The sequence below is a fragment of the Micromonospora sp. NPDC050695 genome, from assembly GCF_040654415.1.
Classification (GTDB): Bacteria; Actinomycetota; Actinomycetes; order Mycobacteriales; family Micromonosporaceae; genus Micromonospora.
Genome location: NZ_JBFAHZ010000024.1, coordinates 1 through 90,996, shown reverse-complemented (window position 1 = coordinate 90,996; position 90,996 = coordinate 1). Strand labels below are relative to the sequence as shown.

At 71.1% G+C, this 90,996-nt stretch carries 65 protein-coding genes and 1 tRNA gene; 39 read left to right on the top strand and 27 right to left on the bottom strand.

Annotated elements, in window-relative coordinates; translation table 11 throughout:
* Positions 1 to 79 precede the first annotated feature (79 nt).
* Both AB0H52_RS19540 and AB0H52_RS19535 read right to left on the bottom strand, forming a co-directional pair.
* The gene (locus AB0H52_RS19540; RefSeq protein ID WP_151492335.1) at positions 80 to 772 is read right to left on the bottom strand and encodes a type 1 glutamine amidotransferase domain-containing protein; all 693 of its coding nucleotides are present in this window, start codon (positions 770 to 772) and stop codon (positions 80 to 82) included.
* 85 nt (positions 773 to 857) lie between these two features.
* The gene (locus AB0H52_RS19535) at positions 858 to 1,292 is read right to left on the bottom strand and encodes a VOC family protein (protein ID WP_357949055.1); all 435 of its coding nucleotides are present in this window, start codon (positions 1,290 to 1,292) and stop codon (positions 858 to 860) included.
* Positions 1,293 to 1,512: 220 nt separating this feature from the next.
* On the opposite strand from AB0H52_RS19535, the gene AB0H52_RS19530 reads away from it, so the two are divergent.
* A complete protein-coding gene (locus AB0H52_RS19530; RefSeq protein ID WP_151492337.1) occupies positions 1,513 to 2,814 on the top strand; it encodes a squalene monooxygenase in 1,302 nt (433 codons plus the stop codon).
* Between the two features lie 479 nt (positions 2,815 to 3,293).
* On the opposite strand, the gene AB0H52_RS19525 is transcribed toward AB0H52_RS19530, so the two are convergent.
* Positions 3,294 to 3,896 (bottom strand): class I SAM-dependent methyltransferase, encoded by a 603-nt coding sequence (locus AB0H52_RS19525; RefSeq protein ID WP_151492338.1) that lies wholly within the window; start codon positions 3,894 to 3,896, stop codon positions 3,294 to 3,296.
* Positions 3,897 to 4,006: 110 nt separating this feature from the next.
* Positions 4,007 to 4,252 (bottom strand): RICIN domain-containing protein, encoded by a 246-nt coding sequence (locus tag AB0H52_RS19520; protein ID WP_357949051.1) that lies wholly within the window; start codon positions 4,250 to 4,252, stop codon positions 4,007 to 4,009.
* A 1,818-nt stretch (positions 4,253 to 6,070) separates the two neighbouring features.
* On the opposite strand from AB0H52_RS19520, the gene AB0H52_RS19515 reads away from it, so the two are divergent.
* The 10 genes from AB0H52_RS19515 (at position 6,071) to AB0H52_RS19470 (ending at position 16,628) form a co-directional block, all read left to right on the top strand.
* Positions 6,071 to 7,369 carry a cytochrome P450 gene (locus AB0H52_RS19515; RefSeq protein ID WP_151492389.1) on the top strand — a complete coding sequence of 433 codons (1,299 nt, stop codon included), beginning with the start codon at positions 6,071 to 6,073 and terminating at the stop codon, positions 7,367 to 7,369.
* A 212-nt stretch (positions 7,370 to 7,581) separates the two neighbouring features.
* Entirely contained in the window at positions 7,582 to 8,061 is a 480-nt protein-coding gene (locus AB0H52_RS19510) for a helix-turn-helix transcriptional regulator (RefSeq protein WP_151492390.1), read from the top strand.
* Between the two features lie 253 nt (positions 8,062 to 8,314).
* On the top strand, positions 8,315 to 10,702 hold the full coding sequence (locus tag AB0H52_RS19505) for a nitrate- and nitrite sensing domain-containing protein (RefSeq protein ID WP_357949048.1): 2,388 nt from the start codon (positions 8,315 to 8,317) through the stop codon (positions 10,700 to 10,702).
* Positions 10,703 to 10,721: 19 nt separating this feature from the next.
* Positions 10,722 to 11,126 carry a roadblock/LC7 domain-containing protein gene (locus AB0H52_RS19500; protein WP_151492392.1) on the top strand — a complete coding sequence of 135 codons (405 nt, stop codon included), beginning with the start codon at positions 10,722 to 10,724 and terminating at the stop codon, positions 11,124 to 11,126.
* A gap of 52 nt (positions 11,127 to 11,178) precedes the next feature.
* Positions 11,179 to 12,372 (top strand): ABC transporter substrate-binding protein, encoded by a 1,194-nt coding sequence (locus tag AB0H52_RS19495; protein ID WP_192580451.1) that lies wholly within the window; start codon positions 11,179 to 11,181, stop codon positions 12,370 to 12,372.
* A complete protein-coding gene (locus AB0H52_RS19490; protein ID WP_357949044.1) occupies positions 12,369 to 13,265 on the top strand; it encodes a branched-chain amino acid ABC transporter permease in 897 nt (298 codons plus the stop codon). The genes AB0H52_RS19495 and AB0H52_RS19490 overlap by 4 nt, the downstream gene beginning before the upstream one ends.
* Positions 13,262 to 14,281, top strand: coding sequence for a branched-chain amino acid ABC transporter permease (locus AB0H52_RS19485; RefSeq protein WP_192580452.1), 1,020 nt, complete (start codon positions 13,262 to 13,264; stop codon positions 14,279 to 14,281). Before AB0H52_RS19490 ends, AB0H52_RS19485 begins: the two co-directional genes overlap by 4 nt.
* The gene (locus AB0H52_RS19480) at positions 14,278 to 15,021 is read left to right on the top strand and encodes an ABC transporter ATP-binding protein (protein WP_357949041.1); all 744 of its coding nucleotides are present in this window, start codon (positions 14,278 to 14,280) and stop codon (positions 15,019 to 15,021) included. The genes AB0H52_RS19485 and AB0H52_RS19480 overlap by 4 nt, the downstream gene beginning before the upstream one ends.
* Entirely contained in the window at positions 15,021 to 15,791 is a 771-nt protein-coding gene (locus AB0H52_RS19475; RefSeq protein ID WP_357949039.1) for an ABC transporter ATP-binding protein, read from the top strand. Before AB0H52_RS19480 ends, AB0H52_RS19475 begins: the two co-directional genes overlap by 1 nt.
* A gap of 33 nt (positions 15,792 to 15,824) precedes the next feature.
* Complete coding sequence (locus tag AB0H52_RS19470; RefSeq protein ID WP_151493321.1) at positions 15,825 to 16,628, top strand: methyltransferase domain-containing protein; 804 nt, start codon at positions 15,825 to 15,827, stop codon at positions 16,626 to 16,628.
* 228 nt (positions 16,629 to 16,856) lie between these two features.
* Here the strand turns inward: AB0H52_RS19470 and AB0H52_RS19465 are convergent, their stop codons facing one another.
* Positions 16,857 to 17,363 (bottom strand): aminoglycoside phosphotransferase family protein, encoded by a 507-nt coding sequence (locus tag AB0H52_RS19465; RefSeq protein ID WP_357949058.1) that lies wholly within the window; start codon positions 17,361 to 17,363, stop codon positions 16,857 to 16,859.
* Positions 17,360 to 17,857, bottom strand: a complete 498-nt coding sequence (locus tag AB0H52_RS19460; protein ID WP_151493320.1) for a YcxB family protein — start codon at positions 17,855 to 17,857, stop codon at positions 17,360 to 17,362. The genes AB0H52_RS19465 and AB0H52_RS19460 overlap by 4 nt, the downstream gene beginning before the upstream one ends.
* Positions 17,858 to 17,967: 110 nt before the next feature.
* Between AB0H52_RS19460 and AB0H52_RS19455 the strand changes: the two genes are divergently transcribed.
* The 6 genes from AB0H52_RS19455 (at position 17,968) to AB0H52_RS19430 (ending at position 23,922) form a co-directional block, all read left to right on the top strand.
* Entirely contained in the window at positions 17,968 to 18,408 is a 441-nt protein-coding gene (locus AB0H52_RS19455; RefSeq protein WP_151493319.1) for a hypothetical protein, read from the top strand.
* Between the two features lie 40 nt (positions 18,409 to 18,448).
* Complete coding sequence (locus AB0H52_RS19450) at positions 18,449 to 19,093, top strand: alpha/beta fold hydrolase (RefSeq protein WP_151493389.1); 645 nt, start codon at positions 18,449 to 18,451, stop codon at positions 19,091 to 19,093.
* A gap of 930 nt (positions 19,094 to 20,023) precedes the next feature.
* Positions 20,024 to 20,299 carry a hypothetical protein gene (locus AB0H52_RS19445; RefSeq protein WP_151492641.1) on the top strand — a complete coding sequence of 92 codons (276 nt, stop codon included), beginning with the start codon at positions 20,024 to 20,026 and terminating at the stop codon, positions 20,297 to 20,299.
* 150 nt (positions 20,300 to 20,449) lie between these two features.
* Positions 20,450 to 21,184: a hypothetical protein gene (locus AB0H52_RS19440; protein WP_357949034.1), complete on the top strand. Its 735-nt coding sequence runs from the start codon at positions 20,450 to 20,452 to the stop codon at positions 21,182 to 21,184.
* A gap of 281 nt (positions 21,185 to 21,465) precedes the next feature.
* The gene (locus AB0H52_RS19435) at positions 21,466 to 22,536 is read left to right on the top strand and encodes an NAD(P)-dependent alcohol dehydrogenase (protein WP_357949031.1); all 1,071 of its coding nucleotides are present in this window, start codon (positions 21,466 to 21,468) and stop codon (positions 22,534 to 22,536) included.
* A 9-nt stretch (positions 22,537 to 22,545) separates the two neighbouring features.
* Positions 22,546 to 23,922: an NADP-dependent succinic semialdehyde dehydrogenase gene (locus tag AB0H52_RS19430; RefSeq protein WP_151492638.1), complete on the top strand. Its 1,377-nt coding sequence runs from the start codon at positions 22,546 to 22,548 to the stop codon at positions 23,920 to 23,922.
* Between the two features lie 566 nt (positions 23,923 to 24,488).
* Here the strand turns inward: AB0H52_RS19430 and murQ are convergent.
* A complete protein-coding gene (gene murQ / locus AB0H52_RS19425; protein WP_151492637.1) occupies positions 24,489 to 25,382 on the bottom strand; it encodes an N-acetylmuramic acid 6-phosphate etherase in 894 nt (297 codons plus the stop codon).
* A gap of 188 nt (positions 25,383 to 25,570) precedes the next feature.
* Here murQ and AB0H52_RS19420 point away from each other — a divergent pair, with 188 nt between their 5' ends.
* The 3 genes from AB0H52_RS19420 to AB0H52_RS19410 are packed head-to-tail and all read left to right on the top strand — an operon-like array spanning position 25,571 to position 31,213.
* The gene (locus AB0H52_RS19420; protein ID WP_151492636.1) at positions 25,571 to 27,133 is read left to right on the top strand and encodes a sodium:solute symporter; all 1,563 of its coding nucleotides are present in this window, start codon (positions 25,571 to 25,573) and stop codon (positions 27,131 to 27,133) included.
* 11 nt (positions 27,134 to 27,144) lie between these two features.
* Entirely contained in the window at positions 27,145 to 28,314 is a 1,170-nt protein-coding gene (locus AB0H52_RS19415; protein ID WP_151492635.1) for an anhydro-N-acetylmuramic acid kinase, read from the top strand.
* 25 nt (positions 28,315 to 28,339) lie between these two features.
* Positions 28,340 to 31,213, top strand: a complete 2,874-nt coding sequence (locus AB0H52_RS19410) for an FAD-binding and (Fe-S)-binding domain-containing protein (protein ID WP_357949027.1) — start codon at positions 28,340 to 28,342, stop codon at positions 31,211 to 31,213.
* Positions 31,214 to 31,243: 30 nt separating this feature from the next.
* Here the strand turns inward: AB0H52_RS19410 and AB0H52_RS19405 are convergent, their stop codons facing one another.
* The 3 genes from AB0H52_RS19405 to AB0H52_RS19395 are packed head-to-tail and all read right to left on the bottom strand — an operon-like array spanning position 31,244 to position 32,569.
* The gene (locus AB0H52_RS19405) at positions 31,244 to 31,372 is read right to left on the bottom strand and encodes a hypothetical protein (RefSeq protein ID WP_255473757.1); all 129 of its coding nucleotides are present in this window, start codon (positions 31,370 to 31,372) and stop codon (positions 31,244 to 31,246) included.
* On the bottom strand, positions 31,369 to 31,701 hold the full coding sequence (locus AB0H52_RS19400; RefSeq protein ID WP_151493045.1) for a hypothetical protein: 333 nt from the start codon (positions 31,699 to 31,701) through the stop codon (positions 31,369 to 31,371). Before AB0H52_RS19400 ends, AB0H52_RS19405 begins: the two co-directional genes overlap by 4 nt.
* A 55-nt stretch (positions 31,702 to 31,756) precedes the next feature.
* On the bottom strand, positions 31,757 to 32,569 hold the full coding sequence (locus tag AB0H52_RS19395) for a class I SAM-dependent methyltransferase (protein WP_151493046.1): 813 nt from the start codon (positions 32,567 to 32,569) through the stop codon (positions 31,757 to 31,759).
* Positions 32,570 to 32,704: 135 nt separating this feature from the next.
* Here AB0H52_RS19395 and AB0H52_RS19390 point away from each other — a divergent pair, with 135 nt between their 5' ends.
* The 3 genes from AB0H52_RS19390 (at position 32,705) to AB0H52_RS19380 (ending at position 36,195) form a co-directional block, all read left to right on the top strand.
* Entirely contained in the window at positions 32,705 to 33,079 is a 375-nt protein-coding gene (locus AB0H52_RS19390) for a cupin domain-containing protein (RefSeq protein WP_151493047.1), read from the top strand.
* 104 nt (positions 33,080 to 33,183) lie between these two features.
* Positions 33,184 to 34,443, top strand: a complete 1,260-nt coding sequence (locus tag AB0H52_RS19385) for an MFS transporter (RefSeq protein WP_151493048.1) — start codon at positions 33,184 to 33,186, stop codon at positions 34,441 to 34,443.
* 258 nt (positions 34,444 to 34,701) lie between these two features.
* Positions 34,702 to 36,195, top strand: a complete 1,494-nt coding sequence (locus tag AB0H52_RS19380) for a hypothetical protein (protein WP_357949022.1) — start codon at positions 34,702 to 34,704, stop codon at positions 36,193 to 36,195.
* A 139-nt stretch (positions 36,196 to 36,334) separates the two neighbouring features.
* Here the strand turns inward: AB0H52_RS19380 and AB0H52_RS19375 are convergent, their stop codons facing one another.
* Positions 36,335 to 36,805, bottom strand: a complete 471-nt coding sequence (locus AB0H52_RS19375) for a VTT domain-containing protein (RefSeq protein WP_357949019.1) — start codon at positions 36,803 to 36,805, stop codon at positions 36,335 to 36,337.
* Positions 36,802 to 37,395 (bottom strand): CDP-alcohol phosphatidyltransferase family protein, encoded by a 594-nt coding sequence (locus tag AB0H52_RS19370; protein ID WP_357949016.1) that lies wholly within the window; start codon positions 37,393 to 37,395, stop codon positions 36,802 to 36,804. Before AB0H52_RS19370 ends, AB0H52_RS19375 begins: the two co-directional genes overlap by 4 nt.
* A 139-nt stretch (positions 37,396 to 37,534) precedes the next feature.
* On the opposite strand from AB0H52_RS19370, the gene AB0H52_RS19365 reads away from it, so the two are divergent.
* From AB0H52_RS19365 to AB0H52_RS19330, 8 genes are all read left to right on the top strand, one after another.
* Positions 37,535 to 38,641 carry a sensor histidine kinase gene (locus tag AB0H52_RS19365; protein WP_151492801.1) on the top strand — a complete coding sequence of 369 codons (1,107 nt, stop codon included), beginning with the start codon at positions 37,535 to 37,537 and terminating at the stop codon, positions 38,639 to 38,641.
* Positions 38,638 to 39,282, top strand: a complete 645-nt coding sequence (locus AB0H52_RS19360) for a response regulator transcription factor (protein ID WP_151492802.1) — start codon at positions 38,638 to 38,640, stop codon at positions 39,280 to 39,282. Before AB0H52_RS19365 ends, AB0H52_RS19360 begins: the two co-directional genes overlap by 4 nt.
* Positions 39,283 to 39,807: 525 nt before the next feature.
* The gene (locus AB0H52_RS19355) at positions 39,808 to 51,693 is read left to right on the top strand and encodes an amino acid adenylation domain-containing protein (RefSeq protein ID WP_357949012.1); all 11,886 of its coding nucleotides are present in this window, start codon (positions 39,808 to 39,810) and stop codon (positions 51,691 to 51,693) included.
* Positions 51,690 to 54,956: a non-ribosomal peptide synthetase gene (locus tag AB0H52_RS19350; RefSeq protein ID WP_151491523.1), complete on the top strand. Its 3,267-nt coding sequence runs from the start codon at positions 51,690 to 51,692 to the stop codon at positions 54,954 to 54,956. Before AB0H52_RS19355 ends, AB0H52_RS19350 begins: the two co-directional genes overlap by 4 nt.
* A complete protein-coding gene (locus AB0H52_RS19345; RefSeq protein ID WP_357949009.1) occupies positions 54,949 to 56,016 on the top strand; it encodes a TauD/TfdA family dioxygenase in 1,068 nt (355 codons plus the stop codon). Before AB0H52_RS19350 ends, AB0H52_RS19345 begins: the two co-directional genes overlap by 8 nt.
* A complete protein-coding gene (locus tag AB0H52_RS19340) occupies positions 56,013 to 57,029 on the top strand; it encodes a TauD/TfdA family dioxygenase (protein ID WP_151491525.1) in 1,017 nt (338 codons plus the stop codon). Before AB0H52_RS19345 ends, AB0H52_RS19340 begins: the two co-directional genes overlap by 4 nt.
* On the top strand, positions 57,026 to 62,305 hold the full coding sequence (locus tag AB0H52_RS19335) for an amino acid adenylation domain-containing protein (protein ID WP_357949006.1): 5,280 nt from the start codon (positions 57,026 to 57,028) through the stop codon (positions 62,303 to 62,305). The genes AB0H52_RS19340 and AB0H52_RS19335 overlap by 4 nt, the downstream gene beginning before the upstream one ends.
* Positions 62,302 to 63,477, top strand: coding sequence for an aminotransferase class I/II-fold pyridoxal phosphate-dependent enzyme (locus AB0H52_RS19330; RefSeq protein WP_151491527.1), 1,176 nt, complete (start codon positions 62,302 to 62,304; stop codon positions 63,475 to 63,477). The genes AB0H52_RS19335 and AB0H52_RS19330 overlap by 4 nt, the downstream gene beginning before the upstream one ends.
* Before the next feature lie 131 nt (positions 63,478 to 63,608).
* On the opposite strand, the gene AB0H52_RS19325 is transcribed toward AB0H52_RS19330, so the two are convergent.
* Positions 63,609 to 64,895, bottom strand: coding sequence for a hypothetical protein (locus tag AB0H52_RS19325; RefSeq protein WP_357949003.1), 1,287 nt, complete (start codon positions 64,893 to 64,895; stop codon positions 63,609 to 63,611).
* A 196-nt stretch (positions 64,896 to 65,091) separates the two neighbouring features.
* Between AB0H52_RS19325 and AB0H52_RS19320 the strand changes: the two genes are divergently transcribed.
* Complete coding sequence (locus AB0H52_RS19320; RefSeq protein ID WP_151490779.1) at positions 65,092 to 65,826, top strand: VOC family protein; 735 nt, start codon at positions 65,092 to 65,094, stop codon at positions 65,824 to 65,826.
* A gap of 289 nt (positions 65,827 to 66,115) precedes the next feature.
* The gene (locus AB0H52_RS19315; protein ID WP_357949000.1) at positions 66,116 to 67,327 is read left to right on the top strand and encodes an MFS transporter; all 1,212 of its coding nucleotides are present in this window, start codon (positions 66,116 to 66,118) and stop codon (positions 67,325 to 67,327) included.
* A gap of 16 nt (positions 67,328 to 67,343) precedes the next feature.
* Here the strand turns inward: AB0H52_RS19315 and AB0H52_RS19310 are convergent, their stop codons facing one another.
* The 4 genes from AB0H52_RS19310 to AB0H52_RS19295 form a co-directional block, all read right to left on the bottom strand.
* Positions 67,344 to 67,547, bottom strand: coding sequence for a hypothetical protein (locus AB0H52_RS19310; RefSeq protein ID WP_225854594.1), 204 nt, complete (start codon positions 67,545 to 67,547; stop codon positions 67,344 to 67,346).
* Between the two features lie 111 nt (positions 67,548 to 67,658).
* Positions 67,659 to 68,768, bottom strand: a complete 1,110-nt coding sequence (locus AB0H52_RS19305; RefSeq protein WP_151490777.1) for a Gfo/Idh/MocA family oxidoreductase — start codon at positions 68,766 to 68,768, stop codon at positions 67,659 to 67,661.
* Positions 68,738 to 69,448 (bottom strand): ThuA domain-containing protein, encoded by a 711-nt coding sequence (locus AB0H52_RS19300; protein WP_151490776.1) that lies wholly within the window; start codon positions 69,446 to 69,448, stop codon positions 68,738 to 68,740. Before AB0H52_RS19300 ends, AB0H52_RS19305 begins: the two co-directional genes overlap by 31 nt.
* Before the next feature lie 125 nt (positions 69,449 to 69,573).
* Complete coding sequence (locus tag AB0H52_RS19295) at positions 69,574 to 70,098, bottom strand: sigma-70 family RNA polymerase sigma factor (protein ID WP_225854593.1); 525 nt, start codon at positions 70,096 to 70,098, stop codon at positions 69,574 to 69,576.
* 795 nt (positions 70,099 to 70,893) lie between these two features.
* Here AB0H52_RS19295 and AB0H52_RS19290 point away from each other — a divergent pair.
* Both AB0H52_RS19290 and AB0H52_RS19285 read left to right on the top strand, forming a co-directional pair.
* Positions 70,894 to 71,535 (top strand): sigma-70 family RNA polymerase sigma factor, encoded by a 642-nt coding sequence (locus AB0H52_RS19290; protein WP_225854592.1) that lies wholly within the window; start codon positions 70,894 to 70,896, stop codon positions 71,533 to 71,535.
* 41 nt (positions 71,536 to 71,576) lie between these two features.
* Positions 71,577 to 73,223 (top strand): S8 family serine peptidase, encoded by a 1,647-nt coding sequence (locus AB0H52_RS19285; RefSeq protein WP_192580330.1) that lies wholly within the window; start codon positions 71,577 to 71,579, stop codon positions 73,221 to 73,223.
* A 1,820-nt stretch (positions 73,224 to 75,043) separates the two neighbouring features.
* Here the strand turns inward: AB0H52_RS19285 and AB0H52_RS19280 are convergent.
* From AB0H52_RS19280 to AB0H52_RS19240, 9 genes are all read right to left on the bottom strand, one after another.
* A complete protein-coding gene (locus AB0H52_RS19280) occupies positions 75,044 to 76,759 on the bottom strand; it encodes an RICIN domain-containing protein (protein WP_151490774.1) in 1,716 nt (571 codons plus the stop codon).
* Between the two features lie 150 nt (positions 76,760 to 76,909).
* Positions 76,910 to 78,676, bottom strand: coding sequence for a type IV secretory system conjugative DNA transfer family protein (locus AB0H52_RS19275; protein WP_225854591.1), 1,767 nt, complete (start codon positions 78,674 to 78,676; stop codon positions 76,910 to 76,912).
* On the bottom strand, positions 78,673 to 80,352 hold the full coding sequence (locus tag AB0H52_RS19270) for an ATP/GTP-binding protein (protein ID WP_225854590.1): 1,680 nt from the start codon (positions 80,350 to 80,352) through the stop codon (positions 78,673 to 78,675). Before AB0H52_RS19270 ends, AB0H52_RS19275 begins: the two co-directional genes overlap by 4 nt.
* Complete coding sequence (locus tag AB0H52_RS19265) at positions 80,349 to 81,842, bottom strand: SCO6880 family protein (protein WP_151490772.1); 1,494 nt, start codon at positions 81,840 to 81,842, stop codon at positions 80,349 to 80,351. The genes AB0H52_RS19270 and AB0H52_RS19265 overlap by 4 nt, the downstream gene beginning before the upstream one ends.
* A 26-nt stretch (positions 81,843 to 81,868) precedes the next feature.
* A complete protein-coding gene (locus AB0H52_RS19260) occupies positions 81,869 to 83,026 on the bottom strand; it encodes a hypothetical protein (protein WP_151490771.1) in 1,158 nt (385 codons plus the stop codon).
* A gap of 1 nt (position 83,027) precedes the next feature.
* Positions 83,028 to 83,759 carry a hypothetical protein gene (locus AB0H52_RS19255; protein ID WP_357948992.1) on the bottom strand — a complete coding sequence of 244 codons (732 nt, stop codon included), beginning with the start codon at positions 83,757 to 83,759 and terminating at the stop codon, positions 83,028 to 83,030.
* 7 nt (positions 83,760 to 83,766) lie between these two features.
* Positions 83,767 to 84,084 carry a hypothetical protein gene (locus tag AB0H52_RS19250; RefSeq protein ID WP_151490769.1) on the bottom strand — a complete coding sequence of 106 codons (318 nt, stop codon included), beginning with the start codon at positions 84,082 to 84,084 and terminating at the stop codon, positions 83,767 to 83,769.
* A gap of 58 nt (positions 84,085 to 84,142) precedes the next feature.
* The gene (locus AB0H52_RS19245) at positions 84,143 to 84,931 is read right to left on the bottom strand and encodes a hypothetical protein (protein ID WP_357948989.1); all 789 of its coding nucleotides are present in this window, start codon (positions 84,929 to 84,931) and stop codon (positions 84,143 to 84,145) included.
* The gene (locus AB0H52_RS19240) at positions 84,928 to 85,431 is read right to left on the bottom strand and encodes a DUF6668 family protein (protein WP_357948986.1); all 504 of its coding nucleotides are present in this window, start codon (positions 85,429 to 85,431) and stop codon (positions 84,928 to 84,930) included. Before AB0H52_RS19240 ends, AB0H52_RS19245 begins: the two co-directional genes overlap by 4 nt.
* Positions 85,432 to 85,648: 217 nt before the next feature.
* Here AB0H52_RS19240 and AB0H52_RS19235 point away from each other — a divergent pair, with 217 nt between their 5' ends.
* The 4 genes from AB0H52_RS19235 to AB0H52_RS19220 all read left to right on the top strand — a co-directional run bounded on the left by AB0H52_RS19235 (position 85,649) and on the right by AB0H52_RS19220 (position 90,452).
* Positions 85,649 to 87,094 carry a glycoside hydrolase family 19 protein gene (locus AB0H52_RS19235; RefSeq protein ID WP_357948983.1) on the top strand — a complete coding sequence of 482 codons (1,446 nt, stop codon included), beginning with the start codon at positions 85,649 to 85,651 and terminating at the stop codon, positions 87,092 to 87,094.
* An 87-nt stretch (positions 87,095 to 87,181) separates the two neighbouring features.
* The gene (locus AB0H52_RS19230; protein ID WP_357948980.1) at positions 87,182 to 87,619 is read left to right on the top strand and encodes a DUF4913 domain-containing protein; all 438 of its coding nucleotides are present in this window, start codon (positions 87,182 to 87,184) and stop codon (positions 87,617 to 87,619) included.
* A 5-nt stretch (positions 87,620 to 87,624) separates the two neighbouring features.
* The gene (locus tag AB0H52_RS19225) at positions 87,625 to 88,395 is read left to right on the top strand and encodes a zf-HC2 domain-containing protein (protein WP_192580329.1); all 771 of its coding nucleotides are present in this window, start codon (positions 87,625 to 87,627) and stop codon (positions 88,393 to 88,395) included.
* A 578-nt stretch (positions 88,396 to 88,973) separates the two neighbouring features.
* Positions 88,974 to 90,452: an endo-1,4-beta-xylanase gene (locus AB0H52_RS19220; RefSeq protein ID WP_151490957.1), complete on the top strand. Its 1,479-nt coding sequence runs from the start codon at positions 88,974 to 88,976 to the stop codon at positions 90,450 to 90,452.
* A gap of 291 nt (positions 90,453 to 90,743) precedes the next feature.
* Here AB0H52_RS19220 and AB0H52_RS19215 read toward each other — a convergent pair.
* A tRNA-Asn gene (locus AB0H52_RS19215) sits at positions 90,744 to 90,816 on the bottom strand.
* Between the last annotated feature and the right edge of the window lie 180 nt (positions 90,817 to 90,996).

The window sequence follows — 90,996 nt, the reverse complement described above, 5'->3', positions numbered from 1 at the left end:
CTGTTGTGCGGGTCCGGGGGGGGGGGGGCCGCGGGGGGGGGGCCCCCGGGCGGGCCCCCCCCGACGGAGGCGACCGGGGTCAGCCGGCGGTGCGGCCGACCAGGGAGATCAGCTCGTCTGCGGCCGGCCCGGAGGAGGCCGGGTTCTGACCGGTGACGAGCAGCCCGTCGGTCACCACGTGCGGCTCGAAGTTGCCCGCCTTGGAGAACTGCGCCCCCTTGGCGATCAGCTCGTCCTCGACGAGGAAGGGCACGACCTTGGTCAGGCCCATGTACTCCTCCTCGCTGTCGGTGAACCCGGTGACCCGCTTCCCGGCGACCAGCGGCTGACCGTCGGGGGTCACGCAGTGCCGCAGCGCGCCCGGCGCGTGGCACACCAGCGCGGTCGGCTTGCCCGCCGCGACGAACTGCTCGATCAGTTTGATCGAATTCTCGTCCTCGGCGAGGTCCCACAGGGGGCCGTGGCCGCCCGGGTAGAAGACGGTGTCGAAGTCGCCGACCGACACCGAGTCCAGCCGTAGCGTGTTGTCGAGCTGCCGTTCCGCCTCGGCGTCCGCACCGAAGCGGCGGGTCTGATCCGTCTGGAAGTCCGGTTCGTTGCTCTTCGGGTCCAGGGGTGGCCGCCCACCCTCGGGCGACGCGAGCGTCACGTCCCATCCGGCGTCCCGGAACCGGTAATAGGGCGCGGCCAGCTCCTCGAGCCAGAAACCGGTCTTCCGGCCGGTGTCACCCAGCTGGTCGTGCGAGGTCAACACCATCAGAACCTTGGTCATGTCCACTCCTCAGATCAGCAGTCCCAGTCGTACGTGCCCTGGTTCACGACGAACATTCCATGTCGCCGCTCGTCGGTCGGCCGGGTCAGACGCCGAACGCGACGACCTCCAGCTGAATGTTGTCGATGTCCCGGAAGATGACCGTCGAGTAGGGGAACGGATCCTTCACGGTCTGGATACCGGAGTGCGCGACGCCCAGGCTGTCCAGCCAGGCCGCCCAGGCCTCGAGCCCCTCACGCGTCTCGACATTGAGGGAGAAATGGTCGAGGCCGGTGCGGGCCTCGTTGAACTCCTCGCCCTGATTGCCCTCGTTGTGGTGCAGACCGATGGCGAACCCACTACGCGGTTCGATGACCAACTCGGCGTACCCGGTCCACTCGCGACCGTAGTGCGGAAGCTTTCCGTCCGCGAGCGTCGCGTTGAAGACCTCCTGGTACCAGGCGATGCTCGCCTCAAGGTTGCGAACGGTGAAAGCGACGTGGTGCACGCCGCTGAACGAGGGCGGGCCGGTGTCGGTCATGAGAGCTCCCTGCGCCTACGTCATGAACGCTTGCACTGAGGATTTATATGCAGTTTTGGTTTACGGATAGTGGATGCCGACTGGATCAGCCACAAGAAGCACCCGCCAAATCGGACCAATGACGATTTGACGGGTAGGCAGGTCCGTGTTTCGGTTTTCGGCCACGCTAGCGTCGAGCCGACGACAATCGAGGACGGGAACCAGAATTCGCATGGGAACAATGGGCAACGGGCGGGCCGTGGTAATCGGCGCCTCGCTGGCAGGCTTGCTGGCCGCACGGGCGCTGCACGAGTCCTTCGAAGAGGTGGTCGTGCTCGATCGCGACACGTTGCCGCAGCAGCCCGAGCCACGACGCGGCGTGCCGCAGAGCAGCCACGTGCACGGGCTGCTCACGCGTGGCAGCCAGGAGATGGAGCGGCTGTTCGACGGGTTCGGCGCGGAACTGGCCGGGCTCGGAGCCCCCACCTTCGACGTGCAGGACGACATGCGGTGGTGGTTGGGCGGCCGGCCGCTGGCCAAGGGCGTGTCCGGCATGACCGCGCTGGCCGCGAGCCGTCCGCTACTCGAGTTCGTGATCCGGCGCCGGGTGCAGGGGCTGGCCAATGTGGTGGTCCGGCCCGAGCACACGGTCGACGACCTGCTCTGCACGGCGCAGGGTGATCGCGTCGTCGGCGTGACAGCGACCGCCGCCGGTCAGCGGGTCTCCGTCGACGACGCCGATCTGGTGGTGGACGCCAGCGGGCGTGGCTCACGCAGCCGCCACATGCTGACGGCACTCGGCTTTCCGCAGGTCGAGGAGGAGCGCATCGAGGTGCCGACGGTGTACGTGACGCGCCGCTATCGCCGCGAGCCGCACCATCTCGACGGCCGGGCCGGCGCCTCGGTCAACGCCTACCCGGGCAACGTGCACGGCGGATTCGTCCTCGCCCAGGAGAACGACACCTGGATCGTCAGCATCAGCGACCGATTCGGCGGTGTGCCGCCGACCGACGACGACGGCATGCTGGCGTTCGCCGAGACGCTCGACAGCCCGGACGTCGCCACCATCATGCGCACCGCCGAGCCGATCGGCGATCCGGTGAAGATGCGATACCCGGCCAGCACCCGGCTGCGCTACGACCGGATCGACCAATTCCCGGCCGGGTACCTCGTCACCGGCGACGCGATGTGCTCATTCAACCCGATCTACGGCCAGGGGATGACCGTGGCCGCCCTGGAGGCGGGCATCCTCCGACGGCTGCTCAAGGATGGGACCACCGATCTGGCCAGCCGGTTCTTCGCTGCGGCGGCCGCGGTCATCGACGTGCCGTGGGCGGCGGTCGCCGCCAACGACCTGCGCCTCCCGAAGGCGGTGGGAGACCGGTCCATGCTCGACCAGCGGCGCGGCGCCTACCTGGAACGCCTCCGCCGGGCTGCGACCGAGGACCCGGTGCTGGCCACCGCGTTCCTCCGTGTCACCCATCTCATGGACCCTCCGTCGGCACTCTTCGCACCGGAGATCGCCGATCGCGTCCCGGCCTGAGAGCCGCCCGGGGTCGTCGCCACGGCGGTCACCCCGGGCACGCCCCTCAACGCGTGCCGTCTGAAGCCGAGGCTGCCTCTCTCGCTCGGCCGACGCCTCCCGAGCGCTTGAGCAGGATGGCTCCACCGGCGATGAAGACGATGCCAAGGACCACACCGACGAGGTTGCCCTGCGGCAGACTGGCGAGAATCCCAGAATGCCCACGACGATCGCTACCACGCCGAGGATTCGCATCACGTAGCCACCGACGGATCTCGCTCGTTCATTCGTCATGGTGATTCCTGTTGCCCGACGAGCAGGTCGGACAAACGGCGGATCGTCGGCGGGCATCGCACGTGTTCGGTCGGCAGACCTTCTGCCCCGGCCGTCTGGGGTCCGGCCCGCCAGGCCACCGGCTCGCTGATGTAGGGCCCATTGCCAGACGATCGACAGGCTCTCGGTGCCTGGCTCAGAACGGCACGCAGGCTCGCCGGGTCACCTCACTGTTCGGTTGCGGTCGCCGCGATGACGGCGTGCGGCCGATGGGTGCCATCGAAGGGTCGTTGCATCCGGTCCACCTCCGCGAAGCCGGCGCGCACCAGTCGCGCCGAGAACTCGTCGACGGGCCAGCGGTAGGCGGTCGTGACCTTGTGGTCGAACGCGGCGAACTCGTCACCGTCGAAGAAGCCGATCACCAGAGTCCCGCCTGGGGCCATCGCCCGGCGGAACTCGGTGAGTACGTCGTCGAGATGCCGCGGCGGAAGATGGATCAACGAGTACCAGGCCAGGATGCCGGCGATGGAGTGATCGGCAACGTCGAGCCGCTCGATCGACCCGAGGTGGTACCTGCCGCCCGGATGGGTCGCCCGCGCGTGGGCGATGAACTCGGGGACCATGTCGATTCCCGATGCGTCCACGCCCAGGGAACGAAGGTGCTCGGTGATGTGACCAGGCCCGCAACCCAGGTCGAGCACCGCTCCAGGGCCACCCGCCAGGTGCCGCTCGATGAAGGCGAGGTCGTCGACGTGTACCTGCTGACTGGTGCCGAACAGCTCGATGTAGAGCTGCGCGACGGAGGAGTACGCCTGTCGGACCCGTTCCATCGCACGACTATATGAGAGGTTGGCGGAGGCCTCGGTGCGGCGCGGAGTGCCGCGCACGGCGCCGACGGTGGCGCGGACGACCCCGTCCGCGCCACCGCGGTGCTGGGCAGCTACCCGATGCGGATCAGCTGCCACTGCTGGTTGTTGCCACCCCAGTCGGTGTACTGGACGATGTTTCCCCCGTCGGCGGTGGACGCGCCCTGCACCTCGACGGCCTTGCCGCTGTTGCGGTTGATCACCCGCAGGTAGCCACCGGCGGATTCGGCGAGCCGGAACTGCTGGTTCGTGCCGTTGCCGTCGCTCCACTGCACGATCGCGGCGGCGTCAGAGGTGGAGAAGTTGTAGACGTCGAGCACCTTGCCGGAGTTCCGCGACTTCGGGCGGTGGTCCACCGTTCGCCGACAGTCGCCTCAAGGAAGGCGGGCTCGCCGGCGCGGTAGGCGTTCGGATACTCCTTGAGGGCGGGGTCGAACGCCGCCCGTTGGCGGACGGTCGGGCTGCCGGGCAGCGGCTGGTACGTCGGCGGGTAGTCCGGGGCGCCGGCCGGTGCGGACCTCATCTTGTTCTCGCGCTCCCGGGCCCAACTGCTCGCACCCGACGTGCGAGAGTCCAGCCAGCCCTCATCGTGGTGCAGGTGGCTGTCGAAGACGACGTACTCCTGCTCGACCGCGATGGGCTCGTAGCCTGCCGCCCGAAGGGTGTCGACGAGCTCGTTCAGCCGCTTGGTCGCCGTGGCGCGACCGACACCGCGGCAGCGCTGGTTGACGAATCGCTCCTGCGCGCCGTCCGCGAACTCCCGGCGGGCGTTGCGGGACAGCCGCGCGCCGTGCGGTGCGACCAGATCGGTGAGAGCCACCAGATCCGCCACCGGTGCGTTCGACACCAGGAGCTTGACGTGATGCTCGAAGTACCGGCCACCAGGCTCGGCCGCCGCCTGCTCATCCGACTGCGGTACGCCGACGCACCACGGCGCCGCCTCGATCTTCGAACGGCACGGGTGTACGCCTGCCTCGCGCAGGTCGCGTTGCCACCGTCGCACCGCCGTGTGCTGATCGGCCAGGGTGCCGCGCCCGGTCAGGGTGAGCATCGGTTGCGAGACGTTCGCGCCTCGATCGAGCAGGATGTGGACGAACTTCACGCCATGCTCGGTGGCGAACGCCGACAGCTTCTCGGCCTGGGAAGCGTAGGCCGTGATGTGGATCTCGAAGTCCCCCGATACCTCAGACACCGGCGGAGTGTATGGCACCACCATCAGGCCGGGAAGCGCGATTCCGTCCACCTCCGGTCGCGCTGGCCTGGTCAGGCCCGGTCGGTGAGGTCGAGACCGGTCAGGTCGGCCGAGAGCGCCCAGAGCCGGGCTGCGGAAACGCTGTCGGTGGGGCTGCCGTCGGCGACGCGGCAGTCCACGCAGTAGCCGCCGCCGTCCGCCTCGACGTCGGGTGAGGTGGCGGCCCAGACCTGGGTAGCGGCGCCCTGCTCGACGGTCTTGAACAGGCCCGGCCTGGCTCAGCAACGGCGCCGGCGGTGACGCGTACAACACGCCGGCGTTGTGGGCCGCCGACAGCACCTGGGCCATCGCCTCCCCGTGGGCACCCTGACCGGTCCGGGCGCACGGGCGCCGCAATAGGACGACGTGGGGGTTCCGGCCGGCGCGCGGAGCCCCCACGACACCTGTCTGCCGCCGTTTCGCGAGGCGATCCTGCGGCCAGGTGGCGAACCGGCACGGCGTCACCCACTGACCGAGGGGTCGTTTTCCCGGTCGTGAGGAAATCTGGGTCTCCGCCGGCCGTCGTGATCGATCGCCCGCCCCGGCCACCCCGGCACGTCTCGTTATCGCGGTGCCCGACGCAGGCGCGACGCCGGGATCCACGATGTCGCTGATACCGACCTGATCAGGCGCCGCAGGCCCGGAGTACCGCGCGGACGGCCTGTTCAGCGTGGCTGACTGACCGGCAATACCCGGCCCGCAACTTGCAGTTGGCCGAAGTCACCCGTCCGTTGCAACACGCAATGAACCCGTCTTTAAATAGACGACAACCTATCTTGACTTGGGCGGCTGGCCAGCGCACCGTAAAGGCATCAGAGGCAGATGCGCGCCATTATCGGCCCGGCTGACGCGGTTCGCCAAACGGGGGCGCTGCCGGTTTCGCGCCGGATGCATCAGGAGGCGTTCCATGCGATTGAATCCGTTCACTGGGGTCTATCTCACCGATCCAGCAGATATGTGGCGACGCATTCTCGACGATCCCGACAGGGCGCACTACGCCGACGATCTGGGACTGTGGTTGATCAGCAGGCACGCGGACGTCCGACGCGCCCTGGCCGACACCGCGACGTTCGCCAACGCCCTCACCCTCGCCCCGGTCTACGAGGTCTGCCCGGAGGCGATGAACGTCGTCATGCAGATCGACGCGCCACCCACGACGGCCGCCGCGGACCCGCCGGCGCACCCTCGCACCCGGCGGGCGCTACGGGCCACCTTCGCCAACACCGCCGACCGGGTCGAGGCCGAGTACGGCGCGATCGTCCGCCGCCGGGTCGACCAGCTGGTGTCCCGGCTGGTCGCCCGCCAGGGCGATCAGGTCGACCTCGTCGCGGCCTTCGCCACCGAACTTCCCCTGCTGGTGGTCCTGGACATCCTCGGGGTGCCCGACGCCGACATCGCGCGGATCAGACGATGGGCGGACGGTCAGATCGCTCTCATCTGGGGGCAACCGGACCCGGCCGAGCAGGTACGCCTGGCGCAGGGCCTGCTGGAGTTCTGGCAGTACTGCCAGGAACTCGTGCGCCAGCGGGTGGACAGCGGCGACCGGCGCGCCGACTTCATCAGCCGGGCCCTGGCCTACCGCGACGACGACGACGCGGTGCTGACGGTGCCCGAGGTGGCCAGCCTGGCCTTCAATCTCCTGGTCGCCGGCCACGAAACGACCGCCGGCCTGCTCGCCCACGCTCTCGACCAGGCGCTGTCCACTCCACAGCGGTGGGCGGCGCTGACCGAGGATCCGAGGACCGTCCCCGCGTTCGTGGCCGAGACGCTGCGGTTCGCGCCCGCCATCGACGGCTGGCTCCGGGTGACCCGCCGCGACGTCACGCTGGGAGAGGTCACCATCCCGGCGGGGGCGCGTTGCCTGTTGTTGATCGGAGCGGCCAACCGGGACCCCTCGGTCTTCGCCCATCCGGACCGGTTCGACCCACACCGGCCGGACGTCGGGGATCACCTGTCGTTCGGTCACGGTCCACATTTCTGCATCGGCGCGGGATTGGCCCGACTGGAGGCCGGCATCGCCCTCACCCGACTCGCCGCGGCAATTCCCGGCCTACGGCTCGCACCCGAACAACATCGTTCATACAAACCCAATGTCGCGTTTCGCGCGCACCACACACTGAACGCGATAATCGATATCACGGCACCCGTCGCCGTCCCGGCGGCACGAGAGGCCGCGACCGTCGAGTCGTCCACCGCCGGAGGGTGAGCGCGCGCCGAGCGGGGCCACCTGCGTACGGACCCGGTGTGGCGGCGGGCGGCACGGCCCACCCTCCACCGGTCACATCGGCGATCCATGTAGGTCAACGTCTTCACACCCATCACGTCCTGGGTTAAGAATTGCCCTCTACGAATGCCGCGCGCATCGGACAATCTCGATCTGCGTCCGCTGCCGATTCCCCGTTGCACGAAGGTGAGCGCATGGAGCACACATCCCCGTCGAGCTCCACTCACTACGCTGCCAGTCAGCGGTTCCGGCGGGAACTGCGCAACTGTCGCGTCCGGCGGGGCCTGACCCAGCGAGCGCTGGCGGATCTGGTGCGGTTCAGTCGGGAGACGGTCGCGGCGGTGGAGTCGGGTCGTCGGTTCGGCAGCCACGAGTTCGCGGTGCGCTGTGACGATGTGCTCGGCACCAACGGCCTGCTGGCCACACTGTGGCCGCAGGTAGCCGCCGAGCAACTGGCGGCCGACGGTCGCCGCGGCCCCCGATCCTCGGACCCGGTGCCGATGGAGCGGGCGGCGCCGCGCCAGCACGCTCGGCGTGACGCGCGCGATCCGGGTGCGGTGGTGGACGCCATCGACGAGCTCCGCGAGCTGATCGGCCAGGTCCTCAGCGGCCAACCCGAGCCGCACGACCGATTACGGGACCCGGCGAGCGGCCCCCACGACGACCAGCGCTAACCTCACGGACCCGCTGACCCTGCGCGGCGTCACCGGCCGCTGACGTTGGGTACAGATGCTGGTACGGGCAGTTTGTACCACGGTCAGGTCTGGCCTACGAGCGCGGCTTCCGGCCGAATGGGACTTGCATTTCGCAACGTGCGGATAGACCGTCGTCGACGAGTCGTGGGAGTCCATCTTGGCGTCGAGCACGAGGTCTCACACGGCCCGACCCTACCCGACCCGCCGGCGCGGCTGGAAGATCGCCGGCCGGATGCGCCTCATCGTGGCGGCACCGCTCGTCGCCGTGATCGGCTTCGCCGGTCTCGCGCTGACCGAGAGCGCACGCCAGACAGACCGAGCCAGCGACCTGCGGATCCTGGCCCAGGTCGGCGCCGAGGCCGGGCACCTGGCCTACCGCCTGCAACGCGAGCGCATCGCCGCCGCCGACCTGCTCACCTACGCCGCACCGGAGCAGCAGGACGCCTTCGGCGCGGAGATCGCCGCCACCGACGACGCCGCCGAGCGCTACCGCCGGCAACGAGGCCTGCTGCCCGCCGACGCCACCGCCAACCAGCCCCTCCTGGGGCGCATCGACGCCGCCCTCAACGGCCTCGCCCCGCTGCGCACCCAGGTCCGCACCGCGGCGCACGCCTCGGTGTCGGCGATGACCTTCAGCTACCGCATCGCGATCGCCGACCTGATCAACCTGCGGGAGAACGTCTCGCACGGCGTGGTCAACGCCCAGCTCGCCGATGGGATCCGGGCCTCGGCGGCGCTGTCGAAGACGGCCGAGGCGATCGGGCAGCAGCAGGTGGCCGTGCTCCGCGCGGTCGCGGCCGGCGAACTCACCCCCGCCATGCAGCAGGACATCACCGCGGCCCGGACGAGCTACACCGAATCGAGCCTGGCCTTCCTGGCCCTGGCCCCGCCCGACTGGAGCGTCTGGTGGGAGCAGGCCGGCACCGGCAAGGAGGCACTCGCCCTGCAACGGATGCAGGACGACGTGTCGCGGGCACAGCCCGGGACGCCCCTGCAACTGGAGACCGCCGCCTGGGTGTCCACCACGCAGGCGCGTGCCGCCCGCCTGTCCGACCTACGGGCGCGCGTCGACGCCGCGGTGCTCGACGACGTCCGGGCCGCGCACGCCGACCAGCGCCGTCGGGCCGTGGCCGAGGCGGCCGGCGTCCTCCTGGCGCTGGTGCTGACCGCACTGGTCACCTGGGCCGTCGCCCGCCAGATCACCCGGCGACTACGCCGCCTGCGAGACGCGGCCAACGCCGTCGCGTTCGAACAACTGCCCGCCGTGGTGGCCCAACTCCAACAGCCGGGCAGCGCCGCCGTCGATCCGCACAAGCTCGCCCGCCAGCAGTCCGTCGCCGCCCTCGAATCGTCCAGCGACGACGAGATCGGCGAGCTGGGCCAGGCGTTCAGCGCCGTGCACCAGGCCGCCGTCCGGACCGCCGCCGGGCAGGCCGTCATGCGCGCGAACACCGCCGACATCTTCATCCACCTGAGCCGCCGCGAACAGCGGCTCGTCGACGCCGTCCTGGCCCAGGTCGACCTGGTCGAACGGGACGAGACCGACCCCGACCGCCTCCACCAGCTGTACACCCTGGACAACCTGGCGACCCGGATGGGACGGATCAACGCCAGCCTGCTGGTGCTCGGCGGCGTCGGTGTTGGCCGGGTACGCCAGCACGACGTCCCCCTGCAACAGGTGCTCCAGGCGGCGCTGTCCCAGATCGAGCACTACGCCCGGATCCGGCTCGGCATGATCGACGGGGACGTCGCCGTCGCGGCCAAGACCGTCGACGAGGTCGTGCACCTGCTCGCCGAACTCATGGACAACGCGACGACGTACTCGCCGCCGGGCAGCGAGACCTGGGTGAGCGGCCGAAGTCTGGGCGACCGTGTCATCGTCCAGATCAGCGACGAGGGCGTGGGGCTGTCCCCGCAGCGGATGGAACAACTCAACGAGCTGCTGGCCCATCCGCCAGCCATCGACGTCGCCGCCGTACGGGCCATGGGCCTCGTCGTCGTGGGTCAGCTCGCCGCCCGGCTGGGCGCCACCGTGCAACTGCGACGCGGCCCCCGCCGGGGCACCCTCGCCGAGGCGACGCTGCCCGCCTCGATGATCCGGTCCCTGCCTCCGGAGGAGTACCTGCTGGCCCCCGGTCGCCTGTCGCGGCGCGCGGCCCGGACGGCCAGCCCTCCGCCGCCGTACCAGCCGCGCCCCGAACCCACCGCCGGACGCCCGCCGGTCGCCCGGACCCTGCCCGCGGCGCCGGTGTTCCGACCGACTCCCCCACCCCCGGACCGGGGGGACGCGCCCACCGAGGAGCTGCTCATCTTCGAACAGGTCAACCACTGGTTCCACACCGACGTCGTCGACGGACAGGACGGCCGGGAGTGGTCCAGCCCGGCCGATGACGCCTGGCGCACCGCCGCGCAGGCGCATGCTCCCGAGGTCGCCACGACCACCACGTCCGGCCTGCCCAAACGCCAGCCGCAACGGCATCTCGTGCCCGGCGGAGTCACCGTGCCCCAACAGCAGCAACGGTCCGAGTACCGCGACCCGGCCCAGGTGGCGACGGCGATGGCCGCCTACGCCCGCGGCGTGGCGACCCGCCGGCGCACCCCGATCAACCTCGGTAACTGATGAGGCGACAGGAGAGCACATGAGCGACCAACAGGATCTCGGCTGGCTGCTGGACAACTTCGCGGCCCGCGCGACCGAGGTGAGCCATGCGATTGCGATCTCCAGCGACGGCCTGATGGTGGCCGCCACCCGCGACCTGCCCCCGGACCGGGCCGACCAGCTCGCGGCGACGGGCAGCGGACTGGTCAGCCTGCTGCGGGGCGCGGCCGCCTTCTTCGACGCTGGCGCGGTGATCTCGAACGTCACGCAGCTGGAGGGCGGGTTCATGTTCTCGATGGCCTTCAACGACGGGGCCTCGTTGCTGGTGCTCGCCGCGCCGGAGTGCGACGTGGGCAAGGTCTCGTACGAGATGACCGAACTGGCCAATCGCATCGGGGACACGCTGACCCCCGCAGCCCGCGCGGCCCTCGCCCGCAGCCGCTGACGACCCCCGGCGCCCCCACGCCGGTGACACCTCACTTCCCCTGGAGAAACGCATGTCTCTCACCACCCCTGGGCGCAGCCGTGCCCTCACCGCGACAGTGCTCGCGCTCGTGCTGGGCGTCAGCACGGCCTGCGGCGACGACGGGCCCGGCACGAGCGCCGGCGGATCGATAAAGATCGGCCTGCTCGCATCGCTGTCCGGGACGTACCAGGCCGTCGGCACGGAGATCCGCGACGGCTTCCAGCTCTACCTGGACACCCACGACGGCAAGCTCGGCGGTCGGCAGGTCGACCTCGTCGTCGCGGACGAGGGCAACGGCGCCCAGACCGCCGTGCCGGCGGCGACCAAGCTGCTCAAGCAGGACCGGGTGTCCGCGCTCACCGGCATCGTCGGTGGCGGCTCGGTCGCCGGGGTCACCCCTCTGCTCAACGAGACCAAGGTGCCACTCGTCGGCTCCAACGGCCGACCGGAACTCAAGGACGTCTCCCGGGTCTGGCACACCTCGTACCTGTCCGACGAGCCCGGGGCGGCGATCGCCCAGCACGTCCGGGACAACGTCAAGGGCTCGGTGTACGCGATCGGCCCGGACTACCAGGGCGGCTGGGACGAGTTGCGCGGCTTCACCGACGCGTTCGGGAAGATCGGCGGGAAGCTCGCCAACGCCGACGGGAAGACCACCTTCACCCCGTTCCCGGCCACCACCAACTTCACGCCGTACTTCGCCCGGATCAAGGCCTCGGGCGCGGCCGCCGTCTACACCTTCTACGCCGGCAGCGCCGCCGTCGACTTCGTGAAGCAGTACGCGCAGTCCGAGATCAAGGACATCCCGCTGTACGCGGCCGGTTTCCTCACCGAGGGCGGTGTGCTCAACGCCCAGGGCGAGGCCGCCCGGGACATCTACTCGGTGCTCAACTACTCGCCCGACCTCGACAACGCGGAGAACCGCGCCTTCGTGGCGGCGTGGAAGGCCAAGCACGACGGGTCGCCGACCACGTACGCGCTCGCCTCGTACGACGCGGCGGCGGTGCTGGACCGGGCGATCGGCGCCGCCGGAAGCGACCCGACTCCGGAGGCCATCAACGCGGCCATCGGTCAGCTCGGTCAGATCGCCAGCCCGCGCGGCACCTGGCAGTTCTCCACCGCCACGCACTCCCCCGTGCAGAAGTGGTACCTGCGGCAGGTCCGCCAGGACGGCCGGGCGCTGTCCAACACCGTCGTGGGTGACCTCGCGACCGTCGGCCGGTGATCGCGGTGGCGGCCGGCACGAACCGGATCGACCCGTACCTGATCCCGGCGCTGGACGGAGTCGCCTACGGGCTGCTCGTCTTCGTCGCCGCCTCGGGCCTGGTCTTCTGTTTCGGCGTCGCCAACATCCTCAACCTGGCGCACGGCACCCTTTACGCGATCGGCGGGTACACCGCGGCGGCGCTGCTCGACGGCGGCTGGGCGAGCCTGGCGTTGGCGCTGACCGTCGGTGTGCTGGCCGCCGCCGCGGCGGGGGTGCTGCTGGCCGGCCTGCTCACACCGATCGCCACCGGCAACCACCTGACCCAGGCTCTGCTGACCTTCGGGGTGGCGCTGGCCGGCGGCAGCCTGCTCGTCGCCGGCTTCGGGCCCGACGATCCGCAGGTCCGGGTGCCGGCCGCCCTGGACGGATCGGTGGCGGTCGCCGGTCACCGGTACGCCGCGTACCGGCTCGTCTTCATCGTCGTCGCCGCGCTGATCGCCGCCGCGCTCTACCTCGTGGTGCGGCGCACCAGGGCCGGGATGCTCGTCCGGGCGGCGGTCGACGATCCGGAGATGGTCGCCTGCCTGGGGGTGAGCCCCGCCCGGATCCGCGCCGGTGTGCTCGCCGCCGCCGGTGCGCTGGCCGGCGCGGCGGGGGTCCTGGGGGCGCCGATCATCGGCCCCGGCACGGACACGGCCGACACGGTGCTGTTGCTGTCCCTGGTGGTGGTGGTCCTCGGTGGTCTCGGGTCGATGGCGGGCACGTTGCTGGCCGCGCTCGCGATCGGTGAGATCCAGACGCTGGGCGTGGCGTTGCTGCCGTCCGCCGCGCCGTTCCTGCTGTTCGCCGCCATGGCGGCCGTGCTGGCCGTGCGGGCTCGTGGCCTGGCCGCCAGGTGGAGGACGACGTGAGGGACGAGGTGATCCGGTGGGCCCGCGCCGCCGTCGCGGTGCTCGTCCTGGCGGGCCTGGTCGTGGCGCCCTGGGTGGTCGACGACTACACCACGGCCATCCTCGCCCGGACGCTGGCGCTGGCCCTGGTCGGCGTGAGCGTGGCACTGCTCACCGGCGTCGCGGGCATGCCCACCCTCGGCCAGACCGCACCGTACGCGGCGGGCGCCTACGCCAGCGCGGTGCTCGGCAGCCGGATCTCAGACGTCGGCGTCGTGCAGGTCGCCGTCGCGGCGGGCGCCGGGGCGGTGCTGGCAGCGCTGACCGTGCCGCTCGTCGTCCACGCCCGGGGGGTGATCATCCTGATGATCACTCTGGCGATCGGTGAACTCGTCGTGACCGTCCTCGGTCGCTGGCGGTCGGTGACCGGTGGCACCGACGGGTTGGCCGGCATACCCGCGGTCCGCCCGTTCTGGGGGCTGCCGGCGCTGGCCACCGATCAGGCGCGTTACCTGTACACGCTGGTCGTCGTGGCGACGCTGGTCGGCGCCGTGCTGTTGCTGCTGCGTACCCGGGCCGGGCTGCTGCTGCGCGCCGGCCGCGACGACGAGACACGGCTGCGGGCCAGCGGGCACCGGGTGCCCCTGCAGGTGTCCGGTGCACACGTCGCCGCCGGGGCGATAGCCGGTGCGGCCGGCTCGCTGCTGGTCGTCGCTCAGCAGTACATCTCCCCGGCCGACTTCGGCTTCGACACGTCCGCGCTGCTGCTGCTCGGTGTCGTCATCGGCGGTACCGCCTCGGTCGGCGGCGCCCTGGTGGGCGCGGCGCTCGTCATCGCCGCCCGGGACTGGCTGTTCGGGGTGCTGCCCGGCCAGGCGCCGCTGGTGCTGGGCGCGCTGTTCGTGGCGACGGTCTACCTGCTGCCCTCCGGCGTCACCCGGGCACGGGGCCGGCTGCGCCCGGTGACCGTCCCGCCGACCCACCAGGACGCGCCGGCGGCCCGCGAACACGCCACGGTGCCGGAGCTACGCCCATGACCCCGCTGCTCAGCGCCCAGGATGTCCGCGTGCGCTACGGCGCGCTGACCGCGCTCGACGGCGTCGACCTCGCCATCCACGACGGCCAGCGGCACGCGCTCATCGGTCCCAACGGAGCTGGTAAGACGACCCTGCTCAACGTGATCGCCGGCGCCACGACGCCGCAGCGCGGCGCGGTGCGGCTCGACGGGCGGGACATCGGCCGGCTCGGCCCGGCGGCACGGGCCCGGCGAGGCATCAACCGGATACACCAACGACCAGCGGTCTTCTCGACGCTCACCGCGACGGAGAACATCGTGGTGGCCGCGCTCCCGCGGGTCATCGCGCGCCGCAGGTGGTGGCCCGGCGAACGCCGGCGCGCCGCACAACACCGGGCAGGCCCACTGCTGGACCAGATGGGCCTCGCCGACGTCGCGGCGGTGCCCGCCGGGCACCTCGCACACGGGCAACGACGCCAGTTGGAGATCGCGATGGCCCTTGCCGGTCGCCCCCGCCTGCTGCTGCTCGACGAACCGGCAGCCGGATTGTCCGCCACCGAGGTCGGCCGCCTGGCCGACCTGCTCCGGGCGCTGCCCAGGGCGGTCGCCGTACTGCTCGTCGAACACCGACTGGACCTGGTGTACGCCCTCTCCGACACGGTCACCGTGCTCCGTGACGGCCAGACGTTGGCAGCCGGGACGCCGGACGAGATCCGTACCTCGCCGCTGGTCCGGCAGGCGTACGCCGACGGGGTGGCCTGATGCTGTGCGTCGAGCGCCTCTGCGCCGGCTACGCCGGCGGGATCGTGCTGCACGAGGTCAGCCTGCGGGTGCACCCCGGCAGCATCCAGGCCGTGGTGGGTCGCAACGGGGCGGGCAAGACCACGCTCGTGCACACGATCGCCGGGCTGGTGCGCGCGTCCAGTGGCCGCATCGAGATCGGCGGCGTGCACGTGGCAGGCCGGCAACCGCACCGCGTCGCCCAGTCCGGGGTCGGTCTCGTGCCACAGGGCCGGCGGGTCTTCTCCCGGTTGACCGTGGCCGAGCATCTGGTCCTGGCGGCCGCGCCGTGGCGGGCCGCCACCCCCGGCGGTGAGGGCTGGACGGTGGCCCGGATCCTCGAACTGCTGCCCCGGCTGGCGGCACGACTGCGACACCGTGGCTGCGAGCTGTCCGGCGGCGAACAGCAGATGCTGGCGATAGCGCGCGCACTCCTCGGCCAACCGCAGGTGCTGCTGCTCGACGAGCCGTGTGAGGGTCTCTCCCCCGACCTGGCGGCGCGCGTACGCGAACTCATCAGTGGCCTCGCCGCCGACGGCCTCACCGTGCTGCTCGTGGAGCAGCAGCTCCAGCACGCGATCGAGATCGCGGACCGGGTGGCGGTCCTCGAGTACGGCCAGGTGATCTACGACCGGCCGACGGCCGAGGCCCGCGTCGACCCGGCGCCACTGGCGGCGATGTTGAGCGTCGCCGCCGCCAACCCGCCCCCGGCCAACCGTCCCGCCCCTCGGCTCTGGGCGGACACCCCGTAGTCACCCGACCCTTCCCCGGAAAGGTAGACACCGATGACAACCGCTCCGAGCGACGGCACGTACACGTTCGACAACGGCGCACCGGACGCCGTCCCCCAGATGCACGCGCTGGAATCCTTCCTGGATCCGATCACGACGCGGCGCCTGGCCCGTCCGGTGCTGCGACCGGGAGCGACCTGCTGGGAGGTCGGGGCGGGCGGCGGCTCGATGGCCCGCCGGATCGCCCGCGCGGTCGGCGACGACGGTCACGTGCTGGCGACGGACATCGACCCCACCCACCTCGTGGCCGACGGCAACCTGCACGTACGCCGGCACGACGTCCGGACCGAACCGCCACCCGGGGACGCCTTCGACCTGATCCACGCCCGGCTGGTGCTGCTGCACCTACCCGATCGACGGCGGGTTCTCCGCACACTCGCGGGCGCGCTGGCTCCCGGCGGATGGCTCGTGGTGGAGGAGTTCGACTGCACCGCGCCGTTGCGGGTGTTGACCGCGCCGACGGACGACGCCGCGAAGCTCTTCGCGCAGGTCATGGACGCCATGATGGGTGTCCTGGAGGACCACGGCGCCGACCTGGGGTGGGCGCAGGACGTGCACACCGAGATGGCCTTAGCCGGTCTGACCGACCTGGAGACCATCACCCACTCGCAGAGCTGGGCGGGCGGTTCGACCGGGACGTCGCTGTACGAGACGAACTCCCGCCAGTTGGAGCCGGATCTGCTCGCCGCCGGGCTGTCGCCCCACCAGCTGAACGCCTTCCGGCGGCTCGTCCGTGATCCCGGGTTCGCCGTCATGTCGTACCACTTCGTCTCCACGCGGGGCCGTCTGCCGAGCTGAGCGCAGGTGGATCACCGCGCGGAGAGCGGTCGCGGCCGACGTACCTCTCCCGCCGCAGCGCTTCCCCCCTCACCCCGCTGAGCCGGACAGCTCTACGGAGGCGGCGACCGCGCCGGCCGGGCTCCCGTCGGGAGCCCGGCCGGTCCGTGCCCGTGGGTCAGGTGCCGATCCTCGCCGACGCCCGGCACCGGCAGCGGCCCAGACGTGGTCGCGTGCGGCCGTGCGGCCTCACAGCCGGGATCTCAGCACGTCGACCTCGCAGCCCGGCGAGAACGGGTCGAAGTCGTGCTCGACAAGCCAGCGGATCGCCAGCAGGCTACGCACCGACCACCACGCGCGGATCACGTCGAGGTCGACCTCGGTGCCGTAGCCGGCGACGACGTCGCCGAGGTGCCGCTCGTGTCCGAGCGTCAAGCTGGCGAGGTCGTACAGGGCATCGCCCCGGCTCGCCTCGGACCAGTCGACCACCCCGGTGATCTCGTCACCGTCCACGAAGACGTGGGCGATCTGCAGGTCGCCGTGCGTGAACACCGACGTCCACGGCCGGAGCGCGGCCTCGGCGACCTGGCGGTTGCGGGTGATCAGGTCGATGGGCAGGACGCCGTTCGTGACGAGCCACTCGCATTCGTCGTCGAGACGGGATGCGATCTCGTCGAGGCTCCGACCGGGCCATGGCGGCAGCGGGGCGTCGTGCAGCCTCCGTACCGCGGCGCCCGCCGCGGCAGGAACGGTCAGCGACGTCGGAGCAGCCCACGTCCGGCCATGAAGGCCCGCAACGTCTCGGCATCCTCGGCGGACATCAACCGACGTGGGATCACGGTCGCCGGCATCCGGCCGACGTACACGATCCAGAACTCGGACGTGTCCCGCACCTGGGCGACTCCGTCCCAGGCGATGCCGCCGGACTCCGAGCCACTGCGCATCATGATGTTGTCATCGGTGATGTCGTAGGCGCCCTCGACGGCGTAGCGACTGGAGCGGCGCCGGGCGCGCAGCACCACCCACGGCCGGTACAGCATCGACAGCACGCCACCCACGACCATCGCCAACCACAACGGCGAGATCTGCTCGGCCCACGCGAACCCCCGCGAGACGGCCAGACCGATCGCCCCGACCGCCGCCAGTGCCGCGCCGATGTAGCCGAACCTGCGCAGCCGGACACTGCCGAGCGCGGCAGCCACACGGCCCGGGTAGGCGGGATCGGCGGGGACGTCGAAACGGATGTGCACGCCAGAACGATAGTGCCCGAACGGTCGCCGGCGGCCTGTCTCCGGCCCGGCGGCGCCCGGCGGCGCCCGGAGCCGTGGTGCACCAAGGGCTGACAGGCTAGTTTGCGGGGATGAGTCTTCTCGATGACGTCGCCCGACGGGACAGTTGGCGATGCTGGGTGTGCGACGAGTCGGTCGACGCCGACATGTCGGTGAACGACCCGCGTGGTCCCAGCGTCGACAGCCGTACCGCCGACAAGAAGGCGAGGATCACCGAGCGACTCGCGCATCGTGCCTGCAACACCCGCAAGGGCGCGGTCAAGGTGGTCATCGCCTGGCCGGACCGTCTGCACGTGGTGGACCCCGCACCGCTGATCGCCGTCGCCGAGCGACTCGACCGCAAGGGTGGCCGTGAGCTGGTCGCCCGCTGCCCGAGCAGGAAGGACGCCCAGGAGGCCGCGGACTGGCTGGTTGACCGGTTCTCCCGCCTGGTGCCCGGACTGCCGGTGACCGCGAGCGTCGACGCGGGCGGTGGACAGTACCTCGTCGCCCTGACCACCGGCCGCCGCTGACCGGTGCCGGCTGTCGTACCCGCCTGGGAGGCTGCGGGGCATGGCGACTTTCGTTCTGATCCACGGCGGCGGTGGCAGCGCCTGGGACTGGCGTCTTCTGGTCCCTGAGCTCACCCGCCGCGGCCACGACGTGGTGGTGCCGGAGCTGCCGATCGAGGACAGTTCGGCGGGGTTCGCCGAGTTCGCCGAGACGGTGGTGAGCGCGATCGGCGACCGGAGCGACCTCGTGGTCGTCGGGCATTCGTACGGCGGGTTCACCGCGCCACTGATTGCCGCCAGGCTGCCGGTACGACTGATCGTCCTGCTCACGCCGATGGTCCCCACGCCCGGCGAGAGGCCCGGGGACTGGTGGTGCAACACCGGTTACCGCAGCCCGGAAGGGCTCAGCGAGGAGCAGCAGTTCTACAACGGTGTGTCCGCCGAGATCGTGGCGGAGGCGGCGGCCCACAGCCGCGACCAGGTCAGCGCGGAAGGAGACGAGCCGTGGCCCCTGGACGCCTGGCCGGACGTGCCGACGAAGGTGCTCATCGGCCGCGAGGACCGGTTCTTCCCGGTGGACTTCCAGCGCCGGGTGGCCGCCGACCGACTCGGCGTCACGCCGGATGAGATCGACGGCGGCCACTCGGTGGCGCTCAGTCACCCGACGCATCTCGCCGATCGGCTCACCGCGTACCTGCTGGACTGAAGGGCGCCAGCTCGCCCCATCCACGGTGCACCGTCGAAGATATCGACGAGAGGTGTAGTCCGAGTTTGCCGGGGGCAAGACTCCGCACATGGAGGGAACGGCAGGGGGCGAGGCGTACCCGCTCGGCCAGCGGTGCCGACCCGGCGAGTCGGACCGGGCACGACTGTTGGCAGTCCTCGGGTGATACGGCTCAGGCACAGCCTGCCCGCGGTGGCGGTCGGGGCGGTGGCACTTGGCGCAGCACTGGGCGCCAACCCCGCCCACGCCGAGCCGCCGCTGCCACTCCCGTTGCCGTTGCCGTTGCCGACCAGTCTCGAGCCGGTCGACCCCACCACCGCACCGACGATCATCAAGACTCTGCTGCCCGACGTGATCGAGACGCCGCTGACCGGTCCCCTGCCGACTGCGCCGGCCATCCCCTCGTCGCTGCCGTCAGCCAGGCCCCCCATCGCCGTACCAACTCGACCGCCCCTGATGCGGCCGTCGTCCCCGCCGCCCACCGCGCCGGTCCCGTCCGCCCCGGTCTCGCCGGCCGAGCGCCCCACCTCGCCGTCAGCGTCCGCCCGGATGACAGCGACGGCGTCCCACCGTGGCACACGAGACGTCGCGGACCACAGGGCACCGGATCGGGTGTCGCCGGCGGTGGCCGCCGTCACCGCGCCGCCGGCCAGCCCGCCCGCCCCTCCCGTGTCGGGCCTACCGGCGTTCGTGCTGGCGCTCGCGTCCGCACACGGCGGCACCGGCACCGGCGGCGTCGATCCACCGACGTCGACAGCGCAAGGACCACCACGTGTCTCGCCGCCCTGCCGGGGGTTCGCGGTCGGCACCGTCGAGATGAGCGCAGTCAGCCGGCCCGTGGAGCGGGGTCCTCCACCGCCACGGCAGCTCCTGATCACCGACCCGCGTCCACGACGTTGATCAGGAGAGATCATGGAGATAGCCGTTATCTGGATCCCCGCCGACATCGAGCCGTCGGAACCCGCCGTCGCGGTCTGCCTCACGCACCTTCGACGGCACGCCTACCGATTCAAAGGGATCATCCGGGCGCCGTGGGAGACCGTCGAGCAGAGAATGATCGACGGGGAGGTGGACGTGGTCGTGATCGCCGACTTCGCCCACCTGCCCCCGGATCGGTCACCTCGCATCGAGGTGGCCACCACCCCGGCGTCGACGGCCGACGAGGACCGGCCGACTCCGGGCAGATGATTCGACCGGCACGACGAGGCGCCCCGTCCGCCGCGGACGGGGCGCCTCGTCGACCAGGTGCCCGTGCGGGTGCCGCGACCTGACCGCCCGGAAGCCGGGACGTCACGCGAACCGTTGCCCCGCACCAACATCCACGGCATCATGATCATGATGACCGAGCGCCCGGACTGGATGAACCGCTACGTCGCAGGCGACCACCGGCAGGTCTGGCATGAGATGCGGCAGCTTGGCGGCCGCGTGCGTGAGCCCGCCTTCGCCGCGCAGGCACAGGCGGTGTGCGACGAGATGGCCCGCCGAGCCCGAAGCAACATCGAGACACTTGTCGCGCGACTGCGCGAGCAGAGCTACCGATTCCACGAGAACGACGACGACCAGACTCCGACCGAGCCGTACGCCCCGCCCGGTCCGGAGGCGGAGGAGCACCTGCACTGGTTGGAACAGCGGGTCGACCCTCTCCCGATGGTCCTGTCGTCGTGGATCCGCATCGTGGGCGACGTGTGGCTGGTCGGAACGCACCCGCAGTGGCCCAGCTCGGCGGCGGCCGACCCGCTCGTGTTGGAGCTGGCAGGTACCCGATACCCGGACAGCGACATCCGTGAGTACTTCGCGGGCGAGATCAAGGCGTGGCAGGACGACCAGGACGAGCCGTTCCTTCTGCCCGTCGCGCCCGACCAGTTCCACAAGGACAACGTCAGCGGCGGTGGCCCCTACGGCATCGTCCTTCCCGACTCATGCGCCGACGCGCACTTCGTGGGCGAGGCCGGTATGCCCCTCGTGGCCTACCTGAACTGGGTCTTCCGGCACGGCGGTTTCCCCCGACCCACCGGCGACCAGGCGCAGTGGGATGTCACCTACCGGCTGACCAGAGACCTCCACCGCCTCTAGCCCTGAGCGGCGGGCGGTGGGTAGCGACCGTCCGCACCGGAGCGGGGTGGAGCCGACCGCCTCGGTGGCGTCGGACCGTAGGTCGGTGTCTGCGGCCACCGCCCGGATCGACCGCATGAGCAAGGGGCAGAGCGGCTCGCTGCCGTTCCGAGCGCCGGCCTCCGGACAACGTCCCATCCGAGCGGAAAGCCCTTCGCTGGCGCTGAACCGATCCACTGTTCGTCCACTATGGAGTCATACGATCGGCCGACTGGACCGATCCCAGAGGCTAGGAGAACGAGATGAAGATGCGAGCGGCTCGAATGTACGGCTACAACGAACCGTGGCGGCTGGAAGAGGTCCCGGTACCGGACATCAGTGCCGACGAGGTTCTGGTGAAGGTTGCCGCGACGGGCATGTGCCGCAGCGATTACCAGCTCATCCATGGCTACTTCAAGATGGCCGCGCCAATGGAGTTCCCGGCCATCCCGGGACACGAGATCGCCGGACACGTGGCCGGGGTGGGTTCCGCCGTGCCGAGATCGGCCGGGCTCTCCGACGGCGATCTGGTCGTGGTCAACCCGGGTTGGGGTGACGGCACCTGTCGACAGTGCCACGAGGGCAACGAGCAGCTCTGCAGTGGGACCGGCTCGTGGCCCGGGTTCGGCCCGCCCGGCGGCTTCGCCGAGTACGTCGCAGTGCCGTACCGCCACCTGATCACGGTGGACCCCGGTGACCAGAAGCCGGAGAACTTCGCGCCGCTGACCGACGCCGGCCTGACCCCGTACCGTGGGATCAAGAAGCTGGCGGCGGCCGGGAAGCTGGGTCCGGGCCGGACAGTGGTGGTGGCCGGCATCGGCGGGCTCGGCAGTTACGCCGTCCAGTACGCCAAACTGCTCGGTGCTGGCGCGACGGTGGTCGCCTTCTCCCGCACCGACGACAAGCTCACGGTGGCCCGGGAAAACGGGGCCGACCACACCGTCAACACCCGCGACAAGACGGCCGAGCAGGTGCAGGACGAGATCGAGGCGGCGACCGGTCGCCGGACGGTTGACGCCATCCTGGACTGCGCCGGTGCCGTGGAATCGATCGCCCTCGACTTCTCGATCCTCGAACCGGAGGGCGCGGTCGCCTCGGTCGGCCTGATGGGCACCAAGGTCGAGGTGCCGTTGAATGTGATCGTCGGGACCGAGCTGTCCTACTTCGGATCATTCTGGGGTAATTACAATGACCTTACCGAGGTCCTCGCGCTCGGTGCGGCCGGCCGGATCAAGCACACCATCACCACGGTGAAGCTCGACGACATCAACGAGAACCTGGAGGCGCTGGGCCGCGGAGACGTGGTCGGCCGCCAGGTCGTCGTTTTCGACTAGGGGGCCCCGATGCCGATCGCAACCATCAACCCGGCTACCGGCGAGACCCTGCGGACCTTCGAGGCGCACCCGCGGGAGGAGGTGCTGCGGCGGATCGCCCAGGCCGCCGACGCGGCGGCAACGCTGCGCTCCACCAGCTTCGCGCAGCGGGCAACCTGGATGAACGCCGCGGCCGACGTTCTCACGTCCGAGATCTCGGACGTGGCCCGCATGCTCACCCTGGAGATGGGCAAGCCACTGTCGCAGGCCGTCGCCGAGGCCAACAAGTGCGTGCACGGCATGCGGTTCTACGCACGTAACGCGGAGAAGTTCCTCGCCGCCGAGCCGCTGGACGACCCGGGAGCCGTGCACGCCCGCCAGGCCTGGACGGTGTGGCAGCCGCTCGGCGTGGTACTTGCCGTGATGCCGTGGAACTTCCCCCTGTGGCAGGTGATGCGCTTTGCCGCGCCCGCGCTCATGGCGGGCAACGCGGGGCTGCTCAAGCACGCCTCCAACGTCCCCCAGGCCGCGCTCTACCTCGACACGCTCTTCGAGAAGGGTGGCTTCCCGTCCGGTTCCTTCCGGACGCTGCTGATCTCGTCGAAGGACATCGAGCCGGTCATCACGGACGACCGGGTCCGGGCGGTCACCCTGACCGGGTCGGAGCCGGCCGGCCGGTCGGTCGCCGCGATCGCGGGACAGCATCTCAAGCGGACGGTGCTGGAGCTGGGTGGCTCTGACCCGTTCATCGTGATGCCGAGCGCCGACCTGGACGCGGCCTCGACGACTGCCGTGCGGGCCCGTGTGCAGAACAACGGTCAGTCGTGCGTCGCGGCCAAGCGTTTCATCGTGCACGACGACATCTACGACGAGTTCGTCCGCCAGTTCGTGGCCAAGATGGGCAAGCTGGTCGTCGGCGATCCGATGGACGACGGTACGGACGTCGGCCCGCTGGCCACCGAGGCGGGGCGCCACGACCTCGCCGAGCTGGTCGACGACGCGGTCGCCAAGGGCGCGGAGGTGCTCGTCGGTGGCTCCGTGCCGCCCGGGCCCGGCTGGTACTACCGGCCCACCGTGCTGGCCGGTCTCACCGACGACATGCGGATCGTCTCCGAGGAGGCGTTCGGCCCGGTCGCGTCGGTGTACCGGGTGGCCGATCGGGCGGAGGCCGCCGCGGTCGCCAACCAGACCACGTTCGGCCTCAGTTCGGCGGTGTGGTCCGGCGATGCCGAGGAGCAGGGGTGGTTCGTCCACAACCTGGACGCCGGCATGGTCTTCCTCAACGGCATGACCGAATCCTTCCCCGAGTTGCCGTTCGGCGGTGTCAAGAATTCGGGGTACGGGCGGGAACTCACCTACGCAGGGATCAGGGAGTTCTGCAATCTGAAGACGGTCTGGAAGGGCTGAGGGACGACGACGCGGCGGGGACGGGCATGACGGGCGACATCGAGCCGCACGTGGTGATCGACGAAATGCTGGTCACCAGCCAGAACCCGGCCTCCTCGGCGCCGGCCGCAGACCAGTCGATCGCGCTGGTCGGCCGCGCGTAGTCCCGGTGACCTCCCGTCCGGCGGGCCCGCCACGGGCCTGCCGGACGGGAGACGGCCTATCGCCGGCCTGCTCCACCTCGCCGAGGACCGGCCCAAGACCACTCTGGACCGGCCGACTGGCACTGACCACGCCGTGTCACGCTCGCCGACCGCCGCCGCCACCTCGGTGACGCAGGCTTCCGCCGCCGGCTGCCACCGTTGTCGGGTGTCGCGGTCGGCGGGCGCCTCCAGCCACTCGCCGGAGCGCCGGGCGCCGTCCGGCACCGCCGTGCCCGCGTCCCAGAAGACGGACGGTCCGTGGTTCAGCGACAACCGCCTCATCCGGCACGTGTCCATCCGCCCACCGTACGGGTGCGGTGCACGCACAACCGTCGATGCGCCAGGGCGACCGGTGGCCGCGTGGGGCGGTCCCGCCACCGTGGGTCAGGCCGCGACGGCCGCCCGGACGTCGTCGGCGGCGTCGCGCAGCCGTGCCGCGGCCTCCTCGGCGGTGCAGTTCGCGAGCAGCAGCACGATGGCCGTCTTGGCGTGCCCGTGCGCCGCCGAGAGCGCCCGCGCGGCGGTGTCGAGATCGGTGTCGGCGGCCTCGGCGACGATCCGGCGCGCCCGGTCGACGAGCTTCTCGTTGGTGGCGTTCATGTCCACCATCAGATTGCCGTAGACCTTGCCGAGTCGGGCCATGGTGGCGGTCGAGAGCATGTTGCAGACGAGCTTCTCGGCGGTCCCGGCCTTGAGCCGGGTGGAGCCGGTGAGGACCTCGGGGCCGGTGGGCACCTCGATGGCGACGTCGGCGTACCGGCTGATCACCGCGTCGGAGTTGCAGGCGACGGAGACGGTCGTCGCCCCGCGCGAGCGGGCGTGCGCCAGCCCGCCGACCACGTACGGGGTACGGCCGCTGGCGGCGAGCCCGACCACCGTGTCGCGGGCGGTCAGGCCGATCGCGTCGAGGTCGGCGACGGCGCCGGCCGGGTCGTCCTCGGCGCCCTCAACGGCGACACCGAAGGCGCCCGCCCCGCCGGCGAGCAGGCCGATGACCCGGTCGGGCCGCGTACCGAAGGTGGGTGGGATCTCGACGGCGTCGAGCATGCCGATCCGGCCGCTGGTGCCCGCGCCGACGTAGATCAGCCGGCCGCCCTGGCGCAGCGACGCCACGACGACGTCGACGGCGGCCGCGATGTCCGACACGGCCCGGCGGACGGCGTCCGCGACCGAACGGTCCTCGTCGTTCATCGCGAGGAGCAGCTCGGTGGGGGACATCCGGTCGAGGTCGGTGGTCTTGTCGTTGCGGGTCTCGGTGCCGAGGGTGCTGAGGTCCATCCGGTGCTCGTTCCTCTCGCTGCTGTTCAGCTGTCGCGTGCCGCCCGGGCGCGTCCTGCTGGGCCAGCGCGTCCCCTATCAGCAAGCTGAAACCACAGCGTAACCAACCCAGGAGGGCGCTGGCAAAAAGTTTCGCGTTAGTGTGGGCCAACGTCACTTATTGACAACCCACTGGTGGGGAGTGAGCCGTGCGTCAACTCGACCTTGTCGTGATCGTGCTGTACCTCGTGGTGATCGCCTTCGTCGGACTGCGCCTGTCCGGCAGGCAGAAATCCTCCAAGGACTACTTCGTGGGCGAGGGCCGGTTGCCGTGGTGGACCGTCTCGTTCTCCGTGGTCGCCACCGAGACCAGCGTCCTGACCGTGATCAGCGTGCCCGGCGGCGCCTACAGCGGTCAGGGGTTCGGCAACGTCGAGCTGGCCCTGGGCTACGTCATCGGACGCGTCATCGTGGCGGCGGTGCTCATCCCGCTCTACAAGCGGGGCGGCTTCGTCAGCGCCTACCAGTACCTCGGTGAGCGGTTCGGCCTGAAACTTCAGGGTCTGGCGTCGGTGACGTTCGTCTTCACCCGCCTGCTCGCCGAGGGCGTACGGCTGTTCGCCTCGGCCATCCCCATCAAGCTGCTGCTCGACGAGTTCGGGCTGAATGTCGGATACCAGGCCATCATCATCGTCCTGACCCTGATCACGGTGGTCTACACCTACCTCGGTGGCATCAAGGCGGTCATCTGGACCGACGCCATCCAGATGGGGCTCTACCTCGGCGGGGCGATCCTCGCCATCGCGGTGCTCAGCCACGCCGTCGGCTTCGACGGCTACTCGCAGGCGCTGGACGCCGGCAAGTTCCAGCTCTTCGACACCAACGTCGACCTCGCGCACGTGCTCACCAGCCCGTTCGCCCTGCCGACCGCGATCATCGGCGGTGCGATCTTCGCGATGGCCAGCCACGGCTCGGACCAGCTGATCGTCCAGCGCATCCTGTCCACCCGCACGCTGCGCGAGGGCCAGCAGGCGATGATCTCCTCGGGCATCTTCGTGGTGATCCAGTTCGCGGCGTTCTCCCTGGTCGGCGCCCTGCTGTGGTCGTACAACAAGGGTCAGACCTTCAAGGAGCTCGGCCTGAACAGCAGCGACAACCTCTACCCGAGCTTCATCCTGCACGCCCTGCCGGTGGGCATCTCCGGTCTGCTGGTGGCCGGCATCCTCGGCGCCGCGATGGGTTCGCTGTCGTCGGCGCTGAACTCGATGTCGAACTCCACCGTCGCCGACTTCATCCACAGCTTCTTCCGGACGGTGCCGTCGGATGACGTGATGCTGCGCCTCGCCCGGGTGATGACCCTGGTCTGGGCGGTGCTGATGGCGATCTTCGCCTGCGCGTTCAGCTCGAGCACCGGCAACGTCTACCTGACCGGCCTGACCATCGCGGGCTACACCTACGGGGCGCTGCTCGGTGCCTTCCTGCTCGGCCGCCTCGTGAAGCGCGCCAACCAGGTCGACGCGGTGATCGCCTTCCTCGTCACCGTGGTGGTGATGACCTACATCGTCCGCTATGTCAAGATCGACGTCACGACGGCCGGGACCACCGTCCCCACCGCCATCGCCGCGCAGTGGCTGGTGCCGATCGGAGTCCTGATCACCCTGATCGTCGGCGCGGTGGCGAGCCGGTTCCACCCGGCCCCCGAGACGCCGTACGACCACCGGCGCACCGACGAGGCCGATGATCCGGCGGCAACGTCCGCCGGCCGGGCGTGAAGGAGGACGTGATGCGCGTGATCGGCCTGATGTCCGGGACCTCCTACGACGGCATCGAAGCCGCCGCGGCCGAGTTCGACCTGAGCGGCGACGCCCTGCGGATGCGACCGCTGGGCCGGCTCAGCCACCCGTACCCCGATCGGCTGCGCGCGCAGATCGCCGCCGCCCTGCCGCCCGCGCCCACCAGCACCGAGGCGATCTGCGTGCTGGACACCGGCATCGGCCAGTCCTTCGCCGAGGCCGGCGGGCGGGCCCTCGCCGAGCTGTGCGACGGCAACGCCGACCTGGTGGTCTCGCACGGCCAGACCGTGCACCACTGGGTCGAGGGTGGTGCCGTCCGGGGCACTCTCCAGCTCGGTCAGCCGGCCTGGATCGCGGAGGCCACCGGCCTTCCGGTGGTGGCCGACCTGCGCAGCCGCGACGTCGCCGCCGGCGGCCAGGGTGCCCCGCTGGTCGCCCTGTTCGACGCGCTGCTGCTGCGGGGGCTGCCCGGTGTGCCGGCCGCTCTGAACCTGGGCGGCATCGCCAACATCACCGTCGTCGCGCCGGACGCGGACGCTCTCGCGTTCGACACCGGGCCGGCCAACGCGCTGCTCGACGCCGCCGTACGCCACTTCAGCGGGGGCACCGAGGAGTACGACCGGGACGGGCGCGGGGCGGCCGCCGGGCAGGTGAACCCGGCACTGCTGCGGCGGCTGCTCGACGAGCCGTACTACCGGCTGCCCGGCCCGAAGAGCACCGGGAAGGAGTTGTTCCACCTTCCCTACCTGCTCGCCGCCCTCGCCGACGCGCCCACGCCGGACCCGCAGGACGTGCTGGCCACGCTGACCCGGCTGACGGCGGTCACGGTGGCCGGCGCCTGCCACGACCACGGCGTCACCCGGCTCGTCGTCTCCGGCGGCGGCGCCCACAACCCGACGCTGATGCGCATGATCGCCGACGAGCTGCCGGGCGTCGACCTGTCGTCCAGCGACGAGGTGGGTGTCGCGTCCGACGCCAAGGAGGCACTGGCCTTCGCGCTGCTGGGCTACCTGACCGTGCACGGGCTGCCGGGCACCCTGCCGTCGGGCACCGGCGCGCGGCACCCCTCCGTGCTGGGCAGCATCACCCCCGGCCGCCAGCCGCTGCGGCTGCCGCCGCCGGTCGACACCACCCCCGACCGGTTGATCGTCGCCTACTGACCGCCCCGTTCGGGAGGACCCGCCCATGAGACCCGTCGTAGGAGTACCCACGCCGACCGCGGCCGGCGTCCGCGCCCGCGAGGTCGCCGAGCTGCTGCGCGCACGCCTCGACGATCCGACCCGGGCCAGCACCGAGCTGCCCCGCAGGCTGGCGGCGGCACACGACGCCTCGCCGTACCTGTTCGAGCCGCAGGCCCTGGTCCGCGCCACCTCGGCCGCCGAGGTGGGGGCGCTGATGGCCGGCGCCCGGGAGGCCGGCGTACCGCTGACCCTGCGCGGCGGCGGCACCAGCCTCGCCGGGCAGGCCGGCGGCGCGGGCGTGCTCGTCGACGTCCGCACCGACTGGCGGCACGCCGAGGTGCTCGACGACGGCCGCCGCATCCGGCTCCAGCCCGGCCTGACCATCCGGCAGGCCAACGCCCGGCTGGCCCGCTACCGACGCCGGCTCGGCCCGGATCCGGCCAGCGAGGCCGCCTGCACGGTGGGTGGCATGGTGGCCAACAACTCCAGCGGGATGACCTGCGGCACCACCGACAACGCGTACCGCACGATGGAGTCGCTGCGCTTCGTCCTCCCGTCCGGCACCGTCGTCGACTCCGGCGCGCGCGACGCCGACGACCGGCTGCGGGCCGACGAGCCCGAGCTGCACGCCGGGCTGCTGCGGCTGCGCGACCGGGTGCGCTCCACACCGCTGTCGCGCGCCACCATCGAGCGGCTGTTCGCCATGAAGAACACCATGGGGTACGGGCTGAACTCGCTGCTCGACCACGACAGCCCGGTCGAGATGCTGGCCCACCTGATGATCGGCAGCGAGGGCACGCTCGGCTTCGTGGCCGAGGCCGTCTTCCGTACCGTCGAGATCCACCAGCACGCCGCCACCGGCCTGCTGATCCTGCCCGGCCTCAGCGCCGCCACCGACGCGTTGCCCGCCCTGCTCGCCGCCGGCGCCCGTACCGCCGAGTTGCTCGACGCGGCCGCGCTGCGGGTCAGCCAGCGCGACCCGGACGCGAGCCCGGCCCTGCGCGGGCTGACGGTCACCGGGCACGCCGCGCTGCTGGTGGAGTTCGCCGAGGACAGCGCGGAGCGGCTGGCCGAGACGCTGGCCGACGCCCGGCACGTGCTCGACCGGCTGCCCGCCGTCACCGGCACCGAGCTGACCCACGACCCGCGCGAACGGGCCGCACTGTGGCACCTGCGCAAGGGCCTGTACACCGCGGTCGCCGGCGCCCGCCCGCCCGGCACCACGGCGCTGCTGGAGGACATCGCGGTGCCGATGCCGCGCCTGACCGGCACCTGCGACGGGCTGATCCGCCTGTTCGACCGGCACGGCTACCCGGACGCGGTGATCTTCGGACACGCCCGCGACGGCAACCTGCACTTCATGCTGACCCAGTCCTTCGACACACCGGCCGAGATCGACCGCTACGCCCGGTTCACCGACGACATGGTCGACCTCGTGCTGGCCGAGGGCGGAACACTCAAGGCGGAGCACGGCACCGGCCGGGCGATGGCCCCCTTCGTCCGCCGCCAGTACGGCGACGAACTGTACGACGTGATGCGCGAACTCAAGCGGTTGTGCGATCCGAGCGGCCTGCTCAACCCCGGCGTACTGCTCAACGACGACCCGACCGTGCACCTGCGGCAGCTCAAGGCCGTCCCGACGGTCGACCCCGAGCTGGACTCCTGCGTCGAGTGTGGCTACTGCGAGCCGGTCTGCCCCACCGCCGACGTCACCACCACCCCCCGGCAGCGCATCGTCCTGCAACGGCAGATCGCCCTCGCCACCGCGGCCGGCGACGAGGAGCGCCGCCGGGAGCTGACCACCGACTACGAGTACGCCGCGGTGGACAGCTGTGCCGCCGACAGCCTGTGCGTCACCGCCTGCCCGGTCGGCATCGACACCGGCGCGGCGATGAAGCGGCTGCGCGCCGAGCGGCACAGCCCCTTCGCCCAGCGCACCGCCCGCAGCACCGCGCGGCACTGGAAGGCCGCCGTCGCAGGCGTCCGAGTGGGGCTGAACGCCGCACATGTCGTGCCGACACCGGTGACCCGCGCCGCCACTGGCGTGCTCCGTGGGTTCGGCGCCACCGAACTCGTACCACAGTGGAGCGACGACATGCCGCGCGCCGGCGCTCCCCGCCCCGGACCCCGCACCCCGGCGGACGCCCAGGCGGTGTTCTTCGCGGCCTGCATCGGCAGCATCTTCGCACCGGAGGACGGCGCGTCCGGCGGCTCGGCGGCGGCGCTCCTGCGCCTGTGCGACCTGGCCGGGGTGCCGATCGTCGTACCGGCCGGCACGGCCGGCCTGTGCTGCGGCACGCCGTGGCAGTCCAAGGGCTTCCCCGCCGGTCACCGGGAGATGGCCGAGCGCACGCTGTCCGCCCTCTGGACCGCCAGCGACGAGGGTCGGCTGCCCATCGTGTGTGACGCGTCGTCCTGCACCCACGGGCTGAGCCAGCTGACCGACGCGCTGGCCGAGGAGGACCGGGCGCGGTACGGCGCTCTGCGCTTCGTCGACAGCGTGACCTTCACCGCCGAGCACCTGCTGCCGGCGCTGCCCGAGCCCCGACGGTTGGGCTCGTTGGCCCTGCACCCCACCTGCTCCACCGTGCACCTCGGCGGCATCGACGACCTGCGCGCGGTGGCCCGGGCGGTCGCCGACACCGTGACCGTGCCGGACAGCTGGGGATGCTGCGCCTTCGCCGGCGACCGGGGACTGCTGCATCCCGAGGTCACCGCCGGTGCCACCGCGGCCCAGGCCGCCGAGGTCAACCAGCGCGACCACGACGCGTACGCCTCCTGCAACCGTACCTGCGAGATGGGCATGAGCCGGGCCACCGGGCAGCCGTACCGGCACGTGCTGGAGGTACTCGTCGAGGCGGTCGAGCCGCCGGCGTAGCTGGACGACCGCGGCGGCTGGTCGGATTCCTCAGCTCGAACTCCACAGCGTCGCCTGGGCGGCGTACCCGTCGTCGCCGTCGCGGCGCAGCACCGTGATGAACACGATCCGGCCCCGGTTGGTCTCCAGGCACACCCGACTGCGGCTATCGATGCTCACCTGCTGCACGCCGTGGGTCTGCAACGGGCGGCGCAGCCGTCCCGGGTGGGCTCCGCCGGCCCTGGCCACAACACCACCGCCCGCCCCCAGAACTTGTTGTACACCGAGCCGTTGAGATACCCGTCGGAGTTGAGGTCGGTGCTGGTGTTTCCCCGCGCCGGCGGTTCCTGGTCGAAGTCGCGCGGCGTGGAGTCAAGGCGGATCTCGCCCTTCCACAACACCGGAGCGGCGGCCGGCCCGGCCGACGAGGGGGTGCCGCTGGAACTCGTCGACGGGGAGGTCGGCTTGCCGGCGGAGATGCCGCCGTCCCCGTAATCGACGAATCGCATCGCGGCGTGGATGACGCCCCAGGACGAGGCGGCGCAGAACACCGCGGCGGCCCGGCTACGCCGGCGACCTGGACGTGCTCGCCCGGGTGCCGCGGACCGCCCACGCGCGGGCCGTCAGCCGGATCGACCCGTCGGGGCCGTGCGGCAGCCGGGCGGCGAGCAGATCCCGCAGGGCTACCCGGTCGGGCTCGGCCAACGAGGCCAAGTAGGCCGGGGCCGAGCCCTGCCCGCCGAGGAACGGGGTCCAGTAGTCGGCAAAGTCGGTGAAGACCGTCGGCACGTCGATCGCCTCCACCGACACATCGGTCAGCCCGCCGTCGCGCCACAGGGTGCGCAGCGTCTCCGGCCGGCAGAGCGAGAAGCGGCGCCCGTCGTCGCGCGCCACCGCGGCGGGATCGAGCGCGCCGGCCGCGTCCCAGAAGTGCCGCATCATCTCCATCCCCTCGGCGTAGTCCCAGACGTACGCGGCCACCACCGCGCCGGGGGCTGCCACCCGGGCGAAATCCGCCACCGCCCGCGCCGGTTCGGGTACGAAGTTCAGCACCAGCCCACTCACGATCACGTCGACGGCGCCGTCCGGCAGCGGCAGTGCTCGGGCGTCGCCGACCGCGAAGACGGCCCGCGGGTCGCTGACCCGGGTACGCGCCTGCGCCACGAAACCCTCGGAGGGGTCCACGCCGGTGACCTGCCGCGCTCGCGCGGTCGTCAGCACCGCCGAGGTCAGCACGCCGGTGCCGCTGCCCACGTCGAGCCAGCGCAGCCCGGCCGGCAGGTCGATCCAGCGCACGAACTCCGCCGCGACGAGCCGGCTCCACCGACCGACGTATGCCTCGTACGCCGCGCCGTCGACCCAGACCGCAGATGCCATGGCGGCACCATACGACGCCCAACGCGGCGGCGCTGGACGTCCGTGTTTGGGCAACCGTGCCCTTGACGGTTCGGGGGCCACCTATGGTCGAGACGATGTGGTGACCGTCCGTACGACGGCGTACAGGAGACCGCGATGAGTGGGAAAGATCGACCCAGGGGCATCAGTCCGACGGCGGTGGAGAGCGCACCGGGATTGTGGCGCATCGATCTGCAGAAACACGATCTCAGCATCCCCGGACGCGAGGTCATCCAGACGCGGGTGGAGTTCACGCCCGACTCACCCCCGTTCACGCACTTCCATCCGGGCGAAGAGATCATCTGCGTTCTTCAGGGGTCGCTGGAATACACCCTTGCGGGCCAGCCGCCGGTGGTGTGCAACGCCGGCGATGCTCTCACCGTGCCGTACGGGGTGCATCACCAGGCGCGGAACGTCGGCGACGGCATCGCGGTCGAGCTGGCCACCTACCTCGTCGAGAAGGGCAAACCGCTCCTCACCAAGGTGGAGTGAGCCGCTTCCGGTTCAGCAGGTGGCAACGGATCGGCGGCCCGGTCATCGGCATCGGTCCGGCGGGGTCGACCGATCCCACATCCGCCGGTACATTGAGTTCCATTATGGAACTCAATGTCTTCTGGCGCTGGTGGATCGCCGGCACGACCAGCCACCTCGGCTCGGCGATCGGCGCGGTGGCCCTGCCGCTGACCGCGCTCACCGTGCTGGACGCGTCGGTCTTCGAGATGGGCCTGATCACGGCGGCCGGCTATCTCGCGTACCTTCTGATCAGCCTGCCGGCGGGAGTGGTCGTGCAGCGCGTGCCGCTGCGCGGCATGCAGGTCACCCTGGATCTGATCCGGGCCCTCGCCATCGCGTCCGTCCCCCTGGCCTGGTGGTTCGACACCCTCACGGTGGCCCAGCTGGTCGCGGTCGCCCTGGTCGTGAGCTTCGCCAACGTGCTGTTCGACGTGGCGAACCAGACCTTCCTGCCGGAGATCGTGCCGGCCGCGCAGTTGCAGGCGCGCAACAGCCTCAACTCCGGCACGCATGCCGCCACCCAGCTGGGCGGGCCGTCCCTGGGCGGGCTCACGGTGCAGCTGCTGGGCGCGGTACCGACGCTGTTCGTGGACACCGTCAGCTATCTGATCTCCGCCGTGCTGCTGCGCACCCTTCCCGAGCGCACGGTCCAGCGGCCGGTCGAGCGGCCACCGATGGTCAGGATGATCCGCGAGGGCTGGCATTTCGTGGTCCGACACCCGATCATCGGCCCGGCCATGTGGGACGCCACCGCGACCAACTTCGTCTGCGGCGCGATGCTGGCCCTCTTCCCCTACTACCTGGTGCGCGACCTGCACGCACCGCCGGTCATGGTCGGGCTGCTGCTCGCCGCCGACGGCCTCGGCACGCTCATCGGCGCGACACTGACGACCCGGTTCACCGATCGGGTCGGCACCGCACGCGGCCTGATCATCGCGGCCTTCGTCGGCGTGATCGGCGCGCTCGTCATTCCGCTGGGCACCGGCACCGCCGCCTACCTCGCCTTCGCCGTCGGCAACCTCATCTTCGCCGGCTCCTCGGTGGTACTCAGCGTGACCACCCGCACGTACCGGATGCTCGCCAGCCCGCCGCACCTCCTGTCCCGGGTGATCGCCACGGTCAAGTTCGTCTCCTGGGGCGCCATCCCGCTCGGCGGCCTGCTCGCCGGCGTCCTGGCCGGGCCGCTCGGGGCCCGAACCACCCTATTGATCTTCGGGGCGCTCACCGTGCTGTCCCCGATCATCTACCTGTCGACTCCGATCCGCGGACTGCGCGACCTGCCGATCGACGCCGCCCCGGCACCCGCCGGCGACCGCCTCCCCGCCGAGCCCTCGACGCGCTAGCGATCCACCTGTCGAGGCAGCCGGTCGGCGACGGTCTGCACCGAATGTAGGGTTTTTTCGCATACGCCCGGTTGATGCGAGGAACGCTCAGCTACGTTCCCCTTGGTGGCGGCAACCGATTTGTCGCTTTTCTGCACCGAAGTGCCGTGCAGAGACATGGTGTACGGAGAAGGGCTGGGTAGCTCGATGTCCAACTATCTACACCCGAACATCAGCGAAGCAGCGGCAGATCAGCCACGTCCGCCCACGAGGCGGCGGATGCGCTGGGTCGTCGCCGGGGTGGCCGGACTGACCGGGGTGGCCGGCATGGCCGTCGTCGGGCCGGCGGGAGTGAGCGGAGTATTCGGATCCGTTGGCCCCGGCCTGTCGAACGCCGGAACGCAGCTCGTGGCCGACGACAGCCGGTCCGGCGGGGAGGACAAGGGAGGACGGGATCCGGGCGGCCGCGACGACAAGGACCACCAGAAGGACAAGGACAACAGGGAGGGCAGGGGCGACGATGTCCGGACCGTGTCCTGCGGCGCCGACGAGCTGATCGCGGCGATCGTCCACGCGAACGCCAGCAACGGGGCGAAGCTGCGACTCGCCGAAAAGTGCACCTACACGCTCACGAGGTCCGCGCCCCCTCCCCCCGTGCCCTTCGGTGCCGTCGGCCTGCCGATCATCACCCAGCCGGTCACCATCGACGGCAACGGGTCCACCATCGTCCGCGCGGCCAACGCCACGCCGTTCCGGATCCTCGAGGTCGGCACCGGTGGAGACCTGACGCTGCGCGACGTCACCATCAAGGGCGGCCAGGCCAACGGTGGGGTCGGTGCCGGCGGCGGTGGCATCCGGATCGACGTCGGCGGCAAGGCCACCATCGAGAACACCGACGTGGTCTACAACCACACCAACGGCCCGGGTGGCGGTATCGCCAACTTTGGCGTCACGAAGATCCTCGGCCGGAGCGACCACGGCAAGGACCGGGACGGCAAGGACAAGGACAAGGACAAGCACGGGGACGGCGAGAGCACCATCAGCAACAACAGTGCCGTGTTCGACGGCGGGGGCGTCTTCAACAACGGCAACCTCACCGTGCAGAACACCAGACTGAGCTACAACAACACGATCGGGGTCGTCAACATCCTGCCGATCGGTGGCGCCGGTGGCGGGCTGTCGAACAGCCGCAACGCCGTCCTCGACAACGTGCGCGTGGACAACAACACCGCGGGTTTCCGCGGCGGCGGCATCCGCGGCGGGATCAACTCCACCACCGAGATCAAGAACATCGAGGTGAACGACAACCGGGCCGGCAGCGAGGGCGGCGGAATCTTCACCGATGGCGTCTTCCACCTCAAGCACGGCAACGTCCACCACAACGAGGCCGGGCAGCGCGGCGGCGGCGTCTTCAACCAGATCGGCGAGTTCGTGGCCGAGGAGAGTCGGATCAGCGAGAACACCGCCAGCACGAACAGCACCATCGAACACGGCGGTGGCATCTACAACGGCAGCGGCACCGTCGTCCTGCGGCGCAGCACCGTCGAGCGGAACAGGGCCGTGGGCTCGAGCTCGCAGGGCGGCGGGATCTACAACAACAACACGCTCAACCTGACCGAAACCAAGGTCACCGAGAACATCTCCACCCTGGCACCCGGTGGGATCTTCAACGACGGCGGCCAGGTCACCGTGGACCAGAAGTCCGCCATCACCGGCAACCGGCCCACCAACTGCACACCGAGCTCACCCCCGGTGCCCACCTGCTTCGGCTGATCGTCAGATCATCCCGGCAGTCGGGGCGCAGGAGGTAACGGGAGCAGATCGGGGCATCCGGTCCCGCCCGGGCTCGATCACCAGGATCGGGCCCGCGGCGGGGCCGGATGCCGGCTGCGGGACGCGGTTGCGGTCGGGGTCACGCAAGGGCCGACGGCAGGGCGAGGATGGCGAACCGGACGACGCGTCCGAGCAGGCATGCGGCGGCGAACTCCCAGTGCCGCAGGCCGGCGGTTCCGGCCGCGGTGCTGACCAGGGCGAGTGGTGGGACGCCGACGGCGGCGGAGAGGAGCACCGTCGGCAGGCCGGTGCGGCGGTGCGAGAGCCAACGCCGTACGGGCTCGGCCCACCGGGCGACCCGGGCGGCCACGCTCCGCGACTGGTTGCGTCGTGCCAGCCGCCGGGCCAACCGGCCGCCTCCCCGCCGAGCGGCTTCGAACAGCAGGAGCTTCCCGGCGGTCTGCCCGACCGCCAGGGCGAGCACGGCGATCACGGCGTACCCGCCCGCCCGCCCGGCGACCACGGCGTAGGCCTCCGCGTTGACCACCGGGACAAGGGCCGACGCGAAACCGTATCCGAGTGCGGCCGCGGCCTGCACGACACCGCTCACGCCCGGCCGTCCCGGCTGAGCAGCCTGGCCACCGCCACCGCGGACCACGCCTTCACCGCGAGGACCGCCAGTGCCACGATCACCGCCACCGAGTACCGGCCGATCGCCACGGCACCGATGACCCCGGCGGTGTTGACCGCCTTCGCCAGCGGCGACCAGTTCAACGCCCACACCCGCCGGTCGACGACATGGAAGTCGTTGGGGCTGTTCACCGGCCAGCACAGGAACACCAGCGACAGCATCGTGTCCAGGACCATGAACGACGGCAGGAACACCATGGCGACCAACGAGACATCCGGCACCAGGGCGACCAGGCCCACACAGAGCACGGCGGTGCACGCCCGGTCGCTCACGATGTCGAGGACGGCACCGGCCCGGGTCTCCTGGCCGAGCCACCGCGCGGCCAGGCCGTCGAGCATGTCACCGACCCAGTAGGCGCCGTACGCCACCGCGATCAGGGCGACCGAACCGGAGATGAGGGCGACGATGCCGAGTGTGACGGCGGCGAGCGTCCGGATGATGGTGATGTAGTTGGCGACGGTGCGGAGCGGGCCGACCCGCAGGGCGGCCGGAGAGTCAACGAGAGTCACCCCGGCAGCGTGCGATTCGCAGGCCGCTCGGCGGAACGTACCGGGGTGCCGACCTCGGTACGGCCGCGGTACCGGGGTACTGGGTGAGCTGGTACCCGGGTACCTGGCCGACCCGGGGCGGATCATCGAGACTGTGCAGGTGGTCACCGCAATCGGGCAATGGGTGCGCAGCCCAGAGGCAGTGCGCCGGCTCGCCTACGCCGCGACGGCGCTGACAGTCACCGCCGTGGTCGGGACGATCGACGAGAACGTGCTCGTACCGGCGGGCTGGGTGTGGCTGGTGCTGCCCGCCGCCCTGACGGCCATGGCCCTGCCTCCCGGCCAACGGACCGTGGTCTTCGCGGCCTGCGCCGGGTTCGTGGCGCTGGTGAGCACCGGCGAGTCGGTCCACCTGGGCCTGGCGGCGGCCGGCCTCGTGTTCGTCTCGACCTGCGAAGATCCGGCCAGGCGACCGTGGCGGGGATGGGCGGCCGGTGTGGCCGGCGCCGCCGTCGCCTTCACCATCGCCCTGCTCAACCGTCGCGGGGTCTACGCACAGCCCTTCGCCTTCGTGGCGGCCGGCTACCTCCTCGCCGTCCTCCTGCGCTCGTGGTCACGCGGCAACGCCCTCACCCGGGAGACGACCGCGCTACGTGACCAGGCTGCCTGGCTCGAACAGCGCACCAACCTGGCCCGCGAACTGCACGACGTGGTGGGTCACCACGTCACCGCGATGGTGGTCCAGGCCGAGGCCGGACAGTTCGCCAGCGATCCGGCCGTCGCGCTGCGGGCGATCGCGACCAGCGGCCGCACCGCCCTGCGCGAACTCGACACGCTCGTCGTGCATCTCCGCGACCCGGACGCGCCGATCCTGGTGAGCGCCCCGCCGCGCCTGTCCGACATCGACGAACTGCTCGCCGAGCCGCTGCGCCAGCAGGGCCTGGCGGTACACGTCCGTGTCGACGCCGACGCGGGGCTCGACGAGGTGGGTGCGCTGGCGGCGTACCGCATCGCCCAGGAGGCCATCACCAACATCGCCCGCCACGCGAACGCCACCACCGCCTGGGTCGAGCTGACCCGCGCCGGCGGTCAGGCCCGGCTGCGGGTGAGCGACAACGGGATCGGGCCGCCCCAGGCCGTGGCACGCGGCTCGGGACTGCTGGGCATCGAGGAACGCGCGCGGGCGCTCGGCGGCAGCTCTCACGTGAGCGGGCGCCCCGGCGGCGGTACGGTGCTGGAGGCCATCCTGCCGGTGGCGAAGCCATGATCCGTGTCGCGATCGCCGACGACCAGCATCTGGTCCGTGACGGCTTCAGCCAGATTCTGCGGTCCCAACCGGACATTCACGTCGCGGCCGAGGCCGCGGACGGGCGCCAGCTCCTCGATGCCGTCCGGCGCGATCCCCGCATCGACGTCGCCCTGGTCGACATCCGCATGCCGGTACTGGACGGCCTGCACGCCACCCGGGAGATGGCCGCGATCCCCCACGCCCCGGCCGTCATCATCGTCACCACCTTCGACGATGACGCGTACGTCCTGGACGCCATCGCCTCCGGAGCGCGTGGGTTCCTCCTGAAACGCAGTAGCGCCCAGGACCTCCTGTCCGCCGTGCGCACGGTCGCGGCCGGCGGCGCGATCCTCTCGGCCGAGATCACCGGCGCGGTGCTCGAACGCGTACGGTCGACCGGCCCGGCCACCCGGGTGAACCTCGCCGCCTACCAGCTGACCGCGCGCGAGACCGACGTGCTCACGTTGATCGGCGCCGGGCTCAACAACGACGAGATCGCGAAGAGTCTCCATCTGTCGATGAGCACGGTCAAGACCCACGTCGCGAACGTGCTGGCGAAGACCGGCAGCCGCGACCGCGTACGGGCCGCCATTCTGGCCATTCAGGCTGGCCTTTCGTAAAAGGGATCAGCTTCGGTCACTGGCAAAAATGCGTGGATGCGGCAATTTAGTGCCCGATCATCGGCACGATCCGATTCGACACACATTGATGCCGGCAGCCGTCTCGTACCGGAGTTCCGTCGTCCAGTCGAGCACCGTGCACGGTTTCGACCCGTGCGACCGACGGCAGTGGACGAACGCGCAACGAGCCGCACCGAACGCATCGACGCCCGACACGATCTGTGGATCCCATCAAAGATCACCAGTGCAATCATGTGACAGGCAATCGCATCGGAAGAGCGACAGCTGTCGCATGAACGACTGGTCGCCGTCACCGGCATAGGTAGCTTTCGAGCCGCGGGGCGACCGGTCGGTCGGACAGCACCATCCCCGCACCATCGCCGCGGCCGCTCCACCGGTGCCGCCGACCACGTCGACCAACCGTCACAGCAGGTTCGGATGCGAGGTCCCGAGCCACTGCTGGGACCGGACCGCCGCGTCGGTGGCCGCCCAGCCGCTGCTGGCACCAGGAAGGAGGCGGACGCGATGACCGACGTCATGAGGTCCCGGCAGGTGACTCCGGTCGTGCCGCGCTGGCGCGACCCGGCCGGCGATCCGGTCGCGGCCACCCACGAGCAACGCCAGATGTGGTCGCTGAGCCGCCTCGACCCCGATCCGGCCAGCTATCTCGTGCCGCTGGCGTACCGGCTCCGCGGGCCGCTGGACGTGGCGGCGTTGGCCGCGGCGCTCGACGCGCTGGTGGCCCGGCACGCCGCGCTGCGTACCACCCTGGCGCCCGACGACACGCCGGCGGGGCCGACGGAGGTCCACGACGCGACGCCGCCCCTGGTCCAGGTCGTCCAGGAGCCGCAGCCGGGGCTGTTGCGGGTGTACGACCTGAGTGGGCTGCCCGCGTGGCAACGCGACCAGGAGATACCGGCCCGGATGCACGCGGAGACGCGCATCCCGCTCGATCTGCGACGCGGACCGGTGCTGCGCGCGAGCCTGCTGCGCTGCGCGGCGGACGAGCACGTCCTCCTGCTGACGTTTCACCACGTCGCCATCGACGAGTGGTCACTCGGCATCCTGCACGACGAGTGGGAACGGCTCTACGCCGCGCATCGCGCCGGACGAGCGGCGGCCCTCGACCCGGTCACCGTCGACCTACGCGATCACGCCGCGTGGCAGCACGACTGGCTGAACGGGGCTCAGGCAGCCGCGCAACGCGACCATTGGCACACGCAGCTCGCCGACGCGCCCGCCACCCTGGAGCTGCCCACCCGGGACCCCCGGCCCGAGGTGCCGTCCGGCGCGGGGGCCACCCTGTCGTTCCCGCTGGACGTGCCCGCCGACGGGCTGCTGGCACTGTGCCGCCGCGTCGGTGCCTCCCCGTACATGGTCATGCTGGCGGCGCTGCACGTCCTGCTGGCCCGCTGGACGGGGCAGGACGACGTCGTGATCGGCACACCGGTGGCGAATCGGCGACGGGCCGAGGCGCAGAAGCTCGTCGGGCTGCTGCTCAACACCGTCGCCGTCCGGGCCCGACTGGACGACGACCCGTCGTTCGAGACGCTGCTGCGACGGGTCCGCAGCGCAGCCCTGGAGGCTCTGGACAACCGCGAGCTTCCCTTCGCGACGCTGCTGGAGTCGCTGCGCCCGGCCCGCCGACCCGGCTTCACCCCGCTGTTCCAGGTGATGTTCGTGTACGGCCGCGAGGCCGCACCGCCCACCCTCGACGGCCTCGAGGTCACTCCCATCGAGGTGCCCGCCAGCACCGCCAAGTTCGACCTCACCGTCTCGGTCCGGGAGAACGCCGACGGCGTACGGACCGTGGTGGAGTACCGCACCGATCTGTTCGACGCCGACACGATGACGCGTCTCGCCGGCCATTTCCAGACGCTGCTGCGCTCGCTGCTGGCCGATCCGGACGCACCGGTCGGCTCGGCAGCGATGCTCACCCCCGACGAGTACCACCAGCTCGTCGTGGAGGCGAACGACACGGCCACGCCCACCGGACCCGATGATCTGGTCCACGTGCTGATCGAACGGCAGGCACGCCGCGACCCCGACGCGGTGGCGGTGACCGACGGGGACCGCGCGCTGAGCTACGACGAGCTGCACACGGCGGCCGAGGCGTTGGCGGAGACACTGCGCGGGCGGGGCGTCGGCGTCGGCAGCCTGGTGGGCGTGCTGCTGCCCCGCGCTGTCCCGTTCGTGGTGGCGGTGCTCGCCGCGCTGCGAGCCGGCGCGGCCTACGTACCCATGGATCCGGCGAACCCACCCGCCCGGCTGCGGTATCTGATCGACGACACGGCCACGCCGGTCGTGCTCACCTGCGCGGAGCTGGCGCACCTGGTGCCCGACGGCGTGGCGCTGCTGGTTCCCGACCTGGACACGCCGGTTGCGCGCAGCGGAGCGGGTCGGGAGGCCGCCGGCCCGCGGCGGCGACCGCGGCGGCGACCGATGCCCACGGCGGACGACCTCGCGTACGTGATCCACACCTCCGGGTCCACCGGCCGTCCCAAGGGTGTCATGGTCACCCATCGGGGCGTCGGCAACTACGTTCGTTGGGCCGCCCAGGCCTACCGGCTGCGCCCCGGGGACACCGTCCCGCTGCACTCGTCGGTCGGGTTCGACCTGACCGTCACGAGCCTGCTGGTGCCGCTCGCCAGCGGGGCCACCGTGCTGATGATCGGGGATCACCTCGGCCCGGAGGCGCTCGGCGAGGCACTGCGCCGCCAGCGGCCGGCGTTCGGCCTGGTCAAGATCACGCCGGCCCAGCTCGACCTCGTCACCCACCAGCTCGGCCCCGCCGAGATGGCCGACCGCACCCGGTGCTTCGTGATCGGCGGCGAGAACCTGCGCGCCGACCAGGTGGCGGCCTGGCGGGCGTACGCCCCGGACACCGCGCTGGTCAACGAGTACGGGCCGACGGAGACCGTGGTTGGCTGCGCCGCGTACGAGGTCGACGCGGACACGCCGTCCGACGGGTCCGTCCCGATCGGACGGCCGATCGCCAACACCGAGCTGTACGTGCTGGACGCCTGGCGCAACCCCGTCCCGGTGGGCGTGATCGGCGAGCTGTACGTCGGCGGGGCCGGCGTGGCGCGCGGCTACCTGCACCAGCCCACCGTCACGGCGGCGCGGTTCGTCCCGCACCCCTTCTCGTCCGTCGCCGGCGCGCGGTTGTACCGCACCGGCGACCTGGTACGCCTGCGCCCGGACGGCAACCTCGAATACCTGGGGCGCACCGACAACCAGGTCAAGCTGCGCGGTTACCGGATCGAGTGCGGCGAGATCGAGGCCGCCGTCCGACGGTGCCGCCCGGGCAGCGACGTCACGGTGCAGCTGCGCCGCGACGACCCCGACGACCCGCGACTGGTCGCATACGTGGCCGGCGGGACCGACGCGGCGGGCCTGCGCGCGGCGCTCACCGCCGAGCTGCCGCCCTACCTGGTGCCGGCCGCGTTCGTCTTCCTCGACGCGCTGCCGCTGACCCGCAACGGCAAGGTGGACGTCGCCGCGCTGCCCGCCCCCGGTCCGGACGCGCCACGGCAGCGCGTGGCCGCTGAACCGGAGCGACCGGCGACCAAACGACCGCCGACCGCACCCGCCGGACCCGGAGCGGCGCAGTGGGACGCCGCCCGGATCGGCCTGGAACGGCTGGTCGTGGACGTCTGGCGCGACGTGCTCGGCGTCGGGCACGTCGGGACGCGGGACAACTTCTTCGACCTCGGCGGGCACTCGATGCGCCTGCTGGCCGTCCTGAAACGGCTCCAGGAACGGCTCGGGGACGTCGTCACGGTCACCGACCTGTTCCGCAACCCCACCGTCGAGTCCCTGGCGACGTTCCTCACCGCCACCACCACCGGCACGGCCGCTCCGGCCGCCCCCGCCACGCTGGCCCACCCCGCTCGGGCACGAACCGGCACGACCGACCAGCCAAGCGGCCTGATCGCCGTCGTCGGCATGGCCTGTCGCTTCCCCGGCGCGCGGAGCATCGACGAGTACTGGCACAACATCCGCGCCGGGGTGGAGTCGGTACGGGAGTTCACCGTCGAGGAGATGCTGGCCGACGGGGCGGACCCGACCCGGCTCGACGACCCCGCATACGTGCGCTCCGGCACCTGGCTGCCCGGGATCGACGAGTTCGACGCGGCCTTCTTCGGCATCACACCCCGGGAGGCGCAGACCCTCGACCCGCAGCACCGGATGCTGCTGGAGTGCGCGTGGCACGCGCTGGAACACGCGGGCTACGACCCGTCCGGCCACGCCGGCCGGATCGGCCTGTTCGCCGGATCGGGTCGCAGCACGTACCTGCTCGACCACCTGAGCGGCCACCCGGAGCTGATGCACACCATCGGCGAGCACCAGTTGTCCATCAGCAACGACAAGGACTTCCTGCTCAGCCGGGTCGCCTACAAACTCGACCTGACCGGCCCCGCCGTCACCGTGGCCACGGCCTGTTCGACCTCGCTGGTGGCCGTGCACCTCGGCCGGCAGAGCCTGCTGACCGGCGAGTCGGACCTGGTCCTGGCCGGCGGGGTCAGCGTCTTCCCGGCGCAGCGGCGCGGTTACCTGTATCACGACGGCGGCGTGTACTCCCCGGACGGACACTGCCGCCCGTTCAGCGCCGACGCGCGCGGCAGCATCGCCTCCAGCGGGGTCGGCATCGTCGCGCTCAAGCGGCTGGAGGACGCGGTCGCGGACAACGACACCGTCTACGCCGTGATCCGTGGTTCCGCGATCAACAACGACGGCGCCCGCCGCACCGGCTACACCGCGCCGGGTGTCGACGGCCAGGTCGCGGTGATCAGCAGTGCCCTCGCGTCGGCGGGTGTGGACCCCCGCTCGGTGAGCTATGTCGAGGCGCACGGCACGGGCACCAGCCTCGGCGACCCCATCGAGGTGACCGCCCTGACCGAGGCGTTTCGGCGGGGCACGGACGAGCAGGGCTTCTGCGCCCTCGGCTCGGCAAAGGCCAACATCGGGCACACCGACGCCGCGGCCGGTGTGGCCGGCCTACTCAAGACGGTCATGGCGCTGTACAGCCGTACGCTGCCGCCGACCATCAACGTGAGCCGACCCAACCCGGCGATCGACTTCGCGAGCAGCCCGTTCTACCTCAACGACACCGCCCGGCCGTGGCCCGGTGACGGCCCGCGCCGGGCGGGGGTCAGCTCATTCGGCATGGGCGGCACGAACGCCCACGTCGTGCTGGAGGAGCCGCCGGCGACGGCCGCCGTGGCACCGGCCACGCCGGCCACCGGGCCGCACCTGTTGACCGTGTCGGCACGTACCGTCGAATCGCTGGAGCGGCAGACGCGCCAGCTCCGCGACTGGCTCGCCGCGCACCCGGAGGCGGACCTCGCCGACGTGGCGGCCAACCTGGCCCGGCGCCAGCCGATGACCCACCGGCGTTTCCTCGTCCCGGCGGACCGCGCCGACGCGCTGGTCGCCCTCGACGCGCCGCAGCGGCAGTTCACCGGCGCCCATCCCGGCGGCCGGCGTGCGCTGGTGTTCGCCTTCCCGGGGCACGGCGCCCAACACGTGGCGATGGGCGCCGGCCTGTACCGCACCGAGCCGACCTACCGGTCGGTGGTCGACGAGTGCGCCGACCTGCTCCGCGACGACCTGGGCCTCGACCTGCGGACGCTGCTGTGCCCGGCGCCCGACGGTCACCCGGAGGCGGAGCGGCTGCTCGCACGGCCGCGGCTGATCCAGCCCGCGCTGTTCGTCACCGAGTACGCCCTCGCCCGGTCGCTGCTCGCCCGCGGGATCACCCCGGACCTGATGGTGGGCCACAGCCTCGGCGAGTACGTCGCGGCGTGCCTCGCCGGCGTCTTCTCCCTGCCCGACGCGCTACGGCTGGTGAGCGCCCGCGGTGCGGCGGTCGAGCGGACCCCCGCCGGGGCGATGCTCGCGGTGAGCCTGCCCGAGGCCGCGGTGGCCGGGCTGCTGACGGAGGGCCTGGCGCTGGCCGCCGTCAACGGACCCGAGCTGTGTGTGCTGTCCGGCGCGCCGGAGGCGATCGAGGAGCTACGCCGGAGGTTGAGCGCCGACGGGGTCGACTGCCGGCCGCTGCGGGTCACCCGCGGCTACCACTCCCCCCTGCTCGATCCGGTGCTCGACGAGTTCGCCGACCACGCGCGCCGGGTGACCTACCACGAGCCGGACCGCCCGTACCTGACCAACCTGACCGGCGGCCCGGTCACCCCCGGGCAGGTCACCGACCCCGCCTACTGGGTGCGGCACATGCGGGAGCCGGTCCGGTTCGCCGAGTCGGCGGCGCTGCTCGCCGAGCAGGACGTCGTCCTCGCGGAGCTGGGCCCCGGGCACACCCTCGGTGGCCTGGCCCGGTTGGCCGGACTGCGACCCGGGCAGGTGGTGGCGACGATGCGGCATCCGCGCAGCGACGCCGACGACCTCACCACGATGCTCGACGCGGTCGGCCGACTGTGGCTGTCCGGTGCGCAGGTCGACTGGCGAGCGTTCCACGGTGGCCCACGCACCCGCCTGGCGCTGCCCGGCTACCCCTTCGAGCGGCACCGCTACTGGGTGGATCCGGTCGCGCGGACCGGCCCGGCCCAGCCCGTGCCCGCCCCGCCGTCCCCGGACGACCCGCCGGCGCCCCCGCCCGTCGACGCCGGCAACCGGCCGGCGCTCAGCACGGCGTACGTCGCCCCGAGCACGCCCGGGCAGGAGTGCGTGGCCGAGCTGTGGACCGAGCTGCTCGGCATCCGGCCGATCGGGGCGCTCGACAACTTCTTCGAGCTGGGCGGGCACTCGCTGCTGGCCACCCAGTTCGTCGTACGGCTGCGGGCCCGGCTCGGCGTCGCGCTGCCGCTGGAGACGGTGTTCGCGACACCGACCGTCGCCGGGATCGCGGCCGCGCTGCCGGAGACCGGCGCCGGACCCGCCATCGCCGCCCCGCAGCCCGCCGCCCCGCAGCCCACGCCGAGCATCCCCCGCGCCGACCCCGATGCCGGACCGGCGCCGCTCTCCTCCGGGCAGCACCGGCTGTGGTTCCTCGACCAGGCGTACGAGCAGAACGCCTACACCGTCGGCACGGCCCTGCTGCTCGACGGCACCCTCCACGTCGACGCGCTGCGCACGGCCCTCGCGGAGCTGACCCGGCGACACGAGTCGCTGCGGACCGTCTTCCCGATCGGAGGCGACGGCGACCCCGTGCAGCAGGTGCTGCCACCCGGCCCGGTCGATCTGCCGATCGTGTCCGCGCCGACGGATGCGCACGCCATCTCGGCGGCCCCTCGCAGCATCGTGGAGTCGACGGTCGCCGACGCGGTGCCGCCGTGGGCGCACGCCGCCCTGGCCGCCGACGTCGGACGCCCGTTCGACCTGGCCCACGGGCCACTGTTCCGGGCCCTGTTGCTGCGCATCGCCGACGACCGGCACGTGCTGTCGCTGACCATGCACCACACCGTCTCCGACGGCTGGTCGCTCGGCATCATCGCCGGCGAGGTGGCCACCCTCTACGGCGCCGCCCTGGACGGGCGTCCCGCCCCGCTGCCCGAACTGGCCGTCCAGTACGGCGACTACGCGCGCTGGCAGCAGAGCCGGCTGGCGGACGCCGACAGCGACGACCTGCGGTACTGGCACGCGCAACTCGACGGGGTGGCGAGCGTCCTGGAGGTGCCCACCGACCGACCGCGACCTCCCGTGCAGACCTTCCACGGCGCGGTGCACGCCCGGGTGCTGCCCCCGGCGACCGCCGACGACCTGCGCCACTTCAGCCAGGCCCGGGGCGCCACCCTGGCCATGACGGTGCTGGCCGCGTGGAAGGCGCTGTTGTGGCGCTACACCGGCCAGCGGGACATCTGCGTCGGCACGCCGGTCGCCGGGCGGGTCCGCGCCGAACTCGAACCGATGGTCGGCTTCTTCGTCAACATGCTGCCGCTGCGCACCTCGATCGACGGTGAGTGGACCTTCGAGGATCTGCTCCGGCAGGTACGACGCACCGCGCTGGGCGCGTACGACCACCAGGAGGTGCCGTTCGAGCGGCTGGTGGACCTCGTCGACGCGCCCCGCGACCTCAGCCGGAACCCGCTGTTCCAGGTGATGTTCAACCTGCTGAACCTGCCCGAGCAGCGGGACCTGGGGACGGCCGGGCTGCGGATGGTCCCGTTCGCCGTCGAGCCGGGCATCGCGCAGCAGGACCTCGCCCTGTACGCGTACGAGGTGGCCGAGGGGCTGCGGTTCCGGTTGGAGTACAACACCGACCTGTTCGACGCGGCGACCGCCGAGCGGATGATGGGGCACCTGGAGACGCTGCTCGCCGCCGCCGTCGCCGACCCCGGCGTCACACTGGCGGACCTGGGCATCCTCACCCCCACCGAACGGGCCCGCGTCAGCGGGTGGAACGACACCGCCACCCCGCTCGGCTGGGCCACGACCGGCCCCAACGGGCGGACACCGACGCTTGTCGAGCTGATCGCACACCAGGTCGCCACGAATCCCGACCGGCCCGCCGTGACATTCGGGGCGACCACCCTGACCTACGCCCAGCTCAACACCCTGGCGAACCGGCTCGCGCACCGGCTCCGCCGGGCCGGCGTCGGCCCCGACGGCACGGTCGCCGTCTGCCTGCACCGCTGCGAGGACCTGCCGGTCACGCTGCTCGGTGTGCTCAAGGCCGGCGGCGCGTACGTGCCGGTGGACCCGGACTATCCGATCGAGCGGCAGCGGTACGTGCTGACCCACAGTGGGGCGTCGGTCCTGGTCACCGAGCCGGGCCTCGTCGACCGCTTCGCCGGGTACGCCGGCGAGGTGCTGCTCACCGGCGCGCCGCCGGACGCCGGGCCGGAGACCGACCCCGAGCCGCTGGCCGGGCCGGACCACCTCGCGTACGTGATCTACACGTCCGGGTCGACGGGCCACCCCAAGGGGGTCCGGGTGACGCACGGCGCGGTCGTCAACACCCTGGCCGCCATGCGCGACCGGCCGGGTCTGACCAGCGACGGCACGATGCTCGCGATGGCCAGCTTCGCCTTCGACATGTCCGTACCGGAACTGTTCCTGCCCCTTGTGGTCGGCGCCCGGATGCTGCTGGTGGGACGCGACGTCGGCTACGACGCGCCGCGGCTGGCGGCACTGCTCGCCGAGGAGGGGGTCACCCTGGCCCAGGGCACCCCGGCGACCTGGCGGCTGCTGATCGAATCCGGCTGGACCGGACTGCCCGGCCTGACCGCCGTGTGCGGCGGCGACGCGGTGTCCGCGCCGCTGGCCCGGCAGCTGGCCGGACGGGTCGGGGCGCTGTGGAACCTCTACGGCCCCACCGAGGCCGCCGTCTGGACCACGATGGACCGTCTCGAGCCCGGGTTCACCCACCTGTCGATCGGCCGCCCGATCGGCAACATGCGCGCCTACGTGCTCGACCCGCAGATGGCCCCCGCCCCGGTGGGCGTTCTGGGTGAGCTGTACCTCGGCGGCCCGGGACTGGCGCGCGACTACCTCGGCGATCCGGATCTCACCGCGCAGCGGTTCGTGTCGGACCCGTTCGGCGACGGCAGGTTGTACCGCACCGGCGACCTCGGTCGATGGCTGGCCGACGGCCGCATCGAGTTCGTCGGCCGCAGCGACTCGCAGGTGAAGGTCCGCGGCTTCCGCATCGAACTCGGCGAGATCGAGGCGGTGCTGCGCCGCCACCCGACCGTCCGGGACGCCGCGGTCGTCGTACGCGAGGACGACGGCGAGAAGAGCATCGCCGCCTACCTGACGCTGACCACCGGGGCGAGCGCCGACGGGCCGGCGGCAGGGGACCCCGTACCCGACTTCGACGTCGACCCCGCGCCCTGGCGGGCGTTCGCCCGCACCTACCTGCCCGACTACATGATCCCGTCCGCGTTCGTGGTGCTCGACCGGATGCCGCTCAGCGCCAACCGCAAGGTCGACCGGGCCGCCCTGCCGGCGCCGGTCCGCGGCGGGACCAGAGTCGGCGCGACGCCGCCGGACACCCCGCTGCGCACGGCCCTCGCTCAGCGGTGGGCGCGGGTGCTCGGGTACGACAGCGTCGGCATCGACGACGACTTCTTCGACCTCGGCGGCGACTCCTTCACGGCGATCAAGGCGTTGGCCGGCAACGATCCGGCGATCAGCGTCCTCGACCTGTTCCGCCACCCGACGATCCGGGCGTTGACCGACCACCTGGACGCGACCGGAGGGTCGGCGGGTCGGCTGCTGCACGAGCTGACTCCGGAGCGACCGGCGACGCCGACGCGGCTGACGCTGGTGTGCGTACCGTTTGGCGGTGGAAGCGCGATCACCTTCCAGCCCCTCGCCGACGCCCTCCCGGCGGGCGTGCGGCTGTACGCCCTGGAGCGGCCCGGTCATGACCTGAACCGCCCGGACGAGCCCCTGCTCGGCATGGACGAACTGGTGGACCGCTGCGTGACCGAGGTCGTCGACCAGATCGTCGGCCCGGTCGCGGTGTACGGGCACTGCGTGGGCGGCGCGGAGGCGGTCGAGCTGGGCCGCCGGCTGGAGGCGGCCGGTGTCGAGCTGACCGGCGTGGTCATCGGCGCCCACTTCCCCGCCCCGCGGCTGCCCGGGCGGCTGTTCGGCTGGCTGCGCCGATGGTTCCCGATGGAGCGCTGGTGGTCCAAGCGGCGGACCCTGGAGGCGCTGCGCGCGATGGGCTTCTTCACCGAGGTCTTCGACGAGCACGAGAAGGACTTCGTGATGCGGGTGGTGCTGGCCGACGCCGCGAAGGCCGAGGACTACTACACCGCCGTCTACGCGGAGGGTCCGCCGCGGAAGTTGTCCGCACCGATCGTCAGCGTCGTCGGCAGCGGTGACCGCGCCACCGAGTTGTACGAGGAGCGGTACCTGGAGTGGGAGTTCTTCTCCGACCGGGTGTCGCTGGAGGTCATCGACGGCGCCGGGCACTACTTCGCCAAACACCAGCCCGCCGACGTGGCACGCATCCTCCTGGCGACCTGCGATCCGTCGGTCGACGACGCACCACCGCAGGCCACCACCGCGGCGGCGGTCGCCGCGCCGACGACGGATCGCACCCCACCCATCGCGCGTCGTGCGATGCCCAGCCTGACGGTCTTCTACCTGATCGCGATGGGTCAGCTCGTCTCGCTCATCGGCAGCGGACTGACCGGTTTCGGCATGGGCCTGTGGGTCTACCAGCAGACCGGATCGGTCTCGCTGTTCGCCACGGCCACCGTCCTGGCGCTGCTGCCCGCCGTCGTGCTGTCCCCCGTCGCGGGCGCGTTGGCCGACCGGTGGGACCGACGCCTGATCATGATCGTCGCGGACTGCCTGGCCGCCACCGGCACGGTGAGCCTCGCCCTGCTGCTGTGGCTCGGCCAGCTTCAGCTCTGGCACGTGTTCACCGCCATCACCGTCACCGCCGTGGCGACCGCCTTCCAGCTGCCCGCCTACCTGGCGGCCGTCACACAACTGGTGCCGAAGCGGTACTACGGGCGCGCCAACGGCATCGTCTCCCTCGGCACCGCGACGAGCACGGTGCTGGCGCCGCTGCTCGGCGGTGCGCTGGTGATCGCGGTGGGGCTGCGCGGGATCGTCGTCATCGACCTGCTCACCTTCGCCGTGGCGGTGGCCGTGACCCTGTCGGTCCGGTTCCCGGACACCCTGTTCGTCCGGCAGGAGGAGTCGTTCCGGCGGGCGGTCCTGGGCGGCTGGCGGTTCATCGTCCGCCGGCACGGACTGGTGGCCCTGGTCGTGCTGACCGCGTCGCTGAACTACTTCTTCGCCATGGTCGAGGTGCTGGTCACCCCGCTGACCCTGTCGTTCGGCGACCCGGCGGTGCTGGGCCGTGTGCTCGCCGCCAGCGGCATCGGCATGCTCGTCGGCTCGGCCCTCATGGGAGTGTGGGGCGGCACCGCCCGCCGGACGACCGGCATCCTGGCCAGCATCGTGCTCCTCGGCGCGTCGCTGCTCACGGTCGGCCTGCGCCCGAACCCGCTGTTCCCGGCGCTCGGCCTGTTCGGCATGGGCCTGGCCACGGCCCTGGTGAACACGCACTGGCTGGCCATCGTGCAGGCCAAGGTCGGGCTGGATCTGCAGGGACGGGTGCTGTCCATGGGTCAGATGCTGTCCTGGCTGATGGTGCCGGCCGGGTTCCTCTCCGCCGGTCCGCTCGCCGAGCACGTCTTCGCCCCGTTGGTGTCGCCCGACGGTGCGCTGGCCGCCGTCGTCGGCACCGGACCGGGCCGCGGCATGGCCCTCGCGGCGATCGTCGCCGGGCTCTGCTCCCTCGCTCTCGCCGCCGTCGGCATCGCCTACCGACCGATCCGCGACGTCGAGGCCGAACTGCCCGACAACGATCCCGGCACGGTCATCGTCGCCGACAAGGACCGTCTCCAGGCCGAGGCCGACCGCCGGCTCGCCGCGCACCGAGGCCGCGCGGACGCCCCTGCCCGCTCCGGTGGTCGTCGATGAGCGCCCCCGCCCGACCTGCCGGCCCGACCCGGCGAGCCGGCGGCCGCCGGGCCACCGGTGTACCGGCCGACGTGGACTGTCTGCACCGGATGGTGGCCGCGCAGGCCGCCCGGACCCCGGAGGCGGAGGCGGTACGGCACACCGACCGCTCGTGGTCGTACCGCCAGCTCGACGAGGCGGCGAACCGGCTGGCCCGGCTGCTGCTCGCCCGGGGCGTGACCCGGGAGGATCGCGTCGGCGTCTGCCTGCCGCGAACGCCCGACCTGGTGGTCGCCCTGCTGGCCGTGCTCAGGGCCGGTGCCGCTTACGTGCCGCTGGACCCCGCGTACCCCCCGGCCCGGGTGGCCTTCATGACCGCCGACTCGGGGGCTCGGCTGGTGCTGACCCACGCGGACCTCGCCGACCGGTTCCCCGACCTGGCCGTCCCGATCGACCGGCTCGACCTCCCCGGGGACGGCACCGACCCGGCGGTGCCGTCGACGCCGACGGATCTGGCGTACGTCATCTACACCTCCGGCTCCACCGGCCGGCCGAAGGGCGTGGCCATCGAACACCGCTCGGCGTCGGTGCTCATGCACTGGACCCGGCAGACCTTCGACGACGCCGAACTGGGCGGCCTGCTCGCCGCCACGTCGGTCTGCTTCGACCTGTCCATCTTCGAGATCTTCGGCCCGCTCTGTTGGGGCGGCCGGGTACTGCTGGTCGACGACGTGCTGGCCCTCGCCGCCCCCGGGGCGGATCGACTGCCGGTCACCCTGGTCAACACCGTGCCCTCGGCGATGGGGGAACTCCTCACCGCCGACGCCCTACCGCCGACCGTGCGAACGGTCTGCCTGGCCGGCGAGCCGCTGACCGCCGCGCTGGCCGCCCGGGTGTGGGCGCGTCCACACGTACGCCGGCTCTGCAACCTCTACGGCCCGTCCGAGGACACCACCTACTCCACCTGGGCGGAGGTGCCGCCGGACAGCGGTGACCCGCCGATCGGCCGGCCGCTGCCGCAGACCCGGGCCTACGTTCTCGACCCGGACGGCCGGCCGGTCCCGCCGGGTGATCCGGGCGAGCTGCACCTGGCCGGGGCGGGCCTGGCCCGGGGCTATCTCGACCGGCCGGCGGAGACCCGGGCCCGGTTCCTGCCCGACCCCTTCCGCACCGGCGAGCGGATGTACCGCACCGGCGACCGGGTCCGGCTACGCCCGGACGGGCAGTTGGCCTACCTGGGGCGGCTCGACGACCAGGTGAAGCTGCGGGGCTACCGGATCGAGCTGGGTGAGGTCGCCGCCCGTCTCGCCGCCCTGCCCGGCGTACGCGAGGCGAGCGCCGCCGTGCGGGAGGGACCGAGCGGGGATCCGCTGCTGGTCGGCTACCTGGTCGGCGAGCGGCACGACGACGTCCCGGCCCGGCTGGCCGGGGTGCTGCCCGCACCGCTGGTCCCCGCGACCGTGGTCTGGCTGGACCGGCTGCCCACCCTGCCCAACGGCAAGGTGGACCGCGCGGCGCTGCCCTCCCCCGCCCTCGGCGCCGACGCCGGGACCGCCGCCAACGCGCTCGACGGGACGGCCGGCACGGTGGCGGCCGTCTGGCGCGAGCTGCTCGGCGTACCGGTCACCACTCCCGACAGTGATTTCCTGACCCTCGGCGGGGATTCCCTGCTCGCCGTCCGCTGCGCCACCCGGCTGGCCGCCGCGACCGGGCGCCCGGTCCGGCCGGGCGACCTGTTCGCGCACCCGACCGTCGCCGCGTTGGCGGCCCACCTCGACGAGCTGGCCGCCGACGTGTCGCCGAACGGGCTCACCGTCACACCGACACCGGCCGGCCCGGCAGCGCCCGACTCGGCACCGCTGTCGGCGGCGCAGACCCGGCTGTGGTTTTTGCACCGGCTCGACCCGGCGGACACCTCGTACCTGCTGGCCGTCGCCGTACGGTTCGGCGCGCCGCTGGATCCCGACCGGCTGGTCCGGGCGCTGCGACGGGTGGTCGACCGGCATCCGGCCCTGCGCACGGTGTTCCCCTCCGGACCGGACGGACCGGTGCAACGCGTCCGCCCGACCGCCGGACCGCCGCCGATCGTCGCGCCGCCCGAACCGGGCACGCCCCTCGACGAGCGGCTCGCCCGGCTCACCGTCGAGGCCACCCGGGCCCCGATGGACCTGGCCACCGGACCGTTGCTCCGCGCCCACCTGGTGCTCGACGACGACGGGCGGGCGGTCGCGTTGCTGCTGGTCGTGCACCACATCATCTGCGACGACTGGTCGTTCGGGCTGATCGTGCGCGAGCTGGCCCGGGCGTACGACACCGAGGGAGACGCCCAGGCCGTGCCGGAGGCCCCCGTGGCCGGGCCGGCGGTGTTCGCCCTGGCCCAGCGGGACTGGCTTTCCGGGCCGGCGGGGCGGCGGGCGCTGGCCGACGTCCTCGACGAGCTGCACGGCGCACCCGACCTGCTCGACCTGCCAGCCGCTCCACCGGACCGGCTCGACCGAGCCGCGGCCACGACCGGACCGGACCTGCCGCCGACCGCCGGGCTGCCGAATCCGCCAGCCAGGTCCGCGCCAGCGGGGAGGTCCGCGCCGCCGTCGAGGATCACCGCGCGGTCCGGCGCCGCGCTGAAGGCCACTGTGGACACCGCCACCGTCGACGCCGTACGCGAGCTGGCCCGGACCGCGCGGGTCAGCCTGCACATGGTCGGGCTGGCCGCGTTCGCGGCCCTGCTCGGCGCGGCCACCGGCCGCGACGACCTGCTGATCGGCGTGGCCTTCGCCGGCCGGACCAGCGTCGCCGCCGAAGAGAGCGTCGGCTGTCACGTCAACACCGTGCCGCTGCGGCTGCGCCCGGCACCCGGGCGGCGTTTCGCCGACCTGCTCGACGAGGCCCGCCGGGTCACCCTGTTCGCCGCCGCCCACCAGGACGTCCCCTTCGACCTGCTGGTGGAACGGCTACGGCCCAGCCGCCGGCCGCACCGCACCCCGTTGGTGCAGGTCGCCTTCGGCGTGCAGAACGCCCCACCGGCCCGGCACCGCGGCGTGGCCGGCATCGAGTTCACCGGCGTGGAGCTGACCCCGGACACCGCCCGACTCGACCTGACCCTCTGGCTCGACGAGCGGCGGGACGGGCTGGAGGCGCTGTGGACGTACCGCACCGACCTGTTCGACCACGACGGGGTGGTCGCGTGGCACCGCCGGTTCACGGCGCTGCTGCGCACCGCCGCCGCCGACCCCCGGCGCAGTCTGGCCGACTGCGTCGACACCCTGGGAGCGAGAGATGACTGAGCAGACCCGGGTCGCGCGGAGCATTCCCCGTCGCGGCCGTGAACGGAACCTGGTGGACGTACGCCCCGACTGGCCCGGCGGTCCGCTGCCGGCGCTGGTCCGGGCCAACGTGCCCGACGTGGATCTGGCCGGCTGGCTGGCCGGGCACCGCGACGAGGTCGACGAGTTGGCCCGGCGGCACGGGGCCGTGCTGTTCCGGGGATTCGCGGTGGCCGGCGCCGACGACTTCCGCGTCGTGATGGCCGCCCTCTCCGACGAGGTGCTCTCCTACGGCGAGCGCTCCTCACCGCGCAGCCAGGTCACCGAGGGGGTGTACACCTCCACCGAGCACCCCGCGGACCAGCCGATCGTGCTGCACAACGAGCAGTCGTACACGGTGAACTGGCCCCTGCGGATCGTGTTCCACTGCGAGGTGGCGCCGGCCGCCGGCGGGCGCACCCCGCTCGCGGACAGCCGCCGGGTGCTCGCCCGGCTCCGCCCGGAGACCGTCGCCGGCTTCGAGCGGCGCGGGGTGCTCTACCGGCGCAACTACCTGCCCGGCATCAGCCTGACCTGGCAGACCGCGTTTCAGACCGAGCGGCGCGCGGACGTCGAGGCGTACTGCGCCCGCGCGCTGGTCGACGTCGAGTGGATCGGTGACCGGCAGCTGCGGACCCGGCAGGTTCGCCCGGCGGTACGCCGTCACCCGGTCACCGGGGAGCCCACCTGGTTCAACCACGCGCTGTTCTTCCACGTCACCTCCCTGCCCGACGACGTCAGCGCCGGCCTGCGGGCCGCCGTCGACGAGGAGGACCTGCCCTACCAGACCGCGTACGGCGACGGCACGCCCATCGACGACGAGGTGCTGGCCGAGCTGCGGGCCGCGTACGCCGCCGAGACCCGGTCCTTCGACTGGCAGCGCGGCGATGTGCTGCTGGTGGAGAACATGCTCGCCGCGCACGCCCGGGAGCCGTTCACACCGCCCCGGCGGATCCTCACCGCGATGTCCGACCCGGTCGCCGCTCCCGAGCTGACCGGGGCGGCCGGTTCCGGCTCGGCGCCGAACGGGGACCGGCCGTGAGCGGGCCGGCGCCGCGCCGACGCGGTACGGGCACGGTCAGCTCGCCGGTGTCCCGGCGGGTGCTCGTGGATGACGAGTTCGTGCTGCTCGTCGAGGCCGCCGTGCCCGATCTCGACCTGGCCGGTTGGCTCGCCGGCCGGCGCGAGGAGCTGCTGGCGGACCTGGACCGCTACGGGGCGGTGTACTTCCGCGGCTTCGAGGTACGCACCCCCGACGACTTCAGCCAGTCCGCCCGGACGGTCAGCCCGGACCTGCTCGGCTACCTGGAACGAGCCGCGCCCCGGCACGAGGTGGCCGACCGGGTGTTCACCTCCACCGAGTTCAACGCCGAGCAGTGGATCCCGCTGCACCACGAGATGTCCTACTCGCACAACTGGCCCAGCTACCTCTACTTCTGGTGCGCGCAGCCGGCCACCGGCAGCGGCGGGGCCACCCCGCTGGCCAGCGAGCGGGTCATCACCCCGCTCATCCCCGCCGACGTGCGGGAACGGTTCCTCCGCTCCGGCGTCTGCTACGTGCGCAACTACGGCCCGCACCTGGACCTGCCGTGGCAGGAGGCGTTCCAGACCACCGACCGGGCGGAGGTCGAGGCGTACTGCGCCGCGTCGGCGACCGAGTTCACCTGGCTGGGCTCCGACGGGCTGCGGACCCGGGCTCGGCGGCAGGCGGTCGCCACGCATCCGCGTACCGGTGAGACGGTGTGGTTCAACCACGCCCACCTGTTCCACGTGTCGAACATGCCGACCGAGGTGTCCGGCGCGCTGCTGCGCGAGTACGGCCCGGAGGGGCTGCCCCGCAACGCGTACTTCGGCGACGGTGAGCCGATCCCCGACGAGGTGGTCAGCGGGCTGCGCGCCCGGTATCGGGAACACGCGGTGTCGGTTTCCTGGCAGCGCGGCGACGTGCTGGTGGTGGACAACTTCCTGGCGACCCACGGTCGCGAACCCTTCAGCGGCGACCGGCAGATCCTGGTCGCGATGTCCGACCTCTACGTCAACCGGAGCGTCCTGTGAACGGCTACCGCCTGTCCCCCGTCCAGCGGCTCGCCTGGTCCGGCAAGCAGGATCTGATCCGGGCGCGGGTGCGGCTCGACCGTCCGCTGGACCGGGCGCGGTTGCAGGCCGCCCTGGACACGGTGGTGGCCCGGCACGAGGCGCTGCGGCTGACCCTGGTGCACCACCCCGGTCTGCGGGTGCCCATGCAGGATGTCGACGACAGTCGCGCCGTCACCCTCGGCGCGCAGGGTGAGGTGTCGGTAACCCTCACCGACGACGTTCTGGAGCTGACCGCCACACCGCTGATCGCCGACCCGGCCAGCCTGCGCCTGGTCCTCGCCGACCTTGCCCGGGCGTACGCCGGCGAGGCGCTGCCGGAGGATCCGGAGGCGCTGCAGTTCCTCGACGTCGCCGAGTGGCAGGTCGAGGAGCGCGAGCAGGCCCCCGCCGCCGCACCGGCCGCGTCGGCCGCACGGCTGGTCACCCCGCACGGCGACGACCCGACCGCCGTGGTGTCCGCGACGGTCTCCGCCGCCGAGCTGACCGACGTGGCCCGGGCCGCCGACGTCGAGCCGGGCACGGTGCTGCTGGCCGCGTGGGCGCTCGCGGTGTCCCGCCGGGCCGAGGCGCCGGAGGACGCCGACGAGGTGGATCTGGTGCTGGGCCGGTGGAACGACGGCCGCCACGCCGCCGGCACGGCCGAGGTGGTGGGCCCGCTGGGCGGCTACGGTCCGCTGCGGTTGGCCCTGCCGCTGCCCACCGCACCCGCCGAACTGCTGGCCCTCGTGCGCGCCGCCGAGACCGCCGCCGACGACACGTTCCACCTGGTCGACCCGGTCGACGAGCACTCCGGGGCGGTCGCCGGCTTCGCGGCGCCGCCCGTCGCCGACCCGGCCGCGGTGGCCGCACTCGGTGGCGTCGCCGTCGAGGTCACCGTCCCTCCGGCGGCCGTCGGCCCGCAGGTGACCGCGTCGACCGACGGCGAGCGGATCACCCTGCACGTGGTCGGCGGCCAGTGGCTGCTCGACGCCCTGCTGGCGGTCCTGCGGACCCTGCCCGCCGCGCTCACCACCGGCGTCGCGCCGGCTGTGCTCGGTGACGCCGAGGCCCGCTGGCTGGCCGACGCGGCCGGAACGCCGTCGCAGGCGTCGGCGCGTACCCTCGTGGACCTGCTCGACGCGGGCCTCGCCGGCATGGACCAGCAGGCCGCGGCGGTCGTCGCCGCGGACGGCGTGTACACGGCCGGTGAGCTGCGGGAGCGGGCCGCGCGGGTGGCCGGGGCACTGGCCGCGCGCGGCCTCGCCGGCGCCCCGGTCGGGGTGCTGGCCGCCCGGTCCCGGGACACCGTCGTGGCGTTCCTCGGCGTGCTGCGCGCCGGGGCGGTCTACGTTCCACTGGACCCGGACGCGCCGCTCCAGCGGCTCCTCGCCCAGGCTGACGTGGTCGGCGCGCAGGACGTCGTGGGCGATGGCACCGCGGCGACCGTCACGGTCGACGACCTCGTCGCGGCCGGCGACCGCCCGCCCGCCACCGTGCCCGCCCCGGCCGACCCGGCGTACGTCATCTTCACCTCCGGCTCGACCGGCACCCCCCGCGCGGTGCAGGTGTCGCACGGTGCCGCCGCGCACCTGGCCGACGCCCTGGAACACGCCGTGTACGCGGACAGCCGCCCCGGCCTGCGGGTGGCGGTGAACGCCCCGCTCACCTTCGACGCCTCGGTGAAGCAGCTCGTGCAGCTCGGCCACGGCCGCAGCCTCTACCTGGTGCCGGAACAGGCCCGCCGGGACGGGGCGGCGCTGGCCGCGACGCTGGCCGACCACGACGTCGACGTGCTCGACCTGACCCCCTCCCAGCTGCGCATCCTGCTCGCCGGGGCGGGCGACACCCGGCTGCCCGGCCTGCTGCTGCTCGGCGGGGAGGCGCTCGCACCCGACCTGTGGGAGGCCCTCGCCGCGCTGCCCGACGTCCGGGCGGTCAACCTGTACGGGCCGACGGAGTGCACGGTGGACACCAGCGCCGCGCAGGTGCGTACCGGGGACGGCCCGACCATCGGCCGGCCATTGCCCGGCGTCGCGGTCTGGGTGCTCGACGAGCAGTCGCGGCCGGTGCCTCCCGGCGTGGCCGGAGAGCTGTGCGTCAGCGGTGCGCAGCTCGCCGACGGGTACCGGGGCGATCCGGAGGCCACCGCGCGGCGGTTCGTGTCGGTGCCGCTGCCGTCCGGCCGCACCGAGCGGGTGTACCGCACCGGCGACCGGGTCCGCTTCGACGCCGAGCGGCGGCTGCGGTACCTGGGCCGGCTCGACGACCAGGTGAAGATCCACGGATTCCGGGTGGAACCCGGTGAGGTCGCGGCCGTCCTGCGCGGGCACCCGGAGGTGGCCGACGCCGCGGTGGTGGCCCGCGACGACGACGGGCACGGCGACCGGCTCGTCGCCTATGTCCGGCCGGGTGACCGGCCGGCCGCCGTCGACGTCGACCGGATCGCGGGGGTCAACCCACACGAAACCCGCTACCTGTACGACGAGATCTTCGTCCAGCAGGTCTACCTGCGCGACGGCATCGTGCTGCGGCCCGGGGCCACCGTGCTCGACGTGGGCGCGAACATCGGCATGTTCTCGCTGTTCGTGCACACCGTCTGCCCGGACGCCACGATCCACGCGTTCGAGCCGGTGCCCTCGGTGGCCGAGGTGCTGCGCCGCAACGTCGCCGAGTTCGGCGTACCGGCCACCGTGCACGCCGTCGGGCTGTCCCGCACGTCCGGCGAGGTGTCCTTCACCTACTACCCGGGCTACTCGATGATGTCCGGCCACGCCGCGTACGCCGACCCCGACGCCGAGGTCGCGGTGATCAAACGGTTCCTCGCCAACGAGCGTGACGCCGGTGCCCAGACCCGCGACGTGCTGCTCGGCCGGGTCGACGAACTGCTCGCGGAACGCTTCGCCGGCCGGGACCTCAGCGTGCCGGTGCGACCGCTGTCGGCCGTCCTCGACGAGTTGGCCCCGGAGCGGATCGACCTGCTGAAAATCGACGTGCAGCGCGCCGAGGCCGACGTGCTCGCCGGGCTGGAGGATCGGCACTGGCCGCTGATCGCGCAGGTCGCCATGGAGGTGCACGACGCAACCGGCACCGACACCGAGGGCCGGCTGGCCGAGCTGGTCGCCGGCTTCGAGGCGCGCGGCTTCGAGGTGGTGACCCGGCAGGACGACCTGCTCGCCGGCACCGACCGGCACACCCTGCACGCCGTGCGGCCCGAGTACGCCGCCGATCCGCGCCCGGCCGTGGTCGTCCCGACCGGCACCACGGCGGGACCTCTCGACGAGCGGCTCACCGGCTGGTTGGCCGACCGGCTCCCGGCCCACCTGGTGCCGGCCGCGGTGGTGCTCCTCGACGAGCTGCCGCTGACCCGCAACGGCAAACTCGACCGGGCGGCGTTGCCCGCGCCCCGCCTCGACCGGCCCCGGGACGGCACCGCCGTGGCACCCGCAGACCGGGCCGAGGAGATCCTGGTCGAGGCGTGGCGTGAGGTCCTCGGGGTGGCGACCGTCGGCGTGACGGACACCTTCTTCGCGCTCGGCGGCGACTCCATCCGCAGCATCCAGATGCAGGTCGCGGCGAACAGGCGGGGACTGTCGTTCCGGCTCAGCGACATCTTCACGTACCAGACGATCCGCGAGCTGGTGACCCACGGCGAGATCACCCTCACCGGTACGGACACCGGCCCGGCCGTCGCCGCGGCGGAGCCGGCCGGACGCTTCGACCTGGTCGCCGACGCCGACCGGGACCGGCTGCCCGCCGGGCTCGCCGACGCGTACCCGATGACGACCCTGCAGCAGGGCATGGTCTACCACTGTGAGCTGACCGGCGACCCGGCCATGTATCACAACGTGACCGCGCACCGGATCGCCGCGCCGCTGGACGCGCCCGCGCTGCGGCGCGCGCTGGCCGGTCTGGTGGCCACCCACCCAGTGCTCCGGACCGGGTTCGCGCTGGGCGCGTACTCCGAGCCGCTACAGCTCGTGCACGCCGACGTGCCGGTCGACGTGCCGGTGACGGATCTGACCGGTGTCGACCCGCGGACCCGCCGGGCACGGATCGACGACCTCGTCGCGGCGGAACGGGTCCGGCCCTTCGACGTGACCCGTCCGCCGCTGCTGCGGCTGCACGCCGTGCGGGAGGACGCCGACACGTTCACCCTGATCATCGCCGAGTTCCACGCGATCCTCGATGGCTGGAGTCTGCACCTGTTCCGTACCGACCTGCTCGCCGCGTACGACCGGGAGCGCGCCGGCACGGCCCATCCGGCCCACCCCGGCCTGCCGTTCCGGGAATACGTGGCCGCCGAGCGACGCGCCCGAGCCGATGAGGCAAGCCGCCGGTTCTGGCTGGAGGGCCCCGGCGCGGTGCCGCCGCTGCTGCTCGGTGGGGCGGCCCCGCGCACCACCACCACCCAGCAGGTGCCGCTGAGAGCGGGCACCACCGACCGGGTCACCGAGGTGGCCCGGGCCGCCGGCGTGCCGGTCAAGTCCTGGCTGCTCGCCGTCCACCTGCGCACGCTCGGCGAACTCGCCGGCCGCGACGACGTGGTCAGCGGGCTGGTGGTCGGCGGCCGACCGGAGGGCGAAGGCAGCGACGCCACCCTCGGGCTGTTCCTCAACACCCTGCCGGTCGGCGTGCGGCTGGGCACCCGCTCGCTGGCCGAGCTGGCGGCCGAGGTGTGGCGGGTCGAACGAGACATGATGGGGCACCACCGATTCCCGCTCGCCGAGATCGTCCGAGCCGGCGGGGCCGGGCCAGGGTTCGACCACTTCTTCAACTGGACCCACTTCCCGAACGGACCCGCCGGCGGCGAGACCCGCATCGTGGACAGTCGCGGCGTCACCGTGGACGTGGCGTTCAGCCTCGCCGTCGACGCCGAACTGGACCCGGACACTGGCCGCCTGGCCCTCACCGTCCAGTACGACCACCGCACCATCGGCGGGGACCGGGTGGACGCCCTCGCCGACGGCTTCCGCCGGTTGCTGGCGGCCGACCCGGACGCGCCGCTGCCCGCCCAGGCGGCCGGCGGCGACGCGCGGGCGCGGTGGGCGGCCCAGGTGGCGGCGGCCTGGCAGGAGGTCCTCGGCGTCGCGCCCGGTCACCCGGCGACCGGGTGGTCGGCTGCCGGTGGGGACTCGCTGCGTGCCCTACGACTGGTCACCATGCTGCGCCAGCGCCACGGCAGCGACCTCACGCTGCCCGAGTTCGTGACATTGGACAGCTACGGCAAACTGGTGGACCGGGTGGCCCGTTCGTGACCGGCTTCGGCACGGTCGCCGTGCACGGCGACGACGGACTGATCCCCGGTGGAGCCGTGGCGCCGCCGATCGCGCAGAGCGTGACCTTCAGCGCCGAGTCCGACGAGCAGTTCACCGCGATCGCCACCGAGACGCGGGGCAGTGCCTTCTACACGCGCTACGGCAACCCGAACCACGCCCAGGTGGCCGCCGTCGTCGCCGAGCTGGAAGGCGCGCAGACGGGTCTGGTCACCGCGTCCGGGATGGGCGCGATCAGCACCCTCGCGCTGGCCCTGCTCTCCGCCGGCGACCACGTGGTGGTGCAGCGCAGCACGTACGGCGGGACCACCTCGCTCGCCACCGGACTGCTGCCCCGGTTCGGGGTGTCGTACACCCAGGTCGACCAGACCGACACCGCGGCGTTCGAACGGGCGATGCGACCGCGGACCCGCCTCGTCCTGCTGGAGACGCCGAGCAATCCGCTGCTGGAGCTGACCGACCTGACGGCCGTGGCGGAGCTGGCCCACGCGGCCGACGCGCTGGTGGTGGTCGACAACACCTTCGCCACGCCGATCAACCAGCGTCCGATGGCCCTCGGCGCGGACCTGGTCTGGCACAGCGGCACCAAGTTCCTCGGCGGCCACTCCGACGTGTCGGCCGGGGTGATCGTCGGCTCCGCCGAGCTGGTCGAGCGGGTGTGGCAGACGGCCATCGTCACCGGCAGCACCCTCGGACCGGTGGACGCGTGGCTGCTGCTGCGCGGCATCCGTACGCTGCCGCTGCGGGTGCAGCGGCACAACGACAACGCGCTGGCCCTGGCCCGCGCCCTGGAAGACCATCCGGCGGTGGCCCGGGTCCGTTACCCGGGGCTGCCGTCGCACCCGCAGCACGCGCTGGCGGGTCGGCAGATGACCGGCTTCGGCGGGGTGCTCAGCATCGACCTGAGGGCGGGCCGGGCCGGTGCCGCCGCGCTGCTGGCCGGGTTGCGGTTGGCCAAGCGGGCGGCCAGCCTGGGCAGCGTCAGCACGCTGGTGGTGCATCCCCGGTCGATGTGGGCCGGCATCGTGGACGCCGAGCAGTTGGCCGCGGCCGGCATCGGCGACGGGCTGGTCCGGGTGTCCACCGGCATCGAGGACACCGCCGATCTGGTGGACGACTTCCTCGCGGCGGCGGACAGGGCGACCGGCGACTGATCCCCTGGGTCGCTCGACGAGACACCAGCGCGGCGGTGCTGTTCGTGCGGCACCCGAGCGTCCGGCGCCTCGCGTGGGCCGCGCACCGGCACGGTGTGTTGCGCGAACTACGCCGCAGGCCGTGACCCCCGTCAGTTCCCCAGGGCGATCTTGATGGCTTCGGCGGCAACCGCGACCCCGATGGCATTCGCCGTGTCGAGCGCCCACCTTCCGGCGGCTCTGAGACTCTTCAGTGCCCCGACGCCGTCGTCGCTCCGGGCAGCGAGTTCAGCCTGTCCGATGTCGGCCACCGCCCGGTCGTCCTCCGGCGTCGTCGCTCGTTCGCGCAGGGCGACACGCAGCCGCGAGAGCTCCTCCGCGAGGGTCGGCAGATCGATCCCGTTTCCCAGCTGATTCCACAGCTGCACGAAGGAGACGTCGTGCACGTGAGCATTCGGCCCGACCGCGCCGGCCTGACCTTGGACGTCGTATCGATCACCCATGATGACCTCTACTCCTCGCTCCCGAGTGAGTGCACCGTATCGACCTCGGCCACCGAGGTCGATGAGGAATTGCGTGTAGCGATCGGCGCTGGAACCGTCCGACAGTTCAAGGAAGTCCTCCTCGTAGATCTCCAGCTCGGTGGAGACCAGGCTGATCAGACCCGCCGTCCCCAACTCGGGCCGCATCACCCTGGGCAGATACTCGGCGGGCACCTTCGCCACCGTCGCGGGGCCCGGCTCAACCACCACGCGAATCAGTGGGACGTTCGTGCCTCGGACTTCGCCGAGAAGGCGGTCTTCACGCCGATCCGCCGTCGCGCCGGTGAACGCCACAGCCAGGCTCACCTCGCTGAGAGCGCTGTATCCGATCGGGTGTTCGTCAATCTCGGCGAGCAACGCCTGGGACGAGAGGACCGTGTAGCGCCTCTCGCGCTCGATGAACTCCCGCACGGCGTCACCCACTCCCGCCGCCAGCACCGAGGACCCGAGCAGGAGGCAGGTCCGTGGACTCAGTGGGCTCTGGTAGCGAGGAGTCGGCTCCCCGGTGTAGGCGCGAAGCATCGCCAGTGCCTGCCGGTGCTCACGCACATTCCGTGGGAACGAACGGAACGAGAATCGACACTGCAGCAGAGTTGGCGGAAGAATTGTTCGCGGGAGGGTGTCCTCCACGAACACCAGGAGGGGCTTTCTGCTCCTCAGCCCGAGACCAATCTCGTACATGATGTGCGGTGAGGTGCCGGATTCGCGCTCGGTCAGGACGACGACCATCGCATCGCAGTGACTGAGATGACGCTCGAGTTTCGCGGAGTTCACGTGTGTCGACGGAGGGTCGAGGCTGGCAATCAGACCCTCGGCCTCCATGAGGCGAGCGAAATAGTCATTGATCATCGCGTCTCGAGGTCGATAGCTGTGTGCGAAGTAGACCAGGCTGCTCAACTCGCCGCCTCCTCATCGACCCAGACGTCGACCAGGCGATTATCGCAGGCATCGACAAGGTCCGTGTCGCTGCTCTCCTCCCGGAAGACCCGGCCGCCGGCGCCGGACGCCGCGCCGGGGTGCCGACGTCGCCACACCGAGCGATCACTCCGGTTCGGGTACCACCGCCGGCTCGACGGGCTCTAGCATCGCTGCCATGGCGACGCGGCTTGTGCAGATCAACATGAAGGCTCGGGACGACTCCGCGCTGGGCGGCTTCTGGGCGCAGGCGCTGGGCTGGGAGGTCTCCAGTGAGGGGCCCGGCGTGACGAACCTCGAACCCGAGGGCTTCGTCTACCCCGACCCCGTCGCTGTCTGTATCGACCTCGTCGTCTCCCCGGAACCCAAGACGGTGAAGAACCGCGTGCACATCGACCTCGCCACCACCTCGACGGCCCATCAGGCGGAGGTCGTCGCGCGCCTGAGGGATCTCGGCGCGACACCCGCCGACATCGGCCAGGGCGACGTCCCGTGGACGGTCCTGGCCGACCCGGAGGGCAACGAGTTCTGCGTGCTGGAGCCCCGGCCGATCTACCAGGACACCGGCCCGATCGCCGCCGTGGTGGCCGACTGCGCGGATCCGCGCGCCATGGCCCGCTTCTGGGGCGAGGCCACCGACTGGACCGTGCACGAGGTGACCGACCACCGCGCGGTGCTGCGCTCGGCCAAGGGCGTCGGCCCCTATCTGGAGTTCATCCGCACACCCGACGTGAAGACCGTGTGGAACCGCGTCCACCTCGACGTCCGCCCGTACCCGGATGACGACCTGGAGGCCGAGGCGGCGAGACTGCGGGCTCTCGGCGCCACCTCCGTCGACCTGGACCGGAGCGTCGGGTGGAAGGTCCTGGCGGACCCGGAAGGCAACGAGTTCTGCCTGCTCACCCCCGCCTGACAGGGCCGCGACCCGTGCTCGCCGGGACCGCGCTACCGCCGCCGAGGTGGGCGGGCACGCCGGGCTTGAGGAGTCCACCCCGCCGTACTGGCCCAGTTCGACGACGACTGGGGCGCGGGCGACCAGATCCGGGCCGTCCTGGCCCCGTTCCGGACACGATCCTGACCGGCGGCCCGACGGCTGATCACGGACGCGCGCGGGTGTCGCTGCGGTCGGGGCCGGCGACCGGAGCAGGGGCTGGACGCTCGGCTACGGTGACCATGAATGGGGGTGGACCATGGCGCCGGAGGTGTCACCGCGACGGGCCTGGGCCGTACTCGTCGTGCTCTCCCTGGCCGCGTTCGCGTTCATCACGACCGAGCTGCTGCCCGTCGGCCTGCTGACCCACATCGCACCCGATCTCGACCGGTCGCGCTCGCGGGTGGGAATGCTGGTCAGCGGGTACGCGGTCGTGGTCGTGGTGGCGTCCGTGCCACTGGCCCGGCTGACCCAGCGGATCCCCCGGCGTCACCTTCTCGGCGGCACGATGATCCTGTTCGCCGCCGCGAACGCCGCCGCCGCGCTCGCATCGACGTACGCCGTGCTGGCCGGCGCCCGTCTCCTGACCGCACTCGCCCAGGCGCTGTTCTGGTCCATCGCCACGGCGACCGTGACCGGGCCCTTCCCGATCGCGGTACGCGGCCGGGTCGTGGCGCTGTTCGCGACCGGGGCGACGCTCGCCCCGGTGCTCGGCGTACCCCTCGGCGCCTGGCTCGGGCAGCACGCCGGTTGGCGTACGGCGTTCGCGGTGCTGGCCGGGGTCGGTCTGGCGATCGCCGCCGCGGTGCTGATCCTCCTCCCCTCCTATCCCCCGGCGACCGGCGGTGCCGCCCGGGGCACCGCACCGGACGGGCGGCGCTTCACCGTGCTGCTGATCGCCACGGCCCTGGGCATCGGCGGCTTCATGACCCTGCAGACCTACATCACACCGTTCCTGCTCGACGTCAGCGGCTTCGCCGACGCGGCCCTGGCACCGCTGCTGTTCGCCGCCGGCACCGCCGGCGTCGTCGGCACCCTGGCCGCGGCCCGGACCCTGGACACCCGGCCGATCGCCTCTCTGCTGACGCCGCTGAGCATCGGCGCGGCCTCGCTGATCGGCATGTACGCGCTGGGCGCGCTCCGGCCCGGCGCGGTCGCGTTTCTCGCCGGGATCGGCCTCGCCTACGCGGCGTTCGGCTCCGCCGTGCAGAGCCGGATGCTGCAACTGGCTCCCGGCAGCACCGACATCGCCTCGGCCGGCGTCAGCACCGCCTTCAACGCGGGCATTGCCGGTGGTTCGCTGTTCGGCGGCGCCCTCCTGTCCATCTCGGGGGCACGCCCGCTGGCACTCGTCGGTGGATCGCTGACGCTGGTCGCCCTCACGCTGCTCGCCGTGGACGCGCGGCGGCGTCACGCCGCCACGCCAGCGCCGGCCGCCGCTGGGCGGGAAACCGCGGTGCGGGCCTCGCCGCTACCGCGTTGACCGCGGGGCGTCGCCGTCAGCGGCCATCCACGGGCTGCTCCTTCGTCAGGTGGAGCAGCCATCCCTCGCCGGTGCGGATGAGCGCGTATCGCCGGCGGCCGGTGCGGCCGTGCAACGTGAACAGCATCCGGCGGTCGGTGCGGTCGTGCTCCTCCCAGGTGCCGATGTCGGCGATCGACTTGTCGGCGTCCTCGTAGGTGAGGACGAAGGCAGGTGCCACTCCCCCATTGTCGGCGCCCGCCGCTGCGCCCGTCCCGAATGTGGCTGTTCCACGACGGCGAGGATCGCCCCGCCGACGGCGTCCTGTCGGCGATGCCCGGGCTGACCCCGTTCAGTGGCCGTATGCCGTCCAGTCCTCGACCGGAGTGAGCGGAACCGGCACGGGCCGCTGCACCACCGTCGTCAGCTCGATCCGCCGACCCTCGTCCGCCGACCGCAGCAGGGTCGTCATCGTTTCAAGGACGTGCAGGGCCACGTCACCGCCAGCGCGCGGCGGACGCTGACCGTCGGCGCTGACCAGGTCGATCAGACCCAGACCTCGGGAACCCTCGGCGTAACCGGCCCGCGGTTCGAGAACGCGCCACTGGGTGCCGCCGAGCGCGAAGAGGCGGACCTCACCGTCGAAGGTGTTCGGATCGGGTACGGCGAGCGTGCCGGCCTCCCCATGGACCTCGATCGGCGCGGCAGTCGTCGCGACGCCGTCGAAGCTCGTCGTGATGGTGGACAGAGCACCGTTGGCGTGCTCCAGCACGCCGGTCACGTGGGTGTCCACCTCCACCGTGATCCGCTGGCCCATCCGAGGCCCCGAGCCGATGACGCGCTCGGCGCGCAGCCGGCTGGCGGTTCCGCTCACCGCACGGACCGGCCCGAGCAGGTGGATGAGCGCCGAGATGTAGTACGGCCCCATGTCCAGCAACGGGCCGCCGCCGGGCGCGTAGTAGAAGTCGGGATTGGGATGCCAGCGCTCGTGCCCAGGGGTGACCATGACGGCCGACGCGGACAACGGGCGTCCGATCAGCCCGCCGTCGATGGCCGCACGCGCCGTCTGCGTACCCGTGCCCAGGACGGTGTCCGGCGCGCACCCCACGCGGACGCCGGCCGTCTTGGCCCGATCGATGATCGAACGGCCGTCCGGGAACGTCACGGCGAGCGGCTTCTCGACGTACACGTTCTTGCCCGCGTCGATCGCGCCGAGCGAGATGTCGGCGTGCGCCGCGGGGATCGTGAGGTTGAGTACCGTCTGCACGTCGGGGCGGGCGAGCAGGGCCTCGACGCTCATCGCCTCGGCGCCGGGGATCGTGGCGGCGACCGCGGCCGACCGGGAGGCATCGAGGTCGGCCAGGGCGGCGATCGACACCGCGGGGTGGTTCGCGAGTGTGTCCAGGTACGCGCGGGAGATGACCCCGAGACCTACGATGCCGACGCGGTGCGGGTCGCCCACCTCATCCCCCTCTCGATGACGGTACGGACGCTCGCGTGCTCCAGCACGTCAAGGCTGTGTCCCGGGGTCGTCACGACGATGCGCCCGGCACCCCACAGTCGGGTCCAGATCGCCGGCGAGGTGACCGGCCGGTGCCATGGCTGCCACGCCCTGCTCGGGTGGGTGGTGACCGCGAGGATGTCGATCAGGTCGTCGTGCAACACCCAGTACTGCTCGGTGACCAGGTCGAAGTCCTCGATGCCCGCGGTGATCGGATGCTCTCGGCCGAGGTCGGTGATGCGCACCGTGTGCGGCAGAAAGTTGTCCTCCGCGCCACCGTGACGCTCGCACGGCTCTTTACCCGGATGGGTCGCGAACTGGCCGCCCACCAGGTGCAAGTACTCCGATGACGCGCGGAACGAATCCACGATCCCGCCGTGCCAGCCGGTGAATCCCGTACCGGCGATGACCGCCGCGCTGAGGCCCGCCGCCTGCTCCGAGGTGATCTGCGACATCGTCACGCACTGCACGACGAGATCGGTGTCGGCCATCTCGGCGGCATCGGCGTAGATCTCCGTCGACTCCTCAACCCGTACGGCATAGCCGCTGCGTTCGAGGAAGGGGATGAACAGGTCCGTCGCCTTGACCGGCTGGTGCCCCTCCCACCCGCCCCGAACCACAAGTGCTCTGCGCTGCGCCATCCTCGCTCCCTCCACGGTCGGCCGGCACCGGGCTGGACGCTCCCGCCCCGGCGACGTGCCGCCGATGCCCGTGCCCGTCGCCTCGACACCGTACTCGTGGTTGCCGCCACCGCCGGCGTTCGTGGTCAGGCCAGCTGGTCACGCAGTGCGCGGATCGCGTAAAAGTTGCGGGACTTCACGGTCCCGGCCGGAACGTTGAGGATCTGCGCGGCTTCGGCGACCGTACGTTCCTGGTAGTACAGCTCGATCAGGACCGTGCGAAGGCGTTCCGGGAGAGCGGCGACGGCTGCCCGGATCTCGGTCCCGTCTATGAAGCTGTCGACCTCGGCGTCTTGGGCGGGAATGTGTGTCAACGCCTCCGCCGAGGTCAGCTCGGGACGTGAACGGGCCGCCCGCGCCTGGTCGATGAGGATGCGCCGGGCCACCGTGTAGAGCCAGCCGCGGCTCCATCGGCCGTCCACCCGGGAGTCCGGGTTCTTCCAGGCCCGCACCATCGTCTCCTGCACGACGTCCTCCGCCCAGTGGACGTCGCCACCGACCAGCCGCGACACGTAGGCCAGCAGCGCAGGACGTTGTACCTGCTGGAGATGCTCAAGGGCCTCCTCGGGCGTCATGCCTTCGGTGTCTCTTTCCGGGGCGACCTCATTCACCGCGTGTGCCCTGGTGCCCGCCCGTCCTTTGGCTTATCCGCACGCGGCTGGGGTACGACCGGTCCGGCGCGCCGAGCAACGCCGCCCTGCGATCGGAGTGCGGCCGCCGCACTGGAGCCTCGCGGAGCCGCGGGACGGGGGAAGACAACCGGGCTCGGGCCCAGACCCTCCACCTTGTCAAGACGTCTGCGGCCCTCGACCAGCTCGCCCATCACGTCCGCGAGACTGGGGTCTTTCAGCATCACCAGGGCAACGACCTGCTCGTACGCAGCCGTCAGTGACGCGGGGTCGAGACCGTCGATGTCCAGGCCCGGAGCATCGGTTGCAGGTTCCGCCGCGGGTCCGGGCGGTGCGGCCAGGGTGCGCTTCGCTCTTGCGCGAACCGCACTCCAGTCGACCGGCATGGAAAGATCGCTCTGCAGCGCGCGGAGAGCGTTGTCGAGGTGTTGTTCAGGGACGGTCATGGGCTAGCGGGTCTCCTCCGGGGATGACTACCGAGCATCCCCCTGCAAGCAACGACGCGCCGGATCATTCGGTTCACGACGCCCAGCCCGGTGCCTCAACCCGAACCGCAATTCGCGCGGGACTCCGTGTGAAGGAGCACCGATCGGCTTCGGGGCGCGGGCCAGGACCGTTGACACGACGGACGGAGGGCCGGAAGAGGCGGTTCAGAGAGTGTCAAGTGGAGCCCGCTTCAATGACCGCTGATGGGTGCGGCCCGCGACGGATGGGCGCGGTGGGCTAAGCGATGTGCGACTGGGGTCAGAGGTCGTGGTCTTCAGGAAAGGACGGCACATGCCTCCGATCGATGACACGGCCGGATCCAGCGAAACCAGTCTCGCTCTCCGTAAGGCAACCGATGACGGAGCGTACCTGTCCGAGCAGGGCGACGCCACCTCACCGCTGGATGGGATGGCGGCCCTTCGGCACCTGCAACTGGTGCACCGGCCGGTGTTGCTCGCCTATGCCATCCGGCTGGCAAACGGCGACCGGCACTGGGCCGAGGACATCGTGCAGGAAACCATGGTGCGTGCCTGGCAGCATCCCGATGCCCGCAACGAGGGCGGCCGCTGGAATCGAGCCTGGCTGTTCACGGTCGCACGGCGGATCGCCATCGACAACGTCCGCGCCGCGCAGGTGCGCCCGCTCGACTACACCGACGAGATAGGCGATGCCACCTCCGATGAAAGTGCCGAGGAGCGCTTCGCCCGCGACCTCGACTCGCAATACGTCCGACGGGCCGTGGCGTCGTTGCCGGAACGGCTTCGTACGACGCTGATTCAGTTGTATTTCCTGAACCACTCGATCGCCGAGGCGGCCGAGAACCTGGATATCCCACCCGGAACGGTGAAGTCGAGGTCGTTCCACGCGCTTCGTGCACTGCGCAAAGCACTGTCCGACCAGGGATTCAACGCCGGCTCCGAACCGGACGCATGACCGGGCCCTCGCCTGCGGGCCCTTATCCGAAAGGCAATGAGATGACCCGACCGGCCGCGGCGCAACGCCTGCTCTTCAGCCTCGCCGCGGCGGCGCTGGCCATACTCGGGCCCGGCATGACGCAAGCCGCGCAGGCCGACGCCGACTACGTGAAGTACTACGTGGTGACCTCGGCATACCAGGGTGCGCCGGAGAACCTCGGCGAGATCGCGGGACGGTTCCTGGGCAGCGACGCGCGATCCACGGAAATCTTCGACCTCAACGTCGGCCGCGTCCAGCCGGACGGCAACAAGCTGTCGGACCCGAACCGGCTGACGGCCGGTTGGCGACTGGTGATGCCGTGGGACGCCGTGGGGCAGGACATCCGGTACACGGGACCGGCCACTCAGGGCTCGGCCACGACGCCCGGCAAACCGCAGGGCGACGGCGCCGCAACGGGTCCCGGACAGATCCCCGACGGCGGCCTGCCCCCCGGCGGCGGGTCACCGCCGAGTGGCATGAACTGTGCCGGCGCCGCGTCGACGACCCGCCTGGACTGGGCCGCGCTGCGTCTGGCCGCGGACCAGGCCTGGCCGCAGAGCCGCGGCAAGGGTCAGGTCGTGGCCATCCTCGATTCGGGCGTCGACGGAAAGCTGCCGCAACTGGTCGGGCGGGTCAGTGCCGGCCACGACATGGCCGACGGCAAGAGCCGTGGTGACGTGGACTGCCTCGGCACCGGCTCGTCCATGGCCGGGTTGATCGTGGCGCAGAAGACACCGGGAAGCGAGCTGACCGGCATGGCGCCGGACGCGTCGGTGCTGCCGATCCGGGTCCGCTCGACGGCCGGAGGCGTGCTGCCGACGAACGTTCAGGCCCAGGCCGTGACGTACGCGGTCTCGGCTGGCGCCACCGTGATCGCACTGGGCCCCGCCATGGACGCCGGGGCACCGGAGGTCGCCACGGCCCTCAAGAACGCGGTGATGCAGAACGTCGTCGTCGTTGTCGGGGCCAAGACCGAGGCGGGCGTCGGTGAGCCGCCATCCGGCCCGGGAGTCCTGCGGGTCGCTGGCGTCAGCGCCGACATGCAGGCCGCGGACGCGTACCGCAAGGGCGGCATCGACATCGTGGCGCCCGGCGTGAACGTCACCAGCCTCGGAGTCACCGGTGCCGGCGGCACGGCGGGTACGGGAACGTACTACGCGGTCGCCTTCGCCGCCGGGGAGGCCGCCCTCGTACGCGCCGCGTACCCGGACCTCACGGCCTCCCAGGTGACGCACCGCGTCCAGGCGACGGCGGATCAGGTCGGCGAGGGCACCCGCCCCGACGGTTCGTTCGGCTGGGGAATGATCAACCCAGCGGCATCGGTGACCGAGGTGCTTGCCGAGGAGAACGACCCGGTAGCCACCGAGAGCGACAGCGCCGAGATGACGGCGCAAGAGACGCACGGATACTCCTTCTGGCTCGTCGTGGTCATCCTGATCACCCTCGGAGCCGCCGGCTATCTGGTCTGGCGGATGGTACGCCTGTGGCGTGGCCGGGCCGAGGACATGAGCGACGTGCAGCCCGCGGCCCCGGTTCAGTTCCCCTCGCCCGTGATGGCCGGCGGCCCGCAGCCGCACTGGAACGGACCGGTCGAGTCGGCCGACGCGACCCACTGGACGGACGACACCACCGCGACGCAGTCCGACGCGGACGACCGGGAGTGGTGAACGGTCGGCGGAACTCATTGAGGCGATCTCGACAAGGGGTGGGGCGGCCGGGATGACCGGCCGTCGGTCCAGATCGGATCGTGGTGGATACGGCCGTGGCAAGCATCGATAGACAGGCTCCTCGCGACAGGTCCCCGGTCTCGAGAGGGCACCAGGTGATCACCTGTGCTGTCTGACTGACCTGCCCAGAATTCGTGCAGCTCGTGGTGTGGCTGCTTGGCGACGGGCTTCGGACGGTGCCCATCCGATCGTTGAGCCGTTCCGAGTAAGGACGTCTCATGGGAGCCCGGCCAGAACGCGCCGGCTCGCAGTCCTGCCCGCTCACCCGTTCGCCGGTGGCCATCACCGCCGCCCAGACGGAGACGCCAGCCATCGACGCAGTATGCCGTACCCACAGGCGGGCCGGTCGGGTGGCGACGCGGGGGCTGGCGCGGGGGCTGGCGCGGCTCGCTCACCAGCCCGAGCGAATGACGCGCTGAACCAGGGCGAAGCTCCGGTGCGACAGCTTCACCTTTCAACGACACGCGAAACGGCGGTGGTGACCACCGTCACCACCGCCGCCATCGATCTCGAAACTCCCATTCACCGGCGTCAGTCCACTACGGCACCGCCGAACACATCCGCCGGCACCGGCATGACGCCCGCGACGCCGCACAAGCCGAGCACCCACACCGGTTCACGCGGCGCCCCCAACCACCGGAGTATCCGACCTGACCTATATCAACCAGCCCATCCAACAGACACAAACCGTCTCAGCTTGACGTGACAGCTACCGGACACGGGGCGTCGACTGCCCATTAGCACGTGCGGGGCTCGGGAGCGTGGACGGTTGTGGGGATGGGGAGCTGGGCAGCGAAGCACGGCCTAAGCCGCCGCCGGCTAGGGCAGGACTGCTCAAGCCAGCCCAGTCGCTGGATCGACCGTGCGCAGGACCCACCGCCATGCGCGCGCCCGGGTGGGGAGCGCCCTGGTAGGGAGCGCCCTGGTGGGGAGCGCCCTGGTGGGACAAGCCCTGAAGGGCCGCGAGTTGAGCGGTGAGGGTCGACATCTGAGACGTGAGTTCCTCAAAGGTCCTGGCCAGATTGGCGTTGACCTCAGCGGTCCCCGAAGGAACTTGTTGTCGAGGAGCCGCGGGATAGTGAGCAGCGTGATGGACTCGATCATATTGATACGCTGATGTGTCAGTGCCGGTAAGCCCGAGGCTTGATGTAGGCATAGCAATGGGCGAATGAAACTGCCCACGCTCGGCGGCCACACCAGAGCTGGCCGCGGAGCGTATGCGACCGTACATTTCGTTGGGATCTTGCATTCTGAGATGTGGCTCGACAAACAGGTTATCCCGGACAGATTTCGGCAACTGCCCCTGTTCGTACAGACTTTTCACGGTTGGGCAGTCACGCATCATTGCGTTTACGTAGCGCCAAATTTCCTGCTGCCGCCCCATGAGTCTCGCAGCCCCGACTCTGTCCCGAGCCTTACTCGCCGACCTCACCATTCCCGCCGGCCCTCTAAGCGTCCTGTATCCCATTCGTGCATAGCCGTAGCCTTTACGAATGAAGTTGCGCCCCGGCCGCTTGTCCGCCCGCCTTCGATCGAGGTTGATGTTCGCCTGACGAATCATCCTGTCCAACTCCAGGCGTGCACTTCTGCGAATTGGTTCACTCAGGTCTACGTTACTAACAATATCTCTTCTCACGACCGCGATAGCGTCGAGGGTGAGCTTTCGCTTCGAATATTCCTTTTTCGGACGCTGCTCGTATACCCTGTCCACCGTAACCTCCGGATGTGATTGCTTGATCTGCTAGAACAAGACGCTCGACTTATTCGTGGACAAGGCTCCAGCGCTGGTCGCGTTGACCAGGGATCTCGTCCCACTGCTCCAGCCAGTGGCCGTTCCAGGTGCCGTCATCGGCGGTGGGCGCCACGTCGGCGCCGAGGATCTCCAACAGTTTTCCGGTCGCCCGGTTACGGATGTGCAGGCGGCCACCGCCCGCGTTCTCGATCTTCCACTGCTGGAAATGATCCGTGGGGTTGAGCTTCACCTGCAGCACCTTCGCGCCGTTCCAGGTGCCACCCGGTTCGATACCCATTGCGAGGCCGCTGTACGTGTTGACCCACACGGCGTAGCCCTGCGAGGCCGTGAGCTTCCAGAACTGGTCCTTCTGGTGCTTGTTCACCCACAGCGTGACGTGCTCGCCGACCGTCTTGTTGGAGTCCGAGTACGGAATCTGCGCCACCGAGCCCGTCCAGTCGTTGATCAGCTGGTAGTTCAGGCCGACCTTGAATCCGCCAATGCTCGTCGGCGTGGTCGGCTGTTGAGCCGGAGTGGTCGGCTCCTGCGCCGGAGTGGTCGGCCCGCCGGGCGCGGGCGTCGTTCCGCCCGGCGTCGCAGGAACCGTCGCCCCGGTCGTCGGCTTTCCGCCGGAGGGGGTCGTGGGACCGCCCGGGGACGGGGACGGGGACGGCACGGCCCCCGCGGTGAGGCGCGGGTCCTTCTCGTACGCCGCGACGTATCGCATCGTGGCGTCCGAGAGCTGTGGGACATTGGCCTTCGGTGTGCCGTTGGCGGCCCGCACGGCGTCCTCACCCCACTGGAACGCGGCGAGCGCCATCCGGTACGGGTCGGCACCGCTCAGGCCACCGAGTTGCGAGACATAGTCGCACATCGCCATGCCAAGCGCGGGAATTGCCTCCTCCGCCTTCCACACCGAATCGGGCGACGACCCGTACTGCCGCCACAGGTCGGGCGTGAACTGCGCGATGCCCAGACCGCCGTCCGCCGAGCGCGCCTTCGGATCGAACTTCGACATCGCCATCAACTGCGCCGCGATACGCGGGGCGGTGACCAGCGGACAGATGCTGCCGGCCTTCCGAATCAGGTCGACGTACGTGTCCGGCACCCGGATCGCGCCGGGCTGCGGCCGCGACACCGCGCCGTTCGGCGACTCGACGCGGAACGGCGTCTGCTCGGCGTACCAGTTCGCGTACGCCTTGACACGCTTGACGTAGGACTTGGCGGAGGCGGGTACGCCCTTGCTCGCCACGACCGCGTCAATCCCGACCTTGTCGGCCGCCAGGGCCAGCGGCCACATGTCGCCGGTGAGACCGGCGAAGCGTACCTGGCCGACGAGGTCACAGGTCTTGTGGGCGAGGGCGTGGATGTTGTCCGCGCTGTCGCCCCGGTCCGCATTCTGGGCGGGACGCCAGCGGTTCCATTCGGCGGCGGTGAGCCCGGCGATGCCGTTGCTCTGATCGGAGGCGAACTTTGACGCCACCATGATCTGCGCCGACAGGCGTGCCGGGTTCAACGAGCGGCACGACAGCGCGGCAGCGACGATGGTTTCCGTCAGCGCGGCCGGCACGGCCTTGCCCACGAGCTTTTCCGCGTTGGCCGACGCGGTCAGGTCGCCCCCCAACGGCAACACGCCGGCGCCCAGGGTCACGAGGCTCAACCCGGCAATCACCACGCGGCGGCGGTCCTTCGCGGGCAGCCGCAGTCGGATCCATCGGGTCTTTTGGCTGCTGGACGAGGTCATCGACGCACCTTTACGGCCAAGTCAGGAAACAGAGTCGGACTTACAACGGCGAAATGGCCTCGCCGGTTCACGCGAGATGAGCCTCGTCAACCCTGCCGACAGTGCGGCGCCGAGCCGACCCCGAACACAGCGACAGTCGACCCGGACGCGTCATCGAGCGGTGTCGCCTGCCCAGGCGGCGGCTGCGCGGCGGGTGATGCCGTCCACCTCCTCCTTCGCGGCCTTCGAGATGACGGCCGAGTTCGGCTCCTTGTACCAGGGGCGTAGGCGGATCAGGGCGGGTCGGATTCCCGTGGCGAGCAGAATCGCTGTCCCCTTCGGCAGCGCCCTGATCTTGTCAGGTGGCAGGATCGGCTCCTGGCGGTACGAAACCGAGCGTGATCGTCCATCGCGGCTACTGGACCAGCTCGGCGTTTTCACATCCCGCTGTCCGACCAGGCGGGAAACCTTGTCGACGAAGTCGGCGTCGTCGAGACCGGCGCCGAGCAGCTTGATGGTGGCGGCGCTCCACAGGGCGTCCATGCCGGCATCGCCCCAGACCCGGGCACCCTGACGGTAGCTCTGCAGGAGCGTCACCACGTTGATGCCGCGCGAGCCGAGGTGGCTGTACAGGTCGGGCAGGTCACTGATCCGGCAGACGTTGGCCGCCTCGTCGAGCACCGCGGTCATCGGCGGGTCGAGACGGCCGCCCATGCGTTCGGCCGCCACCACGCCCGCCCGTAGCGTCATGTCGGCAAGGCCGGCGATCACCCCGGCCGCCGAACCGCCGCCGTCCTTGGACAGCAGGTACAGCGTGTCACGGCTGATGACGTGCTGGGACGGGATGAATTCCGGCAGGAGCGGGTCGGGGCTGACCCAGGCGACGATCTCCGGATCGAGCAGGCAGGCGGCGCACTGCCGGGCGGTCTCGTAGATGCCGTCGCGGGTCTCCACCGCGCCGCGTACGGTCCCCTGCAACTGCTCGGCCATGGGGGCCATTCCGACGTCGCGCAGGATGTCGATCGGTGTCCGGTCGGCCGGGTCGGCGAGCCAGGCCAGCAGGTCGGAAACCGACCGTCCTCCTCGGCACGCGGCCAGGAACAGTGCGGTGAGCGTGTTCTGTGCGGCCGAAATCCAGAAGTCCTTCTTCGCCGAGTCGTCGTTGACGGAGCTGACGAAATGCCCGGCAAGCCGGCGCGAGCCCTCGATGGTGTCGCAGCCGGCCAGCATGTCCCACCACATCTCGCGCGGAGAGTGCGCGATGCCCTGCGGGTCGAAGGTCCAGACACGGCCGACCTTGGCGCGTTCCTGCCGGGTTACGGTGAAGACGTCGGACTTGTTCGAGGTGAGCAGCACCGCTCCCCGCGCCCGGAGCAGCCGCGGGATGGCAATCCCGGTGGACTTGCCGGCACGGGGTGCCATCAGGTCGAGTTCGACGTCCTCGAAGGAGGACCGCAGCTCCGGCCCATCCGGGTCCAGGTCACCGAGGAGGTTGCCGATGTCGTCGGGTGCGAGCTCACGCACGCCCTTCAGCGACGGACGCAGGTCCCGGGCCCGCGCCGCGGCCTGCTCGGGCATCAGGCCGGCCATCTCCCGTCGGCCCGCCAGTCCGCTCGACTTCGCGGACACCCGACCGGCGACCTTGAGGACGATCAGAACGATCAGAGACACCGCAACGGCGAGCAGCAGGACGGCGGTGGTGTAGACAACGGACGGGGAGATGCCGGGCCAGACGGCCGCGACCTCGCCGGTCAACAGTCGCCGGTAGACGCCGCCGCTGAACGGCGGCGGATGCCAGCCGTTGCCGGTCACCGCGAATCCGAGCGTACCGCCCAGCCAGAGGACACCGAAGACGATGAAATTGAGCACGGCGACGCCGGGGATGAGCCAGGCCATGACCTCACTGCTCCCGACCCCGACCCCGCCTCGCGCGCTCACCAGGCATCCTCGGGAGTGAAGTCGGCTCGCTCCTGTTCGCGCGCGGCCCCTACCTCGTCCGCGTGGCCGTTGGCCACCCATCGGGTGTTCGTGTCGTGCAGACGCCGCTCGGTCTCGGTGATCGACATCCGGATCGGGATGCCCGGACGGCCACCGACCTTGACCAGGAAACGGCCGCGCCCGGGGGGTTCCTCGTTGTCGCCGTTCTGTGCCCAGCCGGGCGGCGACGACCAGGAGGAGACCAGATCGATCTCTCGACGCGACAGGCCGACCACCTTGCTCAGCTCCTCCATCTCGGCACGCGGCAGGCCGGCGCAGACCACCATGCCAGCTCGCTCGACGAAGCCGCGTGCCTTCGCCTTGTCGGACTCGCTGCCCAGCGCCTCCGCGTCCTTCAGAGTGTGGGTGATCTTCGAGTCGGCCAGGCCGAGCGACCGGTTGAGCCGAGTCAGCGCGTCGATGCGGTCGACGATGCCGGACGCGGCGCGCAACGGCCGCCACAGCTCATCGAGGACCGTGAAGAACCACCGTCTGGGCGCCAGCCCGGCGTCGGCGAGCGCATGCGACGCAGCGACCGTGCCGAGCCCGTCCGACCAGGCCGCGAGCATCGCAGCCGCGGTGAGCTGGCCGTCCGCCTCGCCAATGCGGGAGATGTCGATGCACACGGCGGTGGCATCGGGATCGATGTGGGTCGAGGTCGTGGACGAGAACGTGGTGCCGAGTGGACCATCGAGGATGCCCAGCAGCGATCGGTGCAAAGGGTCGACCGCGTCGCGGTACCGCGACTCCTCGCCACGGTCGAGGGTGAACTGGCGGACCTCGTCGGGGCCTTCCTGCAGTACCGCCAACAGGTCACCCAGGTGCACGGCGTGGCCTTCCGGCGTGCGGTCGCGAAGGTGACGCAGGCACGCCGAGAGCACGGACTGCTCGTGATCGGTGATCGCCTGACCACGAACGATGGTCAGCAGTGCGGCCACCATGTTGAGCACCCGGCCGTGGGTCTCGGCCAGCAGCGTTTCCCCGGCGCGGCCGCCGATCTTCGCCGCCGCGGCGCCCATCGCTCCGGGGTCCAGGACGTTGAGGCCACCGACGCCACGGCCGATGGAGATGACCTGACCCCCCAGTGCCCGTACGGTGTCGGCGTAGTCCGGCTTGAGGTCGCCCAGCACCAACGGGACCACCCCTTGCGCCGCCAGACCGATGAGCATGCGGTTGATCAGCGTGGATTTGCCCAGACCCGGCATCCCGAGCATGAACAGCGACGGGTTGGAGATGTAACGGGCGCGGGTGAACCAGTTCAACGGGTCACCGCAGACCGTCGCACCAGTCGAGAGGTGCTGGCCCAGCGGCACGCCGACCGACGGCGCACCCGACCCCGAGACGAACGGCCAGAGGCCACACGCCTGCACACTGGTGGCGCGCCACATGGCCGGCGGATCCATCGGAGCGACCCGGCCGCCGGCGAGCCCGTACGATCCGCGGTGCGGTATGAAGTCGTCCCGGTTGCGCTTCGCCGCGTACGCCCGCCTGCGCTGCTCGGCCTGATCCGCCTTGCGCTGCCGGATTGCCTCCTTGCGCCGCGCCCTCGGTGACTGATCGCCGATCTCGTCGGGCTCCAGCTCCTGCGCCGCGAAGGGCGGGACGATGAGCCGGTCCAGTGCCGACCCTGTGCTCACAATGCCTCCTGAAACTCGCGAGGGATCAGCGTCTGCTCCCAGGGCAGGATGCCCACCGGCAGCGCGCAGGTGAACGCGGCCGCCTGCATCCGGTCGGCGGCCCGCATCGACAGGCGGGAGGCTCCGAGCAGGTTCCGCATCGTCGCGTTGGCGTCGGCGATCTCCTCGGCGGACTCCACCGTCACCGTGACGACGATCGAGAACTCCACGAGCCCGGCACCGGCCGCCTCCTCGGCTGCGGTCTGCTCGGTCGCGGCGACCTCCGTCATTGACCGCGCCCGGATCGGTCCACGGGTGGAATTGGCCATGAACTGGGCCGCGCGCCGGTCCGACTCGACAATCTTCGCGGACGTCGCCGGATCGATCGGTCGGTACAGCAGAGCCACCCGCTTCCGCCGGATGCCGACTGCCGGGTCGAGTAGTGAACGCAACACGCTGGAACGCACCGTTCCGCGCGGCGCGAGCGTGAGAAGCCAGCTGCGCGAGACGCCCGAATCGTGGTGGTAGGCGTCGACCTTCTCCACGGCGGCGGCTGGTCCCGCGTCGTTCCACTCCAGGCCGGTACCGCCGTGTTGGGCTCGGATGTCGTTCACGTCGGCCGAAACCGCGGGGTCGTAGGCGACCCGGACGACTTCGGCGATCCGTTCGGCGGACAGCGGCGTGGCGGCGCCACCACCCGCGCTGATCAGGCCACTGATCAGGCCTTGGATGCGAAGTGCGAGCTCGGTGAGAATCTCGTCGGAACCGCGCCGGGTTCCGCTCCGCAGCCCGTACGTCAGGGTGACGTACGTGTTCATCTCCGACGACGCATCCGGATAGCGCTCGACGACCTCCTGCATCACCTGCTGGGCGACCGGCGGGGCGTCCGGCGAGATGCGGGTGAGAACTTCGCTGGCCAGCCGGGTGCCCGGGTCCGGCGCGGTCTCCACGACGACCGCGGCACCGCGCAGATCCGGCTCGTGCGACAGCCGGGCGAGCCAGTCACCCCACTGCGCCACCCAGATGTCACTCTGGTCGTCGTCGACGAGTGACCCGCCGTCGGGCTCGCAGCCCAGCACGATCGTGTAGAGGTTGCGGTAGCGGTGGTGCAGGACACCGAAGCGGCGCCCGTACGGGTCCAGGCCCTCCAGCATCGTGACCTTGCTCAACATGCCCGGTGGCCGGAAGCGACCGCCCGGACGGGCGGAGAGCGGACCGGAGACATAGGTGGTGCTTCCATTGGCCCGCCGGCGGGACCAGCCGATCCGCACCGACATCATGTTGTAGACGTTGCGGCCGTCCGGCGTACGGATGGCCAGCGGGCCCAGCGCCACCGCACCTATCACCGCCATGATCAGGGCTACACCGATGGAGATCATGGACGCGAGCAGGACCACCACCAGGCCGCCGAACAGGCCTACGGTGCCCACCAGCCCGAACGGCCCGAGCCCTGCCTTCCGCGGCTGGCGCCAGTTGCCGTACGTCCGCGTCTTGACTACTTCAGTACTCACTCTTTGCGCTCCTGTTGTCCGGCTCGCTAGCGGTCGCCACCGTCGATCGCGGTCGGCAAGGCGCCGTCGGCGATCCGCCCGGCGGTCTGGTGGGTGGTGGTCACGGCCCGTGCGGCCACCGCGGCGGTCGTCGCCGCAGCCTTCACCGCGCCGCTCGCGGCCATCCCGGCGGCACCGGCCACGCCGGCGCCAGCGGCTCCCCGGCCACCGGTGGCGCCGCCGGCTCCACTGGCTCCACGAGCACCACTGGCACCGCGGCTGGCCGCTTGTTGCCCGCGACTCGCCAGGCGCGCCGCGCCCGAGGCGACCGCGCCCGTCGCGGCGGCAGCGCCGCCGACCACAGCGCCGGACGAGTCCGAGGAGCCGAGGGCCGCCGCGGCGGGGACGATCAGCCGTAGCAACGCCGGCATCGCGACGGCGGACATCAGCAGAACTCCGCACCCGGCGATCCGTTGCTGTAGCCCTCCCTCGCTGCCTCCATAGGCGATCATCGTTGTGCCCGCGTAGAGGATCAGACCCACGGCCGGCTTGTAGACCAGCCAGGCCACCATCCACGCGATGTGCTTGCGCCACCACGACGAACCCCATTCGGTCATCGACGCCGCGGCGGCGAGTGGCAGGGTGCCCAGGAGCAGCACCATGATGCCGAGCCGCAGGTACAGCATGATGACGTGGATGACGCCGGCGATCAGCAGCAGCAGGCCGATAACGATCAGGAGGAAGGTGGAGATGTCCAGGCTGCCGCAGCCGTTGATGACCTTGAGCTGCTCCTTGACGCCTGCCTGGTACAGGTGGTTGGTGTACTGGTCCGACAGGATGGCCAGCTCACCGACGATGAAGGCGCCCGCGCCGGCTGTCAGCAGGACGCGGAGCATGCCCTTGAGTGCGGTCACACCGGCCTGTCCGCGACGTTCCATGGCCATCCGCGCTGCGGCGACCAGCAGTGAGGCCACCGCGATCGCGAGCACCAGCCAGTTGGTCTGCAGCCCGAGCTTGTGATTGAACTCGGGGTCCGCGGACAGGGTCGGAACGGTGTCCGCCACGCTGGCGAAGAGGTTGACGGCCGCTTCGATAATCGCCGAGGCGAGCCCTTTGAGGATGCCGTCGATCCCCTGGTCCGCGAGTTTCCACGCCCACCCGAACGGGCCGCCGTAGGAGGCGTCTCCGGAGCTGCAATCCGGCATGTCACACCTTCCACATGATAAAACCGCTGGAGGTCGACATGGGAATTATCGCCGTGTGGAGATCCCCGCTGGGCAGTGGCTTGATCTTCCAGTCTCCCCCGGACCAAGCGACGGTGTACTCCGTGACGGCCATCCCCTGCGTGAAGCTCATCAATATTCGGACCGTGGCGGCAGAATCCGAATAGGAGACCAGCGAAAACCCGGCCAGCGAGGCGACCGACTGCGTGCCTGCCGGCTCCACATAGGTGGCACGCATCGACACGAAGATCTCTCGGTCTTCGCCAGGAATGATCTGTCGCTCCGCGACTTGGGCCCAATCACGTCCGCTCAACTGCCGAGGAATGACGTTCGCCGCCAGCACCGCACCCATCGGGGTGTGCGCAAAGCACCACAGCAGCGGACCGCCCAGCACCCGTGGACCAGCCGACCGGGAGACCGGGATGCTACCGCCGTTCAACTCCCGCCACGTCACGTCGTTCGGAGCGCGCACCGGCGCCCCCTGCGCGGAGTCGTCGGTCTGGCAGCCGTCCGGCCGCTGCCCCGGTCCGGCGTCGATCCGCACCGACTGAGTGGAACTCGTCTCCTGCGCATCGTCCGGCTTGACCAGCAGGGCGAACAACCCGACGACCAGCACGACGGCGACGAACCCGGCCGAGAGCTGCCAGCTCCGTTGCGACCAGTAGGGCCGCTCCTCGTCGTCGCGAACCGGAGCGGACCCGAGCAGTCTCAGCACGTCGCACTCACCCGGCGTTGAAATCGAAGACGAACGAGACCAGCGGACCGGCCGAGGCGACCAGAATGCAACCGCCGAGGACCAAGCCGAGCCGGCTCATGTGCTCGGACGTCTCCCCGCGCTTGTGCGAGATGGCCATCATCGTCCCGGTGATGAGCACACCGGCCACGCCAGCGGCGGTGCCGGCCCACGCGATGATGTTGAGCCCGAGCGTGACCAGGCCCACCAGAACCGGCGGCGCGGCACCACCCCGGTCGGGCTGCGGCACAGCGGCCTGCGGCAGCAGCCTCAACAGGGCGTCGAGGTAAGTGAGGTACCTGGACATGATCTACCTCCGATATCGGGGCCGGGTTGATGCGAACGCCGGCAGAAAAAAGCGGTCTTCAGAATTCGTCGAGAGCGGCTGCGATATCCAGAAACATGACGATAGGACCAACCGCCGCTGCGATGATGCAGGCGACAGCAACAATAATGACCTCCTGCCGCAGTTCGGCGGACCGGCCGGGATAACCGAGACGCACCTGCAGCGCCATCTGGGTGCCAATGAAGAGGAGCCCACCGACTCCGGCCGCCGACACGCACCACGCCAGCACGTTCAGCAGATTTACCAGTGCGGGTTTCTGATAAGCGCCGTTCTGCGCCAGCGGATTGAACGGCGAAATGCTCGGCTCCGGGAACACCGGAGGCGGCATGCCCGGATTGTCGCAGTCGAACTTACTCGAAATTGTCGCACCGCTGATGGTGCAGTTGGCCGCACCCGTGGCCTCATAATGGTTGGTGTCTTGGCCGGCAACGACCTTGGCCCACACAAATATCCGGTCGCCCGGCTGGTAAGGGATATCAACGTCCCAACTCTGGGCAGTCAGCTTCTGGCCACCACAGTGCTGTCCGGGGGCGCTCGGTTCGAGGGCCCAGCAAAACGTCACGGTCGCACCCATTTTGTTCCTGAATTTCATGTGCCACGGTGGATACCCGCTCGTCGGAGTCGGAGCCGGCTCCACCTCCGGCTCCGGGTCCGGAGGCGGAGGCATAGCGAGCGACCCGGCCGCGGCCGCGAGGGTCACCGATGCTTCCCGGCCGCCCGCGGGCAGCCCTGCGGTCACGACCCAGACGAGCGCCAGCGTGGCCAGGGCGGCCGACAGGCGAGGCCAATTGATGGTGCCGGTCATCATTGCCCGCCAGGGTGGTAGGAGCCCAGCTCTCGGACCCGCCGCTCGAGTGACTCCACCTGCCGGGGCAACCGACTCGGATGCTGACCGAGCCGCCAGTCCGGAATCCAGGGAATCCGATGCACCGGAGCAACCGAACGCAGCAGACGGATCTGACTGACCAGGACCCGGGGCAGAGACCCGGGGGCATCGGCCACGGCGACCACGCCGATGAGTTCCATCCCGTCCGGGTGCCTGCTCTCACGCATGGCGTTCAGGGCACGCGACGCGGCTTGCAGGCCGTACGCATGCGTTCTCGCGACCAGGAAGATCCGCGCCGGCTCCGCACGGCCCGGCTGGGGCCACCGGCATCCGAGATCGGTCCCACCGAGCACGTTCGCCAAAGTCGTCGCGCCGCATCCGCCATGAGCCGCGACCCAGCCCACGCCGGTCCGGCTCAGCCCGCCGCGCGGCTCCCGGCCCGAGTGTTCCCGGTCACCCGCGTCTCCGTCGATCGCGGACATGGGGGCAGGCCGGTACACCCGCCGCACCCGAACGCTCATCCCAGTTCCCGCCTTGTCACCACTGTGCCGTCAGCAACTCAGCTGACAACGGAGAAAAATCAAGACGGTTCACGGAGCCGTGCAGTGAACCACTGGCACCCTCGTCCGTTCCTTGAGCAGACGACGTCATCGGGGCCACCCCGACGGCTGCCGACGATAGAGCCGACACGAGGGGCGGATGGCTAGCACACGCAATGCACGGGCACGGGCAGCAGTTGCCGAGGCGACGCCGAAGCAGCCGGACGCCGGCCAGACCACCGGCATCATTGTCGCCGTCCTGGCCTTCTGGCCGCTCCTCCTCGTCGCCCTGATCTGCCTCCTGTGCATCGTGGCGATCGTCGGAGGGTCGATAGCGCAGCACACTCCAGTCGACAGCCAGCCGGGAGGCAACGGCTCGGGTGCCCTCGACGACGTGCTCAAGGACGACGGCAAGGGCACCCTCGACGAGAAGAACGTTCCGCTCCCCGACGTCGTGCAGGCACTGAAGGACGCCGGCGACGAGTGTGACGTGATCAGCCCAATTGTGCTCGCCGCCCAGATTCAGGTGGAGTCGCAGTTCCGGCGGGAGGCGGTGGGGCCTGACGACCAACGCGGGATCGCCCAGATCCCGGACGACATCTTCGCGACGTACGGCAAGGACGACGACGGTAACGGCACCGCGTCAGTCCTGGACCCGGTGGATTCGATCCACGCGCAGGCGCGGTACCTGTGCGCACTGAGCGACCAGGTCGGTGAGCTCATCGACAACGGCGAACTGACAGGTGACAGACTCACGCTGACGTTGCTGGCATGGAACATCGGAATCGAGAGCATCAAGACCCTCGGCACCGTTCCGATCGGCCTCCTAGCGTACCCCTACGAGGTGCGTTCCCAGTTCGAGTCCTTCCGGAGCCATGAGACGACCCCCACCCCGCCCCCGTCTCCCTCACCGGGCGGGGCTGGCACGGGCTCACCCGGCGGGGCTGGCACGGGCCCACCCGGCGGGACCGAAACGGGGACATCGCCGGCGAAACCGCCGTCCGGAAGCGGATTCGACGAGGCGGTCTTCAGGAAGATGTTCCCGAGAGCCATCCCGTTCTACAGCTACGCGGGATTGACCCAGGCGATGGCGAAATACCCGGCTTTCGCCAGCGGGTCCGGCGACGTCGGCAAGCGTGAATTAGCGGCATTCCTCGCCAACGTGAACCACGAGTCCGGCGGCCTGATCTACGTCGAGGAGCTCAACAAGAGTGCCTGGGGGAACTACTGCCAGTCGAGCGCCCCGTACGGTTGCCCCGCCGGAGTACGGGCATACCACGGTCGAGGGCCCATCCAGCTCAGCTGGAACTACAACTACTATGCGGCCGGGAACGACCTCGGTTACGACCTCCTCCACCGGCCCGAACTGGTGAGCACGAACTCCACGGTTGCCTGGGGCACGGCACTGTGGTTCTGGATGAGGGGTGGGGGGTCGCCGCACTCGGCGATCACCGGAACGGGTGGCTTCGGCGCAACGATCCGGATCATCAACGGCTATCTTGAATGCGGCGGGAAGCGGCCGGACGCGGTCGGGTCCCGGGTGTCCGCGTACCGGAAGTTCTGCGAGTTACTCGGCGTGGATCCTGGCGGAAACCTCACCTGTTGATCGGGCCGTGAACCATCTGCAACATCCAGCCGTTTTCAAAGTGGAGCTACCCACGCCACCCGATCTGGAGCAGGAGAACCAATCCCGATGACCACCGAAACGGAGAACGGCGCAAACTCCACATCGGACGCGCCGGTTCCCGAACCGCAGCCATTCTTCATTCTGTACCTGCCTGACCCGGCGTACTCCATCGAGCTGGACCTACTCGCTCGATGGGTGCACGGCCTACTCCTGCCGATCTACGGGCAGGAGACCTCGTCGACGCGTCCGTGGTGCCCGCAGTGGTGGCAGCACATGTCTGCCGTCGGCCACCTGCACTCTCTGTGGCTCGCCTGGCAGGCGTTGACCGGGGCCGGCGCCGAGGCCACCGGCCCGGCAATGTGGCATCGCGATTTCCTCATGCCGATCATGAACACATTGCGGGCGCCGGACGGACCTTTCGCGGGCTGCAAGGCGGGCGCACACCGGCCGAAGGAAACGCCACCGATCGAAGAATTCGGCGCGCCGCTGCCGCTGGAAAGCTGAGCGCCGTGGGTGACGTTGTCAGCGACGGACCGCACGTTGCCGAATTGCTCGGGCCGTACTACGCCGACCAGCTCGGCGCGGCCGACGGTGAACGCATCGAGAACCATCTGTCGGACTGCGCCTCGTGTCGCACCACCGCCGTGGAGGTCTGCGAAGCCCTCGTAGCGATCACGCTGCTCGTCGACGAGGACCGTGACGGCCTTGTGGAAGAATTCGGACCGCTCAGTCGGGGTGGACCCGCCCCAGAGCGCTTCATCCGCTTCTTCGCGCACGACATCGGGCACCTGACCGGTTGGACCACCGCCGCCGGGACGCCGCCTGGCACGAACCGGCCGTCGGCCTGGCGCCTACGGCTGCTCGTCCAGACCGGGCTGGTGCTTGCGCTGGTGCTGGTATCCGGCGGTTTCGTGCTCAACGGCCTCCTGGGCCGCAATTCCGACACGGCACCGGAGCCGATCCCCGTCGCGGTGACGGCGTCGGCCTCGGACCGCTCCACCGGGGTCTCCATGTCGATCCTGGTGAAACCGACGACCTCCGGCACGTCCGTCGAGGCCACGGTCACCGGTCTGAGCGCCGCGACCGGCTACCGGATGTACGCGACGACGACCGACGGGGCGGCCATCCCCGTCGTCAACTGGACCAGTGAGGGCAAGGCCGAGAATGTGTTCGGCGACGTGCCGGTCGCCGTCGACCGGCTGTCCTTCGTCACCATCGTCCGCGCCGACGGCAGCGTCACCGTTTCGGCGTACCTGAGCACCACGCCGGCGACACGGTAGTTCGGCAGTACCGAAGCCGAGCGCGACAGCGTCCGGGCCCTTCTCGCCAGCTCCAACCTCGCCGACCTGACCCCGGCTGCCGTCTGGGTGGTCCACGTCGGGTCGGCGTCCAGCATGTACCGGTTGCCGCCCGAGAGGTCCCAGCATTATTTGATCTTGCGCGCCACAGGGCTCCCGAACCCGAATCGTCTGATCCGTAACGGGCCCGAAACTACCGGTTGAAAATCCTGGAACTTTCTGCCAGCCTGAGAGCCATCGATCGGTGTGAACGTTAACAAGATCCTTTCGACACCGGAGGCGCCTCACCCGACCGTCAGGCCCGTCACCGCCAGGGTGACCACGTCCACCACCTGGAGAGCCCAGCGCCCGCAACCACGTCCCGGCGGGCGACCGAGCCGACTCATCACCACCATCCACCCCCTGATCAGGCGGCTCGACCCAACTCCCCTCCGGGTGGTCGCCGGACGTGGACCCCGACCCGATCGGGCGCACTCAGCAGCGTGGCCGCAGATCCGAGCAGGGCATCCACCCGAAACCCCCGACAGAGACCGCCCCACCCCCACCACTGGAGGATCAGCATGATTTCCCGGACCCGTCCCCCCGGGCGTACCCGTCTACGAACACTCACTATTTCCGGAACGGCCGCGATAGTTGCGGCCCTTGTCGTGTCGCTGCTGCCCAATCTCGCTCAGGCCGCCGAGACGACTCTCGGTGCCGCCGCGGCGCAGTCCGGCCGGTACTTCGGTGCCGCCGTCGCCGCGAACAAGCTCAGCGACAGCGCGTACACGACGATCCTGAACCGCGAGTTCAACGCCGTCACGCCCGAGAACGAAATGAAGATCGACGCGACCGAGCCGCAGCAGAACAATTTCACGTTCAGCAACGCGGACCGGATCGTGAACCACGCCCTCTCGCGAGGTTGGAAGGTCCGCGGCCACACCCTGGCCTGGTACTCGCAGCAGCCGGGCTGGATGCAGAGCATGGAGGGCACCGCGCTGCGCAACGCGATGCTCAACCACATCAACCGGGTGGCCGGTTACTACCGGGGCAAGATCTACTCGTGGGACGTGGTGAACGAGGCTTTCGAGGACGGCAACAGCGGTGCCCGTCGTAACTCGAACCTGCAGCGCACCGGCAACGACTGGATCGAGGCGGCGTTCCGCGCCGCCGACGCGGCGGACCCGGACGCGAAGCTCTGCTACAACGACTACAACACCGACAACTGGACCTGGGCCAAGACGCAGGCCGTGTACAACATGGTGCGCGACTTCAAGTCTCGTGGCGTACCGATCGACTGCGTGGGGTTCCAGTCGCACTTCAACCCCAACTCACCGTACAACAGCAACTACCGCACGACGCTGTCCAGCTTCGCCGCCCTCGGGGTGGACGTGCAGATCACCGAGCTGGACATCGAGGGCTCCGGCACGACGCAGGCCAACACCTACCGCAACGTGGTCAACGACTGCCTGGCCGTGGCGCGCTGCAACGGGCTCACCGTGTGGGGGGTGCGGGACTGCGACTCGTGGCGCTCCAGCGGCACTCCGCTGCTCTTCGAGTGCAACGGCACCAAGAAGGCTGCCTACACGGCCACCCTGGAGGCGCTGAACAGCACCGGTCCCGGCCCCACGCCCACGCCCACCACGCCGACCCCCACCCCCACCACCCCACCCGGCTCCGCCAGCGAGATCGTGGGCGCGCAGTCCGGCCGGTGCATCGACGTGCCCAACGCCTCTCGCACCAACGGCACCCGTGTCCAGCTCTACGACTGCAACAGGCAGACCAACCAGTCCTGGACCTACACCTCCGGCAAACAACTACAGGTGTACGGCAGCATGTGCCTGGACGCGGCAGGCTCCGGCAACGGCGCCGCCGTCCAGATCTACAGCTGCCACAGCCAGACCAACCAACAGTGGAACATCAACTCCAACGGCACCATCACCGGCGTGCAGTCCGGACGATGCCTGGACGTCTGGAGCACCACCAACGGAGCACAGGTCCAGCTGTACGACTGCAACGGACAGGCCAACCAGCAGTTCAGGCTCGCTTCCCTCACCTGAGGATCACGACCCGACGAACACACCCGTCCAGCGGCGCTGCATCTGGCTCACCAACAACCACTGACGCGCGGGACGCACCAACGGGGGCCCCGTGACCGACCGCCTCGGCTCCGGCCGGGGCGGTCGGCTCGACCCTCCGTTTCCGCTTTGCAGACCGCTCCTGACCACTCGGGCACACGACCAGGTCTGATCTCGCTACCACCGAACTGCTCGGGCATAGGTGGGAGCGGAGAGACTCCCGACCCTCGCCTTGTCAGAGCGACGCTCTCCCCCTGAGCTACACGGGCTCGGCTCCGGCGACTGGATTCGAACCAGTACCTGACGGATTAACAGTCCGCTGCTCTACCGATCGGGCGACGCCGGAATGGTCGCGCGTGCGGGACTCGAACCCGCTTCAACCTGAGCCGTGCGTGTCTACCTGAGTTCCACCACGAGCCCGCGGAAGGTGGCGGAGCCTGTCAAGTCAACTGAGACATTTTCTTGATTTTGTTTAGCTTTGTGCTGCTGGTTGGTTAAGCACAGGCGAGGCGGTGGTCTGTGCGGG

Bases quoted from the DNA above. Each gene is read 5' to 3' on its own strand.
- AB0H52_RS19230 (WP_357948980.1), top strand. From the start codon at position 87,182: ATGACCACCGAAACGGAGAACGGCGCAAACTCCACATCGGACGCGCCG.
- murQ (WP_151492637.1), bottom strand. From the start codon at position 25,382: ATGGACCTCAGCACCCTCGGCACCGAGACCCGCAACGACAAGACCACC.
- AB0H52_RS19435 (WP_357949031.1), top strand. From the start codon at position 21,466: ATGAAGATGCGAGCGGCTCGAATGTACGGCTACAACGAACCGTGGCGG.
- AB0H52_RS19530 (WP_151492337.1), top strand. From the start codon at position 1,513: ATGGGCAACGGGCGGGCCGTGGTAATCGGCGCCTCGCTGGCAGGCTTG.
- AB0H52_RS19285 (WP_192580330.1), top strand. From the start codon at position 71,577: ATGACCCGACCGGCCGCGGCGCAACGCCTGCTCTTCAGCCTCGCCGCG.
- AB0H52_RS19540 (WP_151492335.1), bottom strand. From the start codon at position 772: ATGACCAAGGTTCTGATGGTGTTGACCTCGCACGACCAGCTGGGTGAC.
- AB0H52_RS19430 (WP_151492638.1), top strand. From the start codon at position 22,546: ATGCCGATCGCAACCATCAACCCGGCTACCGGCGAGACCCTGCGGACC.
- AB0H52_RS19505 (WP_357949048.1), top strand. From the start codon at position 8,315: ATGCGCCTCATCGTGGCGGCACCGCTCGTCGCCGTGATCGGCTTCGCC.
- AB0H52_RS19445 (WP_151492641.1), top strand. From the start codon at position 20,024: ATGGAGATAGCCGTTATCTGGATCCCCGCCGACATCGAGCCGTCGGAA.
- AB0H52_RS19385 (WP_151493048.1), top strand. From the start codon at position 33,184: ATGGAACTCAATGTCTTCTGGCGCTGGTGGATCGCCGGCACGACCAGC.
- AB0H52_RS19455 (WP_151493319.1), top strand. From the start codon at position 17,968: ATGAGTCTTCTCGATGACGTCGCCCGACGGGACAGTTGGCGATGCTGG.
- AB0H52_RS19535 (WP_357949055.1), bottom strand. From the start codon at position 1,292: ATGACCGACACCGGCCCGCCCTCGTTCAGCGGCGTGCACCACGTCGCT.
- AB0H52_RS19390 (WP_151493047.1), top strand. From the start codon at position 32,705: ATGAGTGGGAAAGATCGACCCAGGGGCATCAGTCCGACGGCGGTGGAG.
- AB0H52_RS19450 (WP_151493389.1), top strand. From the start codon at position 18,449: ATGGCGACTTTCGTTCTGATCCACGGCGGCGGTGGCAGCGCCTGGGAC.
- AB0H52_RS19260 (WP_151490771.1), bottom strand. From the start codon at position 83,026: ATGCCGGATTGCAGCTCCGGAGACGCCTCCTACGGCGGCCCGTTCGGG.
- AB0H52_RS19290 (WP_225854592.1), top strand. From the start codon at position 70,894: ATGCCTCCGATCGATGACACGGCCGGATCCAGCGAAACCAGTCTCGCT.
- AB0H52_RS19440 (WP_357949034.1), top strand. From the start codon at position 20,450: ATGACCGAGCGCCCGGACTGGATGAACCGCTACGTCGCAGGCGACCAC.
- AB0H52_RS19240 (WP_357948986.1), bottom strand. From the start codon at position 85,431: ATGTCCGCGATCGACGGAGACGCGGGTGACCGGGAACACTCGGGCCGG.
- AB0H52_RS19395 (WP_151493046.1), bottom strand. From the start codon at position 32,569: ATGGCATCTGCGGTCTGGGTCGACGGCGCGGCGTACGAGGCATACGTC.
- AB0H52_RS19350 (WP_151491523.1), top strand. From the start codon at position 51,690: ATGAGCGCCCCCGCCCGACCTGCCGGCCCGACCCGGCGAGCCGGCGGC.
- AB0H52_RS19515 (WP_151492389.1), top strand. From the start codon at position 6,071: ATGCGATTGAATCCGTTCACTGGGGTCTATCTCACCGATCCAGCAGAT.
- AB0H52_RS19495 (WP_192580451.1), top strand. From the start codon at position 11,179: ATGTCTCTCACCACCCCTGGGCGCAGCCGTGCCCTCACCGCGACAGTG.
- AB0H52_RS19480 (WP_357949041.1), top strand. From the start codon at position 14,278: ATGACCCCGCTGCTCAGCGCCCAGGATGTCCGCGTGCGCTACGGCGCG.
- AB0H52_RS19235 (WP_357948983.1), top strand. From the start codon at position 85,649: ATGGCTAGCACACGCAATGCACGGGCACGGGCAGCAGTTGCCGAGGCG.
- AB0H52_RS19360 (WP_151492802.1), top strand. From the start codon at position 38,638: ATGATCCGTGTCGCGATCGCCGACGACCAGCATCTGGTCCGTGACGGC.
- AB0H52_RS19415 (WP_151492635.1), top strand. From the start codon at position 27,145: ATGCGCGTGATCGGCCTGATGTCCGGGACCTCCTACGACGGCATCGAA.
- AB0H52_RS19345 (WP_357949009.1), top strand. From the start codon at position 54,949: ATGACTGAGCAGACCCGGGTCGCGCGGAGCATTCCCCGTCGCGGCCGT.
- AB0H52_RS19525 (WP_151492338.1), bottom strand. From the start codon at position 3,896: ATGGAACGGGTCCGACAGGCGTACTCCTCCGTCGCGCAGCTCTACATC.
- AB0H52_RS19320 (WP_151490779.1), top strand. From the start codon at position 65,092: ATGGCGACGCGGCTTGTGCAGATCAACATGAAGGCTCGGGACGACTCC.
- AB0H52_RS19280 (WP_151490774.1), bottom strand. From the start codon at position 76,759: ATGACCTCGTCCAGCAGCCAAAAGACCCGATGGATCCGACTGCGGCTG.
- AB0H52_RS19400 (WP_151493045.1), bottom strand. From the start codon at position 31,701: ATGCGATTCGTCGATTACGGGGACGGCGGCATCTCCGCCGGCAAGCCG.
- AB0H52_RS19355 (WP_357949012.1), top strand. From the start codon at position 39,808: ATGACCGACGTCATGAGGTCCCGGCAGGTGACTCCGGTCGTGCCGCGC.
- AB0H52_RS19300 (WP_151490776.1), bottom strand. From the start codon at position 69,448: ATGGCGCAGCGCAGAGCACTTGTGGTTCGGGGCGGGTGGGAGGGGCAC.
- AB0H52_RS19510 (WP_151492390.1), top strand. From the start codon at position 7,582: ATGGAGCACACATCCCCGTCGAGCTCCACTCACTACGCTGCCAGTCAG.
- AB0H52_RS19245 (WP_357948989.1), bottom strand. From the start codon at position 84,931: ATGATGACCGGCACCATCAATTGGCCTCGCCTGTCGGCCGCCCTGGCC.
- AB0H52_RS19475 (WP_357949039.1), top strand. From the start codon at position 15,021: ATGCTGTGCGTCGAGCGCCTCTGCGCCGGCTACGCCGGCGGGATCGTG.
- AB0H52_RS19250 (WP_151490769.1), bottom strand. From the start codon at position 84,084: ATGTCCAGGTACCTCACTTACCTCGACGCCCTGTTGAGGCTGCTGCCG.
- AB0H52_RS19220 (WP_151490957.1), top strand. From the start codon at position 88,974: ATGATTTCCCGGACCCGTCCCCCCGGGCGTACCCGTCTACGAACACTC.
- AB0H52_RS19380 (WP_357949022.1), top strand. From the start codon at position 34,702: ATGCGCTGGGTCGTCGCCGGGGTGGCCGGACTGACCGGGGTGGCCGGC.
- AB0H52_RS19500 (WP_151492392.1), top strand. From the start codon at position 10,722: ATGAGCGACCAACAGGATCTCGGCTGGCTGCTGGACAACTTCGCGGCC.
- AB0H52_RS19470 (WP_151493321.1), top strand. From the start codon at position 15,825: ATGACAACCGCTCCGAGCGACGGCACGTACACGTTCGACAACGGCGCA.
- AB0H52_RS19410 (WP_357949027.1), top strand. From the start codon at position 28,340: ATGAGACCCGTCGTAGGAGTACCCACGCCGACCGCGGCCGGCGTCCGC.